General features: G+C 40.1%; 122 protein-coding genes, 1 other RNA gene, 1 pseudogene and 2 riboswitches (2 of these 126 running past the window's edge). Of the genes and pseudogenes, 91 read left to right on the top strand and 33 right to left on the bottom strand.

Annotation, left to right across the window (positions count from 1 at the left end; genetic code table 11):
* The 5 genes from QLQ22_RS09025 to QLQ22_RS09045 form a co-directional block, all read left to right on the top strand.
* Positions 1 to 563, top strand: the 3' portion of a protein-coding gene (locus QLQ22_RS09025) for a 2-hydroxy-3-keto-5-methylthiopentenyl-1-phosphate phosphatase (protein WP_284016495.1). The gene continues 100 nt to the left of window position 1, outside the view; only the last 563 of its 663 coding nucleotides appear in the window; the start codon falls outside the window, past its left edge; its stop codon occupies positions 561 to 563.
* On the top strand, positions 560 to 1198 hold the full coding sequence (locus QLQ22_RS09030) for a methylthioribulose 1-phosphate dehydratase (protein WP_223441469.1): 639 nt from the start codon (positions 560 to 562) through the stop codon (positions 1196 to 1198). Before QLQ22_RS09025 ends, QLQ22_RS09030 begins: the two co-directional genes overlap by 4 nt.
* A 17-nt stretch (positions 1199 to 1215) precedes the next feature.
* Positions 1216 to 1749: a 1,2-dihydroxy-3-keto-5-methylthiopentene dioxygenase gene (locus tag QLQ22_RS09035; protein ID WP_223441471.1), complete on the top strand. Its 534-nt coding sequence runs from the start codon at positions 1216 to 1218 to the stop codon at positions 1747 to 1749.
* Between the two features lie 349 nt (positions 1750 to 2098).
* Positions 2099 to 2752 carry a cyclic di-AMP binding protein CbpA gene (gene cbpA / locus QLQ22_RS09040; RefSeq protein WP_223441474.1) on the top strand — a complete coding sequence of 218 codons (654 nt, stop codon included), beginning with the start codon at positions 2099 to 2101 and terminating at the stop codon, positions 2750 to 2752.
* Between the two features lie 484 nt (positions 2753 to 3236).
* Positions 3237 to 3485 (top strand): aspartyl-phosphate phosphatase Spo0E family protein, encoded by a 249-nt coding sequence (locus tag QLQ22_RS09045; protein ID WP_223441476.1) that lies wholly within the window; start codon positions 3237 to 3239, stop codon positions 3483 to 3485.
* Positions 3486 to 4182: 697 nt separating this feature from the next.
* Here QLQ22_RS09045 and QLQ22_RS09050 read toward each other — a convergent pair.
* Positions 4183 to 4914, bottom strand: a complete 732-nt coding sequence (locus QLQ22_RS09050) for a ZIP family metal transporter (protein WP_223441478.1) — start codon at positions 4912 to 4914, stop codon at positions 4183 to 4185.
* Between the two features lie 280 nt (positions 4915 to 5194).
* Between QLQ22_RS09050 and QLQ22_RS09055 the strand changes: the two genes are divergently transcribed.
* Positions 5195 to 6142 (top strand): aldo/keto reductase family protein, encoded by a 948-nt coding sequence (locus tag QLQ22_RS09055; RefSeq protein ID WP_284016496.1) that lies wholly within the window; start codon positions 5195 to 5197, stop codon positions 6140 to 6142.
* A 140-nt stretch (positions 6143 to 6282) separates the two neighbouring features.
* Here QLQ22_RS09055 and QLQ22_RS09060 read toward each other — a convergent pair whose 3' ends face one another.
* Complete coding sequence (locus QLQ22_RS09060; RefSeq protein ID WP_284016497.1) at positions 6283 to 7788, bottom strand: ATP-binding protein; 1506 nt, start codon at positions 7786 to 7788, stop codon at positions 6283 to 6285.
* A gap of 178 nt (positions 7789 to 7966) precedes the next feature.
* On the opposite strand from QLQ22_RS09060, the gene QLQ22_RS09065 reads away from it, so the two are divergent.
* Both QLQ22_RS09065 and QLQ22_RS09070 read left to right on the top strand, forming a co-directional pair.
* Positions 7967 to 9532, top strand: a complete 1566-nt coding sequence (locus QLQ22_RS09065) for a bifunctional metallophosphatase/5'-nucleotidase (protein ID WP_284016775.1) — start codon at positions 7967 to 7969, stop codon at positions 9530 to 9532.
* 90 nt (positions 9533 to 9622) lie between these two features.
* Entirely contained in the window at positions 9623 to 10072 is a 450-nt protein-coding gene (locus QLQ22_RS09070; RefSeq protein WP_223441488.1) for a MarR family winged helix-turn-helix transcriptional regulator, read from the top strand.
* A 275-nt stretch (positions 10073 to 10347) separates the two neighbouring features.
* Here QLQ22_RS09070 and motB read toward each other — a convergent pair whose 3' ends face one another.
* Positions 10348 to 11103 (bottom strand): flagellar motor protein MotB, encoded by a 756-nt coding sequence (gene motB, locus QLQ22_RS09075; RefSeq protein WP_223441490.1) that lies wholly within the window; start codon positions 11101 to 11103, stop codon positions 10348 to 10350.
* On the bottom strand, positions 11096 to 11887 hold the full coding sequence (gene motA, locus QLQ22_RS09080; RefSeq protein WP_284016500.1) for a flagellar motor stator protein MotA: 792 nt from the start codon (positions 11885 to 11887) through the stop codon (positions 11096 to 11098). The genes motB and motA overlap by 8 nt, the downstream gene beginning before the upstream one ends.
* Positions 11888 to 12051: 164 nt before the next feature.
* Between motA and QLQ22_RS09085 the strand changes: the two genes are divergently transcribed.
* Both QLQ22_RS09085 and QLQ22_RS09090 read left to right on the top strand, forming a co-directional pair.
* Positions 12052 to 13746: a M3 family oligoendopeptidase gene (locus QLQ22_RS09085; protein ID WP_284016501.1), complete on the top strand. Its 1695-nt coding sequence runs from the start codon at positions 12052 to 12054 to the stop codon at positions 13744 to 13746.
* Between the two features lie 124 nt (positions 13747 to 13870).
* Entirely contained in the window at positions 13871 to 14509 is a 639-nt protein-coding gene (locus tag QLQ22_RS09090) for a VOC family protein (protein ID WP_223441498.1), read from the top strand.
* A gap of 28 nt (positions 14510 to 14537) precedes the next feature.
* Here the strand turns inward: QLQ22_RS09090 and QLQ22_RS09095 are convergent, their stop codons facing one another.
* A complete protein-coding gene (locus QLQ22_RS09095) occupies positions 14538 to 16607 on the bottom strand; it encodes an ATP-dependent Clp protease ATP-binding subunit (RefSeq protein WP_284016502.1) in 2070 nt (689 codons plus the stop codon).
* Between the two features lie 1309 nt (positions 16608 to 17916).
* Here QLQ22_RS09095 and QLQ22_RS09100 point away from each other — a divergent pair.
* The 4 genes from QLQ22_RS09100 (at position 17917) to QLQ22_RS09115 (ending at position 21151) form a co-directional block, all read left to right on the top strand.
* Entirely contained in the window at positions 17917 to 18102 is a 186-nt protein-coding gene (locus QLQ22_RS09100; RefSeq protein ID WP_284016506.1) for a hypothetical protein, read from the top strand.
* A gap of 174 nt (positions 18103 to 18276) precedes the next feature.
* The gene (locus tag QLQ22_RS09105; RefSeq protein ID WP_284016507.1) at positions 18277 to 19332 is read left to right on the top strand and encodes a YkvI family membrane protein; all 1056 of its coding nucleotides are present in this window, start codon (positions 18277 to 18279) and stop codon (positions 19330 to 19332) included.
* A gap of 258 nt (positions 19333 to 19590) precedes the next feature.
* Complete coding sequence (locus QLQ22_RS09110; protein ID WP_284016509.1) at positions 19591 to 20934, top strand: hemolysin family protein; 1344 nt, start codon at positions 19591 to 19593, stop codon at positions 20932 to 20934.
* Positions 20935 to 21025: 91 nt separating this feature from the next.
* Positions 21026 to 21151 (top strand): DUF6254 family protein, encoded by a 126-nt coding sequence (locus QLQ22_RS09115; protein WP_252204810.1) that lies wholly within the window; start codon positions 21026 to 21028, stop codon positions 21149 to 21151.
* Positions 21152 to 21315: 164 nt separating this feature from the next.
* Here the strand turns inward: QLQ22_RS09115 and QLQ22_RS09120 are convergent, their stop codons facing one another.
* Both QLQ22_RS09120 and QLQ22_RS25125 read right to left on the bottom strand, forming a co-directional pair.
* Positions 21316 to 21519 (bottom strand): hypothetical protein, encoded by a 204-nt coding sequence (locus tag QLQ22_RS09120; protein ID WP_284016513.1) that lies wholly within the window; start codon positions 21517 to 21519, stop codon positions 21316 to 21318.
* 180 nt (positions 21520 to 21699) lie between these two features.
* Positions 21700 to 21756 (bottom strand): annotated as a pseudogene (locus tag QLQ22_RS25125) (hypothetical protein); the annotation flags it as partial.
* 303 nt (positions 21757 to 22059) lie between these two features.
* Positions 22060 to 22104, top strand: a riboswitch (PreQ1 riboswitch).
* Between the two features lie 144 nt (positions 22105 to 22248).
* Here QLQ22_RS25125 and queC point away from each other — a divergent pair.
* The 13 genes from queC to QLQ22_RS09190 all read left to right on the top strand — a co-directional run bounded on the left by queC (position 22249) and on the right by QLQ22_RS09190 (position 29753).
* Positions 22249 to 22908, top strand: a complete 660-nt coding sequence (gene queC, locus QLQ22_RS09130) for a 7-cyano-7-deazaguanine synthase QueC (protein ID WP_284016517.1) — start codon at positions 22249 to 22251, stop codon at positions 22906 to 22908.
* On the top strand, positions 22908 to 23345 hold the full coding sequence (gene queD, locus QLQ22_RS09135) for a 6-carboxytetrahydropterin synthase QueD (RefSeq protein ID WP_284016518.1): 438 nt from the start codon (positions 22908 to 22910) through the stop codon (positions 23343 to 23345). Before queC ends, queD begins: the two co-directional genes overlap by 1 nt.
* Entirely contained in the window at positions 23342 to 24070 is a 729-nt protein-coding gene (queE, locus tag QLQ22_RS09140) for a 7-carboxy-7-deazaguanine synthase QueE (RefSeq protein ID WP_223441517.1), read from the top strand. Before queD ends, queE begins: the two co-directional genes overlap by 4 nt.
* 20 nt (positions 24071 to 24090) lie before the next feature.
* On the top strand, positions 24091 to 24588 hold the full coding sequence (queF, locus tag QLQ22_RS09145; RefSeq protein ID WP_223441518.1) for a preQ(1) synthase: 498 nt from the start codon (positions 24091 to 24093) through the stop codon (positions 24586 to 24588).
* Positions 24589 to 24772: 184 nt separating this feature from the next.
* The gene (locus QLQ22_RS09150) at positions 24773 to 24973 is read left to right on the top strand and encodes a cold-shock protein (protein ID WP_070876230.1); all 201 of its coding nucleotides are present in this window, start codon (positions 24773 to 24775) and stop codon (positions 24971 to 24973) included.
* Positions 24974 to 25202: 229 nt separating this feature from the next.
* Positions 25203 to 25409 carry a DUF1657 domain-containing protein gene (locus tag QLQ22_RS09155; RefSeq protein WP_223441520.1) on the top strand — a complete coding sequence of 69 codons (207 nt, stop codon included), beginning with the start codon at positions 25203 to 25205 and terminating at the stop codon, positions 25407 to 25409.
* Positions 25410 to 25486: 77 nt separating this feature from the next.
* Positions 25487 to 25960, top strand: a complete 474-nt coding sequence (locus tag QLQ22_RS09160; RefSeq protein WP_284016519.1) for a YhcN/YlaJ family sporulation lipoprotein — start codon at positions 25487 to 25489, stop codon at positions 25958 to 25960.
* A 16-nt stretch (positions 25961 to 25976) separates the two neighbouring features.
* Entirely contained in the window at positions 25977 to 26456 is a 480-nt protein-coding gene (spoVAC, locus tag QLQ22_RS09165) for a stage V sporulation protein AC (protein ID WP_223441525.1), read from the top strand.
* Positions 26456 to 27466 carry a stage V sporulation protein AD gene (gene spoVAD, locus QLQ22_RS09170; RefSeq protein WP_284016520.1) on the top strand — a complete coding sequence of 337 codons (1011 nt, stop codon included), beginning with the start codon at positions 26456 to 26458 and terminating at the stop codon, positions 27464 to 27466. The genes spoVAC and spoVAD overlap by 1 nt, the downstream gene beginning before the upstream one ends.
* A 5-nt stretch (positions 27467 to 27471) precedes the next feature.
* Positions 27472 to 27822, top strand: a complete 351-nt coding sequence (gene spoVAE, locus QLQ22_RS09175) for a stage V sporulation protein AE (protein WP_252204830.1) — start codon at positions 27472 to 27474, stop codon at positions 27820 to 27822.
* 12 nt (positions 27823 to 27834) lie between these two features.
* Positions 27835 to 28041: a DUF1657 domain-containing protein gene (locus QLQ22_RS09180; protein WP_284016521.1), complete on the top strand. Its 207-nt coding sequence runs from the start codon at positions 27835 to 27837 to the stop codon at positions 28039 to 28041.
* A gap of 33 nt (positions 28042 to 28074) precedes the next feature.
* Positions 28075 to 28935, top strand: coding sequence for a DUF421 domain-containing protein (locus QLQ22_RS09185; protein WP_284016522.1), 861 nt, complete (start codon positions 28075 to 28077; stop codon positions 28933 to 28935).
* Positions 28936 to 29240: 305 nt separating this feature from the next.
* Complete coding sequence (locus QLQ22_RS09190; protein WP_284016523.1) at positions 29241 to 29753, top strand: undecaprenyl-diphosphatase; 513 nt, start codon at positions 29241 to 29243, stop codon at positions 29751 to 29753.
* Positions 29754 to 30099: 346 nt separating this feature from the next.
* On the opposite strand, the gene QLQ22_RS09195 is transcribed toward QLQ22_RS09190, so the two are convergent.
* Positions 30100 to 30231 carry a hypothetical protein gene (locus tag QLQ22_RS09195; RefSeq protein WP_275976748.1) on the bottom strand — a complete coding sequence of 44 codons (132 nt, stop codon included), beginning with the start codon at positions 30229 to 30231 and terminating at the stop codon, positions 30100 to 30102.
* A gap of 75 nt (positions 30232 to 30306) precedes the next feature.
* Positions 30307 to 30531 (bottom strand): hypothetical protein, encoded by a 225-nt coding sequence (locus QLQ22_RS09200; RefSeq protein ID WP_223441537.1) that lies wholly within the window; start codon positions 30529 to 30531, stop codon positions 30307 to 30309.
* An 87-nt stretch (positions 30532 to 30618) separates the two neighbouring features.
* Here QLQ22_RS09200 and QLQ22_RS09205 point away from each other — a divergent pair, with 87 nt between their 5' ends.
* Together QLQ22_RS09205 and ssrS are read left to right on the top strand one after the other, a co-directional pair.
* On the top strand, positions 30619 to 30945 hold the full coding sequence (locus QLQ22_RS09205; RefSeq protein WP_223441540.1) for an MGMT family protein: 327 nt from the start codon (positions 30619 to 30621) through the stop codon (positions 30943 to 30945).
* 86 nt (positions 30946 to 31031) lie between these two features.
* A non-coding RNA gene (gene ssrS / locus QLQ22_RS09210) (6S RNA) lies at positions 31032 to 31219 on the top strand.
* A gap of 198 nt (positions 31220 to 31417) precedes the next feature.
* Here ssrS and QLQ22_RS09215 read toward each other — a convergent pair.
* Positions 31418 to 32092, bottom strand: a complete 675-nt coding sequence (locus QLQ22_RS09215; protein ID WP_284016524.1) for an SOS response-associated peptidase — start codon at positions 32090 to 32092, stop codon at positions 31418 to 31420.
* A gap of 100 nt (positions 32093 to 32192) precedes the next feature.
* Here QLQ22_RS09215 and QLQ22_RS09220 point away from each other — a divergent pair, with 100 nt between their 5' ends.
* Positions 32193 to 32984, top strand: a complete 792-nt coding sequence (locus QLQ22_RS09220; RefSeq protein WP_284016525.1) for an AAA family ATPase — start codon at positions 32193 to 32195, stop codon at positions 32982 to 32984.
* A 133-nt stretch (positions 32985 to 33117) separates the two neighbouring features.
* Complete coding sequence (locus tag QLQ22_RS09225) at positions 33118 to 33915, top strand: peptidoglycan-binding protein (protein WP_223441548.1); 798 nt, start codon at positions 33118 to 33120, stop codon at positions 33913 to 33915.
* Between the two features lie 876 nt (positions 33916 to 34791).
* Here QLQ22_RS09225 and QLQ22_RS09230 read toward each other — a convergent pair.
* Both QLQ22_RS09230 and QLQ22_RS09235 read right to left on the bottom strand, forming a co-directional pair.
* Positions 34792 to 35298, bottom strand: a complete 507-nt coding sequence (locus QLQ22_RS09230; protein WP_223441550.1) for a GNAT family N-acetyltransferase — start codon at positions 35296 to 35298, stop codon at positions 34792 to 34794.
* A gap of 205 nt (positions 35299 to 35503) precedes the next feature.
* On the bottom strand, positions 35504 to 35692 hold the full coding sequence (locus QLQ22_RS09235; protein WP_029281718.1) for a YkvS family protein: 189 nt from the start codon (positions 35690 to 35692) through the stop codon (positions 35504 to 35506).
* Positions 35693 to 35875: 183 nt separating this feature from the next.
* On the opposite strand from QLQ22_RS09235, the gene QLQ22_RS09240 reads away from it, so the two are divergent.
* The 3 genes from QLQ22_RS09240 (at position 35876) to QLQ22_RS09250 (ending at position 37729) form a co-directional block, all read left to right on the top strand.
* Positions 35876 to 36742 (top strand): patatin-like phospholipase family protein, encoded by an 867-nt coding sequence (locus QLQ22_RS09240; protein ID WP_284016526.1) that lies wholly within the window; start codon positions 35876 to 35878, stop codon positions 36740 to 36742.
* Between the two features lie 76 nt (positions 36743 to 36818).
* The gene (locus QLQ22_RS09245) at positions 36819 to 37466 is read left to right on the top strand and encodes an SDR family oxidoreductase (protein ID WP_223441552.1); all 648 of its coding nucleotides are present in this window, start codon (positions 36819 to 36821) and stop codon (positions 37464 to 37466) included.
* 68 nt (positions 37467 to 37534) lie between these two features.
* Complete coding sequence (locus QLQ22_RS09250; protein ID WP_284016527.1) at positions 37535 to 37729, top strand: hypothetical protein; 195 nt, start codon at positions 37535 to 37537, stop codon at positions 37727 to 37729.
* A gap of 52 nt (positions 37730 to 37781) precedes the next feature.
* Here the strand turns inward: QLQ22_RS09250 and QLQ22_RS09255 are convergent, their stop codons facing one another.
* On the bottom strand, positions 37782 to 38282 hold the full coding sequence (locus tag QLQ22_RS09255; protein WP_284016528.1) for a sigma-70 family RNA polymerase sigma factor: 501 nt from the start codon (positions 38280 to 38282) through the stop codon (positions 37782 to 37784).
* Between the two features lie 316 nt (positions 38283 to 38598).
* Here QLQ22_RS09255 and QLQ22_RS09260 point away from each other — a divergent pair, with 316 nt between their 5' ends.
* The 10 genes from QLQ22_RS09260 (at position 38599) to QLQ22_RS09305 (ending at position 50395) form a co-directional block, all read left to right on the top strand.
* On the top strand, positions 38599 to 39189 hold the full coding sequence (locus tag QLQ22_RS09260) for a cell wall hydrolase (RefSeq protein WP_284016529.1): 591 nt from the start codon (positions 38599 to 38601) through the stop codon (positions 39187 to 39189).
* A 284-nt stretch (positions 39190 to 39473) separates the two neighbouring features.
* Positions 39474 to 40949 (top strand): spore germination protein, encoded by a 1476-nt coding sequence (locus QLQ22_RS09265; RefSeq protein WP_284016776.1) that lies wholly within the window; start codon positions 39474 to 39476, stop codon positions 40947 to 40949.
* A gap of 19 nt (positions 40950 to 40968) precedes the next feature.
* A complete protein-coding gene (locus QLQ22_RS09270) occupies positions 40969 to 42069 on the top strand; it encodes a GerAB/ArcD/ProY family transporter (protein ID WP_284016530.1) in 1101 nt (366 codons plus the stop codon).
* Positions 42059 to 43132 carry a Ger(x)C family spore germination protein gene (locus tag QLQ22_RS09275; RefSeq protein ID WP_284016531.1) on the top strand — a complete coding sequence of 358 codons (1074 nt, stop codon included), beginning with the start codon at positions 42059 to 42061 and terminating at the stop codon, positions 43130 to 43132. Before QLQ22_RS09270 ends, QLQ22_RS09275 begins: the two co-directional genes overlap by 11 nt.
* A 90-nt stretch (positions 43133 to 43222) precedes the next feature.
* Positions 43223 to 44548 (top strand): polysaccharide biosynthesis protein, encoded by a 1326-nt coding sequence (locus QLQ22_RS09280; protein ID WP_284016532.1) that lies wholly within the window; start codon positions 43223 to 43225, stop codon positions 44546 to 44548.
* Between the two features lie 85 nt (positions 44549 to 44633).
* Positions 44634 to 44735: riboswitch (purine riboswitch) on the top strand.
* A gap of 148 nt (positions 44736 to 44883) precedes the next feature.
* Positions 44884 to 46077 carry a NupC/NupG family nucleoside CNT transporter gene (locus tag QLQ22_RS09285; protein ID WP_284016533.1) on the top strand — a complete coding sequence of 398 codons (1194 nt, stop codon included), beginning with the start codon at positions 44884 to 44886 and terminating at the stop codon, positions 46075 to 46077.
* A 105-nt stretch (positions 46078 to 46182) separates the two neighbouring features.
* A complete protein-coding gene (locus tag QLQ22_RS09290) occupies positions 46183 to 47691 on the top strand; it encodes a spore germination protein (protein WP_284016534.1) in 1509 nt (502 codons plus the stop codon).
* Positions 47692 to 47706: 15 nt separating this feature from the next.
* Positions 47707 to 48816, top strand: coding sequence for a GerAB/ArcD/ProY family transporter (locus QLQ22_RS09295; protein ID WP_284016535.1), 1110 nt, complete (start codon positions 47707 to 47709; stop codon positions 48814 to 48816).
* Complete coding sequence (locus tag QLQ22_RS09300; RefSeq protein ID WP_284016536.1) at positions 48813 to 49934, top strand: Ger(x)C family spore germination protein; 1122 nt, start codon at positions 48813 to 48815, stop codon at positions 49932 to 49934. Before QLQ22_RS09295 ends, QLQ22_RS09300 begins: the two co-directional genes overlap by 4 nt.
* 98 nt (positions 49935 to 50032) lie before the next feature.
* On the top strand, positions 50033 to 50395 hold the full coding sequence (locus QLQ22_RS09305; protein ID WP_223441575.1) for a cytochrome-c oxidase: 363 nt from the start codon (positions 50033 to 50035) through the stop codon (positions 50393 to 50395).
* 81 nt (positions 50396 to 50476) lie between these two features.
* On the opposite strand, the gene QLQ22_RS09310 is transcribed toward QLQ22_RS09305, so the two are convergent.
* Positions 50477 to 50611 carry a hypothetical protein gene (locus QLQ22_RS09310; protein WP_275976749.1) on the bottom strand — a complete coding sequence of 45 codons (135 nt, stop codon included), beginning with the start codon at positions 50609 to 50611 and terminating at the stop codon, positions 50477 to 50479.
* Positions 50612 to 50678: 67 nt separating this feature from the next.
* Positions 50679 to 51233 carry a GNAT family N-acetyltransferase gene (locus tag QLQ22_RS09315; RefSeq protein ID WP_223441577.1) on the bottom strand — a complete coding sequence of 185 codons (555 nt, stop codon included), beginning with the start codon at positions 51231 to 51233 and terminating at the stop codon, positions 50679 to 50681.
* A gap of 336 nt (positions 51234 to 51569) precedes the next feature.
* On the opposite strand from QLQ22_RS09315, the gene QLQ22_RS09320 reads away from it, so the two are divergent.
* The 3 genes from QLQ22_RS09320 (at position 51570) to QLQ22_RS09330 (ending at position 54505) form a co-directional block, all read left to right on the top strand.
* The gene (locus QLQ22_RS09320) at positions 51570 to 51953 is read left to right on the top strand and encodes a sporulation-specific Dnase NucB (protein WP_284016777.1); all 384 of its coding nucleotides are present in this window, start codon (positions 51570 to 51572) and stop codon (positions 51951 to 51953) included.
* Positions 51954 to 51976: 23 nt separating this feature from the next.
* A complete protein-coding gene (comJ, locus tag QLQ22_RS09325; RefSeq protein ID WP_223441582.1) occupies positions 51977 to 52390 on the top strand; it encodes a competence protein ComJ in 414 nt (137 codons plus the stop codon).
* Positions 52391 to 52600: 210 nt separating this feature from the next.
* Positions 52601 to 54505: a heavy metal translocating P-type ATPase gene (locus QLQ22_RS09330; RefSeq protein ID WP_223441584.1), complete on the top strand. Its 1905-nt coding sequence runs from the start codon at positions 52601 to 52603 to the stop codon at positions 54503 to 54505.
* 34 nt (positions 54506 to 54539) lie between these two features.
* Here QLQ22_RS09330 and QLQ22_RS09335 read toward each other — a convergent pair whose 3' ends face one another.
* Positions 54540 to 54743 (bottom strand): hypothetical protein, encoded by a 204-nt coding sequence (locus QLQ22_RS09335; RefSeq protein ID WP_223441586.1) that lies wholly within the window; start codon positions 54741 to 54743, stop codon positions 54540 to 54542.
* A gap of 603 nt (positions 54744 to 55346) precedes the next feature.
* On the opposite strand from QLQ22_RS09335, the gene QLQ22_RS09340 reads away from it, so the two are divergent.
* A complete protein-coding gene (locus QLQ22_RS09340) occupies positions 55347 to 57497 on the top strand; it encodes a GDYXXLXY domain-containing protein (RefSeq protein WP_284016537.1) in 2151 nt (716 codons plus the stop codon).
* An 84-nt stretch (positions 57498 to 57581) separates the two neighbouring features.
* On the opposite strand, the gene QLQ22_RS09345 is transcribed toward QLQ22_RS09340, so the two are convergent.
* A complete protein-coding gene (locus QLQ22_RS09345; RefSeq protein WP_284016538.1) occupies positions 57582 to 57917 on the bottom strand; it encodes a DUF3243 domain-containing protein in 336 nt (111 codons plus the stop codon).
* Positions 57918 to 58002: 85 nt separating this feature from the next.
* Between QLQ22_RS09345 and QLQ22_RS09350 the strand changes: the two genes are divergently transcribed.
* The 4 genes from QLQ22_RS09350 to QLQ22_RS09365 all read left to right on the top strand — a co-directional run bounded on the left by QLQ22_RS09350 (position 58003) and on the right by QLQ22_RS09365 (position 61533).
* A complete protein-coding gene (locus QLQ22_RS09350; RefSeq protein WP_223441593.1) occupies positions 58003 to 58161 on the top strand; it encodes a hypothetical protein in 159 nt (52 codons plus the stop codon).
* Positions 58162 to 58197: 36 nt separating this feature from the next.
* Positions 58198 to 59301, top strand: coding sequence for a M24 family metallopeptidase (locus QLQ22_RS09355; protein ID WP_223441595.1), 1104 nt, complete (start codon positions 58198 to 58200; stop codon positions 59299 to 59301).
* Between the two features lie 87 nt (positions 59302 to 59388).
* Positions 59389 to 60195, top strand: a complete 807-nt coding sequence (locus tag QLQ22_RS09360; RefSeq protein WP_223441597.1) for a thermonuclease family protein — start codon at positions 59389 to 59391, stop codon at positions 60193 to 60195.
* 456 nt (positions 60196 to 60651) lie between these two features.
* Positions 60652 to 61533, top strand: a complete 882-nt coding sequence (locus QLQ22_RS09365; protein ID WP_284016539.1) for a TVP38/TMEM64 family protein — start codon at positions 60652 to 60654, stop codon at positions 61531 to 61533.
* Positions 61534 to 61842: 309 nt separating this feature from the next.
* Here QLQ22_RS09365 and QLQ22_RS09370 read toward each other — a convergent pair whose 3' ends face one another.
* Entirely contained in the window at positions 61843 to 62319 is a 477-nt protein-coding gene (locus QLQ22_RS09370) for a hypothetical protein (RefSeq protein ID WP_252208551.1), read from the bottom strand.
* Positions 62320 to 62503: 184 nt separating this feature from the next.
* Here QLQ22_RS09370 and QLQ22_RS09375 point away from each other — a divergent pair, with 184 nt between their 5' ends.
* The 6 genes from QLQ22_RS09375 (at position 62504) to QLQ22_RS25130 (ending at position 64797) form a co-directional block, all read left to right on the top strand.
* Positions 62504 to 62722, top strand: a complete 219-nt coding sequence (locus tag QLQ22_RS09375; RefSeq protein ID WP_223441603.1) for a DUF1659 domain-containing protein — start codon at positions 62504 to 62506, stop codon at positions 62720 to 62722.
* A gap of 32 nt (positions 62723 to 62754) precedes the next feature.
* Positions 62755 to 62973 carry a DUF2922 domain-containing protein gene (locus QLQ22_RS09380; RefSeq protein WP_223441605.1) on the top strand — a complete coding sequence of 73 codons (219 nt, stop codon included), beginning with the start codon at positions 62755 to 62757 and terminating at the stop codon, positions 62971 to 62973.
* Between the two features lie 99 nt (positions 62974 to 63072).
* Positions 63073 to 63210, top strand: a complete 138-nt coding sequence (locus QLQ22_RS09385) for a YvrJ family protein (RefSeq protein WP_284016540.1) — start codon at positions 63073 to 63075, stop codon at positions 63208 to 63210.
* Between the two features lie 60 nt (positions 63211 to 63270).
* Positions 63271 to 64134, top strand: coding sequence for a cation diffusion facilitator family transporter (locus QLQ22_RS09390; protein ID WP_223441611.1), 864 nt, complete (start codon positions 63271 to 63273; stop codon positions 64132 to 64134).
* Between the two features lie 142 nt (positions 64135 to 64276).
* The gene (locus tag QLQ22_RS09395; protein WP_223441614.1) at positions 64277 to 64531 is read left to right on the top strand and encodes a hypothetical protein; all 255 of its coding nucleotides are present in this window, start codon (positions 64277 to 64279) and stop codon (positions 64529 to 64531) included.
* A 182-nt stretch (positions 64532 to 64713) separates the two neighbouring features.
* Positions 64714 to 64797, top strand: a complete 84-nt coding sequence (locus QLQ22_RS25130; protein WP_223443286.1) for a putative holin-like toxin — start codon at positions 64714 to 64716, stop codon at positions 64795 to 64797.
* Between the two features lie 250 nt (positions 64798 to 65047).
* Here the strand turns inward: QLQ22_RS25130 and QLQ22_RS09400 are convergent, their stop codons facing one another.
* Positions 65048 to 65173 (bottom strand): hypothetical protein, encoded by a 126-nt coding sequence (locus QLQ22_RS09400; protein WP_275976750.1) that lies wholly within the window; start codon positions 65171 to 65173, stop codon positions 65048 to 65050.
* A 185-nt stretch (positions 65174 to 65358) separates the two neighbouring features.
* Here QLQ22_RS09400 and QLQ22_RS09405 point away from each other — a divergent pair, with 185 nt between their 5' ends.
* Positions 65359 to 67758 (top strand): putative bifunctional diguanylate cyclase/phosphodiesterase, encoded by a 2400-nt coding sequence (locus QLQ22_RS09405; RefSeq protein WP_223441616.1) that lies wholly within the window; start codon positions 65359 to 65361, stop codon positions 67756 to 67758.
* Positions 67759 to 67811: 53 nt separating this feature from the next.
* On the opposite strand, the gene QLQ22_RS09410 is transcribed toward QLQ22_RS09405, so the two are convergent.
* Together QLQ22_RS09410 and QLQ22_RS09415 are read right to left on the bottom strand one after the other, a co-directional pair.
* Positions 67812 to 68621, bottom strand: a complete 810-nt coding sequence (locus QLQ22_RS09410; RefSeq protein WP_223441618.1) for an HAD family hydrolase — start codon at positions 68619 to 68621, stop codon at positions 67812 to 67814.
* A 168-nt stretch (positions 68622 to 68789) separates the two neighbouring features.
* Complete coding sequence (locus QLQ22_RS09415; protein WP_223441620.1) at positions 68790 to 69209, bottom strand: hypothetical protein; 420 nt, start codon at positions 69207 to 69209, stop codon at positions 68790 to 68792.
* Between the two features lie 137 nt (positions 69210 to 69346).
* Here QLQ22_RS09415 and QLQ22_RS09420 point away from each other — a divergent pair, with 137 nt between their 5' ends.
* The 13 genes from QLQ22_RS09420 (at position 69347) to QLQ22_RS09480 (ending at position 82105) form a co-directional block, all read left to right on the top strand.
* Positions 69347 to 69736: a DUF6843 domain-containing protein gene (locus QLQ22_RS09420; protein WP_223441622.1), complete on the top strand. Its 390-nt coding sequence runs from the start codon at positions 69347 to 69349 to the stop codon at positions 69734 to 69736.
* Between the two features lie 301 nt (positions 69737 to 70037).
* Positions 70038 to 70880, top strand: coding sequence for a glucose PTS transporter transcription antiterminator GlcT (gene glcT, locus QLQ22_RS09425; RefSeq protein WP_223441624.1), 843 nt, complete (start codon positions 70038 to 70040; stop codon positions 70878 to 70880).
* 225 nt (positions 70881 to 71105) lie between these two features.
* Complete coding sequence (gene ptsG / locus QLQ22_RS09430) at positions 71106 to 73205, top strand: glucose-specific PTS transporter subunit IIBC (RefSeq protein WP_223441626.1); 2100 nt, start codon at positions 71106 to 71108, stop codon at positions 73203 to 73205.
* Between the two features lie 99 nt (positions 73206 to 73304).
* Positions 73305 to 73571 (top strand): phosphocarrier protein HPr, encoded by a 267-nt coding sequence (locus tag QLQ22_RS09435; RefSeq protein WP_029281636.1) that lies wholly within the window; start codon positions 73305 to 73307, stop codon positions 73569 to 73571.
* Positions 73571 to 75286: a phosphoenolpyruvate--protein phosphotransferase gene (gene ptsP / locus QLQ22_RS09440; RefSeq protein WP_223441629.1), complete on the top strand. Its 1716-nt coding sequence runs from the start codon at positions 73571 to 73573 to the stop codon at positions 75284 to 75286. Before QLQ22_RS09435 ends, ptsP begins: the two co-directional genes overlap by 1 nt.
* A 154-nt stretch (positions 75287 to 75440) precedes the next feature.
* Positions 75441 to 76979: an ATP-binding protein gene (locus QLQ22_RS09445; protein ID WP_223441632.1), complete on the top strand. Its 1539-nt coding sequence runs from the start codon at positions 75441 to 75443 to the stop codon at positions 76977 to 76979.
* 38 nt (positions 76980 to 77017) lie between these two features.
* Entirely contained in the window at positions 77018 to 77260 is a 243-nt protein-coding gene (locus tag QLQ22_RS09450) for a transcriptional regulator SplA domain-containing protein (RefSeq protein WP_223441636.1), read from the top strand.
* Between the two features lie 355 nt (positions 77261 to 77615).
* Positions 77616 to 78644, top strand: coding sequence for a spore photoproduct lyase (gene splB / locus QLQ22_RS09455; protein ID WP_252208555.1), 1029 nt, complete (start codon positions 77616 to 77618; stop codon positions 78642 to 78644).
* A gap of 109 nt (positions 78645 to 78753) precedes the next feature.
* On the top strand, positions 78754 to 79539 hold the full coding sequence (locus tag QLQ22_RS09460) for an SDR family oxidoreductase (protein WP_223441642.1): 786 nt from the start codon (positions 78754 to 78756) through the stop codon (positions 79537 to 79539).
* Between the two features lie 77 nt (positions 79540 to 79616).
* Positions 79617 to 80090, top strand: coding sequence for a hypothetical protein (locus tag QLQ22_RS09465; protein WP_223441644.1), 474 nt, complete (start codon positions 79617 to 79619; stop codon positions 80088 to 80090).
* The gene (locus tag QLQ22_RS09470) at positions 80087 to 80587 is read left to right on the top strand and encodes a hypothetical protein (protein ID WP_223441646.1); all 501 of its coding nucleotides are present in this window, start codon (positions 80087 to 80089) and stop codon (positions 80585 to 80587) included. Before QLQ22_RS09465 ends, QLQ22_RS09470 begins: the two co-directional genes overlap by 4 nt.
* A 184-nt stretch (positions 80588 to 80771) precedes the next feature.
* Entirely contained in the window at positions 80772 to 81647 is an 876-nt protein-coding gene (locus QLQ22_RS09475; RefSeq protein ID WP_223441647.1) for an NAD(P)-dependent oxidoreductase, read from the top strand.
* A complete protein-coding gene (locus QLQ22_RS09480; protein WP_223441648.1) occupies positions 81635 to 82105 on the top strand; it encodes a GNAT family N-acetyltransferase in 471 nt (156 codons plus the stop codon). The genes QLQ22_RS09475 and QLQ22_RS09480 overlap by 13 nt, the downstream gene beginning before the upstream one ends.
* Before the next feature lie 33 nt (positions 82106 to 82138).
* Here the strand turns inward: QLQ22_RS09480 and QLQ22_RS09485 are convergent, their stop codons facing one another.
* Positions 82139 to 82900: a CAP domain-containing protein gene (locus QLQ22_RS09485; protein WP_223441649.1), complete on the bottom strand. Its 762-nt coding sequence runs from the start codon at positions 82898 to 82900 to the stop codon at positions 82139 to 82141.
* Positions 82901 to 83286: 386 nt separating this feature from the next.
* Here QLQ22_RS09485 and QLQ22_RS09490 point away from each other — a divergent pair, with 386 nt between their 5' ends.
* The 4 genes from QLQ22_RS09490 to QLQ22_RS09505 all read left to right on the top strand — a co-directional run bounded on the left by QLQ22_RS09490 (position 83287) and on the right by QLQ22_RS09505 (position 88592).
* Complete coding sequence (locus tag QLQ22_RS09490; protein WP_223441651.1) at positions 83287 to 85404, top strand: peptidoglycan D,D-transpeptidase FtsI family protein; 2118 nt, start codon at positions 83287 to 83289, stop codon at positions 85402 to 85404.
* Positions 85405 to 85593: 189 nt separating this feature from the next.
* Positions 85594 to 86253, top strand: a complete 660-nt coding sequence (locus QLQ22_RS09495; RefSeq protein ID WP_284016541.1) for a carboxymuconolactone decarboxylase family protein — start codon at positions 85594 to 85596, stop codon at positions 86251 to 86253.
* A 55-nt stretch (positions 86254 to 86308) separates the two neighbouring features.
* Positions 86309 to 86482: a hypothetical protein gene (locus QLQ22_RS09500; protein WP_223441655.1), complete on the top strand. Its 174-nt coding sequence runs from the start codon at positions 86309 to 86311 to the stop codon at positions 86480 to 86482.
* Between the two features lie 280 nt (positions 86483 to 86762).
* The gene (locus QLQ22_RS09505; RefSeq protein ID WP_223441658.1) at positions 86763 to 88592 is read left to right on the top strand and encodes a PAS domain S-box protein; all 1830 of its coding nucleotides are present in this window, start codon (positions 86763 to 86765) and stop codon (positions 88590 to 88592) included.
* Positions 88593 to 88660: 68 nt separating this feature from the next.
* Here QLQ22_RS09505 and QLQ22_RS09510 read toward each other — a convergent pair whose 3' ends face one another.
* Positions 88661 to 89812 (bottom strand): aminotransferase A, encoded by a 1152-nt coding sequence (locus QLQ22_RS09510; RefSeq protein ID WP_223441660.1) that lies wholly within the window; start codon positions 89810 to 89812, stop codon positions 88661 to 88663.
* 146 nt (positions 89813 to 89958) lie between these two features.
* On the opposite strand from QLQ22_RS09510, the gene corA reads away from it, so the two are divergent.
* The 3 genes from corA (at position 89959) to QLQ22_RS09525 (ending at position 91829) form a co-directional block, all read left to right on the top strand.
* Positions 89959 to 90930, top strand: a complete 972-nt coding sequence (gene corA, locus QLQ22_RS09515; RefSeq protein WP_223441680.1) for a magnesium/cobalt transporter CorA — start codon at positions 89959 to 89961, stop codon at positions 90928 to 90930.
* A gap of 71 nt (positions 90931 to 91001) precedes the next feature.
* The gene (locus QLQ22_RS09520; protein ID WP_223441681.1) at positions 91002 to 91202 is read left to right on the top strand and encodes a hypothetical protein; all 201 of its coding nucleotides are present in this window, start codon (positions 91002 to 91004) and stop codon (positions 91200 to 91202) included.
* Positions 91203 to 91268: 66 nt separating this feature from the next.
* The gene (locus QLQ22_RS09525) at positions 91269 to 91829 is read left to right on the top strand and encodes a TIGR00725 family protein (protein WP_223441683.1); all 561 of its coding nucleotides are present in this window, start codon (positions 91269 to 91271) and stop codon (positions 91827 to 91829) included.
* An 83-nt stretch (positions 91830 to 91912) separates the two neighbouring features.
* Here QLQ22_RS09525 and QLQ22_RS09530 read toward each other — a convergent pair whose 3' ends face one another.
* From QLQ22_RS09530 to QLQ22_RS09545, 4 genes are all read right to left on the bottom strand, one after another.
* The gene (locus QLQ22_RS09530) at positions 91913 to 92203 is read right to left on the bottom strand and encodes a transporter (RefSeq protein ID WP_423246255.1); all 291 of its coding nucleotides are present in this window, start codon (positions 92201 to 92203) and stop codon (positions 91913 to 91915) included.
* A 266-nt stretch (positions 92204 to 92469) separates the two neighbouring features.
* The gene (locus QLQ22_RS09535) at positions 92470 to 92667 is read right to left on the bottom strand and encodes a hypothetical protein (RefSeq protein WP_252208559.1); all 198 of its coding nucleotides are present in this window, start codon (positions 92665 to 92667) and stop codon (positions 92470 to 92472) included.
* A gap of 148 nt (positions 92668 to 92815) precedes the next feature.
* On the bottom strand, positions 92816 to 93073 hold the full coding sequence (locus QLQ22_RS09540; protein WP_252208560.1) for a GNAT family N-acetyltransferase: 258 nt from the start codon (positions 93071 to 93073) through the stop codon (positions 92816 to 92818).
* A gap of 163 nt (positions 93074 to 93236) precedes the next feature.
* On the bottom strand, positions 93237 to 93794 hold the full coding sequence (locus tag QLQ22_RS09545) for a PadR family transcriptional regulator (protein WP_223441686.1): 558 nt from the start codon (positions 93792 to 93794) through the stop codon (positions 93237 to 93239).
* Positions 93795 to 94014: 220 nt separating this feature from the next.
* Between QLQ22_RS09545 and QLQ22_RS09550 the strand changes: the two genes are divergently transcribed.
* Together QLQ22_RS09550 and QLQ22_RS09555 are read left to right on the top strand one after the other, a co-directional pair.
* The gene (locus QLQ22_RS09550) at positions 94015 to 95262 is read left to right on the top strand and encodes an ATP-binding protein (protein ID WP_223441687.1); all 1248 of its coding nucleotides are present in this window, start codon (positions 94015 to 94017) and stop codon (positions 95260 to 95262) included.
* A 50-nt stretch (positions 95263 to 95312) separates the two neighbouring features.
* Positions 95313 to 95795, top strand: a complete 483-nt coding sequence (locus QLQ22_RS09555; protein WP_223441689.1) for a DinB family protein — start codon at positions 95313 to 95315, stop codon at positions 95793 to 95795.
* A gap of 276 nt (positions 95796 to 96071) precedes the next feature.
* Here QLQ22_RS09555 and QLQ22_RS09560 read toward each other — a convergent pair whose 3' ends face one another.
* A complete protein-coding gene (locus QLQ22_RS09560; RefSeq protein ID WP_223441691.1) occupies positions 96072 to 97358 on the bottom strand; it encodes an NCS2 family permease in 1287 nt (428 codons plus the stop codon).
* 234 nt (positions 97359 to 97592) lie between these two features.
* On the opposite strand from QLQ22_RS09560, the gene QLQ22_RS09565 reads away from it, so the two are divergent.
* The 3 genes from QLQ22_RS09565 to QLQ22_RS09575 all read left to right on the top strand — a co-directional run bounded on the left by QLQ22_RS09565 (position 97593) and on the right by QLQ22_RS09575 (position 100572).
* On the top strand, positions 97593 to 98912 hold the full coding sequence (locus QLQ22_RS09565; RefSeq protein WP_284016542.1) for an MFS transporter: 1320 nt from the start codon (positions 97593 to 97595) through the stop codon (positions 98910 to 98912).
* Positions 98913 to 99101: 189 nt separating this feature from the next.
* Complete coding sequence (locus QLQ22_RS09570; protein WP_284016543.1) at positions 99102 to 100004, top strand: chemotaxis protein; 903 nt, start codon at positions 99102 to 99104, stop codon at positions 100002 to 100004.
* A gap of 19 nt (positions 100005 to 100023) precedes the next feature.
* Positions 100024 to 100572, top strand: coding sequence for an HD domain-containing protein (locus tag QLQ22_RS09575; protein WP_284016544.1), 549 nt, complete (start codon positions 100024 to 100026; stop codon positions 100570 to 100572).
* A gap of 72 nt (positions 100573 to 100644) precedes the next feature.
* Here the strand turns inward: QLQ22_RS09575 and QLQ22_RS09580 are convergent, their stop codons facing one another.
* From QLQ22_RS09580 to QLQ22_RS09595, 4 genes are all read right to left on the bottom strand, one after another.
* Positions 100645 to 101115 (bottom strand): YkyB family protein, encoded by a 471-nt coding sequence (locus QLQ22_RS09580; RefSeq protein ID WP_223441704.1) that lies wholly within the window; start codon positions 101113 to 101115, stop codon positions 100645 to 100647.
* A 167-nt stretch (positions 101116 to 101282) separates the two neighbouring features.
* Entirely contained in the window at positions 101283 to 102695 is a 1413-nt protein-coding gene (locus QLQ22_RS09585; RefSeq protein WP_223443290.1) for an HD domain-containing phosphohydrolase, read from the bottom strand.
* Positions 102696 to 102918: 223 nt separating this feature from the next.
* The gene (locus QLQ22_RS09590) at positions 102919 to 104214 is read right to left on the bottom strand and encodes an MFS transporter (RefSeq protein WP_223441708.1); all 1296 of its coding nucleotides are present in this window, start codon (positions 104212 to 104214) and stop codon (positions 102919 to 102921) included.
* A 99-nt stretch (positions 104215 to 104313) separates the two neighbouring features.
* A complete protein-coding gene (locus QLQ22_RS09595; protein WP_223441710.1) occupies positions 104314 to 104811 on the bottom strand; it encodes a L,D-transpeptidase family protein in 498 nt (165 codons plus the stop codon).
* Between the two features lie 143 nt (positions 104812 to 104954).
* On the opposite strand from QLQ22_RS09595, the gene ppx reads away from it, so the two are divergent.
* The 3 genes from ppx (at position 104955) to QLQ22_RS09610 (ending at position 111016) form a co-directional block, all read left to right on the top strand.
* Complete coding sequence (gene ppx, locus QLQ22_RS09600; protein ID WP_223441715.1) at positions 104955 to 106487, top strand: exopolyphosphatase; 1533 nt, start codon at positions 104955 to 104957, stop codon at positions 106485 to 106487.
* 221 nt (positions 106488 to 106708) lie between these two features.
* A complete protein-coding gene (locus QLQ22_RS09605; RefSeq protein WP_284016545.1) occupies positions 106709 to 108817 on the top strand; it encodes an RNA degradosome polyphosphate kinase in 2109 nt (702 codons plus the stop codon).
* Positions 108818 to 108934: 117 nt separating this feature from the next.
* Positions 108935 to 111016 carry a bifunctional diguanylate cyclase/phosphodiesterase gene (locus QLQ22_RS09610; RefSeq protein WP_284016546.1) on the top strand — a complete coding sequence of 694 codons (2082 nt, stop codon included), beginning with the start codon at positions 108935 to 108937 and terminating at the stop codon, positions 111014 to 111016.
* A gap of 29 nt (positions 111017 to 111045) precedes the next feature.
* Here the strand turns inward: QLQ22_RS09610 and QLQ22_RS09615 are convergent, their stop codons facing one another.
* Entirely contained in the window at positions 111046 to 111906 is an 861-nt protein-coding gene (locus QLQ22_RS09615) for a metallophosphoesterase (RefSeq protein WP_223441724.1), read from the bottom strand.
* Between the two features lie 182 nt (positions 111907 to 112088).
* On the opposite strand from QLQ22_RS09615, the gene fadH reads away from it, so the two are divergent.
* The 4 genes from fadH to QLQ22_RS09635 form a co-directional block, all read left to right on the top strand.
* Positions 112089 to 112853 (top strand): 2,4-dienoyl-CoA reductase, encoded by a 765-nt coding sequence (fadH, locus tag QLQ22_RS09620; protein WP_223441726.1) that lies wholly within the window; start codon positions 112089 to 112091, stop codon positions 112851 to 112853.
* 120 nt (positions 112854 to 112973) lie between these two features.
* Entirely contained in the window at positions 112974 to 114191 is a 1218-nt protein-coding gene (locus tag QLQ22_RS09625) for an EAL-associated domain-containing protein (RefSeq protein ID WP_223441728.1), read from the top strand.
* 102 nt (positions 114192 to 114293) lie between these two features.
* Positions 114294 to 114533 (top strand): hypothetical protein, encoded by a 240-nt coding sequence (locus QLQ22_RS09630; RefSeq protein WP_223441731.1) that lies wholly within the window; start codon positions 114294 to 114296, stop codon positions 114531 to 114533.
* Between the two features lie 202 nt (positions 114534 to 114735).
* Positions 114736 to 115343: the 5' portion of a DUF3993 domain-containing protein gene (locus tag QLQ22_RS09635; RefSeq protein ID WP_223441734.1), read on the top strand. 76 nt of this gene lie beyond the right edge of the window; 608 of the gene's 684 nt are visible here — the first part of the coding sequence; its start codon is at positions 114736 to 114738; its stop codon lies off the right edge, out of view.

The following is a 115343-nucleotide window of genomic DNA, read 5'->3' on the forward strand; positions in this document are numbered from 1 at the left end:
CTTTAAAGGATGATGTATTAAGACAGCGGATTTCTGTCCGGGCAGGAGTAGAGAAGATGTTTCGGCTGATTCCATCAGAGCTGAAATATGATATTATTCAATACTTGCTTTTTACGGCTCAGCTTCGCGATGGATTCCGTGAATTTGTTCAATATACGGAGGAGGAAGAAATCCCTCTGTATATCGTAAGCGGAGGCATTGATTTTTTTGTTCACCCATTGTTGAATGGCTTGGTTGACAGGGACCGTGTTTACTGCAATGCAGGTGATTTCAGCGGTCAGGCAATTGAAATCTTATGGCCAAACTCATGTGATGATCAGTGCAGCAATGACTGTGGCTGCTGCAAGCCGAGTTTAATCAGGAAGCTTGCTGCTCCTGATCAGGAAGTCATTGTCATTGGTGATTCAGTTACGGATTTAGAGGCTGCAAAACTTGCAGACTTTGTGTTTGCAAGAGATTTTCTTCTGGGAAAATGCCAGTCTTTAGACCTTCCGCATCAGGAATTTACTACGTTCTTTGATGTGATAGATAGACTTAAGAAAAAGCAGGAGGCGGTATCATGAGTCTTTTAAATCAACGCTTGCGCGAGCTTGCAGCGGTTAAACGCGAGCTTGCTGAGAGGGACTGGTTTCCAGGTACAAGCGGAAACCTCGCGATTAAGGTAAAAACAGAGCCGCTCTCGTTTTTAGTGACTTCAAGCGGTAAGGATAAACGGATTGAAACGGATGAAGATTTCCTATTGGTCGATCAGAATGGAGCTGCCCTTGAAGAAACAAAGCTGAAGCCTTCTGCTGAAACCCTGCTTCATGTTGAAATCTATAATCGTACGAACGCAGGCTGCAGCCTCCACGTCCATACTGTTGACAACAATGTCATCTCTGAGCTCTACGGCGATGACGGCGGCGTTACGTTTAAAGGACAGGAAATCATTAAAGCATTTGGTCTTTGGGAAGAAGATGCAGAGTGGCATATTCCGATTATTGAAAATGCGGCTCATATACCGGATCTCGCAGCTGACTTTGGCAAGTATGTGAACGGAAACTCCGGTGCTGTTTTGATCCGCAATCATGGCATTACCGTTTGGGGCAAGGATGCTTTCGAAGCCAAAAAAGTGCTGGAAGCATGTGAATTTCTATTTTCCTATCATTTAAAAGTCCTATCTTTAAAACAAGCTAAATCGCTCACATTAAGAGCTTAACAATAGGAGGAATTATAATGGCAACGATACGATTACAGGAAACAAATGAAAGAATCGCTGATCAAAAGGCGGTAGCTGCCTTTCTTGAGTCTCAAGAAGTCATTTATGAGCACTGGGATATCGAGAAGCTGCCGGAAGCTTTAAGAGAGAATTACAGTCTTGCTGATGAGCAAAAAGAGGAAATTCTGCAAGTATTCAAGGATGAAATCGCAGACATCTCAGAGCGTCGCGGCTACAAGGCACAGGATGTCATCTCTTTATCTGAGAGCACGCCGAATCTTGATCAACTATTGAAAAATTTTCAGCAGGAGCATCATCACACAGATGACGAAGTACGCTTCATCGTCAGCGGCCACGGCATATTCATCATACAGGGAAAAGACGGCTCATTTTTTGATGTTGAACTCAACCCCGGCGACTTAATCTCCGTACCGCCAAACATACGCCACTACTTTACTCTTCAGGAGGACCGCAAAGTTGTCGCAGTCCGCATTTTCGTTACATCTGAAGGCTGGGTGCCAATTTACGAAAAAGAAGAGCAGCAGGCATAATTGGAAATCCTCTTCACCTTGATGGTGAAGGGGGTTTTTTTATTCTGAAAGTAAAGGATTTTAGTCAGCAGAACAAGAATGAATGATTCGAATAGGACATCAGCTGCACAGAATGATTTAAAATAAACTTTGACTTATGCAATTTGAATCAAGGAGGAGAAAACCTTGTAAAGCGAGCACAATCTGAATCCAATCGAACATAATTAACAGCACTAAAATCCTTAAGCTGGATGCAAGAAAATGAGCAGGGCCAGAAGAAAATTCAAAATCATTTTAATTTTCTTTACTCTCTGATGTTTCTATGGTAAATTTTCAACAATAAATAAGCATAAAAGGGAGGATTGGAAAGATGAAGATTCGCTACAATTTCGTGAAAAAAGAGGATGTAAGATACTGTAAGGCGGAAAGCACGGTAAAGGAAGCTTATGAATTGCTGAAGGAGTCAGGGTATCGGAGCATTCCCGTTCTTAGAGAGAATGGCACAGTGTTTGCCGGCTTAATCTATAAAGTTGATCTCCTGGATCATTATGTAGAAAAGGAGGGCAAGGATGAGGATTCGATCGAGGCTCTGATTCAGGATCAGGATGCTTTTGTTTATGAAGAGGATTCATTCTTTAAGACATTCCTTACCATCAGACGTCTTCCATTTTTAGCTGTGCTGAATGATAAAGAGGAATTTTCAGGCATTATTACGCATGGTAATGTCATGGATGTACTTGAGGATTCGTTTGGAATGAAGACAGGCGGTTATATTCTGACAGTCGGCACGAAAGAGCATAAAGGCGCGATTAAAGATCTTGTCTCAACGATTAAGGATGTGAACATCGAAGGACTCCTGACACTCGATAATGGCGATACATATTTAAGAAGAATCATCATCAATCTCTCCCATGACGTTTCTGAGAAAAAGCTGAATAAAATAATTAAGAAGCTGGAAGAAAAAGATTTCCGGGTAACGTCAGTTGATGATGTGAATCTCGGAGAAAAAGTATTAACAAAGTAAAAGGAATTTCATTAAAAAAACAGCAGCCGAGCTATTCGATCTGCTGTTTTTCTTTGCCAATAAAGTTGTTTATGCCTTTTAATATTGGACATAGCAGCAAAAACGATTGAATATTTTACAAATTTTGACAAACGTTATGGCGTGTGTTTAGCTGAAAGTCTGGAATAATCCAGTCAAATGTCCAGTTCTGCAGCTGCTGAAGAAACAGTAGAAAAAGCTGATAAATTTGGTCATGAAGCAGATCCTTATTAAAGAGCCTGAGAGCTCTTTTTTCTTTTATAATAAATCCGGCATTATTTGTTTAAACTCTCGCAAATTCGGGAAAAACTTGGTATTAAATAAAATTAACAAAATTGTCATATTATTTCTCAATATTATTGTCGAATATTGCTAATCTATTTACAAGTATAGAAGTATCTGTAATAATTTATTTGTATATTTATTCCCAATATAGATACTTAAGAGATGAGGCGGAGGGAAGAAAATGACAATTGAAATGAGCAAGTCTCAATTATTGGCAAGTATTGATTCTAAACGCAAGGAAATGATCGATACAGCAAGAGCAGGCGGATATACGTGCGAGGGCGCTGTTCAATGCAGTCAGGAATTGGACATGCTGCTAAATAAATATCAGCAAATTCTTTTTGAAGAAGAAAATAAAACGAATCCACCATTTCTGCAATTTATTGAGTCTATGAAGAAATGGACGGCAAGAGATGGCTTAACTATATAAAAAACCTAATACTCGCGGGAGAAACAGGCTCCGTTTTATGAGTGGAAAAACTGAACATAGTTGAAAAAGGGTACTAAATTGCACAGCAATTTGTACCTTTTTTTATTGTTATTTTAACATCTTGGTGTGCTGAAGAATAAGGGGAGAGCGGTTTTACGGACTCAGCATGCCTGCCCAAAGCTAGTTTGAAGGTTTTCAGTTACTATCTGCACAATTGAGTATCACTGCTTTTGAGTAATCGTGTTTCGGGAAATCAACCGCCGTCTATGATTCCCTAAAACCCAAGAGCAGATTTATTTGAGGAATCAATCGTACTCTATGATTCCCTAAAATCTAAGAGCAGATCTATTTGAGGAATCAATCGTGCTCAATGATTCCCTAAATTCAAAGAGTAGTTCTATTTGAGGAATCAATCGCGCTCTATGATTCCCCAAAATCCGAGAGAGGTCCAGTTTGAGGAATCAACCGCCATTCCAATTGGCATATGAATTAACGGGAAACAAAATGAATTTTGTTCAATTCTTAATATAAATATAAAAACGCCCAGATAAATAAGTCGGGCGTTTTATTGTGCTATTCACTTAACCAAATAACCTGATATTTTACTTGCCAACTTGAGAAAAACGTTTTCCGCATCCAAAAAGGAACCCGTTACTCGGGGGAGTATTTGGTTTGACTATATGTTTTGGAGCTTTTCTTATAAGGCTTCAATCAGTACGATCATAAAGAGAATGCCGAGAATAAATGAATAGGTCGCATTCCGCTCGTTGCCGTCCCCGTGGCTTTCGGGAATCAATTCTTTATAGATGATGAACAGCATGGCTCCAGCTGCAAAAGACAGACCATAAGGTACAAGGTTTTCTACAAATGAAGTTAAATAAAAACCAAGCAGCGAAGTGACAATTTCAACAGCACCTGTCATCGTCGCGATTAGCAAGGCTTTAAATTTGCCGATATTCTGGTTAATAAGGAACAGGGCAACCAAAAATCCTTCTGGAGCATTTTGAAGCCCGATGGCGAAAGCGATCAAATTTCCAGTTTCACTTTGATCTGATGCGTAGCTTACACCAACTGATAATCCTTCAGGCAGATTATGCAATGTGATGGCAGCAACAATCAGCATTGCCTTTTGGTCAAATTCGATTCCGTATCTCGAATGTTCAAGATCGATGTGGGGGATTTTCTTTTCAAGTGTTGTTAAAACAAGCACGCCCAGAAAAAGTCCCGCACAAACCTGAAATACTCCACCCTGGTTCAGTGCCTCAGGCAGAAGGCTCATCATTGATGCAGCCATCATGATGCCTGCTGTAAAGGCGAGCAGGATATCTCTCCATCTATGCGTAATGGTTTTTTGAAGAAACAGAATGGGAAGTGCTCCAAATCCTGTTGCTAGAGCTGATAACGTACTGCCGATTAAAACCTCAGTCATGGTTGAACTCCTTTTCGTGCATGTATGTAATAGCCATATTATAGCCGAAAAAAAACCAAAAAAGATAGCGAAAGAATTCATTCTTGTTTTTTCGCCATATGAGGTTATTTTTTTCAGCATATTATTATATTCCTGCTAATAATCACAAAGATATAGAAGGAAATGATCCATCTTGTCGGTTAATGTCGATAGGTGAACACTTCTCTCCCTTTACGATTTTTGAAATTTCTGATAAGTTAAAGACAAAGGAATTTCATCATGTACAGCAGGGGGAATAGGGATGCAATATCGAAGGCTAGGAAGATCAGGGTTAAAAGTGAGTGAAATCAGTCTTGGAAGCTGGCTTACATTCGGCAAAACAGTTGATGAGCGGTCAGCAGCAGACATAATTCATAAGGCGTATGAAGCGGGAATCAACTTTTTCGACAGCGCGAATGTGTATGAGCGCGGAAAAGCAGAAATTGTCATGTCAAGGGCACTTAAGTCGTTTCCAAGGGATTCATATGTTCTGACGACAAAAGCTTTCTGGCCAATGGGGGACGGGCCGAACGATAAGGGGTTATCAAGAAAGCATATTATGGAACAGGTCCATGCAAGCTTAAAGAGGATGGATCTTGAATATGTCGATATTTTTTACTGTCACAGATATGATCATGAAACACCTCTTGATGAAACATTGCGGGCAATTGATGATCTTATTCGCCAAGGGAAGATCTTATATGCAGGAGTCAGCGAATGGACGGCTGCGCAAATACAGGAAGCCATGAGTGTGGCTGACCGCTACCTGCTTGACCGGATCATTGTGAATCAGCCGCAGTATAATATGTTACACCGTGATATTGAAGAAGAAATTATTCCAATGTGCGAAAATGCCGGCGTTTCACAAGTTGTGTGGTCACCGCTTGCACAGGGGATTTTAACAGGGAAATATAAAGAAGGTTTAATCCCTAAGGGAAGCCGTGCATCCGGTGAAAACGTGAATTCATGGATGAAGAAAATCCTGAATGATATGGTGAACCGAAAAGTGGAGCTTCTGGATCAGCTTGCAAAGGACCACGACATCACACTTGCCCAGCTTGCTCTTGCCTGGACGCTGAGGCAGCATAATGTGGCAAGCACCCTTGTCGGTTCTTCCCACCCGGAGCAGATTATTGAAAACGCGAAGGCTTCAGACGTTGCATTAGGGTATAATGCGCTGCAGCGTATTGAAGAGATCTTAACGAGCTGAAGAATTACATATTAACAAGCGCCATGGTCAAGCTCCGATAGGCGGAGCCGTGCTGACCGGTAGTTAGGCGCTTCCTCTTGCCATAAATGCGAAAATTTTTAATTCATCTAACTAAAAAAAGAGTGAAAAGCATCTGCTTTTCACTCTTTTTCTGATAAAGGAAGAATAATCGTCACTTTCGTCCCTTTATCTAAAACACTGTCAATGGCGATCGTGCCTTTGTACATAGAGATGATGCGCTTGCATACGACAAGTCCGAGCCCTGTGCCGGTATCTTTCATTGTAAAGAAAGGGTGAAAGATTTTTGTAATGACATCTTCCGGTATGCCTTTTCCCGTGTCGATTACTCTGATTACAGCGAAATCTTCCTGTTTTTGCACTTCAATGGTTAATCTGCCTTCATTTTTGTCGATTGCTTCTAAGGAATTTTTCGCTAAATTCAGCAGCACCTGTTTGATATGATCCTTTGTGCAATTAATTAGCAGAGGTTCTTTATATAACCGGATATCCATTTCTGTATTATAAAGGTTAGCTTCAGACCCCAGCAGCGGAGATAATTCAAGCACGATCGCATTAATATCATGGTCTGCGTGGTGATGGGCAGTCGGTTTCCCGAGCACTAAAAATTCGCTGACAATTTCATTAATGCGCTGGATCTCTTTATCGATGACAGAAAAATAAAACTGATCTTCAGAGTCCTTGTATTTCTCCTGCAAAAGCTGAATGAACCCTTTTATACCTGTCAGCGGATTTCTGATTTCGTGGGCAGTGCTTGCTGCAAGCATTCCGACAAGCTCTACTTTTTGAGCATCTATTTGGCTTTGTTCAATTAAAGCTCTTCTTTTTAAGAGGAAATTTTGAATGAGAATAAAAATGATATTTAAGATTCCGAATGTGATCAGCATGTAAATGATCATGTCTTTTGCATGTTTAAGACTTATCTCTGAATCAGGCACACCCTCAAGCTTCCACGCAATCTGATCAAGGTAAACCCGGACAGGCTCCAATTTTGATAGCTCATTTTCGCTGCCGGATGCAAAAAGTACATGATTGCTTTCATTTACTACATTAATATGCAATCTGGGACTGATGACGTTCATGATATTTTTAAGATAATCTACTTTTAAAGCTGCTACTAATAAGTTTGTTACTTCGCCTTTCTCATTAAAAATGGGGGTGCAAATGGAAACAATATATCCTCCGGTAATATTTCCGAAGTAGGCGTCTGATACAGTCGATTGTTTAGTCGCAATGGCACTTCTGAAAAAAGCCCGGTTTTGAAGGTTGACTGTTTTCATCAATTTTCTGGAACCGGCAGTAATGTCACCGTTCTTATGAACAAAATAAAGTCCTGAAAAACGCGGTTCCTGGTCATACGCCTGCATGAGCACACGCCGAATTTTATCCTCGTCCTTTTCTTCTTCAAGCACAAGCGCCATCGATTCCAGTCTTGCTTTTGTATCTTGAATTAAATTATCGATCTGATTTTTATGAATGTTGATCATGAATGCTGCTTCAGAACGATGGAGATCCATCACTTTGTCTTTTTGGTAAAAATAAATGCATGTATTGATTAGAAGGGATGGAATCAGCACGATCAGAAAATAGATCGATGCTTTTTTTAATCGATTAGGATCTTTCAGCAAAGTTATCGCCCCAAATAAAAGATTGCCCGATTAAGAGCATACTATTCGAATTATAAACCATTTAATTTGAATGTACTAGGAATGAAAGCTGAATTCCGCTCGAAACTAAAAGCGCGTTTCTTCTATTGTAGAGAAAGGGGATGTTCGGTATGATGGAAAGAAAAGGGAGGGGTTTCTCATAGAAACAGTGAGACTGACAATCTTGCAGACGAGTGACATTCATGGTCATATTCTTCCGCTAATATACAGCACAAATGAGGAACAATGCCTGGGTCTTGCAAAAATTTCAACGGTCATCAAAAAAGAGAGGAACGAACATGATAACGTCCTTCTTATTGATAATGGAGATTGCATCCAGGGAACCCCGCTTACATACTATTATGCGAAAAAAGCTGCAGATCAGAAGAACCCTGTCATAGCGGCTATGAATGCGCTTGGCTATGATGCAGCGGTAATCGGCAATCATGAGTTCAACTACGGCAGTGATTTTTTGAAAAAAGCTGCGGATCAATCTGAATTCCCATGGCTGTCAGCTAATATCAAAGAAAACGGAGAGCCATTATTAGGCAAACCTTATATAATGAAGAATTACTGCGGTGTAAAGGTTGCGGTGCTGGGGGTAACAACACATTATATCCCGAACTGGGAAGATCCGAAGCATATAAAAGAGCTCTCCTTTCACGATGCTTTTCAATCGGCCAAACATTGGACTGAATATATTAGGAAGAATGAGTTGCCTGATCTTCTCATCGTCTCATACCATGGCGGTTTTGAACGTGATCTTAAGACGGGAGAACCGACAGAAGTGCTTACAGGCGAGAATCAGGCCTATCAATTTTGCCATGAGATTGAGGGGATTGATGTCTTGCTCACCGGTCATCAGCATCGCTCCATTTCAGGTGAAATAAACGGAGTAACGGTGATTCAGCCTGGCTTTAATGGACGTTTTGCCGGAAAAATTGAGATCACCTTCTCGGTTAATGATAACGGAACATGCGTTAAAGAGAAATCACCATTGCTTGTAGACCTAACTATGATTGAAACAGATCAGAGCATAATAGAATTAATTCAGCCTTTCGAAAGAGAGACACAAAAGTGGCTGGATCAGCCAATTGGAAAGATCAACGGGAACATGCTGATCGAAGACCCTTTCGCAGCACGCATGGTGAAAACAGCTTTTATAGAATTTATTAATAAGGTACAAATGGATGCATCAGGCACGGAAATCTCAAACACGGCTCTTTTTGATAATTCATCAAGAGGCTTTCCTGAAAATCCGACCATGCGAGACATAGTTTCAAATTATATCTATCCGAATACCTTGAAGGTGCTGCGTTTGAAAGGGAGGGACATAAGAGCCGCTCTTGAACGTTCAGCCTCATATTTTATGTGCGGAGAGGACGGCGCAGTTATTGTGAATCCGAAGTTTCAGGATCCGAAGCCTCAGCACTATAACTATGACATGTGGGAAGGAATTGAGTACATACTTGATGTCTCAAAACCAATCGGCGAGCGGGTCGTGCTTCTTGAGAAAGAAGGAAAGCCGCTGGAACATGATGGGGAATATGACGTTGTAATGAATAATTACAGGGCCTCAGGCGGAGGAGAATACACAATGTTCAAAGGAAAAGAAGTCATTAAAGAAGTTCCTGTTGATATGTCTGAGCTGATTGCGAACCATTTACTTGAGAAAAAAGAAGTACAAGCTTCTCTCAATCATAATTGGAAGGTCATTTGTTCTTAAAATCACTCTGCTATATTGACATTTCAGCTTTCATTTTGTATCATTATTATTTAGAATTCAAGATATTTAGTTATCGAAGGATTGATGAAAATGAAAGAACAAGAGCAAATCGAACAATCGTTAAAATTATTTATCGTTTTATCCCGTGCACACCGCGCGATAAATGATCAAGTGAATAAACACATCTCAAGCTTCGGGCTGAACCCAACAGAATTTGCCGTGCTTGAGCTCCTTTATCATAAGGGAGAACAGCCCCTTCAGCAAATTGGCGGGAAGATTCTATTAGCAAGCGGAAGCATCACATACGTAGTCGACAAGCTTGAACAAAAAGAACTGCTTGTCCGAAAAGCATGTGACAAGGACCGCCGCGTTACCTTTGCTCAAATTACGGATAAAGGCAAGAAATTGATCGAGAGTATTTTTCCATCTCATCAAGAGCGGTTAGATGAAATTGTCGGCATTCTGACATCAGAAGAAAAGCAGATCGTTATTGATCTTATAAAAAAAGTCGGCTATCATGCACGGGATCTTCAAGATTAAAACACTTTCTAAATAGGAAGTGTTTTTTTTTTGGAGAGATGGCGATTTCTGCAGTTAGCCGGAATGTGTGACTGGAATGGACTCCTCAATTTTTTCCATTCGGTTAAAATCTTTTTCTGGCCAGCCCTTGGGTAATCCAGTTCTGAATATTGACTATATCAGCCGCAATATCATTCACACGCCGGATGTATGTACGTCAAGCCTCCTAATTGGCCTCGCCGGTGGACCATTACAGTTCATCTTTCAATAAAAAAGTGTCCACATTGGACACTTTTTTACTGGTTCTGCTCAATCGGAAGAATCAAAATCTCGACCCTGCGGTTTTTTTGCTGGCCTTCTTTTGTTTTGTTGTCTGCAACTGGATTGTACTCCCCAAACCCTTTTGCTGAGAAGGCTCTAGGATCAAGCTGCCCGTTTTCAAGCAAAAGCTTCATGAAATTTACAGCGCGCATTACACTTAAGTGCCAATTAGATTCAAACTCCGCGTTCTGGATCGGCACGTTGTCTGTGTGACCGCTGACGATAATATTGCGAGGAGGATTCATGACTAATAGCTTTGAAATTTCCTTCGCCAGCTGTTCATCTTTCTTGCGGATGGAGGAATTGCCCGAATCAAAAAAGATATCATTTAAAATGGTAATGAGAAGACCTTCATCCGTCAGAGTGGTTTTTAATTGTGTTTCAAGACTGTTGGCAGCAATATAGGCATTCACTTTTTTCTGAATTTCTTTTAATTTCTCCTGCTCGAGTGTTTCCTGCTTTTCTTTATCCGGATTCTTTTCCTTCTCTTGATCCAGCTTTTCCATCTCACCGTCAGGGATCGGACTTGGATATTCAAGTACGCCTGTTCCGCCTGTGAACGTGCTGTTGAACGCCCGGGCAAGCATTTGGAATTTCTGTGCGTCTACTGAGCTCATCGCAAAAAGGACAATGAAGAGGGCAAGCAATAGCGTTAATAAATCCGCATAGGGCAAAAGCCAGGATTCATCAACATGCTCTTCCTCGTTTTTCTGTTTTTTCTTTCTAGCCATCTAACCTCTCTCCTTCAACGAAAAGCTGTTTTCTTTCGTGTGCAGGAAGGTAGGTGGCAAGCTTTTGTTCAATGGCTTTCGGGGCCTGACCTTCAAGAACAGATAACACTCCTTCAATCATGACGTGCTTTACTTTTGCTTCCTGCCTGGATTTTCTTTTGAGTTTATTTGCAAAAGGATGCCACAAAACATATCCCGTGAAAATCCCCATGAGGGTTGCTACAAATGCTGCTCCAATCGCTTTCCCTAATTCATCCGTATTATCCATATGTGAAAGAGCAGCGATTAATCCGACAACTGCTCCAAGTACTCCAAGGGTAGGGGCGTATGTGCCTGCCTGTGAAAAGATGGATGCTCCTGCTGAGTGGCGTTCTTCCATGGCATCAATTTCTTCCGTCATGACATCCCGGATAAATTCAGCATTTTGTCCGTCAACAGCCATGCTCAGCCCATTTTTTAAAAATGAATCTTCAACATCCGAAATCTTAGCTTCAAGTGCAAGCAGCCCTTCTTTTCTCGCAATCTGGGCCCATTCGGAAAACATGGGAATCAGTTCTTGAATGCTGTGTGATTGCTGCTCCTTAAAAATAACGCCGAAGAGCTTCGGCACTCTTTTAATCTCGCTTGTGGGAAATGCGGTTACGACAGTAGCGATCGTTCCGGCAATTATAATCAGCAATGCAGCCGGATTCAGCAGGACAGCCGGGCTGACACCCTTCATAAACATGCCGACACCAACTGCGACAAGGCCTAAAATTAATCCAATAAGCGACGTTTTATCCATATTCTCACCAAATCTTTCTTTCGTTACGTTTTGTTACTGTTTATATCGTCATCTTTTTATGAACTTTAAGCGCATATTGAAAAGAGAAAGAGAGGAATCATGGCTTTTTTCGCGAATTAAGAGGAGGGAAAGTTATTATTTTAAGAGAAAGTGGGGAAATACATATGAATTTTCAGGAATACGAATACAAAAGACCGGTTAAGGAAGAATTTGAAGCAGCGTTTCATAAGGCGCTTGAATTATTTAAGCAGGCAGAAAGCTTAGAAAAGCAGGAAGCGGCGCTTGATCAGCTGAATGTCATCCGCGGCAACCTTTCTACAGCCTTCAATCTTTGCTACATCCGCCATACGATTGATACAAATGATGAGTTTTACAAAGAAGAGCAGGACTATCTTGATGAGCTTGAACCGCATATTAAAGCAATGGATACGGAGTTTTACAAAGCGCTTGTCAGCTCAAATTTCCGCAATGAATTGGAAGAGAAATACGGGAAACAGCTTTTTGCCCTTGCTGACGCCCAGATGAAAACATTCTCCCCTGAAGTACTTGAAGATCTGCAAAAAGAAAACAAACTCGCGACAGAATATACGAAGCTTGTTGCCTCTGCAAAAATTGAGTTTGACGGAAAAGAATACACACTCGCACAGCTTGAACCGCTGCTTGAATCAAAAGAGCGCGACAAGAGAAAACGTGCATCAGACGCATACTTTGGCTTTTATGCTGAAAATGGAGAAAAACTCGATGAGATTTTTGACAAGCTCGTAAAAGTCCGGACACTCATTGCAAAGAAATTAGGCTTTGCGAATTTTGTGGAGCTTGGCTACGAAAGAATGCAGCGCATTGATTTTAATGCAGACATGGCGAAGAACTTCCGTGATCAGATCAAGGAATACATCGTGCCGATGGCCTCTCGATTAAGAGAACGCCAGCAAGAACGTTTAGGGCTTGATACTCTTGCTTTTCCGGATGAAAAGCTTCAATTTACAACTGGAAATGCTACTCCTAAAGGGGATGCAGAGTGGATTATCGAGAATGGGAAAAAGATGTATGAAGAGCTGTCGGGAGAAACAAATGAATTCTTTGATTTTATGATTGAACGGAATCTGATGGATCTGCTTGCTCAAAAAGGAAAAGCAGGCGGCGGATACTGCACATATATTGAAGATTACAAAGCTCCATATATCTTCGCGAACTTTAACGGTACAAGCGGAGATATTGATGTTTTGACACACGAAGCAGGTCATGCATTCCAAGTGTATATGAGCCGTCATTTCAATTTATCTGAATATCACTTCCCAACACATGAGGCTTGTGAAATTCATTCCATGAGCATGGAATTTTTCACTTGGCCTTGGATGGAAACCTTCTTTAAGGAAGATACGGAAAAGTATAAATTCAGCCATTTAAGCGGAGCTCTGTTATTCTTGCCATATGGTGTAACTGTCGATGAGTTCCAGCATTTCATCTATGAAAATCCGGATGCCACTCCAAAGGAACGCAAACAGGCATGGAGAGAGATTGAACGGAAATACTTGCCGCACCGCAATTACGAGGATAACGAATTCTTGGAAGAAGGCGGATTCTGGCAGCGTCAGGGACATATCTTTAATTCTCCTTTCTATTATATTGACTACACACTTGCTCAGATTTGTGCGCTGCAGTTCTGGAAAAAGATGCATGAAAATAAAGAACAGGCATGGGCGGATTATCTCCATCTCTGCAAACAGGGTGGAAGCCAATCATTCCTGGAATTAGTAAAGACTGCGAACTTGATCTCACCTTTTGAAGATGGATGTGTACAATCGGTCACAGGCGACATTCGAGAGTGGCTTGAGAACGTGGATGACAAAAACCTTTAATGTAAATGCCGTCAGCATATGCTGGCGGTTTTTTCGTCTGTTAGTCGGACAAAAGATCAGTATAAAGAATGAATTCAAACTCTCGCACTTCTTTTAAAATTAAGAAAAGAGAGGAGAGATGGAAATGAAATTTGTGCATGTGCAGTTAGAGTGTAAACATCTTGAAGAAATGAAAGAATTCTACACGGGTATTTTAAAGATGAGATTAACAGATGAAAAAAAGGATCGTTTTACCGTGAAAGCAGGTTTGAGCAGCTTAACTTTTATAAAAGCAGAAAACCGTGCCTATTATCATTTATGCTTCAGAACAAATATATCGTTTTTTGACGTCATGTTTAAGGAATTAGAGAGTCTTCTGCTGCAAAATGAAGAAGGCGAAGTGAGCTTATACTGGAAAGGAAAACAGGCTTATTTTCATGATCCTGAAGGAAATGTGCTTGAAATGCTTGAAAGGACGGAGGCTCCAGATCATCTGTTAGACTGGCATGATGCATTTGAAGTTGGGCTGCCATGTGAAAATATTGACGAAATGCGGAAGGAAATAGCTTTTTTGACTAATCAATATGGGGCTGAATCTGACTCGTTCGCTTTTTTCGGAAATGGTGATGGCTCTGTCGTTGTGGTGAAAGAAGGCAGGCACTGGTACCCGACACAAAGAGGTTCAGAGATTCACCCGATTGTACTTGAAGTCGAGGATAAGGCTGAGTTTGTGTACCGACACCCAGTATATCCTTATAAAATTATTGCAAAAAAAGAGTGCTGAATTCCTCCAAGTCAGCACTCTTTCCATTTTATTTATCATTTACAGAAATCTCATCATCTGTAATTTCTACAACAAGTTCTGAGATCTCATTGCCTTCAAGCAAGATGTCAGCAATTGAATCTTCTACATGCTCTTGAATCACTCTGCGGAGCGGACGTGCACCGAACGCAGGGTGATAGCCGAGTTCGGCAATTTTTTCTTTCGCCTCATCAGTGATGCTGAGCGTTACTTTTTGTTCTGCCAAAGCAGTTTTCAAATCATCCAGCATAATATCGACGATTTCAAGCAGATGCGGTTTTTCAAGTGATTTGAATTCAATGATGCTGTCAAAACGATTCAGAAACTCGGGTTTAAAGAATGAGCCTAGAGAGCTTAATAAAGAACTTTCATTTAAGGCATCATTGCTTCCGAATCCGACAGTTATTTTCTTATGGCCGATGCCGGCGTTGCTTGTCATGATGATGACAGTGTCTTTAAAGCTGACCGTTCTGCCCTGGCTGTCTGTAAGTCTGCCATCTTCCATCACTTGAAGGAACATGTGCTGGACATCAGGATGAGCTTTTTCAATTTCATCAAGCAGGATGATGCTGTATGGGTTCCGGCGGACTTTTTCAGATAATTGTCCAGCTTCTTCATGGCCAACGTAGCCAGGAGGGGAACCAATGATTTTAGAAATCGAATGCTTCTCCATGTATTCACTCATATCAAGACGGATGAGTGATTCGCGAGAACCAAACAGTTCAGAGGCAAGGGTTTTTGTCAGCTCTGTTTTCCCGACCCCGGTCGGGCCCACAAACAGGAAGGACCCGATTGGTCTTTCTTTGGACTTTAATCCTGCACGGCTGCGGCGAATGGCTTTGGCTACTTTTTTAACAGCCTCGTCCTGGCCGATTACTTTTCCTGATAGTTTAATCTCAAGGTTTTTCATCTGAGCCTGCTCGTCTTCCTGAAGTTTGCCTACTGGTATACCCGTCTTCTTTTCAATGATGGCCTGAATATCTGCAAGGTCGACTACAGCTTTAACAGGAGTCTGCATTTTCTCAAGCTTGAGCTCTTCATCGCGCAATTTGGCAGCAAGCTCGTAGTTTTCTTCCTTCGTTGCCTGAGCTTTTTTACTGGCGATTTCAGCTAATTGACCGCTGATGTCTTCGCCTCCGACTGCCTGAAGGTTCTTTTTCGATCCTGCTTCATCCAGCAGATCAATTGCTTTGTCAGGCAAGTAACGATCCTGGATGTAGCGGTTTGACAAGGTTACAGTCGCTTTTATGGCTTCTTCGGTATACGTAACCTCATGGTATTTTTCATATTTATCCTGAATGCCTTTTAAGATTTCAACGGCTTTTTCAAGGGACGGCTCTGATACCATGACTGGCTGGAATCTGCGTTCAAGCGCTGCATCTTTTTCGATTTGGCGGTATTCTTTTAAAGTCGTTGCACCGACAACCTGCAGCTCTCCGCGTGCAAGAGCAGGTTTTAAAATATTGCCTGCATCCATTGATCCTTCGGCAGACCCTGCACCTACAAGAAGATGAATTTCATCAATAAACAAGATGATGTTTTTCTTTTGCTGAAGCTCAGAAATCAGCTGTTTCATTCTTTCCTCAAATTGGCCCCGTATGCCAGTATTTGCAACAAGTGAAGCCACATCAAGCAAGTATACTTCCTTGTTTTTCAGCTTAGCAGGGACATCGCCTTCTGCAATTTTAAGCGCAAAGCCTTCTGCTACAGCCGTTTTGCCTACTCCTGGTTCACCGATTAAAACGGGGTTATTCTTATTTCTTCTGTTCAGAATTTCAATTAATCTTTCGACCTCTGCATCTCTTCCAATAACAGGATCAATGACTCCGGCTTTTGCAGCTCGAGTTAAATTGCGGCCTAATTGGTCAAGAAGACCATTGCCTCCATGTTTATGAGTTTGACCTTCTGCACCTTGCTGGAATGGCTGAGAAGAAGGAACATTTCCGAATGATCCGCTTGGAACAGAGCTTCTATATTGTGCATAACAATCTGTGCAGAGCAGCACTTGCTGACGCTCCTGATTAATTTGAAGAGTTAAATGAACAGATGCTTTCTTAGCTTGACAGTGTTGACATAGCATAGTGAAAACCTCCTGATATATAATTTGACTTTGACTATCTTTGATTAATTAAGTTGGTAAAAAATCACCTCATAGGATGATCTTGATTCATATTATAGTTTGACCTTATTTGACTTTCAAGTATTTTGCTTAAAATTTTATAAGTTAAATCGGAAATCTCATCAGGCTCTAAGTCGAAGCGTTTCGTGATTAGCTTCATAACTGAATTTGCAGCACTAAATGTGGGCTTCGACACGAGTTAAGTGCATCAAAACTGAATATGCGGCACTAAATGTGTGCTCGGACATGAGATAAGTGCGTCATAACCGAATATACGGCACTAAATGTGGGTTCCGACACGAGATAAGTGCTTTATAACCGAATATGCGGCACTTAATGTGGCTCGGACACGAGTTAAGTGCTTCGGATCCGAATATGCGGCACTAAATGTGTGCTCCGACACAAGTTAAGTGCGTCATACCGAAAATGCAGCACTAAATGTGTGCTCCGGCAAGAGTTAGTGCGTCATAACCGAATATGGCGGCACTTAATGTGTGCTCCGACACGAGTTAAGTGCGTCATAACCGAATATGCGGCACTAAATGTGGACTCCGACACAAGTTAACTGCGTCATAACCGAATATGCAGCACTAAATGTGTGCTCCGACACGAGTTAAGTGCATCATAACCGGATATGCGGCACTAAATGTGAGCTCCGACCCGAGTTAAGTGCAACATAACCGAATATGCAGCACTAAATGTGAGCTCCGGCAAGAGTTAGTGCGTCATAACCGAATATGGCGGCACTTAATGTGGGCTCCGACATGAGTTAATTGCTTCATAACTGAATTTGCAGCACTAAATGTGGGCTCCGACACGAGATAAGTGCGTCATAACCGAATATACGGCACTAAATGTGTGCTCCGACACGAGATAAGTACAACATAACCAAATATGCGGCACTAAATGTGAGCTCCGACACAAGTTAATTGCGTCATAACCGAATATGCGGCACTAAATGTGGGTTCCGACACGAGATAAGTGCTTTATAACCGAATATGCGGCACTTAATGTGGCTCGGACACGAGTTAAGTGCTTCGTATCCGAATATGCGGCACTAAATGTGAGCTCCGACATAAGTTAAGTGCGTCATAACCGAATATGCGGCACTAAATGTGAGCTCCGACCCGAGTAAGTGCATCATAACCGAATATGCAGCACTAAATGTGTGCTCCGACCCGAGTTAAGTGCGTCATAACCGAAAATGCAGCACTAAATGTGAGCTCCGACCCGAGTTAAGTGCGTCATAACCGAATATGCAGCACCTAATGTGAGCTCCGACACCGAGTTAAGTGCTTCAAAACCGAATATGCAGCACATCATCGAGCAGGCAATCACTAAGTGGATGCAGGATTTTCAGGAGAAAAACAACCGTCCAAATGAAGTCTTTCGTGTAATCTTGTCCATGGGATTGGTCATTTTGGGGGATTTGGACGGGTTACCACCTGACTTATAAGATTAGTGAAGATTTGAGTCTTTTACTATTGAGATAAAATAATGCGACACTTGTGAAAAATTTTCTTCTGCCGACTAGGCCGAACCGCATTCAGGTTGTACTTCTTTCTTAACACCTTGTCTCATATACATGGTAAGAGTTCAGCTAAAGCATTCATCGTAACGGGGGTAGAAGATGAAGAATCAATGGTTTCAGGTTGTTCAAATCGCAGCTGTATATGTTGGAACGGTTGTCGGGGCCGGCTTTGCAACTGGACGGGAGATTGTGGAATTTTTTACGCAGTATGGCTTATTTGGCATACTCGGTATTTTAATATGCGGGTACTTTTTTATGCATCTTGGTGCAAAGATTATGATCATATCAAAACGGATCGGGGCAAAATCGTACCAGGATTTTAATCTTTTCTTATTCGGCAAGTCGTTTGGATTTATCATAAATTTCTTTATGCTGCTTGTCTTATTCGGTGTAACATCTGTGATGCTATCAGGTGCTGGGGCTATTTTTGAGGAGCAGCTGAAATTTTCAAGGCAGTTTGGGTTGCTTCTTACCATCGTTCTGACGATCATCGCGATGTCATTTGGCACAAAAGGGCTGTTTAGCGTCAATATTATTGTCGTGCCGCTTTTAATCCTCTTCAGTGTGCTTATTGCGGTATCATCATTTGATGCCCATACGTTTTCATCCTTTCAGCTTCATCATGCTCCATCATTTAAATGGCTGATCTCAGCCGTATCCTATTCAGCCTTTAACCTGGCGATGGCAGAAGCAGTTCTTGTTCCCCTTGCACAGGAGATTGAAGATGAGCGCGTTGTAAAATGGGGAGGAATAGCTGGAGGGGCCGTCCTTACGTTCATTTTGCTGAGCAGCCACTTTGCCCTCTCCACACTTCCTGATGTGATTTTATACGATATCCCAATGGCCGAGGTCATGAAAGCATCTGTTTTTTCCTTCTATTTCATTTATATTTTGGTCATTTACGGGGAAGTTTTTACATCTGTCATCGGTAATTTATTCGGTCTTGAACGCCATTTGGTGCGGATAATTCCAATCCCAAGGATGTTCACTATCCTCATCCTGCTCAGCGGTGCTTTTTTCGTCAGTCAAATTGGCTACAGCTCGCTGATTGCCTTTCTATATCCAATTTTTGGCTATATGAGCATCATCTTTCTGGTCTTATTGTTGGTCCGGAAAAACCCTCTTCCTGAAAATAATAAATCATTGAAAAAGTAAGAATAATCAAACAATTTAAACATAAAGGCTTGATTATCAACATAATTATGAAGAAAACTGGCATAATTCACGTTTGACTGCTGAAGTTGTTCATATTATGATGTTTTTAATGTTATCTGAATTTTTTATATCTTTTAAAGAGGTGATGAGATGGGGTATTAACTTTTTATAGAAGGTTTTGCACCATCGCTTGCCTAATAGATTGAAATTTTTCAGGAGGTGACTCCTTTTCTGTCTCAGGCGGAAGAGGGAATTTATTTGGACATAGTGAATTTGTTCATTATTGCGATTTTAATTGCTGCCACTGCTTTTTTTGTAGCATCGGAGTTCGCAATTGTTAAAATTCGAAGTTCCCGCATTAATCAGCTGATTGAAGAAGGAAATAAACAGGCATTATCAGCGAAGAATGTAACGGATAACCTTGATGAATATTTATCAGCTTGCCAGCTGGGAATTACCATTACAGCGCTTGGCCTCGGCTGGCTTGGGGAGCCTGCAATCGGAAGGCTGCTTTATCCTGTTTTCAAAAGGTTTGACCTGCCAGGTTCAGCCGTTCAGTTCTTGTCTGTTGCAATTGCCTTTGCCATCATTACATTTCTGCACGTAGTGGTGGGGGAGCTTGCGCCAAAAACAGTAGCCATACAAAAAGCGGAGCGAATTACGCTTACCTTTTCAAAGCCGTTAATGGCATTTTACCGCCTCATGTATCCGGTGATCTGGGTGTTAAATGGCTCAGCACGGCTTCTCACGAGCTTCTTAGGTATGAAGCAGGTCTCAGAGCATGAGCTTGCACACAGCGAGGAAGAATTAAGAATTTTGTTATCTGAAAGCTATGAAAGCGGAGAGATCAATCAATCTGAATACAAATATGTGAACAAGATATTTAAATTTGATGATCGTATTGCGAAAGAAATTATGGTGCCCCGCACCCAAATCGTCTCACTTGATATTGAAGAGACGCTGCAGTCGCATCTGAAGATTATCAAAAGTGAAAAATATACAAGATATCCTGTCGTTGACGGCGACAAAGACCATATCATCGGTATGGTGAATATTAAAGAAATTTTTACGGACTTATTTCAATCAAAAAAAACCGAGCATTTTACATTGAAAACTTATATTAGGCCTGTCATTCAAGTCATCGATTCTGTGCCGATTCAAGAACTGCTGCTTAAAATGCAAAAAGAGCATATTCACATGGCCATTCTTATTGATGAATACGGCGGAACTGCTGGGCTTGTAACAGTTGAAGATATATTAGAGGAAATCGTAGGCGAAATCAGAGATGAATTTGATGCTGATGAAGTGCCGCTTGTCCAGAAAATCACGGATGACCAGTATGTGATCGACGGAAAAGTATTAATAAGCGAACTGAACGATTTGTTTGGAATTGAAATGGATGACACAGATGTTGATACAATCGGCGGCTGGATGCTGACTGAAAAATACGATATCAAAAAAGGAGAAATGGTTGAATTCGGCTCCTTTACGTTTAAAGTGAAGGACATGGAAAACCACCATATCCGCTATCTGGAAATGACTCGAAAAAAAAAGACGGATAGTTCCCCGCTTTTGCAGAAGGGAATCGCTGCCACACAATAAGATGCTTTTACAAGCATCTTTTTTTTGCGTAAAAAGTGGCCTTTGAGGTTAAAATAAACCTGAATCTCATCTACTAAAGGAGACCGGTAAAATGACGCAATCAAAAGGCCAAAAGCAGAGACAATGGGATATCCGCAAAGAATCCCAAAATGAACATGGCAAAGTAAAATCCTTTAAAGAGCTCGAGCAGGAAGGCACTCAGAATAGCAAAAAATAGAAAAAAAAGGAATCCGAAGTTTGTGGATTCCTTTTTTTGAGAGATTAGTGTTAAATTTTAACCTATTGATGTCTAGTTCCACACCCAAACTCGTCGGCAAGAACAAATCCTGACTTTTCTGCTGAATGTAAAACCGCGTTAAACGGCGCTTCCTCTATTCTAGTTTATAGCACCCGCTCTATTTCCTCTGCCAGAAATGCTTTCGCAAGCTTTTTCAGCTGTTTATTTAACAGTGTTTTATCCAAACCAAGCCAATCCTGCAGTTTTATGCCTTCATAAATATAGGCTGAAAACTCCCAAACCTCTTGTTTTATTTCGGGCCGGTTCGTTTCCGCTACTAAAATTAGCGCTTTCAGCACAGAAGCCATGACGGAGACATCTCTTTCCCATAATGACGGATCAATAAAAGCTTTCATGTAAGTAGTAGGTAACAGTGGGTTTAGGCAGAACAATTCTGATCTGATTCTTTCTTTTGCGATGATAAGGAGAAGGAGAATGACTTTTTCCGGAATTTGGGCCAGATGTTCAATACATGCAATTGCTGTCTCAGGGTCATTTTTCCCAGGTGCGATTCCTCTAAGCGCAATCTCGCCGTCATCGTTAATAAGGAAGTAGAAGTGGCACTAAGTATGGTATGAGAAAGTTCCTTATCTGTAAAAAAAGCAGATGGTATATGCTTGAAATAATCGTTTTCAGCAAGATATCGGTCTGTAATCATACTGAGCACGGCAAGAAAGAAAAAGATGACCGCGTAGATGGCAGGTGTAATCCGAAAATTCGATTTTAATTTGACTAGAATCGGTTTAATAGGCATGAGCAGCCCCCCTGAATAAAATAAGATTGAAGTGTTTGCCTGTTCGTGGTATAGTATGAACGGTAAAAATAATGATAAATTCCGTGCAGTTTGTGCGGGAGAGGTTCTAGCACAACCCTCTATAAAAAACTAAGAATGAACTGTATCCTGTTAGAGGTATAGTTTTTTAGTTGGGGATTTTACATGCTAGACACTTCTGAACATATCAGGGTGTCTTTTCTTATGCCGATTTTTAAATCGGGGTTGTGAAAGAATGCTCTCTTCGAATGAGGAGGACATATAGATGAAAAACGATAAAGCGCTTGTTGTATTCAGCGGCGGCCAGGATAGTACGACATGTTTATTTTGGGCCTTGAAGCAATTTAAAGAAGTGGAAGTTGTAACGTTTAATTATAACCAGCGCCACAAGCTTGAAATAGAAGTAGCAGAATCCATTGCAAATGAACTTGGAGTACGCCACCATCTTTTGGATATGTCGCTATTAAATCAGCTTGCACCTAATGCTCTTACAAGAGATGATATTGAAATTGAACATAAGGAAGGCGAACTTCCTTCAACATTTGTCCCAGGAAGAAATCTGCTGTTCCTGACGTTTGCATCCGTCCTTGCTAAGCAAATCGGAGCAAAGCATATCGTAACAGGGGTCTGTGAAACAGATTTCAGCGGGTATCCGGATTGCCGCGACGTGTTCGTAAAATCATGCAACGTCACCATCAATTTAGCAATGGATGATCAATTTGTCATTCATACACCTCTTATGTGGATCGATAAAGCGGAAACATGGAAGCTTGCAGATGAACTCGGTGCACTGGATTATGTTAGGGAAAAAACGCTCACATGCTACAACGGTATTATCGCAGAAGGATGCGGAGAATGTCCGGCATGTCACTTAAGGAAAAAAGGCCTTGACGAATATCTGGCAGCTAAAGGAGGAGAGGCGTAATGCTTCAGCAAATGTACCCGCAAACACTTCATCCTTATTCTTATGAGCTGAACAAAGATATGCAGATATCTGCGGCTCACTACGTGCCGAATGATGAAGCAGGGAAATGCCGCCGTATCCACGGTCATACGTATTTTATTAATGTAACGGTTGCGGGAGATGAGCTTGATCAATCCGGGTTCCTCATCAATTTTGCCCATATCAAGGAGCTCGTGCACGACCGCTTTGACCATACAATTCTAAATGAAAATGAAGTATTTGATGATCTTGATCCAAATAAATTTCCTACTACTGAAGTAGTGGCTCGCACGATTTATGAAATCATCCAGCAGCATTTGGATACACTGGGACACAAACCGAAGTGTGTCGGAGTTTTTGTCCGCGAAACACCAACAAGCTACGTTATGTACCGTCCTAAGCAGGTGAAAAATGGATGAAAAAGTTTCCCGTTCTAGAAATTTTCGGACCGACCATTCAAGGGGAAGGAATGGTTATTGGGCAAAAAACGATGTTTGTCCGTACGGCAGGCTGTGACTATTCATGCAGCTGGTGTGACTCTGCTTTCACTTGGGACGGATCCGCAAAAGATGACATTAGGCAATTAACAGCGGAAGAAATTTGGTCAGAGCTGTTCGAACTTGGCGGAAGCCATTTTTCTCACGTGACAATTTCAGGCGGAAATCCTGCTTTACTTGGGAATCTGAATGAACTGATTGATCTTCTTCACGAAAAAAAAGTAAAAGTTGCGATTGAAACACAGGGCAGCCGTCTGCAGCCTTGGTTTGATCAAATTGATGATTTGACCATTTCGCCAAAACCGCCGAGCTCAGGAATGAAGACTGACTTTGATAAATTGGATGAAATTGTTCGTTATTTAACGGAAAAAAAACGTCTCCATCATGCTAGTTTAAAAGTAGTTGTATTTGATGAGCAGGATTTGGAGTATGCGAAAATGGTTCACAAGAAATACCCGGAAATCATTTTTTATCTTCAGGTAGGAAATGATTTGGTCCAAGAACCGGATGATGGGAAATTAATAACTCATTTGCTTACAAGATACGAGTGGCTGATCGACCGGGCAGTATCAGAAGAAGATTTAAACAATGCGCGCGTATTGCCGCAGCTGCACACCCTTGTTTGGGGAAACAAAAGAGGAGTTTAACTAAGAAAGGACGGCTGATTATGGCTGGAAGACAAGATTCAGAATTAACAGATGTAACATTGCTTGGAAATCAGGGAACAAATTATTTATTCGAATACAGCCCTGATATATTAGAATCATTTGATAATAAACATGAAAACCGCGATTATTTTGTGAAATTTAATTGCCCTGAATTTACAAGTCTTTGTCCAAAAACAGGACAGCCTGACTTTGCAACCATCTATATCAGCTATATTCCTGATAAAAAAATGGTTGAGAGCAAATCATTGAAGCTTTATCTATTCAGCTTCCGCAATCACGGAGACTTCCATGAAGACTGCATGAACATCATCATGAATGATCTGATTGACCTGATGGACCCTAGATATATTGAAGTGTGGGGCAAGTTTACTCCGCGAGGCGGAATATCAATTGACCCTTATACTAACTACGGAAAACCCGGCACAAAATACGAACAAATGGCTGAACACCGCATGATGAATCATGATATGTATCCGGAGAAAATCGACAATCGCTGATAAAAGCTGAATTTATTTTCAAGCATAATTTGCTTTTTAAAATAATACATGTTATATTTATTAAGAATTATTTTTGTTCGGTACGCAAGGAAAGAACAAGTGCTAAAACTTTTCACCTTTTGTTATCAATGAGAGCAAGGATAGTAACACAATGTATGCTAAAGCATACGAGGAGGCAACAACAATGGAACAAGGTACAGTAAAATGGTTTAACGCAGAAAAAGGTTTCGGATTCATCGAGCGCGAAGGCGGAGAAGACGTATTCGTTCATTTCTCAGCTATTCAAGGCGAAGGTTTCAAATCTTTAGACGAAGGCCAAGCAGTTACATTTGACGTAGAGCAAGGTCAACGCGGACCTCAAGCAACTAACGTTCAAAAAGCTTAATTTTAAGCTGACATATAAAACAGTCTCTTTTATAGAGGCTGTTTTTTTGTGTTCAATTTTATTTTCATAATGAGAGACCGAGCAGTAAGGGTGAGTATAAGCGGTCAGAATAGTCAAGAGTATGCGGGAACAGTGAAGAAAGCCAATGCAGCTGATTACATAAAATAAATAAAATAAGAAACAATACAACTTGTACGTTAATAATTCAAATGAAAGAAGGAATCAAAAAATGACAGTAGGAGCACAAGTTAAGCAAACAATAGCTGGATTAAAAAGTGCACAAGCCAGTTTAGAAACCTTTGCACTTGCTACCGATAATCAACAAGCTAAACAGCTTTACCAGCAAGCCGCTCAACAAACACAGGCTGTTGTTGACAGTATCTCTCCTCGTCTTCAGGAAATCGAACAAGAAGAACCTCAATACAATCAACAATAAATAGGCGAGACAAAAGGTTGGTTGGCTGTTAACCAACCTTTCTCTTCTTAAATAATGAAAAAACATGAGGTGATTTCATGAAAGACAAAACAATTAAATTAATCATTTTTCTTATAATACTAACAGCCATCGGACTAAGCTCAGGATGCAACGGAAATCTGAATCAGCAAGTGTCTGAAAATAATGATATGAATATCGAATATGTACATACAAGCGGGCCAATTGATCAAACTGTTGCCAATCAATCAAAAGAAAAAGTAGTAAAAAAAGAGGAGATTTCGTCTGTAAAAGCTGTGAATACAGATAAGGAGCTGTTATTGGCTGTAAAAGTCCACCAATTTGATCGGTTTCGATTAAAGAGCATCAAAAAGAAACTGAAGCTAGACATAGAAAAAATGCATCCCGAGTATAAAATCTTCGTTTCGACTGATCAAAAAATATATTTGGAACTGGAACAATTAGAACAAAAACTGCAAAAAGATCATACCCAAATGAAATCATTAAAAAAAGATTTCGATAAAATTAAAAGTCTTATGAAGGAAAAAGCATGATGAAAGAGGGGCAGGCATGTCTAATAAGCAAAAGAAACAATTAACACCTGTACAACAAGAATATCAAACCCTTGAAAAGCAGCTAGAAACAAAAAGACCGGTTTTTAAAAATTGTATAAAGGCATTTTTAACGGGTGGATTCATTTGCTTGATCGGCCAATGTATTCAAATGTTTTATATTTATTATTTTGATTTTACTGACCAGACAGCTGGAAATCCGACGGTTGGTACATTAATTTTCATCTCTATGCTTCTTACAGGTTTTGGAGTCTATGATCGAATCGCACAATTTGGAGGGGCTGGTTCTGCTGTTCCGGTTACGGGCTTCGGAAACGCAGTCATATCCGCAGCCATTGAACATCGAACTGAAGGGTTTGTGCTGGGTGTAGGCGGTAATATGTTTAAATTAGCCGGCTCTGTCATCTTGTTCGGTACTTTTTCCGCGTTTGTGATTGCTACAATCAAAACCATTCTTATCCAGTGGGGTGGCTTGTAATGTTAATGGGCCATCGTACGTGGATATTTGAGAACAATCCGGTCATTCTCTCCACTGGAACTGTCGGCGGACCATTTGAAGCAGAAGGGTTACTCGCTGAAGATTTTGATCTTCTTCATTCCGATTTATGGTTAGAACAAGATTCCTACGAAAAAGCCCATAAAGTACTAATTGAAGAAGCCAGTCAAAGAGCTATTGAAAAAGCTGGTCTTCAAAAGGAGCAAATTCAGTTTTTCCTTGGAGGAGACCTTATTAATCAAATTACTCCTACAAGCTTTGCGTGCCGGACATTAGGGACACCATATCTTGGGTTGTTTGGTGCCTGTTCGACCTCAATGGAGGGACTTGCTCTTGGCGCCTATCTAGTTAACACCAAAGGAGCCAAATATTTATTAACAGGAGCTTCAAGTCATAACACTGCTGTTGAAAAACAGTTCCGTTATCCGACTGAGTACGGCGGACAGAAACCGCCAACAGCACAGTGGACTGTAACTGGTGCCGGAGTTGCTTTGTTAGGTCAATCAGGAGAGGGCCCTCGTGTTACATCTGCTACGATTGGCCGTGTCATTGATATGGGAATGACCGATCCATTTAACATGGGTGGTGCGATGGCTCCGGCTGCGGTTGATACGATTGAGGCTCATTTAACAGAAAGAAATCTAGATCCCTCCTACTATGATTTGATTGTAACAGGAGATCTTGGTCAGATTGGCCACGAAGTTTCACTTGATTTATTTAAAAAACATGGAACCCCAATAAATGAAAAACAGTATCAGGACTGTGGAATGATGATCTACCGGGAAGGGCAGCCAGTACTCGCTGGAGCCAGCGGGCCGGCATGTTCGGCAACGGTCGTATATGGTCACTTATTAAACCGGATGAAAAAAGGTGAGTTTAAACGCATATTGGTTGCAGCGACTGGTGCTTTATTATCGCCTTTAAGCTTTCAGCAAAATGAAACGATTCCTTGTATAGCTCATGCAGTGTCGATAGAATACGGAGGTGAATAACGATTATGATTTTCTTTTGGGCTTTTGTCGTAGGCGGTTTGATTTGCGTCGTTGGGCAAATTATGTTTGATGTATTTAAACTCACACCTGCTCACACATTAAGTACATTCGTTGTCATTGGCGCCCTTCTTGATGGATTTGGTTTATATGAACCGTTTATCGATTTTGCAGGAGCAGGAGCTACGGTTCCGATTACGAGTTTCGGAAATTCCCTTGTGCATGGCGCGATGGAAGAAGCTGAAAAACATGGATTAGTCGGTGTAATATCGGGAATGTTTGAAGTGACAAGTGCCGGTATTTCTGCTGCCATCATTTTCGGAATGATTGGCGCCATGCTTTTTAAACCTAAAGGATAAGGAGGATCCGTAATGACCATCGCATCAGATGTAAAACAATGTTTTGCTCAGCTAAAAGGTATTGAGGCTGATCTATCAAGTTTAGCGTTACGGACTCAAGCTAATGAATCAAAACGTACATTACATGAAACCATGATGATCGTGCATGAAATATCTGCAGATTTAAAAAAGCGAATTGGGGAAGTGGAGCGAGAAGAGTCTCAATATAAAGGTTTTTAGGATAAACCATTCTTAAACAGGAGGTGTTAAACAGTGCCTGAGTGGTTAGATGTAGTAGTACGGGCATTATTATTTGTAGTTGTCTTATTTCTAATTACAAAATGGTTAGGTAAAAAGCAGCTTTCCGAACTTTCATTTTTTGAATATGTCACTGGCATTACAATTGGAAGTATTGCAGGAGAAGTTGTTATGGGTCTTGAAAAGAACATGTTTAACGGGATAATCGGAATCTTGATCTTCGCTTCAATGCCTTTTTTAGCAGGTTTGATTTCTTTAAAAAGCAAAGTCTTTCGCGATTTTATAGAAGGGAGAGCAACTGTTTTTATTAAAGATGGGAAAATCATGGAAGATAACTTGAAAAAGGAAAAATACACAACCGATGAGTTGCTGGAATTGCTTCGAAAGAAGGACGTCTTCCAGGTGGCTGATGTGGAATTTGCATTATTAGAGCCGACCGGGGAATTAAGTGTTCTGTTAAAAAAAGAAAATCAGCCATTAACTCCGAAAGATGTAAACTTAAATGTTGCTTCCATTAAGGAACCCCAGAGCGTCATTATGGATGGAGAAATCTTAGATGAGCCGCTGTCTACTATTGGCCGAAGCAGAAATTGGCTGAAAACTGAACTGGAAAAACTGGGAGTTACCATTGAAAATGTTTTTCTTGGACAGGTAGATTCTTACGGTCAATTAACCGTTGACCTCTTTGATGATAAACTTCAAGTCCCATCTCCTCAAGAAAAACCTTTAGTTTTCGCCGCAATGAAAAAATGTCAGGCGGACTTAGAGTTATTTGCACTTGGAACTGAATCAACTGAGGCAAAGCAAATGTATAGTGAAAATAGTAAAAAATTACAAGAAGCTATAGATAAATTAAGTCCTATTTTAAAAAGTTAAGATAACATTTCATCGAAATAGTGATATGTAGAATGATGAAAGCATCGCTTTTCCTTAACAATCATGAATGAATAGTCAAAAAATGTAACGCTGCTATTGAAGCTGTTCTTAAAAACTGGTTCTAAAGAGAAGCGCACTCCTGATATAGTGGAATGTGCTTTTTCCAGACGTAATTAATAACCTGTTTAAACCTTGAATCTCTTAAAGCAGCACCTAACTTAGAGGAAATTCATTTTCCCGATTTTTACATATTTCCCGCTATGAAGGGAATTTTATGTGTAACAATATAGTCAGGAGACATTATTATGAACTACAAAGTATTTAAGACAATCAATCAGCTTTCCGGACGTTGTTCTCCAATTGATTGGCTGATGATATTGATATCAAATAAGATTCGTTATGTGTTTATTTTTGTTTTGATTTTCATGCGATTTAGTAATTCTTACAAAAAAGTGTCACGTAATGCGGTGATATCAGCGGGGCTTACTTTATTTATTCATACTTTGGTAAAAATGGTTTATTTTAAACCGCGGCCGTTTGTGAAACGACAGGTCGGCATACTTATTCCTTCAAAAATGGATTCTTCATTTCCAAGTAAACATACGCTGCTTGTATTTGCTGTATCTACTACTATCTTTCTTTATAATCGTATCTTTGGTTCAATCATGTGGGTATTATCTTTGTTGACTGGCTTCTCGCGTATTTGGGTAGGACATCATTATCCATCTGATATTATCGGAAGTGCCTTTATTGCGACTATGACAAGTATTCTGTTAGATAAAATTTCCAGTTGCACAAACTATTTTGTCCGTCGATAGCTGCTGAATTTAAGTAGAAATAATGTGTGATTATTATTTTCTTTTTTTAAAAATTAAAAATTCTAACTCCAAGACAGAATAAAAGACTCCCCATCTTGCCTCTATTCTTTCTGCCAAACATCTTTAACATGTTTTTCGTTCTCTTTTAATACAATAGCGCAGGTATCCTTTTGAAAGGACAAGCGTTTTTTTTATAGAGAGGATGAACAGCCAGAAAACCTTAAAACTTAAAAACCCCCGCTCAAAACCTTGAGCGGGGGGAGGTATCATGTTACAAGCTTTGTTAAATGGTTGCTTTCATTTTAGCACAGGTTTGCAGGATTACCTAATAAAAAGTGATTATTTATTATTTACGTCCAGATTGATGATTTGATACGGGTGGCTTGCTGGTTTTAGGCTTTAAATTCTTTAGCCTGCTTTTTATATAGTCCTTCAGCATGTCACGCTTGCGTTTCTGACGCTTGTCTCGGTTCTTCATAATGTCACCATCCTATTTCATAGAAATATGGCCTTACTTTTATTATAACTCGAAACCTGGCGGGACAACATGCTTTTACTTAAATTCAAATTCATTCTCGCCTTCCATGCGGTTAGCCTTGCGTACATACGAATAAAAAAGCTCCATTGCTTCTGTTTTAAATGCCTTTGACAGTTCTTCTGAGAAATAAAGATCTGGATTCAGCTCATAATGAGGTGTGACGATCTTCAATTCGGTCTTTTCATTCTGAATGTAATGATGGGTTAAGAGATTTGAAGGTATCTGTATTCTTTTTGCCATGATCAGCACCGCTCTCTCGTCAGTAGTGAAATGCATTACGTTTAGTTTATCATAGAAGGAAGAATATTATTGAACAGGAGATCAAAGATGGAGACTTTTACTCAAAGAGCGTTATTAATTATAAAATCAATTCCAGCCGGAAAAGTGATGACATATGGACAAGTTGCGCGGTGCGCCGGTCAGCCAAGAGGAGCGCGGCAGGTTGTCCGCATTCTTCATTCGATGAGCGGAAAGCATCTTCTGCCATGGCATCGTGTCATAAATTCCAAGGGGGAAATCGGAATAAAGGAGACGGAAGCCGGCAGACTGCAAAAAAAATTATTAGAAGATGAAGGCATCTCTTTTATCGATGAATATCGAATCCATCTTGAGGATTGGATCTATGATGCCGGGATGGATGCTGCTGACTGGTAAAAGAGCTAAATTCAGCTGTTTAATCCTTATTCGGGGAAATAAAACTTTTCGGTTGACCGCTGTCTTATAATGATGTAATATACTACTACAAGCTGCATTGTACGTAATGATAATTAAGTTTTAACCTTTAAGCTGTAATAGGGAGTTTTATATCGCATCTGAAATGTCATGCCTCCATTAGCAGAGGAAGACAGGAAAGCTGCTGCAAACACCCACTTTGAGAAGTGGTGGTTTAAAACTTTCTTACGTAAGTTACGGCAATTGTGGCTTCTTTCTTTATTCATTTAAAACCAGTTCCTACCTCAGGAGCTGGTTTTTTTGATATTTTGCAATTATTAGGTTTACTTGGCTAAAAAGCAGGGATTTTTTAGAATGAACTCGTATGAATGTGAACAGTCCATATTTTTGACATTTGGTCAGGATCAGTCTCTTTCCCAATAGATCATCGCCTCAGAACCCTCAGGATCCATATTCAGCAAATCTCCCGAATTAAATGCACCCCATTATTTTTAGGAGAATTTACATCAGAAGATACTTCAAACGCCTCCATTTGTGTTTGGTCAAAGGGCTTCAAAAACTGATGAAGATAATCAGGATCATGATTAGATGGGTCAAGCCAGCTTGCTTCGTCTTCGGGCTTCAGAATAACGGGCATTCTGTCGTGAATGGAGCACATCAGCTCATTTGGTTCGGTTGTGATCACGGTGCAGGAATAGATGGTTTTGCCATTTGGCGATTTCCATGCTTCCCATAAGCCCGCCATACCGAAGGGCTCATCTGATTTCATTTTAATTCTCATCGGTGTTTTGCCGTTTTCATGCCGTTTCCATTCATAGAATGAATCGGCAAGAACAAGACATCTTTTATTCCTGAAAGCATGTCTGAAACTTGGTTTATCGGCTAATGATTCTGCTCTGGCATTGATTGTTTTATATCCGAATTTTTCATCCTTTGCAAAAGGAGGGATGAGCCCCCATTTTAATAACCCCATTCGATTTTGAGTGCCATCGTTAATCACTGAAAGTACTTCGTGGGAAGGAGCGATGTTGTAGCTGTATACATACTCATCTTCATCAATGGCTGCGCCTATATGAAATCGATCTACAAGATCTGAATACTCTGCGAATAAGGTGTATCTGCCGCACATGGACATTCTCCTTTTTAAGTAAAATGATACCGTTATCATTCCCTTTAGACAAGGAGAAAAAAGGTGTCGTATAATAAAAACTAAAAAGGAGAGATCTGTGGTGCATTTAAAGAGATTAAGCTTTGTCCCTGATTATGAGAAGCAGGAGTATCCTTATGGACTTCCGCTGTTTAAAGAAACTCTTACTCTGTCGTTCGATGCACCGGTAACAATTCTTGCAGGTGAAAATGGGAGCGGTAAGTCAACACTGCTTGAAGCTATAGCTGAGCATTCAGGTTTAATCCGCATTGCATCAGCAGATGATGACGATATAAATGACGAAATCAGGAGATTTTCCCGCCAGTTAAAGCTTTCATGGAGTGCAAAAACAAAAAAAGGTTTTTATTTAAAGGCAGATGACTTTATGACTTATGCCCGCAACGTCACGCGCATGAGAGCAGAGGCAGCAAAAAGGCTTGAGGAAGTAGAAGATGAATACCGGGACAAATCGATTTTGGCCCGTCAGCTTGCTGCCTCTCCTTATCATAAAACGATCGGGGAAATTGAGGAACTTTACGGGAGAGGGTTAGACAACCGGTCACACGGAGAGAGATTTTTGGCGTTTTTTCAATCAAGATTTCGCCCAAACGGCTTTTATTTGCTTGATGAGCCAGAGAGTCCGCTCTCCCCGATGAAACAGCTGAGTTTAATCAGTATGCTGCTTGAAATGATCAAAGAGGGCTCTCAATTTATCATTGCGACGCATTCTCCTATCTTAATGGCTTTTCCAGATGCTGTTATTTATTCACTTGATGACTTGCCTTTAAAAAGCATTCAATATGATGATTTAGAACATGTCAGAATTACGAGAGAATTTCTGAATTCGCCTGAAAGATACCTTAAACACTTATGAGTATTTTGTCGAAATACGGACTAATAATTGACATTTTTCTAGTTCTTCCGTTTTGTTTTTTCCTCAATACACCAACACTCCCAACTTTTTCACGTATAGTGTGATGTATTACTATTACATGAGGAGGGGCAATATGAGGAAAAAGCTTATGGGATTGATTGGCGCATCTGTACTCAGTGTAAGTGTAATTTTTCCACTGAGCGGGGAAGCAGCACTTGGAGACAGAACACTTTCACAGGGTATGAGCCATTCAGATGTTAAAGAACTGCAGGAACATCTTTTATCAAAAAGTGTGTTCCCATATTTTGAAGAGACAGGCTATTATGGTCCAATTACAAAAGAAGCGGTGAAAGAATTTCAGGAAAAGAGCCGGATTCAGGTTGATGGAATCGCAGGTCCACAAACGAATCAAAAAATTAAAGTGTTGCGCTATGGCGATATGGGAAAACCAGTAATCAAGCTTCAGCGTCTGCTGAAAGAGTGGGGAGTATACACTGGTATTGTTGATGGAATTTACGGGAACGGCACGAAAAGTGCAGTAGCCAATTTCCAGCAGCAGCAAGGAATGAAAAGTGATGGTATCGCTGGACCGCAAACCTTTAGTAAGTTAAATCAAAAATCAAGCAGCGTTTCAGGCACTGTTAAAGAGTTAACGGTTACAAGCACGGCATATACGGCTTCTTGCGAAGGATGTTCAGGAGTTACGAAGATGGGTGTGGATTTAAAAAAATACCCTGATGCTAAAGTGATTGCCGTTGATCCGAACGTGATTCCAATTGGTTCAACAGTAGAAGTTGAAGGTTACGGAAAAGCGATTGCAGCTGATATTGGCGGTGCGATTACAGGCAACAAGATTGATGTCTTTATTGCAGGTCAAAGCAGTGCAATCAATTGGGGCAGAAAACCAGTGAACATTAAAGTTTATCAATAATAGATTACTAGATACATAGTAAATGGGAAATCCGCTGTAAGCAGCGGATTTTTGCTTTTTTAGAATGGCCGGCTGCAGATAAAAACAGGAACTTTAATGAGAGATTCAGGTGTGCGAGTTGAAAAGATGTTCTTTCTAATTGAAAAAAGATTCTTGCGAGTCGGAGATGTTTCGCGCTAATTGGATTTGTTTTTGCGAGCTGGATCCATCTGTACCTCATTATTGCAATCAATAGTTTGACAGCATCTGCTATAAAACGGTTAACGCTGCTAAAAAAGTCATTATTAAAATTAAGAATGAGCAGCAATTCCTATTGAAAAAATGATTGTTTTCAGTGATTTCATACACCTTCTTTGAGTACTCAAAACCATGGATTTGGCTTTTATGAGGACTCATACACCTTCTTTGAGTACTCAAAACCATGGATTTGGCTTTTATGAGGACTCATACACCTTCTTTGAGTACTCAAAACCATGGAGTTGCTTTTTTTGAGTACTTATACACCTTCTTTGAGTACTCAAAACCATGGAGTTTTCTTTTTTGGGACTCATACACCTTCTTTGAGTACTCAAAACCATGTAGTTTTCTTTTTTGAGGATTTATACACCTTCTTCGAGTACTCAAAACCATGGATTTGTCTTTTTTGAGTACTCATACACCTTCTTTGAGTACTCAAAACCATGGATTTGGCTTTTATGAGTACTCATACACCTTCTTTGAGTACTCAAAACCATGTAGCTGTCTTTTTTGAGGACACATACACCTTCTTTGAGTACTAAAAACTATGTAGCTGTCTTTTTTGAGGACTCAGATCGTGTTCGCTCGCCTAGCCAAATTAACCAATCTCCCCGTTACTTTCCTATCAAAAGCTGCCAATTAGTGTTCAAGCTCCAGACTCATATAAATCTCATCCACATACCCATTCGCAATTTTCAGAGCTTCTTTGTATTCGCCGTATTGGATAAAGCCCAAAGATTCATATAACGCCTTGGCGCTTTGATTATCAACAGCCACCGCAAGATCAACTTTTTCAATGGCCGCATTTTCTTTAATTCTCTCAATAAGAGAGCCCAGTAATTTTTTTCCTAAGCCTTTGCCGCGCATAGCGGGGGAGATGTACATTCCAAGAATTTGGCCGCGGTGCTTCATTTTTTCAAGACTCTCCTGTTTGAACCCTGCGATGCCGGAAAGCTCTGAATCCATTAAAGCCCCCATAATAAACGCAGATTCTGAAGGGATTATCTCTTGGATTAATTCCTCAATTGATTTTTTCTTTTCCGATTCATAACTTGAAGCAAAGCTTGCAGGCAGCTCATTCAGGGCCTGCAGCCGCAGCGCCCGGTACTGCTCTGTGTCTTCCTCTGTCAGCAGCCGAAATTCCATATCAGCACCTCTCTTCCTTTTCCTAGAGTGAAAAATCATTTCCGGACATTTTTCCCGCTCCTTATCTGCCTTTCGGAGCTGACCTTGCAATTTTGTCTTTCTTATTTAGTATGGTTTCTTTTCATTAAAGCCATGTAAAATCCGAATTAAGGAAAAAATAAAACAGCCTGAAAGAGGATTCTCTTATCAGGCTGCTGTTTTTAAATCAATGAAGCTGTTCTTTTACAATTTTATAGTTTTTATGATTGACGACCGTCCGTCTCTCAAGATCTAAATCCCGGAAATTTTCCATATACGTCAAGTCTACAATCACTGAATTTTCATTAACTTTCTCCACGATGCCACGTAAACCGTCTCTGAATTCAATCACATTGCCAACTTTAGCGATTTTCATTTCCTCTCTCCTTCTCTATACAGATCCCCATTAGGACTATTTAACATTATTTTTTCAGTTAAGTAAAGGCTTTCAATCAAAATTGTGCAAGAATTTCGAAAAAGGGCCAAACAGATTAGGTGTAGAAGGGGAATTGAACATGTTATAGTAAGATAAAATTGAATTTGAAAGAGGCGAATTAGCTTGGTTTCTTCAGGTCTTGTCCTCGAAGGCGGAGGAATGCGCGGGGTTTATACCGCGGGAGTATTAGAATATTTTATGGAAAAAGATTTTTATTTCCCCTATGTAATCGGGGTTTCGGCAGGTGCCTGCATGGGCGCTTCATATATTTCAAGGCAAAAAGGAAGAAATAAAACGGTAAACATCAATTTCGCCAATCATAAGAGCTATTTATCGTTAGGGAATTTTATCCGCCATAAGCAGCTATTTGGAATGGACTTCATTTTTGATGAGATTCCAAACAAACTTGTTCCATTTAACTTTGATGCCTTTCTAAAAAGCGATCAGGCATTTTTAGTAGGAACAACAGACTGTAAGACAGGAGAGCCTGTTTACTATAATAAAAAGGATATCGGCATGGATATTTTAACAATTTTAAGAGCCTCAAGCTCTCTTCCGTTCATTGCGCCAATGATTGATTACGAAGGCAGGAAGCTGCTTGACGGGGGGATTGTCGATTCGATTCCGATCAAAAAATCACAAGCAGACGGCAATGTCCGGAATGTGGTCATTTTAACCCGAAATGCTGGATACAGAAAGAAAAAGAGCAGCATGGAATGGATGGTCAGAAGATCATTCAGGGCATTTCCAATGCTTGCAGATGCCATGCTGAACCGCTATGAGCATTATAACCAGACGCTTGATTATATTGAGGAGCAGGAAAGGCTCGGCAATGTGTTTGTGATCCGTCCTACTAAAAAGCTCGAAGTTGACCGGATCGAAAGAAACCCGGTTAAACTTGAAAAGCTGTATGAGCAGGGTTTACAGGATGCAGAAGCATGTTTTGAAGCACTGCGTAAATGGCAGGAGCCGCATCACGTCTTAACCTGAATAACCACTCCAAACGTTTGAAGGAAGTTTCCTGGGGGAAGAGTACAATCATACTAAATAAAAGGTGTTGGTAAGAATGAACGTATTAATTGCAGGAGCTAACGGAAAAACAGGGAGACATATAATAGAACAAATTGCACGCGGAGGCGAGCATCGCGCCATCGCAATGGTGCGGGATCCAAAGCAGGAAAAAGAGCTAAAGAAGCTGGGTGCCCAAACCGTTGTCGGCGATCTTGAAGGAGATGTATCACATGCGGTTCATCTCGCTGATGCAGTCATTTTTGCAGCCGGATCAGGTTCAAAAACGGGACCTGATAAAACGATTTCAGTTGACCAGGAAGGGGCTAAAAACCTGATTGACGCAGCTAAGGAACATCGGATTCAGCATTTTGTCATGCTGAGTTCTATGGGGACAGATAATCCTTCAGCAGGTCCTGACTCAATGGAGCAGTATTTTAAGGCAAAGGCAATTGCAGATGAATATCTGCGCGGATCAGATCTCTCCTATACCATTGTGAGACCTGGTGCACTGACGGATGAAAGAGCAATAGGGAAGATTGAAGCGTCCCAAAAAATAGAGAACAAAGAAAACCGCAGCATTTCCCGTGAAGACGTGGCAGCAGTTTTGATTGCTTCACTTACTCATGAAGAAGTGAAAAACAAAACGTTTGAAATCCTCTCTGGTGAAACTGACATAGAGGAAGCATTAAAATTTATTTATTAAGACATGGACAAGCGGACTTCTCCTTAGTAAACTTGCATATATGAAAAGATTTGGGGGAAGTTCGTTCCATGGATAAACAATTGGCAAATGAGATGCTGGAATCTTTAAAGAATGGCGAAATGAATGAATATCATGTTCCAAAAGAAGTGTTCCTTACCTTTAGGACCGCTCTTGTTGAACGGGAGGATTTTAAGCATTTTCGCGGAATTGCCCAACAGGGCGGAAGTGTTATTTATAGGTATATGCAGGTTCCCCGGAGCTGAATTGTAAAAACGGCTGTCACTTGTGACAGCCGTTTTTCTTTTCCCGAATGGTTCAGACTTGTGATTCGTCTGGTAAGGCTTTGATCTTCTTTAATGCCTCTCTTCTCCATGATTTCACACTGGCCGCACTTACTTTTTCGCTCTCTGCAATTTCAGATGGCGTTTTCTTTTCAATGCAATAGCCAATCAGCCATTTCTGCTGCATCGGAGACAGGATATGACTATATGAGCGGACAATTTGCTCGTTTAACATTTCCTTAATAGGATCATCCTCCATTATCACATCGTTATGATGTTCACGAAGCTCCTCGTGTTCTTGCCTTCTGATTTGTTTGTTCATTTCATTAAGAAGCTGGCCTCTTATGCACTTATAAAGGTAGGTGCTGAAGGTGCCTTTAGAATTGTCATAGGTTTTTGAAGCATTCCACAATGCGATAAGTCCAATTTGATGATATTCTTCCTGATTTTTTGTAATGTTCAAATGTTTAATGTGATAATAAATCATTTTTTGATACTGCTTTACAAGTTCTTCAAACCTTTTTTCTTCAATCATTTTCAAGTCTCCATTAAGGAGCGCTCCATTAAAGTATTCCGCGGTACGTTTATCATAAGAAAGGAATGTGAAATGGTAAAAGGAGAAAAGAACGTATTTCTCTATGGATAAAAGCTGCAAGTTTGCTGTTTATGCATGGGGAAATGTCCGCTATATTCTATTTCATTTTCTGAAAATGACTGATATGCCGTATTATTTTGAACATTGAATTGGTAATCCTTCCATTTTTTAAGCAATGATTCTGGTGAATAAAGCTGTTAGGCTATAACTTGTACTTCTAACAGACGAATCCGAATGAAAACTGGGAGGTTTACAAATGAAGAAAGCATTCTTTACTTTTACTATCATTTCTGCACTTACCTTTTCATTATTTGGGTTTGAAAAAGCAGAGGCAGCAACAAAACACGAAGTTAAAACTGGTGATACTTTATGGCTGATCGGCAAAAAGTACGGAGTATCCATTAAAGAGATTCAATCCCTTAATCATAAAAGCGGTCAATTATTATATGTAGGCGAAAAATTACAGGTGCCTCAGTCGATTTCAGATGAAGATAAGGATTTATTGGCCCGCATCGTTCATGCTGAAGCAAAAGGTGAGCCGTATGCAGGAAAAGTAGCTGTGGCAACAGTTGTCTTAAACCGTGTGAAAGACGATCGTTTCCCGGATACAATCAGAGACGTTATTTATCAAAAGCAATCTGGCATTTACGCGTTTTCTCCAGTTGAAAACGGCTCAATTAATGAACCTGCTGATGAAGAAGCTGAAGAAGCGGTTCAAGAAGCCTTGGCATATGAGGGTATGGGAAATGATTCTGTCTATTTCTATAATCCTGTAACAGCTGAGAGCGACTGGATTCGAACTAGAGAAGTCACACTTACAATCGGAAGACACACATTTGCAAAATAAATAATGGCAGCTCCCGTCCTTTTGGATGGGAGTTTTTTTGTTGTTAGATCAGTGTTTGTCATTAGCCTTAACTGAACAAAGCTGCATCTTTAGCGGATTTTTAAAAATTTATATTGAACTTTTTTAATTTTACTTTCCTCTTTTCGCTAATAAATTTGGAAAACTTCCTGACTTATTGCTGCGTACAAAAACTCTACAGTTTTTTCTGGCCTGAATAATTTATAAAGCGGGAGGAAATATAAGGGAAAGTACGATCGTGAAGCGTGGTGGAAATCGTGAACAAGATGTATAAGCAGAATGGCAAACCAAAGCCGTCGATGGCTGAAACAATTACTTGCTTTAAGGCCTCATCAGATTTTGTGCAATATGAGCACAATGCAAAAGAGGTTAAATTCTGGGTGTCTTACATTCGGACAGTTGCAGATCCGCAGACTTTGCATGAGAGCATATTATCTCCTTTACTCAAGGAGAAATGGAGTACACTTCATCAACTGAAAGAAATTGTACCAATTGAAGAAATCATTGTCACGATTGACACGGATATAGTTTCGGAGAAATTGCTGGAAGGCTATATCATTATTTCATTCTCTGAATATGGAAGTCCGTGTGCATTATTAAGAGCTACATTGAATAAAGCAAGGGACATCTCTCTGCCTGAAGTTGAATTCAGTGTAGTAGGTCCGAAAGAAGCATTTGTAGAAGCGATTGAATTTAATATCAATCTGATTCGGAAAAGAATTCAAGTGCCGCAGCTCCGAATAAAAGAAATGCAAATTGGCGATTTGTCCAAAACAAAAGTTGCTGTTCTTTATATTGACAGCATAGCAGATGAAGAAAATGTAAACACGATTACTCAGCGGTTAAGAGATATTACGTATGATCAAATAGGCGACAGCGGTTATGTTGCCCAATTCATTTCGGATAATCATAATTCTCCTTTTCCGCAGGTGCTTGATTCTGAACGCCCTGACAGGATAGCTGCTGTGCTGGCAGAAGGAAAAATAGCTGTAGTTGTCGATGGATCTCCGCAGGTTTTAATCGGACCGACAACTCTAGTGGAATTTTTCTCATCCTTCGAAGATTATTATTTAAATTGGGTACTGGCATCTTTTTTCAGGCTGATCCGTGTGTTTGCTGTTGCGTTTTCCATCCTTGTTACACCAGTATATGTAGCGACACTGACGTTTCATTATGAATTAATTCCAAAGGATTTACTGAACACGCTTGTAACATCCAGGCGGGAAATTCCTCTGCCTCCTATATTAGAAGCACTGTTTTTGGAGCTTACAATTGAATTGCTCCGGGAAGCTGGAGCACGATTGCCGACAAAGGTCGGCCAGACAATCGGTATCGTAGGCGGTATCGTTATTGGAACGGCATCTGTTGAAGCTGGCCTGACCAGTAACGTTCTGCTGATCATCGTTGCATTGTCGGCACTTGCATCTTTTACCACGCCGGTTTACAAGATGGGCAATACAATTCGACTGCTGAGATTTCCATTTTTAATTTTCGCCCAAATGTATGGTCTACTTGGCATCGTATTATGTTTTTGTTTTTTAACTACTCATCTCTTAAGGCTGACATCTCTCGGGAGGCCCTTTTTGGTGCCGGTTTATCCGCCCCGAAGCAGGGACCTTAAAGATGCGATTATCCGTTTTCCTTTCTCTACATTAAGCAAGAGACCAATGGCCCTGCGGACGAAACAGCCTGATAAATTTTCAACAAAAAAAGCAAGACAGAGACATGATATTGATGAATAGCAGATCGTGAGGTGTTCAGATGAAAAAGATAGCAGAACGGTATCAAGTCTCCCATTTTCTTGCGTTTTTTCTTATTCACTCCCTTCAGTTTGGTGTGGGAGTACTAGGCTTTCAGCGCATTATTTCGCTGGACTCCGGTCACGATGCCTGGATAGCGATTCTTGCTTCAGGAGTCATTGTTCATATCTCAATCTTTTTAATTTATCAGATTTTAAAGGATCAAGAGGGAAACATCCTGGATATTCATAAAAAGATTTTTGGCAAGTGGATCGGCAATGGCTTAAATGCAATTTTCATTATTTATTTTATGGCTCTTTCTATTAACATCCTCCGAACTTATATAGAGGTTATACAAGTATGGATGTTTCCGGATCTGAATGTCTGGATGTACAGCATTTTTTTTCTGATTCTTGTTTATTACATCTTAAATGGCGGGTTTCGGGTGGTAGCAGGGATTTGCTTTTTTGGTGTAGTACTACCGGGATATCTGATTTTCACATTTTTTTTCACACTGAAATTTGCGAATTTTAATAACCTGATGCCATTTTTTGATCATTCCATCAGTGATCTTTTGAAAAGCACGAAGAATATGTCACTGTCAATCTTGGGCTTTGAAGCCCTGTTTATGTACTATCCTTTCTTGAAAAATCCTGAAAAATCAAAAAAGTGGGCACACATGGGTGCAGCTCTTACAACATTCTTCTATTTGATTATTATGCTGTTTAGCATTGTTTATTTTAGTGAAGAGCAGCTTCAGAAAAACGTATGGGCAACACTGACTATGTGGAAAATTGTTGAGATGCCGTTTGTGGAGAGGTTTGAATACATTGGGATCGCAAACTGGAACCTCGTCATCTTGCCGAACGTCTGTTTAACCCTCTGGTGTGCAAGCAGAGGCATAAAACAAATTGTGAAGATAAAACAGAAATACACAATCTTGATTGTCGTCGCCGTCTGTTATGCAGCTGTAAATTTTATTAAAGAACGTGAACAGATTAATTTTATTAATAATCTTCTTGGTGAGGTAGGTTTCTATTTATTTATAGCTTACATTCCGTTAATGTACTTACTCACTTTAATTTATCGAAAATGGAAGGGAGGACGGAAGGTTGAAACGTAAAATGATTGTTCTATTCATTCCGCTGCTGCTTTTAACAGGCTGTTTAGAAAAAGAAATATTGGACGATGTCAATATTATTACGGTAGCAGGCTATGACATGGAAGGCTCCGATCAAATAAAAGGAACTGTTGTCATACCCGTATATAAGAAGGATGCTCCAGTGGAAAGTGAGATCATTGAGGACACCACGTCCTTGGAAGTGAGCAAGGATATTTTAACTCACCTTCAGCGTAAATCATCTGACCCTCTTGTTCTGGGGAAAATGTCAGTTGCCATCTATTCAGAGGAAATTGCTAAAAAAGGGCTTACTACTCTGGTTGATACACTTCAGAGGGATGCAAGTGTAGGATCGAGAGTCTATTTGACAGTTGGAAGAGAGAGTGCCAATTCCATTATGAAGGCGAAATTTGGTAACAGAGGAGCGGCCGCATATATTGCAAACCTGATCCGTCACAATATTGAAAACAGAGATATGCCAAAAACGAACTTGCACATTTTTATATATGATTTGTATGCAAAGGACAGTGACCCCTATTTGCCCATTTTGAAAAAGGGGGAAAGTGATACTGTAGTACTTGATGGACTTGCGCTATTTAAAGGTGACAAGATGGTCAGTGAAATTCCAAATGAAAAGCTGATTTTTTTTAAACTGATTGCTGATAAATATACAGAAGGAACCTATTCACTTCAACTGCCGAAAAAGGAGCTAGCAGCGGTAAAAACCATTTTCTCTAACCGCAAAATAGAAGTAAATAAGAATGATCCAACCAAACTTACGATAAAAGTAAAAATCAGCGGAATTGTTCAGCAGTATACCGGAGGAATGATTACACCTAAAATCAAAAGTGAAATGGAAAAAGCATTTGAAAAAGAGATTATAAACGAATCTAAACAATTGATCGAACAATTTAAAGAAACGGATATTGATCCTCTCGGAATCCAAGATCTATTGGAAAGCAGGATTAGAGGGTTTGGAAAAAAAGAATGGAAAGAGATCTATCCAAAACTGTCTGTAGAGATTAAGCCAGAGGTCATGATAACTGAAACAGGTGTAATTGATTAGGTAAAAACGAACATAAAAACAAATTTTAAAATAATTCAATGACTTGTCTCATAGACTTTTAGAAAGTTCTTCGCCAAGGAGTGAGTCAGCATGAATTCTTTTTTCAAAGGAACCCTCTTATTGATCGTTGCCGCTTTTTTCAGTGAATGCGTCGAATTCTTCGTCAACATGATTTTAGCCAGAGAGCTTGGTGAAGAAGGAATGGGCAGGTATATGTCCATTTTGCCTGTCATATTTTTAGTTGCGGTCCTTGCAAGTCTTGAACTGCCGATTTCTATCTCAAAATACATTGCTGAAAACAAACGGGTCCTGCATTACAGTATGCTGCGCCACGCCTTGCAGATGACAATAGTTGTTACCCTTGCTGTATTGCTGGCAAGCATCGTCCTTTTTTCAGTTACACCTTTGCTTGAGGGATTTCATCCGATTGTAAAATGGCTGATTATTGGCCTAATTCCCATTGCGTCGTTTTCTTCGATTGCGAGAGGATATTTTATGGGTGTTCAGCAGATGGGCAAGATTGCGTTTTCTAATTTTTTAAGAAAAACTGTGCAATTCAGTGTGCTGCTGCTCATTTTCACCATTTTTCAATTTGATCAAAATGCTTTGCTGATTGCGCTCAGTGCTTTTATAGGCAGTGAACTGATTGTATTTGTCTATTTGATCAGTGTGTTTTTTGTACATATGCATGCTCTGAAAAATGAGAACAACACATTTACAACCGGCAAACATGCAAGGCAAAAGCTGCTGTCTGTATCTCTTCCGACTACAGGCCTGAGGATTTTTCATGCCATTACGAATGCCATTCAGCCTTTTTTAATCCAGACAGCCTTAATTTCAGCAGGATTCGGCACGGTTGCTGCAACTGAGCATTTTGGCATGCTGACTGGAGTGGCGATGACAATTGGCTTCTTTCCGGCATTTATTGCTCATTCCTTAATGATCATGCTGATTCCAAACGTGTCTGATTCGTACGGCAAGCAGGATACAAAAACGCTGCGGGTCCTTCTCCAGCAATCGATGTCTTTTACTATGCTTTACGGAATACCGGCCGTATTTATTATTTATCTTTTTGCTGAACCGCTGACATCGCTTTTTTTCTCATCTGATCAGGCAGCCTTTTATCTGAAGCTGCTGTGGCCGTACTTTTTGTTTCACTTTTTCGTCATTCCCATGCAGGCTTATTTAATCGGACTTGGGCTTGTGAAAGACGCTTTTTACCATACTGTCTGGTCGCATATCGTCTCGTTTGGCATGATGTTTTTGCTTGGATCACAGCCCTCGCTGCAAATGGCTGGGATTATACTTGGCATGAATACAGGCATTGTGTTATTAACGCTTATGCATTATGTGACAATCTGCCAGAAAATCGGGATTACCCTTTGGCTTACAGAGCGCAGAAACAGTGTTTACTGATGGTTCTGAAAGATTGAAATACATTTGCTAGTTTGATAATAAGAAAAAGGATTGAAATAGCAATTGTCCCGCTGTAAAATACGGAGATAACTTCATACGTTTTCCTTATATAATCATGGAGATATGGTCCATAAGTTTCTACCTGGCAGCCTTAAAGTGCCGGACTATAAGGAGAGTACGAACAGGTTGTCTGACGCAGAGGTCATTGTTCAAGCTTTCTTTATAAAGTCTTGAACAGGGGCCTCTTTTTTTATTTATTTTAAGACGTCAGACATCTGACCGCGCTAATCATGATTGGAAAACGACTGATGATTTTAATAAATGGGGGCATTCATTTGAGTATTTTATACGGAATCTTATCTCTTGCAGGTATATTAATTCTTGGCTGGCTTTTAAGCAGCAGCCGCAAAAGCATTCCCTGGAAAACAATCAGCATCGGGTTATTGCTTCAAGCTGCTTTGATATTATTTGTAATGAAGGTAAAAGCAGGAGAGATGATTTTAGAGAAAGCGGCATTCGCTGTTCAAAAAATAATTGATTTCAGCAGTGAAGGCATTGAGTTTGTTTTTGGCGGGTTTTATGGTGAAGGAACGAATATTACATTTGTTTTTGCAATAAATGTACTAGCTGTCATTATTTTTATTTCAGCCCTTATTTCAGCCCTGTATTATTTAAGAATTATTCCGTTCGTCGTTAGAATAATTGGTTTATCAATCGGCAAACTTTTAGGTACAACTAAGGTGGAAACGTTCAGTGCTGTCGGAAATTCATTTTTAGGTTTAGTTGAAACTCCTCTGCTGGTGCGGCCATATTTGAAAGATTTAACAAGATCAGAACTATTTGCAATCATGGTTGGGGGAACAGCCTCTGCCAGCGGTGCAATTCTTGTCGGATATTCACTTATGGGAATAGACATGAAATATCTGCTCATCTCAGTTTTCAGCGTTCCGTTTGTTTCTTTAATTACGGCCAAGCTTTTAGAGCCTGAAACAGAGATCTCCAAAACAAATGACAATGTTGCCATGGAAAAAACGAAGCATGCGAATGTTTTTGAAGCAATCGCTGAAGGAGCCGTCAGCGGCGTGTCGCTTGCTTTGAACATCGGTGGTCTGCTGATTGCATTTATAAGTATTCTGGCCCTGATCAATGGAGGGCTTGGCCTGATTGGAACGGACCTGTCAACGATTTTTGGCTATGTATTTTATCCATTTGCCATCATGATTGGCATTCCGTTTGAGGATGCTTTCAGAGCAGCTTCTATTATCGGAACGAAATTATCAGTCAATGAATTTGTTGCTTATCTTGACTTAAGTAAAATGATTGATGAGTTAGATCCTAAAACAGTTGCCATTCTCTCGATTGCTCTTTGTAACTTTGCCAACCTGTCATCCATTGGCCAGCTGATCGTCGGATTGGGATCACTCGAGCCTGCGAAGCGTCCCCTTGTATCTAAACTTGGATTAAAGGCGATCGCCGGGGGAACATTAGCAAGTTTTATTACAGCAGTATTAGTAGGAATGTTTATGTAGGAATAAAAGCACCTTGTTTAAGGTGCTTTTTATTATGATCTTTTTTCATGAAAATGGCATAAATGGAAACACTAAAAGAACCACCTGGCATCGGAGTTGTTTGATATGTTTTTTAAGCAAAAGCAAACAGGGGACAGCACTCAGCCTCCTTCCGTTCAAGAAGTAAGAGAAAGACTGACAAAGGCGATGTCCAGTAATCCGGATTTGACATTCCGCACCATTTTATGCAGTGACAATAACGCTGTGTTAATCGCTTATTTGGTGAACTTAGTTGACATCAGGAGCTTGAGCGAAGATATTATTAAACCGATTCAGAAAGTGAGCAGCACAAGCATTGGCATAGAGGAACTGAATCAGATTATCAGTACAGGAAACATTTCTGCGGCAGAAGGCAGGGAGCATGCCGTTCAGTCTCTGCTGACAGGCGCTGTTTATTTGTATTCATCAAAAGAAAAGAAAAGTCTGCTTGTAAATATTCCCCATATAGACGAAAGGTCGATTGATAAAGCAGAAACAGAGTCGTTGGTATTCGGGCCGAAAATTTCGTTTACGGAATCCATCGGGAAAAATATCAACATGATCCGCGCTAATATTAATGACCCGAAACTGCGGACAGATAAAGTTACAATTGGCGAGAGAGTTAAAACGGAAATTCGGATTGTATATATTGAGGATATTGCAGATCCAGAGAATGTTCAGACAGTAAAACAAAGAATCAGCGATATTGTCATTGATGATGTTTTAGATAGCTCTGTCTTGGTTCAGCTTATTGAAGATAATTCCTTTACAATCTTTCCTCAATTTTTGCTGTCAGAGCTTCCTGATCGATTTTCATATTCCATCCTAAGAGGAAAGGTAGGCATTTTAGTAGACCGCAGTCCGACTGCCATTCTAACACCTACTCAGTTTTTAAGTTTTTTTGAATCAACGGAAGACGTTTATATGCGCTGGAATTTAAGCACGTTTATTCGATTTCTGCGTTTTGCGGCCATGTTGATTTCTGTTTTTGCAACACCTGCTTATGTTGCAGCTCTTACCTATCATTATGAGGTGATTCCGTCTGCATTAATGATATCCCTAGGCCAGTCAAGGGCGAATGTTCCTTTTCCGCCCGTTTTTGAAGCCCTGCTGTTCGAGTTTATTATTGAGCTTCTCCGTGAGGCTGGGGCAAGGCTGCCGACAAAAGTCGGCCAGACGATGGGGATTGTAGGGGGTATTGTCATTGGGCAGGCTTCTGTTCAGGCCGGATTTACAAGCAATATTCTAATCATCATTATCGCACTAAGTGCGCTTGGATCGTTTACAGCTCCAAGCTATATGATGGGTTCTGCCATTCGCATTGCCCGTTTTCCTATGATTATTCTAGCAGGTTTTTTAGGATTAATCGGCATTATGTTTGGGTTATGCTTTATTCTGCTGCATCTCTTAAAATTAACAACGCTCGGCAGACCATATCTTGCTCCGATCTATCCATTCCGCAAAGAGGATCTTAAGTATTCTCTCTTCCGTCTGCCAGTACAATATCTTGCGAAAAGGCCGATCACTAACAGTCCAATTGATAATGAAATGTTTCCGCGAAGACTTGCTGAAAAGAAGAGGGATACTGATGAATAAGAATCAGGTACTGACATGAAAATAAATTTATCCCCTCCTAAAAACCAGATGGTTCAGGCATGGCTGCTCGCTGCTCTCATTTTCAGTGTTCAAAACGGAGTTGGCATTGCAGGCTTTCAGCGGATTATTTTTATGGAATCCAAACAGGATGCGTGGATTTCAATTATTATGGCTGCATTAGGGATTCATGTGCTCATTTTTATGATGTTCAGCATTTTAAAGCAATATGAGAGTGCAGACTTATATAGCATTAATGGTGATCTTTTTGGAAAATACATAGGCAGCCTTCTTAACATGACTTATGTGATCTATCATCTTCTTGCATTTTCGGTCATTCTTGTTGACTATATTCTTATTGTGAAAACATGGATATTTCCTGAGATGCCCGAATGGCTTCTTGGGGCCCTTCTCTTATTTCTCACCTATTATGGAGTGACAGGAGGCGTAAGAGTCCTATTTGGGGCAAGTTTCCTGGTTATTTTTATCACTGCCTGGATGATCTTTATGCTGTTTCAGCCTCTCAGTTATGCTGATTGGAGGATGCTGTCTCCGGTTCTGTCCGCATCTCCGGCGGAATTGCTGCGGGGTGCTTACCGAATGACTTTGACCATGCTTGGCTATGAAGTCATTATGTTTGTCTATCCCTATTTGAAGGATAAAAAGAAAGCACAAAAATTTGCTCACTTGGGCCTTTTTTTTACAACGATACTAGTATTAGTCTTAATGATTGTCGCGATTGTGTACTTTAGTCCAAAGCAGCTGGAAAAAACGGTCTGGGCTACACTTACGATGCTTAAGATTGTTAGAATTCCTAATCTGGAGCGATTTGAATTTATCGCGATTTCCCTATGGATGGTCATCATTCTTCCTAACTTATTATTTTATATGTGGGCAGCTTTTCAAGGACTGAAGAGAACATTCAGAATGAAGGACAAGTGGTCCATTATCGTCACCTCCATCTTTGTCATGAGTCTTGTTTTCACCTTGAATACAGTAGACAAAACCATCAAGTTCACGGATCGCTTCAGCACCTTTGCTTTTATTGCAACAGTCATATTTATCGTCTTTATCTACGGATGGACGCTGATTAAAAAAATGATAGTTAAAAAAGGAAAATCAATATGAAGAAGCTCATTCTCGTTCTTTTATGCTTCATGCTGACTGGTTGCCTGGAACAAAAATATATTGAGAGAATCGGCATGATTACAGCAGTTGGCTATGATCTTGGCAATCAAAATAAAATTAAAGGCACAACAGTGGCTTTTCAATTTGACCCAACCCGTCAGAATGTCTCTCAAATGCTGACATCAGAAGCAAATACAAGCAAAGGAATCAGGGAAGCCATGAACCGGGAAACAAGCCATCATCTAGTTTCTGGGCAGCTGCGTGTCTCGCTGTATGGAGAGGAGCTTGCTAGACGGGGAATCTACACATTTGTAGACACACTTGCAAGAGATGCTTCTGTCGGGACCATGAGCTATTTGGCCGTAGCTTCTCCTGAGGCAGCCTCTATTCTTTCAGCGGAAAACTTAAGTATCACGACAAATGTAGGAACGTATCTGTACAGACTGCTTGAGCAGAACATTAAAAGTGAGCAAACGATTTCGAGCACCCTTCATGAATTCCTCAAAACGTACTATGAAGTAGGTATGGATCCGATTCTGCCAATGATCAGTCTGATGAACGAAAAAAAAGTCACCATTGAGGGGATGGCTCTATTTAACGAAGATAAGATGGTTGGAGTGCTTACACCCGAAGAATCCTTTTATTTGAAACTGATCCGCGAGCATTTCAAATCAGGCTCGATTGAAATGGAACTTCCAAGAGAAGTCATGAAAGAAGCAATAGTCGAGAAAAAAGGGGATGAATCTGTTTTTATTACCATTGACAATATTAAAAGCACGTCAGATATCAGTGTGAAAAATAAGAAAAGCCCTGATTTTAATGTTGACATTAAGATGGAAGCGAGGCTGCTTGAAGTATCTGAAGAACTGGTTTCAGACCAGCAAATTACGACGAGGGTTTTAGAAAAGGCCATCAAACACACTATCAAATCAGAAACAAAGAAATTAATAGAGATTTTAAAGGAAAAAGAATCAGATCCTGCTGGTTTTGGTATAACGTACAAGAGTACATTCGATAAAAGTGATCTTTCCAATGAGCAATGGAGGAGCCTCTACCAGAAGATGAACTTAACAACTGCCATTACAGTTTCAGTCATTAGCATAGGTGTAATGGATTAAAGGATAGTGATCTCCCTTCTTTTTTAATGGACAATTTCTAAATAAGCGCCTGAAGAGCGTAAATTAGATTGTATCTTAAAAAGACGGGAGGTAATCAAATGGGGATAAAAACCATCAAGTTTTCTGTTCTATACTTGGCTTTAGGTCTTCTGCTCGGTCTTTATATGTCGATTGCTGATGATTATACACTCACTTCAGTTCACGTTCATATTAATTTACTCGGATGGACGACACTTACAATTGCCGGAATCTTATATTATTTATTTCCTGAGTTAACGGATCATTTTTTGGCAAAGGCTCACTTTTGGCTTCATAATATCGGACTGCCGGTAATGATGGTTGGCCTTGTATTTACTGTTTCGGGAACGAATAGTCTCTTGCTGCTTACAATCATCGGATCAACCGCAACGGTGATCGGCCTTTTATTTTTTGTATATAATGTTTTGGTGAATTTAAAGTAGAAAAAGAAGAAGGAAGCATTCTGGAATGCTTCCTTTTTGGTTGAAATTAGAATTTAAAATTTTTGCTCGCTTGCGCTTTTTTTAATTCTTATAGGTGAATTCCTGATATTTACCGGTCCCATTGCACTGCATGCACTTTTTCGCAAGAGGAATGAAGGGGTTCGTTCTGATTTTGCCTGCTCCGCTGCAATGTCTGCAAATGACGACTAGTGCCATCTACATGTCCTCCTCTCAAAATAGAAAAGCTGACTTCTGCTTCTATTTTGGGGATAAAACGCTTTTTTTATACTTTTTTTAAAGATCCGGCAAGCCATTCCTCTCTAAGCATGCCCATCTTGATAGAGTCGTAATAGGAACCTTTGTAAAATCTGCATTTGCGGATTCTGCCTTCTTCTCTCATACCTGTTTTTTCAGCCACTCTGATCATTCTTGTATTTCCTGACCAGGTTGTTAAACCGATTCGAATCAGCTTATATTTATCGAATAAGTGCTGTATCCAAAGCTTCAAGGCTTCCGTGCCCGCACCTTTATGCCAATTAGATGGCTGATAAATAACAATGCCGACTTCAAGCCAGTTTGATGGCTGATGTTCCCAGTAGTAGGTAACCATGCCGATTAACTGCTGCTCTACTTCAATGTACATCCTGTCCGGATTCGGATCTTTCGTTTCTTTCTTTTTTTGTTTTTCAAAATCTTTTCTTGTCATTGTACCTATCGGGAAATAGGGGGCATCCCATTTTTTCCATTCAGGCTCTGCCTGTCCATATATAAACTCCCATAATAATGGGATATCCTCCGGTTTTAACCTTCTCAATGTCACTTTTTTCTCATGAAGCATCTTTTATAACAACTCCTTTATTAAGATTTTCTATATCTTTTAATGGATTCCTTTTCCTTAATATCAAGTATTTGTAAAAAGTTTGAAGCGAACCATATCTTTTGTTCTCTGCTCATTGAATTTCCTTTGAATTATCAGAAATAACATTTCTTCATCCATAAGTAGGGTGCCTATGAAACTAGATTTACAAAACTGACATTCAGTCTTAACAATCGTTTTAGATAGGCTTAAACTGCTCTTTTCAATCATGAATTATATTGAAGAGGAAGGAAAAAAACACATTGGAGGATAAACTTGGAAATGAGAAAAATAGTTATTGGACTAATTCTTGTTATGATGGCACTCGCAGGTTTACTTGAGGGACTGGCTCCCGGGAAAGCTGCTGCTTATTCGGCCTATGATGAAATCTTATATTTTCTTATGGATAGGTACCCTGAAACAGGAGATCATGTCAGGGACGCCATTGCTGCCGGGCACTCCGATGTGTGTACGATTGAACGTGATGGAGCAGAGGAGAGAAGGGAAGAGAGCCTTGCCGGAATCCCTACTGAGACTGGATACGATCGAGATGAATGGCCGATGGCTATGTGCGAAGAAGGAGGAGCAGGTGCATCAGTCCGCTATGTCACTCCATCTGATAATCGCGGAGCAAGTGCGTGGGTCGGCAATCAGCTTGAGAATTATCCTGACGGCACGAGGGTTTTATTTATCACTGACTGAATTTCGTAATGGAGTGTGAGTAAATGAAGGAAATAAAAAGAAAAGATGAAATTCTTGTATCCTATCATCAAATAATCATTTCAAATATTGGCATCAGTTCTCCGCATTTTGAATGGTCGGGGCAGGATTATGAAAAAGGGTACGCTGCCGATGAATTTGCGGTTTCATTTGCTGCATTGTCCAATTCATCTGCAGAAATTCAAGTAGTACAAGATCAGCCCCAGCTGAATTTCAAACCTGAATTTACATGCAAAGTACCGTTTCGTGTCGTAAATGGCGCTGTTGAAATCAAAAGTATTTTATCAAAAAAATTAGTCTATGAAATTCCGGCTGGAAACTACTATATAACCTTTTTGGCTATACCGCTTGAAGAAAAAACGAAAAATGGGCTTTACCGCGTCAAATATATATTCCAATTTTCAAAGGCTGGTTTATGACCAGTCTTTTTTTTGTGATCTTATTGATAATTATTATTAAATAAAAATAATAATAATTTTTAATTGAGTTTTGGGCACGTTTTGGTATAATGAGACATATACTAATTCACCAAAGCTGATTTATTGGGGTTTCTGCTGTTCAACAGCAGCATTTATATTTTTATAATGCTTAATGAAGATGATTATTTTTCTCAATTAGGGAGGTATACTATGCTTGTAAATGAAAATGCATATCATCGGGAACATGATGAGAATACAAAATTTGATAGACTAAAAGAATATGGGGAATTGATTGCTGCCATTGTCTCTGGAATCCTTATTTTGATAGGATGGGCCATTCAAACAAATCAGGGGACCGCAGCTGCAGCTTTATTTATATCAGCTTTTTTAATTGGCGGATATGCGAAAGCAAAAGAAGGAATTGAGGAAACACTTGATGAGAAAAAGCTGAATGTAGAATTGCTGATGGTCTTTGCAGCTATTGGTTCAGGAATCATTGGATATTGGATTGAAGGCGCCATTTTAATCTTTATTTTTGCATTAAGCGGGGCGCTTGAAACCTTTACACTGAACAAAAGCCAGCGTGAGCTCTCGGCACTGATGGAGCTTCAGCCTGAGGAGGCTTCCCTGCTTAAAGACGGCAATGAAATAAGAGTTCATGTTTCATCGCTTGAGATTGGAGACTTGATTGCTGTAAAGCCAGGTGAACGAATTCCGACAGACGGTGAAATTGCATCTGGAACAACAAGTATTGATCAGGCAGCAATTACAGGTGAATCCATCCCTGTTGAGAAAAAAGCGGAAGACACTGTTTTCGCCGGCACAGTTAATATTAATGGTTCTATAACAGTAAAAGTAACAAAAAACAGCGATCAAACCCTTTTTCAGAAGATTATTAAGCTCGTTCAATCTGCTCAGTCAGAAAAGTCGCCTTCACAGCAATTTATTGAGAAGTTTGAAGGAACTTATGTAAAAGGTGTATTGATTGCCGTTGCCTTGATGATGGTTTTGCCGCATTTTCTGCTTGGGTGGAGCTTCAATGAGAGCTTCTACCGGGCGATGGTTCTGATGGTGGTGGCCTCACCATGCGCCCTGGTCGCATCTATAACGCCTGCGACTCTGTCAGCCATCTCTAATGGTGCAAGAAATGGCCTGCTATTTAAGGGGGGAGTTCATTTAGAGAAGTTAAGCAAGCTGAAGGTAATTGCTTTTGACAAAACAGGGACGCTCACAAAAGGGGAACCTGTTGTGACAGATGTGAAAATCAGCAAAAATGCAGATGAAGCTGAAGTGTTCAAAGCGGTGCTGTCAATTGAAAAGCAGTCCAATCATCCGCTTGCAAAGGCGATTGTAAGCTATATCGAAAAGAAATATCCATCTCTTCATCCCGAAATGCTGGATGTACAGGAGCAATCAGGTTTTGGCGTAACGGCCAAATGGAAGAATGAAATGTGGAGTGTAGGAAAGCCCGTCGCGGAAAATGAGGAAGAGAACGAGATGGCGGCATTCGGCTTAGAGAGAGCACATGAGGGGAAAACAATTGTCTATGTAAAAAATGATAGCGGGATCGCGGCCGTTCTGAGCCTTCAGGATGTGCTCAGAAAGGATGCCGTTCAAGCGATTGATGAGCTCAAAAAAGCAGGAATTCACACGGTCATGCTGACTGGAGATAATGAGTCCACAGCACAATCCGTGGCAAGTGCTGCAAGAGTAGACCAATTTATTTCGGAATGCCTACCTGATGATAAAGTGGCAGAAGTGAAGAAACTTGGGAAGAAGTACGGTCATACAGCAATGATCGGGGACGGCATAAATGATGCTCCAGCACTGGCTGCGGCGAGTGTAGGAATTGCAATGGGCGAAGGAACGGATGTCGCCCTTGAAACAGCGGATGTTGTCCTGATGAAAAATGATTTGACCAAACTGAAAAAAGCCATTGAAGTCTCCAGGAAAATGGATAAGATTGTGAAACAGAATATCATTTTCTCAATGTCAGTTATTGCACTGCTGATTTGCTCGAATTTCCTGCAGGTGCTCGATTTGCCGCTTGGTGTAATCGGACATGAAGGAAGCACGATCCTTGTTATCCTGAATGGACTGCGGTTATTAAGATAAAAAAATGGACGAAAGGAATCTTTCGTCCATTTTTCTATGTCGTTCTTTCCCCTGTGGATTCTTCATCTGGTCTTTTACTCACAATCACATAAGCTGCAGTAATACAAATGAAGCCTATGATCCACCCGATCAGTGAGCTATAGTAAAACCAATCTGTTAATTGAATAAAAATAAAAGGTGATGCAAAACCAATTATACATAAGATGAGGACTATATTTCGTTTCATCAATTTCAGCAATGCCAACATCTCCTTAACTAGGTAAAGAACGAATTCCCATATTCATTATACCTAAAAAGAAAACACATGGAAAATCAAGTTTTCCTTTTTTGGAAAAAGGTGCAGCTGGAGCTTTCAAACCATGAATAGTGTCTGATAAATCTTAAAAATTTGAAATAGAGCCTGAAATAAAGGGAAAAGTGCCCGATAAACAAAGTTACGAAAGATAAACCGAACAGTACCTGATAAAAATCCTTCTAAATCTTCTTTCACAAGGCATTAAAAAATTCCTTAGGATTCCATGAACGGGAATTCCCAAAAAATAAAAATAAGAATTTCAATCCATCTAAGTTCAGCTTATATCCGCAGCTCATAAAATAGAATATAAACGTGTGAAGGAGATGAAAACAAGCCTAATTAAGAAAATGACAAAGGAAAAATGATCACAAATAAGAATGAATCAGGCAAATAACGCTGCATAAGCCTGTTCGAAAATGAATTCACTTCCTTCAAGGAAGAATCTCTTTTTTTATACCAGATAATAGGAATCGCCTATATGACTAAGTAAAAAAATGATAAGATGAAAACAGCAATCAGTTCTTAATGGAAAGTACGGTGATCATGTTGAGCAAACTCATTCCGCTGGGATATCTCAGTGCAATCATTTTTGTTATATCGGGCATTCTTTATTTTTTTGCTTCCAATTGGAGCGGTTTTGAACGATTGGAAAAGGTGGGTCTTGCAATTGGTATGATGATTTTATTTTATGGAGCAAGCTTTTTGAGCGGAAAGATTTTGTCCAACCGGGAGGCTCTCCCGAAGTGGCTGCTTGTCGGAGGAGCAATCTCGTTTGGTGCTGCAGCAGCTCTGATCGGGCAAATATATAATTCACATGCTGACAGTTATCTATTATATTTCATCTGGATGCTGCCTTCGATTGCGCTTGCTGTAATTACGCGATATCAGCCTTTTGCCATTCTTAGCTATGGGCTATTGCTGCTTTCATACTGGTTTTACATGTTTCCGGCAAGCGTATCCATCAATCGTTCGGATTTTGAAGAGTGGCTCATTTATTTTGGCATGGTCATTCTTAATGCCATTGTATTTGGCTTAGCTTATTTCTTAAAGCTAAAACCTCTGCAATACGCAGCTTTTACAGTCATTCATCTCTTTTTGATCATCATGTCGTTTTACGAGGTGTTTGAACCTTATAGTTCCTGGATGAACATCGTGTACTTGTTTGTCATTATTCTTAGCTACTTCCTTTTTATGAAAAAAGACAGCCATCATACGCTGACAATTATTGCGTTTGTGATGCTGGGCGTTTTTGCCCTTTCTAAATATGCAGAACTCAGTATAAGACTTGCCGATAAAATCGGGCCATACAGCTTTTATTTGTTTTCCATCCTTGGGACACTGCTCTTTTTGGGAGGCGGTATTTACTTTGCAGTCCGTGTAACGAGGAAAGCGCCGGATGATTCGCTGATGTATAAAGTGTTTAAAAATATTCTGATTGTGATTATAACCTTCACCTCGTCTCTCTTGCTATCATTCAGCCTTGGCGGATTATTGTTCCTTATCTTTCAGTCAGAATATAGCCTTGCTGTGTTCAGTCTTCTATTTATAGGCACAGCCGTTTTTTGGAAAAAGCTCTATACAGCTGCACGGTACACCTTATTTATTACAGGAATTTTAATAGCATTAGGAGTTCTTTTCATACTTAATGCCGGCACCGCCATTCTCTTTATTGCGGTAGGTTTTGTGATGATCCTGATCGAACGGGAAAAATTTCTTCAGTTTCTCGCCTATTCTTTTATGCTTGCGAGCTTCATCAGTCTATTTTCTGTGCACTTACAATGGATGGAGAATTTCCGCATTGTTTTAGCCCTTTTATCCATTGCTCAATTCTTGCTGATGATGGTGCCGATTGATAAAGTGAGACAGCTGAGCAGCTTCTGCCTCTTTTACGGCTTCCTGCTTCTTTATCCGGCCGCCTTCTGGGGAACAGATTGGCAAGAAACGCTTGTCTATCAGATTCTGTATTTTGGACTTAGTGCAGCCATGCTTGCCTTTTATCATAAAAGAGATGGCCTTGTGAAGAAAAATATAACCTGGGTATTTTTTATCCTCTTTTTCATCGGCCTGTATTACGATTTTGCCTGGAAGCTGCTTCACAAATCGCTGACCTTTCTGCTCCTTGGCCTGCTGATTTTTGCAGCTGTGAGATACTTTGATAAAGAAAAACCTGCAGGAGTAACCGTTTTTACAAACAGAACCTGGGCTTTGATTGCAGCAGTTTTTACCCTTCAGCTTGCTTTTACAGGATCCCAGAGCTTTTTAAATGAAAAAGCTCTGGATGAAGGGAAAGTGGTTGTGCTTGAACTTGAACCGCTTGATCCAAGGTCAATGCTTCAGGGAGATTATGTACAGCTGAGATATGAAGCCGGAAGATATGAACCGGAAGATGGCGTTAAAACCGGATCTGTCATCACCGTTAAGGTGAAAAAAGACAGCAAGGGCGTTTACAGGCCGACTGGAGAAACGGCAAAAGGAAGAGCAGCGGAAGCTTTCAAAGAGCCTGATGCGGACGAAGCCTATCTGACTGGAAAATATAATGGCTATGACGGCCTCATTCTAGGAATCGAATCCTTTTTTGTAGAAGAGGGAACAGGGATGGAACTGGAACGGCATGCAAAATATGCAAAAGTGATAGTCTCTGATGAAGGCAATGCCCTGCTTGTAGATGTGAAAAGCGATTTATCTTCTCTGAAATAAAAAAATCCATCCTCTGCTGGATGGATTTTTTCTATAAAATTAGAATTTTCATATCTGTCTGCTCTAATCAGGCGACTCTGCTTTTTAATTTGACCCGTTCGACAGTTTAACGAGCATATGTGCAAGGAAATGTCTTTCTTCATCATTGCCGACTTTCCAGAGTTCATTTAATAGATTCTCTTCGCTGTTGCGCGGTTCAACGTTATTAGCCAGATAGTTTGCGACTTTCTCAGCGCCTTTAGCAAGCATTTCATCGCTTAAACCTAAACGCTTGCCTGCTTCAACTTTTTCGCCTAAGTACGATTTGAATTCTTCGAAATCCCGAAGGATCGCTTCCATTTTCTCATTGTTCATTGAATCTAGCTTCTTCTCAATCTTTTCTGTCTGAATGGATTCGTCTTTTACTTGATGGTTTGACATTTTTTCTTGCACCTCCTGTTAAAGTTATTTATTACATTCCCGTTCTGAAAGGAGGTAAACCCTTCCAGAGAGTTGAATGTGCTCTATGAGTTCATTTGAGAGCAGTCTGGCACCTTCTATGAAAACAATCAGATCAGAAAATCGAAAGACCGTTTTTCTGAAACGGGTTCTGCATAAAAAAGACGGATGTATTTCCGAAGAAGTCCATCAGCATTCTTTAAGTTCTGATGAATTTGGCGTATGATAGAGAGGACTTATGCAGATGAAGGAGAGAGAGTGTATGCAAAAAGAAAGATTAATGAAGCTTACTGACTGGCTGAAGCAGCAGGATACAGATGCTGCCTTTATTTCATCAACTGAAAACATTTTCTACTTAACAAACTTTCACACAAATCCCCATGAGAGATTAATGGGTTTATTTATTTTTAAAGAAGAAGAGCCATTTTTTATTTGCCCTGGAATGGAAGTTTCACAGGCAAAAGCAGCAGGTTTTGACGGGGAAATTATCGGATATGCCGATCATGAAAATCCATGGGACAAAGTAAATGCAGCCATCGTAAAAAGAGGGCAGCAGAACGTTAAAAAGGCAGCAGTTGAAAAAGAACTTCTTTCTTTTGCCCGCGCTGAGCAGCTTCTTAACATTCTGACAGGAGCAGAACTTGTTTCAGCGGAGGAAATCATGAATCAATTGCGTCTGATCAAAGACGACAAAGAGCTTGAGATTTTAAGAGAGGCATCAGCGCTTGCAGATTTCGGCGTTGAGGTAGGTGTTCAGGCTCTTCAATCAGGCATCAGCGAAATGGACGTTCTTGCAAAAATCGAATATGAACTAAAACGAAAAGGGATTCGTGAAATGTCCTTTTCTACAATGGTCCTGTTCGGTGAAAAATCAGGACAGCCCCATGGCAATCCTGGCTTAACTTCGTTAAAATCTGGAGACTTCGTTTTATTTGATCTTGGTGTCGTACTTGATGGCTACTGCTCAGATATTACGCGTACATTTGCCTATCAATCGATCAGTGAAAAGCAAAAAGAAATCTATGATACAGTGCTAAAAGCTCAATTAAAAGCGCTGGATGCAAGCAAACCAGGCACCAGAATCGGTGAATTGGATCAAATCGCACGGGATGTCATCACAAATGCAGGCTATGGCGATTTCTTCCCGCATCGATTGGGACATGGCCTTGGCATTAGCGTGCACGAATTCCCGTCGATGAGCCATACGAATAATGACCTGCTTCAGGAAGGCATGGTTTATACAATTGAACCAGGCATTTACGTTCCTGATATCGGCGGCGTCCGCATTGAAGATGACGTGTATATTACGAATACAGGTCATGAAACGCTGACAAAGTTTCCAAAAGAGCTTCAAATCATCAAATAGAGAGAAAATAAATAAAGCATCGAATCAAACCGCACATGCAAGCTTATCGTGCGGTTTGATTTTTAAGAAATAAAAGGGGAAAAGAAAATGAAAAAATGGTTCCTGCTGATTTTTGCAGCCTTTATGATATCGGGATGTTCTGAAACAGCGAATAATGAGACACCTGCTGCTGAAACTGAAAAGAAAAATATATCCTCTAAAGAAGAGAGTCCTCCTGAGGAAGCAGCTCCGGCTGAATCCGAAATAGAAGCAGATTCTGAGAATGAAAATTTCATTCCAGCCAAGGTAGTCAGGGTCATCGACGGTGACACAGTCAAGGTTCTTGTGAATGGGAAAGAAGAGACGCTGCGCCTGCTGCTTGTCGACACACCGGAAACCGTTCATCCAAACAAACCTGTACAGCCGTTTGGACCTGAAGCAAGCAGCTTTGCAAAAGAAACACTTTCAGGTAAAGAGGTGGAGCTTGAACTGGATGTTGGAGAACGTGATAAATATGGAAGGCTCCTGGTCTATCTTCACGCTGACGGCAAGATGTTCAATAAACTTCTTATCGAAAAAGGACTTGCACGTGTGGGTTATGTTTATGCCCCGAATACGAAGCATGTAGATGAGTTTATTAAGCTTCAAAAAACTGCTCAGAAAAAGGAGATTGGCATCTGGAGCATAGAAAATTATGCCGCTGAGGACGAAGGATTTAATGTTGCTGAAAAAAAATCAGAAGATCCGAAAGAAACACAAACAGAGGCCTGCACAATCAAAGGGAATATTTCTTCATCAGGAGACAAGATTTATCATCTGCCTGAAGGACAATATTATGATGCAACAAAAGAAGAAGAAATGTTCTGTTCTGAGGATGAAGCGGTCAATGCCGGATACCGGGCATCTAAAAGATAAAGCGGGATATGACCCGCATTTTTTATACTGTGCTGATTGGTGATTAAAAGGATTTGGTTCAGGTTTGCCGAATAAGCAGCCCTGAACAAATTCAATGCCGAGATCCTTCAATTTCCGCTAAAAGGAAGTCCTCTTCTTTTTCATGGGAATCCGAAATGTCATTCCGTTCGATTTTTACATAATCAGGATGAAGTTCACATAGGATTTCAAGTGCTGCAAGCCTGAGGGATTCATTTTTCTTCCTCAATAAAGGTAAATGATTTATCAATGATCTTGCGAAGCAAGAAGACTAAAAACCAAATCACAAGCTGATTTGGTTTTTTTTTGTGCTGTTTCATGAGAAATCTAAGCCTGAGGTCTTACTTTCAGTTAAACCTCAGGTGTGTTTTCTAATGAATCCATTGCCATTAAACTTAATCATACAAATGAAAATTTCTTAAAGGGAGAAAGATTGCTGTGATTCTTGGAAAGAAACTGTCTGAATTGTGGACGCATTTATTGATGAGCGCGATTGCAGCTGTGTGCGTGTTTGTGTTTTTGCCGTCGGTGCTGACAATTTATAAAGGTATATTTACAGTCATTTTACTAGTCATTCTGTCTATTAATCTTGTCTTGATTATCATGAAAAAAGCGAACTATTTAAAAATTACGAGGCTCGCCTTAGTGTACTTGAGCATTTTTCTTATTATTGTCTGTCTGATTTTTTATACAACAGAGTTTTTGGTTCTGACGGATGCAAAAGGTTTGGAGAGCGTTGTAGGCGGAAACACCCTATTAGGCAAACTCCTTTTTCTCCTTATTTGCTTCCTCCAGCCAATCGTCCTGCCCTTGCCTGAAGCTGTTACGATTCCGGCAGGCAGTGCAGTTTTTGGCTCATTTACCGCAGCTTATCTGAGTTTTTTCGGAACGATTTCCGGAATAGCTGTCATGTTCCTCATAGCTAGGCACGGCGGACAAAAACTTGTTGTAAAAATAGTGAAAGAAAAGCACTTGCACAGCTACCAGCAGTATGTCGAAAAAAATGAAACGGCGATTCTTTTCCTCTTGTTTATTATCCCGGTTCTTCCAGATGAAATCATTTGCCTTGGAGCGGGGATAGGCGGAGTTTCTTTCAGCAGATTTCTCCTGATTGCTTCTCTGTCAAAACTAATGACTGCCTCATCTCTTTCCTATTCAGTCCAATTGGCAAAAAGCCTCTCACTGACCGGACAGGAATTAATCATGACTGTGTCACTTGCTGCTTTTGGATTCATGATTTTATCGATAGGAGTAAAATGGCTTTTAAATAAAAGAAAAAAGAACAGCAGCATTCATTATGAGAAAAACGCTGAAAAATAGAGCGTTTTTTTGTGATGGACCAGTAATCAAAAAGAGAAAAGCACATGATTGTTCTGTTAATGAAGCCTGAACAGAACACATGTGCACGGTTAATTCTATATTTTTAGTCGTTGTATGAAATTAGGAAATTTAATTTTAATTCAGAGCCCGACTTGGGACACTTAAACAACGTAAGCCCTGCCTCTCATACGTCCTTGCGGTTCCAAGCCCGCGCCAGCTAGAGTAAGTGTAAATCTCAGATTTGCCCGAATCATTGCCTCTAAGCTTTAATTACCCGATTTTCAGGTGTTAAAACATATGGAAAAGAGTTTATCCTTTTTGAATGGTGCGAACTCTCAAAATAATAAATCGGATGAGAAATCCGGTCAGCAATCCTGGAATAAGTGAAAGCATCGGCAGCCAGATCGGTCCGAAGAGTACACCGAACAGCTTAAGTTTTGGAGAGTACATTAATCCGACCGTGACAAAATAAGCCCCAAATGCAAAAGGCAAAAAGGACAGGGGAGGCGCGGGACCATCTGCATTTTTGTAAGCATCATACATCGCAAACATATAAACGCAAGGATAAAACATAAGCCATCCGAATTCGACCGTTTGAATGGCCGCATCAATTTCACCTAAAAAACTAAGCATGATGACCTGATTGAAATGACTATTCGTATTAATCAGCAGTTCCAGTAAAATAAACAGGATTCCTTTAATCACCTGGCGGTTCAGAAGCTGTCCAAACCCAGGGAATGCTATGCTCCACAATAGGACTTCTAGTTTACTTGTTTTCACATTCATACCTACCTATCAGGATTCGTGTGATTTCTATATGAACGAATCAATCTAATGTTATTTTCTGTAAAAACTCCGAAGAACATACAATGAATTTAAGGCAGGTCAAACTTTCAGAAAAAAGTTCCTGAATTTCTGCTACTCTGATGATCGTTTCCTTGTATAACGTATACGAAAGGAGGTGATCAATATGGCAGAAACAATCATTCTTGATTCACAGCTTCGCCTTGTATTCGATATGGGCATGGATGAAAAAGGAGAGCAGGTATTTAAATACAAGAATTACAACAACGTAAAAACAACAGCAACCGCTGAACAGCTGCTGCAGGCAGCATCTGCAATTACAGGTCTGCAAACACAAATTTTATCTCATGTAGAACGAAACGATTCTCATCAGGTAACAGCTTAACCACTAAAACATCAGGAAAGGAAGGAATTTAAATGGCGAAAACGCTGGAACTTCAATTTTTAAATGAAGAGGGCAAGCAGGTGAAAATCAACATCGATTCTCCAAAAGAACCGGTAATTGAGAGTGATGTGTCAAAAGCAATGGACCTTATCTTAGCTTCAAGTGCTTTTACATCTCCGGGCGGAGACGTTATCAGCAAAAAAGGGGCACGTATCGTTGAAAGAAATTTAACAGATCTTACAATCGGATAATGCAAATGAAGGTCAGATCTCTAATTAGGGGATCTGGCCTTTCATCTCTGTGAGAAGAAGGAAATTGAACATAAAAACTGGAAAAGGAGGAAACCTATTATGGAACAGTGGATTCAATTAGTAAGCGAAGTCGGATTTCCGATTATGATTACTCTCTACCTGCTGCACAGGATTGAAAGCAAACTGGACACTCTGAATGCGTCCATTCAAATGCTCCCGAAGCAGTGGAATAAGTAATCTGTCAAACTAAACTTCTCTGCTTATGAAAGGGATCCTTAAAATGGGGAAGTGAAATTATTGGACGTTTATCAAGATTTAAAAAAAGGAGAACGAGGTGCCTGGCTGAGCATCGGAGCTTACATTCTTCTTGCAGCAGCCAAGCTTGGCATTGGCTATGTGTATTCTTCACAGGCCCTCCTTGCAGATGGTCTGAATAACGGAACAGATGTCATTGCATCAGCAGCTGTTTTAATTGGCCTGAAAATTTCCCAAAAGCCGCCTGACCTTGATCATCCCTACGGGCATTTTAAAGCAGAGGCCATTGCTGCATTGGTTGCTTCATTTATAATCATGTCTGTCGGTATTCAGGTTTTGTTCGAAGGGTTTCAATCCATCATAGAGCCAAAGACAGAATCACCCAAGTTAATCACTGCATGGGCAGCCATCATCAGTGCGATTATTATGTATGGGGTTTACCGATACAACAAATCATTGGCAAAAAAAATCAATTCAAAAGCTCTGATCGCAGCAGCCCATGATAACCGCTCCGATGCTCTAGTAAGCGTAGGAGCTTTTGCAGGAATAGTCGCGTCACAATTCGGCATAGCCTGGTTTGACACCGTTACGGCGATCACAATCGGATTCATTATTTGCAAAACGGCATGGGATATTTTTAAAGAAACAGCTCATTCGTTAACAGACGGTTTTGATGATCAGAAGCTGCTGAACTTTAAAGAAACTGTTGAGAAAACGCCAGGAGTCGACAGGATCAAGGATATAAAAGCGCGATACCTTGGAAGCAGTGTCCTTGTAGACGTGGTTATCGAGGTGCATGCAGGACTGAATGTAACCGAGAGCCACAAAATTACAGATGAAGTAGAAAAAAGAATGGAAGTTGAACATCGTATCTCGCATGTACATGTCCATATCGAACCATCCTGATGAAACAGATCAAGCTAAATGGCTTCCTGCACCGGAAGCCATTTTTTTTTGAAAAAGTTCCAATATCTCGACAGAATTAAACAAAGGGAATCTGATTCAATTAGAGAAGTATTATATATGAGAAAAAAAGGAGGATACGAAAATGCCTGAGAAGGAGAAGGTCATGAAAATCAAAAAGTACAGTGATGATATCGTCCGGAAGGTGCTGCATGATGAATACGCCCCAGATGGTGATTCGTTAAAAAATGTGGTCGAACTGCTTTCGCGATCTGTCTATGATTTATCTGAAATGTATCTAAATGATCAATGCAATCATGAAGAAACCCTCAAAGGCACATTGGCAAAAATGAAAATTGCCTGTAATACTGTCGAACAAAACCGAGTTAAAATGCCTTAACAAAGGACACCTTGAGTGTTCTTTTTTATTTTTAGAGCTTTGGCCGTCAAAGGCATTAATAGTAGGAGAATTGAATCAAAATACAAACATATGTTCCTGTTTTGCCTATCTAATGATATAATGGACGTGCAGGTCAATCTTTAATGGATCAGTGTGAACCCCTAGGAAAGGGGGGATGACATGTGACAATCTTTGAAAGTTTAGTTGTAATGGTATCTTTTGCTACGTTAATTGTGGCAGTGCTCGGCTTTGGGCAAAAAAAATAGACCTCGGCAAAAAAGAGAGGTCAAAAGTAAATTGTTTGTGTATTAAGCTGATCCGTTCAAGTGTTGCTTGCTATGGCTGTAGATGTGGCATCATCTGCAGCTTTACGGAATTAGTATATCATAAAAAGGCAGGGAAATACTTGTCATAAAATCGATTTTATAAAAAAACGCCTTGAAATGAAGTTCATTAGCTAAAAGAAAAAAGACGGTCAAAAGAACCGTCTTTCACTAGCTTACAAGTATGTAAACCTTATTTTTGTTTTTTGTTCGCTTTTTGCTGATTCATTTCTTGAGAAAACTCAGTATCAGCTTGCTGGTTTTGCTGATTTTGCTGTTGTTGATTTTGCTGCTTGTTGTTTTGGTTGTTTTTGTTCATCGCCCATTCCTCCTTTCATGTAAATTTCCTATCGTTCGATAGTCTGCATCAAACAGAGAATTTTTAAACATATATTTTGCTATTTTTTATGATTGCACACAGAAGAAAGTTTTTTTAGAAAAAAATTGAAATCCCCTTGAATATCTAAAGATTTGTTCGATATAAGAGATAAGGGGGAATTTTGATTGTTTAACTTGAATGAAGATTTATTTTTGATGCTCCTTGTACTTGTTCAATCGGTTATCAGCTATCATCTGACGCCGGTGTTCACAAATATATACAGTCGTAAAACTCAAGATAAACAGCCCAAAATTATAATAATACTTAGTTTAACCCTTGGATTCTTGTTCTGGCTGACTCACCTGCTTGCCATTTTGTCTGTGCATTTAAAGTATACAGCTGAGCAGCCGTACCTTTACTTTCTGATTAGCTATGCAGTTTGCAGCCTTGTAGCTTTTTTCTCTATTAGAACTTGCGGCATCCCGCATTTGAGCTCAAAAAGTTATTTTGTTACAGGATGCGGCATGTCACTTGGTATAGTTTTCGTTAATTTCATTGGGTATGCAATTTTATTTCAGGATAAGATTGAAGTGAAGCCGCTATTGATCCTGTTTGCATTGCTGCTTTCTGCGGCGTTCAGCTTTTCCGCGCTAAGACTTTTATTGATCGCTTTAGAGGACGGCTTATTAAACCAGCGCCGCGCGAAATACTACCGTACAGCGGGAAGTATAATTGGCGGAATATCGCTTGCCGGAATTCCGTATGTTACTATGACCTCCGTTCTTGACTATCAATTTGCAGACGGCGGACACGATTACTATTTAATTCCGTTTCTATTTGTCTTTTTATTAAATCTCATTCTCACATTTATACCCGATCTTTACAGTCATACGATGATGAATGAACAGTCGGAGCGGATTAATGAAAAAGAAGAGCGTTTCCGCTCTTTATTTCATCATAGCCCGGATGGAGTGATATCAACTGATATGAAGGGAGTCATCACTTCCGTTAACAAGGTAGCAGCAGCGATGACTCAGCTGACGGAAAAGGATTTGATCGGGCTAAGTTTTTTAACCCTAATTAAAGAAGAGGACCATCAAAAAGCTTTATTTTATTTTTCCGAAATTGTAAAAGGGTCCTTCAGCGAAAATGAGCTCTCCGTATCGCTGCGGGGGAAAAATGGAGATTCACTTGATGTTTTAATTACTGCGGTGAGACAAGTAGTCAATCATAAGGTTGTTGGTGTATATGGAGTTGTGAAGGACATCACCGAAAGTAAAAAGGCTCAAAACCGCATCAATTATTTAGCTTTTCATGATGAACTGACAGGACTTCCAAATCGCAGATACTTCATTCAGAAGCTTTCAGAATTAAAAAGGGGAAACCAGCCATTTGCGATATTAAATCTTGATTTTGACCGCTTCAAACGTTTGAATGATTTATTCGGACATGCTTTTGGGGACTTGGTGCTGGTGAAGATATCAGAAAGACTTACATCCGTTCTCCCAGAAAGGTCCATTCTGTCCAGGCTTGGCGGAGATGAGTTCAGCATCATTTTGCTGGAGGATGAGATGGAGAAAGCAAATGAAACAGCAAATGATATTGTGCACCATTTCCGTTTTCCAATGAAAATTAGGGAAAATGACTGCCTTGTTACAACAAGCATTGGAATTGCCCATTTTCCTGCACACAGCCGGGACTCTGAAATGCTGATGAAATATGCAGATATTGCAATGTATGATGTGAAAATGAATGGCTCTAACAGTTACGGAATCTACAAACCTGAAATGAATGATAAACTGATTGAAAAAATCAGGATTGAAAATGAATTGCGCAAAGCTCTTCAATATAAGGAACTCAGCGTTTATTTCCAGCCTAAGTTCAAGGAAAATCTGGCTACTGTCATAGGTGCTGAAGCTTTGGTCAGATGGAAGCATGCTGAACTTGGCTTTATTTCACCGGCAACTTTTATTCCGATTGCAGAAGAGACCGGTTTAATATTCGAGCTTGAACGTTTTGTCCTTGGAGAAGTTGCAAGCCATGTACAGGCATGGGAACGGCAGAACTTAAATTTTGGCAGAATTTCAATTAATATCTCACATCTGCATTTATATCAGGATGATTTGATTAAAACGATTGATGAAATCCTGTCTTCTTATCAAATTCATGCATCGAGTCTTGAGCTTGAAATAACAGAAACCGCTATGATGGATAATGAGCTGGAGGCGAATATGAAATTATCTATTCTCAGGAGCAGGGGAATTGAGATCAGCATGGATGACTTTGGAACAGGCTACAGCTCTTTAAGTTATTTGCAGAAACTCAGCATAGACCGCCTGAAAATTGATCAATCCTTTATAAGAGAAATGGAACAGCATAATGGAAACGAGGCGATTGTCTCAATGATTATCTCAATGGCCAATCATCTTGAGCTGAAAGTGATTGCTGAAGGGGTCGAAACGAAAACCCAAAAGGATCTTCTTGCTAAATTAGGATGCCTTGAATTTCAAGGATACCTGGGCGGAAAGCCGATCCCCGCAGAAGAATTTTCTGATATGTATTTATCAGGCAGTAAAGCCGTATAGGCATAAAGCAGAAAAAGGGCGAATCGATCGCCCTTTTTTGTCATGCTAAATAATTATACCTTTGAATGCAGCTGCATTTTATTTATTTCTGCTACTTTATTAATGGCTTCACGAACAGTTGCTGCTGTGTAGGCAGCTTGCGCTTTCACTTCAGGAAGGGAATCTTCCATTGCAAAGCTGTGCGGGGTCATCTTAAACATGGGAATATCATTGAATGAATCACCGATGCAGGCAACCTCTTCAGGCTTAATTCCAAGGTGCTCAATAAGCATCTTCAGTGCGTTGCCCTTGCTTATGTTTTTAGGCATGACATCAAGACACTGTTTGTCAGATATGTAAGTCTCGATTGTATCAGGATGTCTTTCCTGCAGTTTTTTCTGCAGATCGGAAATTGCTTTATATTCGCCCAAAATAGAGATTTTAGAAGCTTTGACATCTTCTCCCAAGGCATGAAAGAGATTGACGTTCTCTTCTATTGGTGAGAACATTCTCGATTCAATGCTAATTATGACTTCATCTCGCCGTTCTGTATAATTTTTGCTGTAGTCTGCAATGATTATGATAAAGTCTGTAGAACGAACTTGTTCAAAAACTTCTTTAGCAATCACATTGTCAAAGGTCAGTGCATGCAGAGATTCATCATTATCTGTATTGATAAAAGCTCCATTTTGACTGATGCGGTGGTACTTTTCACCAATCATCGTCAATATTTCGCCAATCTCCACATCCATTCTGCCTGATGCTAAACATACATCCACGCCATTTTCCTTTAATCCTTTAAGAGCCGCAATATCCTGCTGCGTCACCTTTTTTTCAAAACTTAATAATGTTCCATCAAGATCACTTACAAATAGTTTTATCATTTCTGATCTCCTCCTTGATGAATCTCTCTGCGGGGCTTTCCCTAACCTGTCTCATTATAGGGTTAGATACCCGGCGGTGCAATTGTTTCGTCCGGGCAAGTTTGGGAAAAGAGAAACCTAATCAGACTTCGCCTGTGAGAAGCGAAGCCTGATGAACGGCTACATCAGCTACTGAATACCAAGAGTCTGAATCAGATTCTTAGGATCGTATGACATTTCAAAAAATAATGGTTTGTTTTCGTCTGTAAACAAAATGAGTCTCGGAGAATCCTCTTTGCTGTAGACAATCATTCCTTCTGAAACGATGCCGTCATACCATTTGTTTTTCACTTTAAGAGACGCTGTAGGCTGTATTAAAATCAAATACCCCTTCTTGGGCAGAGGATTCACCTTAACTGTGATTCCCTTCATTGACTCAATCGCCGTTTTAAGTTCATTTGTAAAATAGGCTGAAGAGGGAACATCTTTAACGACGTCGCCAGTTTCAACATCAATCACTTTGACGGACTTTGTTTGGGCACTTCCTTCATTAATGGGCAAATTGAGAAAAAGGAACAGGAGACAGATACTTACTTTTATTATTCTCATATAAACACCTCATGTTTACTTTCCCCAATTATATGAAGTCCTCATCTGGTATAAATTACAAGGCTGAATGTGGAAAGGATAGATTCAGAACAATGGTTGATGCTAACGAATAATGATTTTGTATAGGAGGCATTTTTATGAAGACATTCCTAATATTTCTAACAGCTGTTTTGTTCCTTGCAGGGTGCAAGCAGCAGGATCAGTCTCAGCGTACATTTTTAATTCCAGAAGGCTATACCGGCTGGGTAACGGTACATAACGATCCTTCTGCAGAAGAAAATGTCAAAGAGTATAAAGTGAATAAAGAAGGTCATGCATCCGTGAATGAAAAAAATATCCACGATGGCTGGGCGGCCACAAACTATTTCTACTTGGATAAAGATGGGGACCGAAAAGAACTTTCTCCTGGAAAAATGATTCACGGGGCATCAAGCGGGGATGAAACAGGCAAAAAAGGAGAAACATACTTTTTTGTAGGAGATAAAAAGAAGTTCGAGACGACCGAATATAAGCCTGAAGATCGATAGTATTCAAGAAATCTTTAATTAGTGATAGGCAGGTATTATTTTCATTGTTCACAATATGGGGAAATTATTAAAAAAATGCTTCACTTAAGCTGGATAGTACCCAAAATTATTTGAAAAGCCCGCGAACCAATGTTGAAACTTCCATAATTAAGAAAATTCTATGAAAAATACCTAAATTAAGTAAGAATGTTTGTGCCGAAACTGCATGTCTTTCAGTCCGTTCAGCATTTCGCAGTTGACGTAATCACATGCTTTTATGTACGATATGAAGCATTGAGAGATAAAAGGAGCTGAGGATTTCGTGAAGGAGTCCTTTACAATAAAAAAGGTTTTAAATAATAATGTGCTTATTGCCGAGCATGATTCATATGAAGAGGTTGTTTTGATTGGAAAGGGCATCGGTTTTGGCAAGAAACGCGGAGACATGATGCAGGAGGATTCGTATGAGAAGATGTTTGTCCTTACGAATCAAAAAGAGCAGGAACAATTTAAGATGCTCCTTCCTTTTGTCGATGAAGACATGATTGAGGTTGTCAGTGATGTGATTCACTTTATAGCAGAGCGGGTGAAGCTGCCTTTAAATGAACATATTCATATTGCGCTGATTGATCATATTACATTTGCGATTAAACGTCTTCAAAAAGGGATGGACATTAAAAATCCATTTCTGATTGAAACAAAAACGCTTTATCCAAATGAATTCTTAGTCGCTGAAGAAGTTATTCATATGATCAATGACAGACTTAAAGTAAACTTACCAGAAGGGGAAATTGGTTTTATTGCCCTTCATATCCATAGTGCCATCACAAATAAGCCGATTGCAGATGTGAACCAGTTTTCTCAGCTGATAAATCAATTGGTAGGAGTGATTGAAGACTCTATGAAAATAAAAGTGAATCATGACAGCGTCAATTATCTGCGGCTTGTCCGCCACTTAAGATACACGATTGAAAGGGTTCTCTCAGGTGAAACGGTTGAAGAACCAGAAAAGTTTACTTTATTGTTGAAAAAAGAATATCCGCTATGCTACAATACATCTTGGAAAATGATAAAAGTGATGCAGCAATTTCTAAAAAAACCAGTCTATGAAGCTGAGGCTGTTTATCTAACATTGCATTTATACCGTTTAACAAACAAAACTTAATGAGAAAAGTACCTTACGTGTTACTGATACGATCAGGCATGAGTGAACAAGTACGTGTTAAAACCGGCTAATAGGGGGAATATACCCTTTGTGCACGGTCGTCCTTGTTGCACCATGCTTTTTTTGTTGTTCTTTTTAGGTCTGAAATGTAAACGCTTGTAATTTGCTTTCATGTTTTTTTTGCTTGCTGCTTACACAAACTATTTTTACAAGGAGGTCAAACACATGTTTAAAAATTTATTTGGAGTACTCCAAAAAATTGGTAAAGCTCTTATGCTTCCAGTAGCGATTTTGCCTGCTGCAGGTATCCTGCTCGCATTCGGTAATGCGATGCAAAATCCGGAGCTCACATCAAAAGTTCCATTCTTAACAAATGAAATTGTACAGCTTGTTGCAAAAGTAATGGAATCTTCAGGTGATATTGTCTTTGCAAATCTTCCGCTTCTATTTGCGGTGGGTGTAGCGATTGGCCTTGCCAATGGTGATGGGGTTGCAGGTCTTGCAGCAATCATAGGATACTTAATTATGAATGCAACCATGAGTGCTGTGCTGCTTCAAACAGGGAAAATTCCAAGCGATGCTGTAGAGCTTGCGCAATTCTTCCAGCAGCTTCATCCTGAATATGCGAGAGTCCTCGGAATGCCAACCTTGCAGACCGGTGTCTTTGGCGGTATTATCGTCGGGGTTCTCGGTGCATACATGTACAACAAATTCTTTAAAATTGAATTGCCTCAATACTTAGGTTTCTTCGCAGGAAAGCGTTTCGTTCCAATTATGACGGCTGTTTCTGCAGTAGTATTAGGTTTGATTATGCTATTTATCTGGCCGCCGATTCAAGGTGGGTTAAACGCCTTCTCAACAGGGCTGCTTGAATCCAATAAAACATTGGCAGCGTTCGTATTCGGTTTAATCGAACGTTCATTAATTCCTTTTGGTCTTCATCATATTTTCTATTCTCCTTTCTGGTACGAGTTTGGAAACTACACTACTCAGGCAGGGGAAATTGTCCGCGGAGATCAGCGTATCTTCATGGCACAAATCAAAGATGGCGCAGAACTGACTGCCGGTACATATATGACGGGTAAATTCCCATTCATGATGTTCGGTCTTCCTGCTGCTGCACTTGCTATCTATCATGAATCAAGACCTGAAAACAAAAAGTTTGTAGCAGGTATCATGGGTTCAGCTGCTTTAACATCTTTCTTAACAGGGATCACAGAGCCGCTTGAATTCTCATTCTTATTCGTAGCACCAATTCTATTTGCCATTCATGCTGTCTTTGCAGGTTTGTCTTTCATGACGATGCAATTGCTTGATGTGAAAATCGGGATGACATTCTCAGGAGGAGTCATTGACTACTTCCTGTTCGGCATCCTTCCAAACAGAACAGACTGGTGGCTTGTTATTCCAGTAGGTTTAGTATTCTCAGTGATTTACTACTTCGGATTCCGTTTTGCGATCCGCAAGTTCAACCTTAAAACACCTGGACGCGAGGATGCTGAAGCAGAAACAGAAGATGATAAAGCAGGCGAAAATGCTGGGGATCTTCCATATAACATTCTTGAGTCTTTAGGCGGAAGCTCAAATATCAAGCACCTTGACGCTTGTATCACCCGCCTTCGTGTAACGGTTAATGATGTAAAAGCAGTCGATAAAAACCGCTTAAAACGTTTAGGAGCAGCAGGAGTCCTTGAAGTTGGAAACAACATTCAGGCAATATACGGTCCTAAATCGGATAACCTGAAAACACAAATTCAAGATGTGATGTCAGGCAAAACGCCTCGCCCGACTAAACCTGTTTCAGCTGAAAAAGAAGTTCAGGAGCAAGTTGAGGACGTTGTTGCAGGACCTCTTAAAAACGAAGTAAGCGAATTTTCATTTGTTTCTCCTTTAACAGGTGACATTCATCCAATCACAGAAGTGCCTGATCAAGTATTCTCAGGAAAAATGATGGGTGATGGTTTTGCGATTACGCCTGCTGACGGCACGATCGTTTCACCGGTTGACGGCAAAATATTAAATGTATTCCCTACTAAGCACGCAATTGGCCTTGAATCAGAAAGCGGCAACGAGATCTTAATTCATGTCGGAATTGATACTGTGAACCTTAAAGGGGAAGGCTTCGAAGCATTTGTTAAAGAAGGTGACATTGTCACTAAAGGACAAAAACTGCTCCAAGTAGACTTGGAATTCGTTAAGCAAAATGCTCCTTCTATTATGACGCCGATTGTTTTCACGAATTTAAATGAAGGCGAATCTGTCGTAATAAAATCATCCGGCAGTGTGAAAGCAGGAGAAGAAAACATCATTTCTATAGAAAAATAAAATGAATGAGGTCGCATCACTTGTCAATCATGTGATGCGGCTGTTATGATAATATATTGTGTACTAGCTTTATTTAAATATGAAGGAGATTGATTAATTATGGCAGAGAAAACGTTTAAAGTAACAGCAGAATCAGGAATCCACGCACGTCCGGCTACAGTGCTTGTTCAAACAGCAAGCAAATTTGATGCAGATGTGAACTTAGCATATAATGGCAAAACAGTTAACTTAAAATCAATCATGGGTGTTATGTCTTTAGGAATCGCTAAAGATTCAGAAATCACAATTTCTGCAGCAGGTTCAGACGAAAACGATGCAATCGCAGCTCTTGAAGAAACAATGAAAAAAGAAGGCTTAGGCGAATAATGCTCGAATTAAAAGGGATCGGAGCTTCAGCTGGGATCGCGATTGCAAAAGCTTACCGCTTAGAAGAACCAGATCTGACAGTATCAAAAAAAGAAGTAGCAGATAAAACTGCTGAAGTTCTTCGTTTTGATGAAGCCATCCAAAAATCAAAATCAGAGCTTTTAAAAATTAAAGAGCATGCATTCAGAGAATTAGGTGCAGATAAAGCTGAAATTTTTGAAGCTCATATCTTAGTTTTAAGCGACCCAGAATTGCTTAATCCGGTTAAAGATAAAATCAGCAGTGAAGCAGTTAATGCTGAATTTGCAATGAAAGAAACGGCTGATATGTTTGTAAGTATGTTCGAGTCTATGGATAACGAATATATGAAAGAGCGTGCAGCTGATATCCGCGATGTTACGAAACGTGTGATCGGACACTTGCTTGGCGTTGAGATACCAAACCCGAGCATGATTTCTGAAGAAGTAATCATCATTGCAGAAGATTTAACACCTTCTGACACTGCGCAGCTGAATCGTCAGTATGTATTAGGTTTTACAACTGATATCGGCGGCAGAACATCACATTCAGCCATCATGGCTCGTTCAATGGAGATCCCTGCAGTAGTAGGAACAAAAACAGCTACAGCTGACATTAAAAATGGCGACATCGTCATTGTTGATGGAATTGATGGAGATGTTATTGTAAATCCTTCTGAGGATGTAGTTGCAGGCTTTGAAAAGAAAAAAGCTCAATACGAAGTGCAAAAAGCGGAGTGGGCGAAACTTGTAAATGAAGAAACGGTAACAAAAGACGGACAGCACGTTGAGCTTGCAGCCAATATTGGCACGCCTGACGATGTTCGCGGCGTTCTTGAGAACGGCGGAGAAGCAGTTGGTCTATACCGTACAGAATTCCTTTACATGGGACGCGATCAGCTTCCGACTGAAGATGAACAGTTCGAAGCATATAAAGCTGTGCTTGAGCGCATGGAAGGCAAGCCGGTTGTTGTTCGCACCCTTGACATTGGCGGAGACAAAGAGCTTCCATACTTGAATCTGCCTAAAGAAATGAATCCATTCCTTGGTTTCCGTGCGATTCGCCTTTGCTTAGAAGAGCAGGAAATTTTCCGCACTCAATTGCGTGCATTGCTTCGTGCAAGCACGTTCGGCAACTTGAAAATCATGTTCCCGATGATTGCAGTTGTAGACGAGTTCAGACAGGCTAAAGCCATTCTTTTAGAAGAAAAGCAAAAGCTTGTCAATGAAGGTGTGCAAGTTTCAGATAACATTGAAATTGGAATGATGGTTGAAATTCCTTCAACTGCTGTTCTTGCAGATCAATTTGCTAAAGATGTTGACTTCTTCAGCATCGGAACAAATGACCTGATTCAATACACAATGGCTGCTGACCGTATGAACGAGCGTGTTTCATATTTGTATCAGCCTTATAATCCTGCCATTCTTCGTCTTGTGACGCTTGTCATTGAAGCAGCTCACAAAGAAGGCAAATGGGTAGGAATGTGCGGAGAAATGGCTGGCGATCCGCTTGCGATTCCAGTGCTTCTTGGTCTGGGACTTGATGAGTTCTCTATGAGTGCAACATCTATCCTTCCAGCACGTTCTCTTATTAAAAATCTTTCAAAAGAAGAGGCAGCAAGCTTCAAAGAAGAAATTCTTTCTATGAGCACAACAGAAGAAGTTGTTGCATTTGTGAAAACGAAATTTAATCTTTAATTTGAAATGAAAAAGACCTGCTTAAGCAGGTCTTTTTTTGTAGCAATAAGGCCTATTTCTTTTTATTCACTAAGGGTAATAAACGTAATTTTCCCACGCTTAAATCCTTCTGTGTTAAAATAGTCTCGAATGCAGATAGAATGGGGAAGATTTTTTGGAACGGATAGAAGATCAAGTTCTTCGGAAAAAGCTTTTTTTGCAGTCCATGTGGATTATCTTTATCCTGGACGCACTATTTATTTTATTCATAGAGAGAAGTCTTAAGTATTATCCTATTGTGATGGTTTTCGCAGGGATTTTTCTTGGCTATACACTAATCCTCAGGTTCATAAAAAAGGATTCTTTTTTTGTTTGGAGCTCACTCGCTCTTATATACAGCTATTTATTTGCCTTGAATTATACAGATCCCTATATTGTAAATTTTATTTTCCTGCTGTTTCCGGTTATTTTCAGCGCTGTTTTTCAGAAAATGACCTATTTATTTATAACAGGTGCGATAACCATATGCAGCCAGTTTTATTTTTTTCTGAGCAACTATGAGATTATCTCAACTTCTTTTGAAAGAATAGACGTAATGTATTACGTATTTTTCGCGGTCATTATTGTAGTAATTCTTAGCTATTATATTCGTTTTATTAATTTTCTGTGGACCAAAGTTCAGCTCCAAAATGACTTGATTTCAAGCAATTTGAGAACAACTGAGGCAAAGTTTGACCTGATATTTTCACAGAGCCATGATGCTATTGCCATTATTGGACCGGATCAAACAGTCAGGGCTGTTAATCCCGCGTTTTTAAATCTGTACGGATGGAGTGAAGGTGAAGTTGTCGGAAGCATTTATCCTTATCAGACCGGGAGCGAATCAGGAGTCACTTCCCGTAGAGACAGGACAAAATCAGGTTCTGCAGTAGAAGTGGAGGTAACAACAACTCCGCTGTTCAGCCATGCAAACGAACTGATTGCCTTTTGTGAAATGATTCGGGATGTGACTGACAAAAAAGCTGATGAGCTCGCACTTTTTCAGCAGGAAAAGCTAAACGTAGCGGGTCAAATGGCTGCTGGAGTGGCACACGAAATCAGAAATCCGCTCACGGTGATTCAAGGTTTTCTTCAAATGATGGATGAAAAAAAGGAAATCATTGACCCTCATTACACTAAAATCATGCTTGAAGAGCTGAAGCGCATGAACAGTATAGTCAGCGAGTTTCTAATCCTTTCAAAGCCGCAGGCAGTTCATGAAAAAGAAATAAATATGAGAGTACTGATCGATTCAATGATCCGTTTTTTCTCAACAGAAAGCGCGCTTAGAAACATTGGCATTGAGTTTAAGTGCAAAGGTGAACTCCCCGCTGTTCAAGGAGATGAAAATCAGCTTAAGCAGGTGCTGATCAATCTTCTGAAAAATGCGTTTGATGCTATGTCTAAAGGCGGAAAAATAATTGTGGACGCTCAAGCTGAAAATGACATCGTTAAAATCACGATCACAGATCAAGGGCCTGGCATTCCGGCTGATCTAATAAGCCAGGTGACAAAACCTTTCTTTACCACAAAAGAAAAAGGAACTGGTTTAGGCTTAGTCATTACGGAAAAAATTATCCGGCAGCATAATGGAAACATAACAATCACAAGCCAAATAGGCGAAGGAACAACGGTCATCGTTACTTTTCCTGTATCACATTCCTTAATAAGGTGAAACTAACATCATCAAGCGCAAAAGAAAGGTGATGAAAAGTGGAAAAGAAAGACGTAAATGCAGGAGACAAGGTATACGTCATCTACCGCAATCCGCATGCAGCAAATGTAGCCAATATCCAGCAGGCTGAAATCGTGGAACATCCGAATCACCCTGGTGAAAAAGCCTTATTTATTCATGATTCCTATCATTTATTAGATGAAGAGGACGCAATCTTCCCTTCATATTCAGATGCGGAAGTGATGTACAATAAGCTGTTTGATTATGAACAATATGAGTAGAAAACACTGCAGCTGGCTGGCTGCGGTTTTTTTGGATGTGTGTGTGTTGGGACAGATTTGGAAAAACGGATTCGCCCAAAAACAAACCCGGACTTTTCTGTCGGATCCTTATCTGTCTGTCGGAGCTGAACAGTCGGTTCCGCATTTCATGGTGTCCAGCTCCACCTCCTAACTCCTCGGCCAGAACGGATCCGCCAGTAAAGGCAAAAAGCGCCTTTTCTGTCGGATCCTTATCTGTCTGTCGGAGCTGAACAGTCGGTTCCGCATTTCTGTATAGGAAAATTTTAAAAAGGATATGAACCATGCTGATAACAAAGGTTAATGGTATACCGCTTTAGTTAAAGGAAGTGTATTCATGGTTAAACCATTTGTGCCGCAGCTTGTCTATATTGAGCCTAGAGCGCTTGAATATCCGCTTGGGATTGAGCTAAAAGAGAAATTTGAAAAAATGGGACTTGAAATCAGAGAAACGACTTCACATAATCAAGTGAGAAATATACCGGGCAATAACCATCTGCAGCAGTACAGAAATGCAAAATCCACTCTTGTGGTAGGAGTTCGAAAAACACTGGACTTTGATTCTTCAAAACCATCTGCTGAATATGCGATACCGCTTGCAACAGGGTGTATGGGGCATTGTCATTACTGTTATCTGCAGACAACTATGGGCTCCAAACCTTATATCCGCACATATGTGAATACAGAAGAAATCTTTCAGCGGGCACAGGAATATATGGTTGAACGCACACCGCAGATTACCCGGTTTGAAGCATCCTGTACGTCTGATATCGTCGGGATTGATCATTTAACCCATTCGCTAAAAAGAGCGATTGAATTCTTCGGGAACACGGATATGGGCCGATTGCGCTTTGTCACAAAGTTTCATCATGTGGATCATTTGCTTGATGCAGATCATAAAGGAAAAACACGTTTTCGCTTCAGTATCAATGCCGATTTTGTGATTAAAAATTTTGAACCAGGCACATCGCCGCTGAATAAACGTCTAGAAGCAGCCGTCAAGGTAGCGGGGGCAGGATACCCGCTCGGATTTATTGTGGCGCCTATTTATATTCATGAAGGATGGCGGGAAGGGTATTACGAATTGTTTTCGAAACTTGATCAGCTTTTGCCTGAAGAAACACGGGATGATATCACATTTGAAATGATCCAGCACCGGTTTACAAAGCCTGCCAAGCGCGTCATTGAAAAAAATTATCCAAAATCAAAGCTCGAGATGAATGAAGATGACCGCCGCTACAAATGGGGAAGATACGGAATCGGCAAATATATTTATCAAAAAGATGAGGAAGCTGATTTAAGAGAAACACTTGAAAAGTATATTGATGACTTCTTTCCAAATGCAAAGATTGAATACTTCACTTAGAAAACAAGGTGTGCAGCCCTTGTTTTTTCTATTTTCTGAATCCTTATTTAAGCAAAATACAAGTAAGACTGTTACTATAATAATGAGAAAAATAATGGGAGTGTTAGCTATGGAACTCGGATTAAAAGGAAAAGTGGCTCTAGTTGCAGCATCAAGTCAAGGATTAGGAAGAGCTATTGCTGAAGAGCTTGTAAAAGAAGGCGCGAGCGTCATGATAACAAGCAGAAACCCTGATAAGCTACATAAAGTGAAAAATGAGCTTTCTGAAAAAGGTACTGGCCTCGTAGAATATAAAGCATGCGATTTATCAAATGCAGATGAGATCAGCCAGCTGGTGGAAGAAACGGTGAAACGTTTTGGAACGATTGATTTTCTTGTGAATAATGCAGGCGGTCCCCCTTCAGGACTATTTGAGCAAATGAGTGATGAGGACTGGCAAAAATCGTTCGAGTTAAATCTATTAAGTCATGTGCGTTTAATTCGTTCTGTTTTACCCTATATGAGAGGCAAGGGCGGGAAAATTGTAAACATCGCCTCCTCCTCAGTAAAAGAACCAATACCAGGTTTGATTTTATCAAATACGTTCCGTCTTGGAATTGTCGGATTAACTAAAACACTGGCATCAGAACTTGCCCCTTATCAAATCTTGATCAACACAGTAGCACCGGGCAGAATTTCAACGGACAGAGTCGCTTCTCTAGATCAGGCTGCAGCAGATAAGAATGGCATCAGCGTCAGTGAAGTGGAAGAAGAAGTAAAGCGGAAAATTCCTGCAGGACGCTACGGGAAACCGTCCGAGTTTGCAGCCTATGTTCTTTTCTTGCTCTCAGATGCCAACAGTTATGTAACTGGGCAGACACACCTGGTTGACGGCGGAATGGTGAAATCTGTTTAATAAGTGTTAATTTGTATAGGATTTGCTGCCCTGAAGAAAACTAAATCAGATAATCCAATACTGAGGGTGGCATATATATGGCGATCGTACTCGCTGTGATCTTATTATGGTTTGCAATACACTTGTACGTTTTCTTTCCAAAAAAAATGAATGGTCTTGAATCCATTTTTGTTTTTATGATTCTTTCTATTGTAAATAACAGCTTTTGTTCCGTCATTATGGAAAATCTGGAGTGGGCAAAAGCATATGAGACTCCTACTGCATTGACAGTTATTATTTTGCAGAGAATTCTTATCATCCCCACTCTTTTCCTTATGATTGTCCATGTTTATTTCAGGCTGAAGAAATCGATCGCAAAACTAATTCTGCTGTTCTTTTCTATTTCATTAATTTTCGCAATGGAAGAACTTTGCTCCTATTTTCAAATTATGAATTATCTTGAGAATAGATGGCTGATACCTGTTCTGCATTCGTCCTTGTTATACTTTTTCGGAGTCGCTGCACTCATTGTGTTTCGCCCAATCTTAAAAAAGGGGGTCACAATGCGATGATGGGCATGATGAACGAATTATATATTGTGATCACTCTTTTGACGGCACTCTGGATATCAGTGAAGCTTCCAAAAATATTTCCGCCTGCAATAACGATGCTGATCTTTACTTTCAGCGCTTTTATAGGACTTACTGCAGATCATATTTTAGACCTTCCTCCTTATGATATTTATGATGTGAATGATTCTCCGAAATTTGAGGTTTGGGATTTTATTTATTACAGCATGTATGGTTTTTTTGGCTGCTTTTTTCTCTATCTTTACCAGCAATGGAGAATCAGGGGCATGATTACAATTGTTTATATTATCCTCTGGTCCATGTTTTCTGTTTTTTATGAATGGATTGCTGTTTTAGCCGGCATTTTTGATTTCAGCAAAGGGTATAAAATGCAATATTCCTTTCCGGTTTATCTGTTTATTCAAACTTTCCTTCTCATTTTTTTTCATTTTGTATTGAAAGAATATGTTAAGCTTAAAGAAAAGTCTTCCATCGTTTAGATGGTCTTTTGAGAGATGAATTAGTATAAGTTTTGCGCATTTATGGCAAGCGTAATCGCCCAGCTTTTCGGCCAGAATAAATCCGCAGGAAAGGTCAAACCCGGACTTTTCCGCCGGATTCTTATCTGTCATGCCTGAGCAAAACGGACGCTTGCGCTTTTCTAGTAAGAAAGGAAGATGAAAAATGACTGGAGAAAAAGGTGTAATCGGTTTTATTGGGATTGGAGTAATGGGGAAGAGTATGGCAGGGCATTTGCTCAAAGATGGTTACTCGGTTTTGGTTTATACAAGAACGAAAGAAAAGGCATCTGAACTGATAGAGGCCGGTGCAGGTTGGATGGAGACGATTGAAGAGCTTGCATCCCAATCTGACTATATTATTACAATGGTCGGCTATCCTTCTGATGTGGAAGAAATTTATTTGAGCGAAAAAGGCATTTTGAACTCTGCCAAGGAAGGTACATATGTAATAGATATGACTACTTCTAAGCCAAGTCTTGCAAAAAAAATCTATGAAGCAGCAATGCAGCGCCATATCCATGCCTTGGATGCACCAGTTTCAGGCGGAGATGTAGGGGCAAGAGAAGCGAGATTATCTATTATGGCAGGTGGAGATCAGGAAGCATTTGACGCATGCATGCCGATTTTTTCTGTCATTGGACAAAATATAGTGTATCAGGGAGAAGCGGGAAGCGGTCAGCATACGAAAATGTGCAACCAGATTGCGATAGCTGCTGGCATGGTTGGAGTCAGTGAGGCCATTGCTTATGCAAAAAACGCTGGTCTCGATCCTGAAAATGTTTTAAAAAGCATTTCCGCAGGTGCAGCTGGCAGCTGGTCACTGAGCAATCTTGCACCAAGAATGCTGAAAGAGGATTTTGAACCAGGCTTCTATGTAAAGCATTTCATAAAGGATATGGATATTGCTATTGAAGAAGCTGACCATATGAAGATGGAGGTACCAGGATTAACGTTAGCTCATTCACTCTACACAGAGCTTCAGAAAAAGGGTGAAGGTGACAGCGGCACACAGGCCCTGTACAAGCTATGGAAATCGTAATCAAAAAGATGCTGGGCAATAGTGCAGCACCGATGGATCTCTTGCTCGAGGCAGATCCTTCCGAACAAAATATCAAACAATATCTCAAAAAAGGGACCGTTTTTCTTGCGGAGCTTGAGAAGAATATAGCAGGAGTTATGGTGCTGATGCCGATTTCACCTGCATCTATGGAAATAATGAATCTTGCGGTGGATGAGAAATTCAGGGGCAAAGGAATAGCAAAAAAACTTATTGCTCATGCTAAACAAGCCTGTGCAGATCAAAACATGGATTTCCTTGAGATTGGTACAGGAAACTCAAGCTTAGATCAGCTTGCCCTTTATCAAAAATGCGGATTTCGCATGAAGAAAGTAATCGAAAATTACTTCATTGTTCATTACCCGGAACCCATTTTTGAAAATGGCATTCAGTGCATGGATATGGTCAGACTAAAAATGAAGATAAAAAAAGATAGCTAGAAAACTCTAGCTATCTTGCAATCTGAAAACCTATTATTTACCAATGAACATTTGAGTCCAGTAGTTGCCTTCAGCTACATGGCCTACACCAATGTGAGTGAAGCTTGAATTCATGATGTTTTTACGGTGGCCTTCAGAGTTCATCCATGCTTGTACTACTTCTTCAGGAGAAGCTTGTCCTTTAGCAATGTTTTCACCAGCTGAGCTGTACTCAACGCCGAACTTCTTCATCATATCAAATGGTGATCCGTAAGTTGGGCTGTTGTGGTCAAAGTAGTTCTTGCTTTGCATGTCTTTTGATTTTTCTTTAGCCACTTTGCTTAATTCTTCATCTAATTGAAGTGGTTTTAAGCCTTGCTTTTCACGCTCTGCATTTGTTAATTCAACAACTTTTTTCTCAAATTCACTTACAGAAGCCTGTGTTTGCTCTTTCTTTGGAGCTGCTTCTTTAGAAGCTTCTGGCTGAGCTTTCTGAGCTGGTGCCGGAGCTGTTTCTTGTTTTGGAGCTTCTGCTTGTTGCTTTTGCTGTGGTGCTGGAGCTGAAGCTTGGCCTTGCTGTGCTTTAAATTGGCTTAATTGCTGTTCAACCATTTTTTGAAGCTCAGGATTGTTGATGTTCTGTAATAGATCCTGTGTTTGTGCTTGATTTAAATTGCAGTTTTGGCCTGCGATTTGGTAAGCTTTAACCTGTATATTTGATTGCTGTGGAGCTGCTGCATCTGCAGATGGGCCTCCAGCATTAAATGTAAAAATAGTAGCTGCTGCCGCAACTGAAAGTACGATAGATTTCTTCATGAAAAAATTCCTCCTAAGAGTTTTTTTTTTGGTGCTCTCTTGCTACAACAACATCGTAACATACGATTTTTGTAACATATGAACCATTGCTTTCCATTGACAGAATGCAATCTTTTAATCTATGCGGCTTACATTAAGTAAGCGGTAACAAACCTTTAGTATCACTAGTTTTATAGCTTTGCAAATGAAATATTCCTCACTCGCTGCCGTCAAAAAAACTCCCCATATATATCCAGTTGTACTAACTTTTTCATTGAATTGTTTCTTGACAAAAATTTAACTCCCTTTTTTATGTAACAAGTGTTACGCAAGTGTTACAATAGAGTTTGAAATACGTTAAAAGGATCTCTTAACCAAGGATCGATTTTGAAAGGGGAATAAATTCGTTGACTGAGCCAAGTAATAGTCAAGCTGATCTGCGAAAATTGAAGAAAACGCGCTTAATCCGCATCAATGTTTTCTTTTTCTTTGTGTTTTTACTATTCGTAGCGCTAATCATTCGGCTGGGTGTTGTTCAAATTGTTCAGGGTGAGGAATTTTCAAAGGAAGTCAGCCGCACTGAGTCAAACTATGCAAGCTTTCCTGCACCGCGCGGAAAGATGTATGACCGGAATGGAAATGTTCTTGTTGAAAACATTGGTGTTGAGGCCATCACATATACAGTAGAAAAAACAACGAAAGCATCAGATAAAATAGAAACAGCAAAAGTGCTTGCATCTCTAATAGAAGTTCCAACTGAATTTTTAAAGGACAGAGATTTAAAAGACTATTGGGTTGCTGCAAACCCGGAAGAAGCAGCGAAACTTCTTAAAACGAAGGAAAAAGAGAAAAAGGGGAGCGAAACGTACCAGCTTCAAATTGATCGTGTCCCTGAAGCTGAACTTAACAAACTAAAAAGCAATAAAAACGAGCTTGAAGTAGTTGCCTTATACACACGATTCTCAGCAGGCTATGCCTACGAACCTCAGATCGTAAAAGCTACGGAGCTGACAAAAGGCGAGGAGCTGACAAAAGAAGAGCTGACTCGTGTAGCGGAAAATCTTGAACTCCTCCCAGGTATTGATGTTATTACTGACTGGAAACGGTCATATCCCAATGGAGAACTGCTGACTGGAGTTTTCGGCAGTGTAACGACTCCCAAGCAGGGAATTCTCGAAGCCAGAAAGTCATACTATACAGCCCGCGGCTATGCAAGAAATGAACGTGTCGGCCGAAGCAATCTTGAATATCAATACGAAGATTATTTGAATCCAAGAAAAGCCAAGGTTCAATATGTAACGGACAGCAGCGGCAAAGTCATTTCAGAAACGATGATCGATGAAGGCCGCCGCGGATATGACCTGAAACTGTCATTTGATCTTGAACTGCAAAAGCAGCTGGATACTATTGTTGAAGAAGAGCTTAGAGTTGCCCGCGGCAAGACTGGAAATCACCTTGCAGACAGAGCGTTTGCCGTAATGATGGATCCGAATACGGGTGATGTTCTTGCGATGTCGGGCAAGAAATATGATTTTGAAGATGGAAAGATTAATGATTATATAATTGGAAACTTTACTTCGCAGTATGAAATAGGGTCTACAATAAAAGGTGCTACTGTTTTAGCAGGGTATCAAAATGGAATATCCCGTGGGACGGTTTATAATGATACTCCGTTATTAATAAAAGGTACTAAACCGAAAAAATCAGTGCGCAATATGGGACCTGTAAATGATATAACAGCATTAAAAAGAAGTTCCAACGTCTATATGTTCAGAGTTGCTTACGATATAGCAGGTGAAACGTATATTCCTAATAGGACATTCAATGCATCTTCAAGTGACTTTCAGAAGATGAGAAATTACTACAGTCAATTTGGTCTGGGAGTTCCAACAGGTATTGACTTGCCTAATGAAGCAACAGGTCAGCAAGTAACACCACCAAACGATGGTATCCTGCTAAATATGGCAATCGGTCAGTTTGATACGTATACCCCGCTGCAAATGGCGCAGTATGTATCAGTTATTGCCAACGGCGGATATCGCGTAGAACCGCGCGTTGTTACAAGCATTCATTCACCTGCGGACAATAAAGAGCTAGGTTCGATTGTAACCGAGCATGAAACACGGATTTTAAACCGCATCAATAACTCAGAAGAAGATATTAGACAAGTTCAAAGAGGATTTGAAGCCGTTACGCAAACAGGCGGTACAGCAGCAGGTATTTTTGGTGAGTATGATGTTGCAGGGAAAACAGGAACATCACAAACCAGTTATTACGGCGAGCAAAGCAAACGTGCATACTGGGGAACGGAAACAAATAACTTGGCTTTTGTTGGTTATTATCCTGCATCAAAGCCTGAAGTTGCCATCAGTGTAATTGTTCCTTATACCGGTAAAACAGCTTCCCATCCTGTAAACAAGTACATTGCAAAAAGAGCAATCGAAGCATACGCGAACCTGGAACCAAAAGATCCAAATGCTGAAACAGAACAGTCTGCAGAAACTGCGGAAAATACTGAAGAATAAATGCGAGACTGAGCTTTCCTTTATAGGAAAGCTTTTTTTGTGAGATAAGCTGGTTCCAGCTCCTAACTTCTCCATCAGAACGTAAAAAGTGATACCTGAACTTTTCTGTAGGATCTATTCTGCTTTTCTTATGAGTAACAAGTTATATAGAAGGAAAAAATAATTCCATAACCAGAAAAGAGGGATAAAATGGGGATTTACTCAATTGAAAACATACAGCTCATGAAGAAATTTCCCGAGTTAGCGCCAGAGCTTTATCAATCGTATATTGCATTCAGCAAAGCAGTTTTGAATGAGGGGCATTTATCCAGAAAAGAAAAAGAAATTATAGCAGTTGCTGTTTCACATGTGACCGAATGTCCTTATTGCATTGATTTTCATACAAAAAAAGCGAAAAAAGCTGGAGCATCTCTCGAGGAATTATTTGAAGCTGTCATGGCTGCAGCTGCAATCGAAGCAGGAGGAGCTTATGCTCACCGCACTCAGATGCACCGTGCTTACGATGGAAAGCTTGCTGAATCATTTTACAGCAGGGATGATTTAGAAAACATTAATACTTTGACGGATCTTTCTCCTGAAATACAGCAGACAGCAATGGCGTTTTTTTCAAAAGCTTCAAAGGAAGGCAAACTCACTGCAAAGCTGAAACAATTAATATCAGTTGCTGTTGCTCATACATCTGAATGCCCTTATTGCATTGCTTCACATACAGCTGAAGCCAAAAAGGAAGGCTGTTCAAAGGAAGAGCTGGCGGAAGCCGTTATGACTGCCGCCCTGCTCCGGTCTGGCGGTGCTGTGACACATGCTGTTAATATGCTGCAATCTTATGAGCAGGGCAGTGAAGAATAGCCTCATCAAGAGATGAAAAGACTAAGAACAATCTTTGATTAGGAGTGAACTCAGAATGTCCAAAACGAACAAAAACGATGCAGATCAAAAAAATAAAAAAGGGTTTGATTCAAGCAAAATTGACTCTGAATTCAGCGGGGAATTCGGCAGCGCTGCAGCCAATCTTGCTCATAAAGAAAAAGCAAAAAAAGAAAAAGCGGCCAAAAATTTTGGCGAATATAAGGAATAATCGAAAGCCGGGACAATCCCGGCTTATTTTATTTTTATGCTTAATTTAAAAAAATTAACTTTTTAAGGAAATTAAAAAGGAATTTTGAATAAGAAAATCGAATTTTGTTAAGTGAAATCGAACGTTCTGTAGACGAAGGCCAACTCCAGATAAGCTGATCTTTTCTTTATTCCTCGTCATTGCCGCATTACGCTCATTTTAGCCGATCCATCCATCCATCCATCCCACCAGCAGGCAGGTACGTTATCAAATGTGAAAAGGACATAAAGGGGGGCAATGCATGAAGCAGGAGACAGAAAGCGCATATCAAGTATTGCCGCAGGCGGAATTATTTGCAGTTATGAACGATAATGGAAGATTTCAATTCATGTCTTTGAACTGTGAAGAGCATTTGGGTTTTACCAGTGCAGAATTTATTGGAACTTCTTTGCAGGATTATGTCCATAAAGATGATTTATTTTTAGTTGAGAGCTATTTTTACAACGAACACCACCTCCATCCATGCACGTTTCGTTTTTTAATGAAGAATGGAGCGTTTATTTGGCTTGAAGCAACCGTTGATTTTATTAAATCGACTTCAGGTAAAAAAGAAAATCAGATCATCCTTAAGATTAAACTGCTTAAATCACACGAGCAGGAGTTCAGTTCAAAGCCCGTTCAAATGAATAATCCGCTTTTAATTGATGAGGCAAAAGAAATAAATATAAACGCAAGTGAATTGCTTAAGAGAATGCCATGCCCCTTATTCATCTCGCAAAAAGGTCAATTATGCTATGTGAATCAGGCTTTAATTGACTTGTTAGGGGGAAGCTCAAAGGAAGATCTGCTTGGGAAAGACGTGCTGGACATTATCGATCATGATTATCATGACATTGTCAAAAACCGCATTCAAAGAATGCAGCAGGGGTCGTATGTCGGCCAGATTGAACAAACATGGAGGAGGCTCGACGGGTCTCCTGTTGAAGTCGAGATAAAGGCAGCACCCGCTGTTTTTAAAAATCAGCCTGCAGAGCTTGTAGTCCTTCTTGATATTTCTTCAAGAAAAAAGTTTCAGAAAATCCTGCAAAAAAGCCGAGAGCGGTATCAGCTGCTCATTCAAAACTCCATAGATACGATTGCCGTCATACACAGGGAAAAATGGGTGTTTATTAATGAATCAGGCGTAAAGCTTTTTGAAGCAGATGATTATCCTGATATGCTTGGAAAAAACATATTTTCTTCTCTCGATCCGGAATATCATGAGCAAGTAAAAGAAAAACTGCAAAATATAGTTCATTTAAGAACGGATGTTGAAGTAACAAAGCAATCATGGCATACATATAAGAGCAGCACAATCTATACGGAAATGGTCTGCATTCCAACTACATATTTTGGCGAACCTGCTGTCCAGGTTATTTTAAGAGACATCTCTGATCGTAAAAAAGCAGAGGAGTTAATGCTTCGTTCAGAAAAATTGTCCGTTGCAGGACAGCTTGCAGCCGGAATAGCCCATGAAATCAGGAATCCGCTGACAGCAATCAAAGGGTTTCTGCAGCTCATGCGTTCTGCAGGAAAAGGGGAGCCGACCTACTTCGAGATTGTCTTCTCTGAATTAAACCGGATCGAACTCATCTTGAGCGAACTGCTAATGCTTGCCAAACCACAGGAAAGAGTCTTGAAGCAAACAAATTTATTTACGCTTATTCAGGATGTTGCAACTCTTCTTGAAACACAGGCTATCATGAATAATGTGATGATCGTACATCAGCACCCGCAGGATCAGATGAGCATCAATTGTGATAAGAATCAAATCAAACAAGTCTTTATCAATTTAATAAAAAATGCAATAGACTCCATGCCAAATGGAGGAAAAGTGACGCTGTCTTCCACGCAAGAAGGAGACTATATACTCGTGAAGGTAAAAGACGAGGGTGATGGTATTCCGGATGAAGTGCTGAAAAAAATTGGCGAGCCATTTTTTACAACGAAGGAAAAGGGAACGGGTCTTGGCTTGATGATTACATATAAAATTATTGAAAACCATAAAGGCAGCATGTCCATTGAAAGCGAGCTTGGACAGGGTACTGTCTTCACATTGAAATTGCCATCGGCTGAAGCCGAAAAAAACTAGCCAGTGAAGCCTCAGGGCATTCGCTGGCCAGTTTTTATTTAGGACTTATATAAGCTTCGAGAAACAGCCTATCTTAAGGATGACAGATACTTTTCCATACGGTTCAAAGCCTTCTCAAGCTGCTCATAGCTGCAGGCATAGGATATCCGGATAAATCCTTCCCCGTATTTTGAAAACGCGGTTCCGGGAACAACTGCAACTCCTCCGTCTTTTGCCAAAGAATAAGCAAAATCAAACGAAGAAACACTGAATTGTTTGATGCTCGGAAAAATATAAAAGGAACCATCGGGTTTAACGGTTTGAAGACCCATGCTGACCAATCTTTCATACACATAATTCATCCGTTTTTTGTACTCCTGATTCATTGGAACAGCATCATTGATTCCATCAGTAAGAGCTTGATATGCCGCTTTTTGAGAAATAGAAGAAGCGCAGGATACATTATACTGATGCACTTTTAAAATATGCTTTGCAATAACAGCAGGAGCAAATAACAGACCGATTCTAAACCCTGTCATACTGTGGGATTTGGATAATCCATTGATGACGATGGTCTGTTCGGGCAAGAATTTGGCAATTGAGTGATGTTTCCCGTTAAAAACAAGCTCACTGTAGATTTCATCCGAAAGAACAAAGATATCCCTGCCCCTGATGACATCGGCTATTTTCTTCAGCTCATCCTCGTGCAAAGTCACACCCGTCGGATTAGATGGATAAGGAAGGACAATGCAGCGGGTTTTTTCCGTTATATTCAGTTTGATCAGTTCAGCCGTTAACTTGAAATCATGGTCAGCTGTATCAACATGAACAGGTACTGCTCCGCAAAGGGAAATAATCGGTTCATACCCCGGGTAAACAGGGCCAGGCAGGATTACTTCACAGCCTTCTTCAAGAATTGCCCTGAAGGAAATATCTATTGCCTGGCTGGCCCCGGCCGTCACGATAATTTCATTTTCCGGATCATAAACTAAATCATATTTCACTTTTACAAAGTCAGCAGCTGCATTCCTGAGTTCTAAATACCCCGCATTGTGAGTATAGGTCGTGAAATTTTCTTCTATTGCTTGGGCAGCTGCTTCTTTTACATGAGCAGGGGTGAAAAAATCAGGCTGTCCGATTGTGAGCGAGATTGTGTCCTCAAATTCAGAAACCATATTGAAAAACTGCCGTATCCCCGAAATTTGAATGTTCTTCACGTTTTTATTAATGAGATGTTCCATCTTGTTCATCCTTTATATATGTAGTTCTTTTACCATCATACACAATTATTCTGCGTATATCATCTTTTCTTTATCTGTTTAGGAACATAGATTAGGGGGAATAGAAGAAGAATAAAATTCATAGCAAACAGAAAAGATGTGACATAATGATACGTACACTTGCCGTTCAATCAACTGGAGCAGTCATTTATGACCTGCCGCTAAAAGAATTAAAAAATCCTGACATCAAATGGTACTGGGTGGATTTTCAGGACCCGACAGCAGAAGAGACGAAGCTGTTAAGCAAGTTTTTTAAATTTCACCCGCTTGCCATTGAAGACTGTGTGGAATTTGTTCAGAGACCAAAAGTAGATACATATGATACCTACCTATTTGTCGTCATGCATTCGATTCAGCAAAAAACATTAGAAGCTGAAGAGCTGGATCTTTTTGTAGCAAAAAATTACGCCGTAACCTTTCATAAAAAATCGATTCGTGATTTGAATAATATTTGGTTCAAACTAAAAAAAGACTCTCTTCTTCAGGAAGGCGGGCCATCACTCTTAATGCATCAGCTGATGGATCACCTTGTGGATGAATATTTTCCGCCAGTCTACAAGCTTGAAGATCAATTAAACGAGATAGAGGAAAACACAAAAGACTTGACCATCAGCGAATTAATGGAAGGCGTTTTTGATATCCGGACAGATTTGTATATGCTGAGAAGAACAATCATTCCAATGCGCGATTTATTGTACCGCATCATCAGCTCAAGCGGCTTAAAGGCCTATATTAAAGATGAAATCTACTTTCAGGACATCTATGATCACCTTTTGAAATTAGTCGAAATGATTGATGCCAACCGTGAACTCAGTGCGGATATTCGAGACAGTTATCTATCAATCAGCTCTGACAGAATGAACAGAGTCATGATGACGCTGACCGTGATTTCGTCCATTTTTCTCCCCCTCACATTTATTGCAGGGCTCTATGGCATGAATTTTCAATATATGCCCGAGCTGACTGGAAAATATAATTACTTTGTTGTTGTCGCCATAATGGTATTCATTGCAGCCGGCATGATTTACTTCTTTGCAAAAATGGGCTGGTTCAGGTATCACAAAGGCACTAAACTATAAAGCAGCCGTCATAATTATAAGATCGTAAACGAATTCTTTCCTATAGAATACAAAGCAACCGGAGTGATCCCATGCAAATTGATGAAACCCTGCTGACAGATGTGGAAAAACAGATTGTAAAAAAATTGAACCAGGAGATGTTCTTTGCCGTATCCTATGAACATCTTACCTTTTATAAAAATGAAATCAATTCGATTCTGAATCAAGCAACAAGAAGAAATTCGTTTCTGACGAACATGAAGGAAAGAATGAATGAACCAAACTGCCTCTAAGGCAGTTTTTTTTGAGAAAAGATCAGGTTAACATAGTATAATAAAGGAAACGAATCAAAAGGCGGGATGAGCGTGAAGAGAATTGCTGTAATCGGCCAATCTGGAGAAATTCCCGAAGAAATTCAATTAATAAGTGAAGAGGTTGGAGCAGAGATTGCATTGAGAAATGCAGTGCTGCTGACTGGCGGCGGCAGCGGTGTGATGGAAGCAGCATCAAAAGGGGCGAAACAGGCCGGCGGACTTGTCATCGGCATTCTCGCAGGAGATGAAACACACGTTGCGAATGACTATTTGGATGTTCCCATCACAACCGGCATGTCCTTTGATTACCGAAGCTTAATATTAATTCATTCATCAGACGCCATCATCATGATTCGGGGCGGAAACGGAACGCTTGGAGAGCTGTCAGCCGCTTATATGAACAAAAAGCCTGTTGTTGTCATAGAAACATCCGGCGGATGGGCGACCAAAGTAAAAGAAGTGGCCTTTGAAGGTGCCTATCTTGATGAGAGAAGAACCGTAGAAATTCACTATGCAAACACCGCAAAAATGGCTGTAGACAGAGCTTTCTTGCGAATTGAACATCCTCTAGATGAAGGGAAGAATACCGGAATCATCGGAGATTAAAAAATCAGACCTGTATGGTCTGATTTTTTGTATATTCCGCTTTTCTCCCTGTCGGAGCTAAACGGGCGATTCCGCTTTTCTAGTTAACGGCAAGAAAAAGAAGCAATTCTTTGAGTATCGATGCCAAAGTAGTCCCATCTGAATTGGCGTGGTCTCCATCTGTATCCTGCAACAGATGTTCTGCCTACAAAGGTTGGGTAAAACCAAAAACTTCTGCCGTTGTTCAGCCAAACATACGTATACCTGAATAAACAGCCCCTGATGGCTCCTGGATCAACAGCAAATAGGGAAGGTGATTGCTGGGGAATATAACTTGGCGGCGGTCCCGTTGGTCCCTGTCCTCCGCCAAATCCAGGCGGGGGTCCTGGCGGCATTCCGCCTCCCTGCCCAAACCCTCCGGGACCAAATCCGCTTCTTGGTCCAAATCCTCCGCCGGGCGTTCCACTGAATAATTGATAATCATATGGATAATACATATTCACATTCCTCTCCTCATTAGCCTACACAAACACCATATGCAAGAATGTAAGAGGGAGTGATTATGATAATATCCCAATGGGAAATTTGTGAACATTGCAAGATTAATCTATAAAAAAACACTTCAATGTTTTATTCATTGAAGTGTATATTTCCGCTTTTCTTAATACCCAAAATCCCAATCCATCTGTTCCTGCCAGACAGTAAATTGAATTTCAGAGCACTTAATTTCCCGGTCATTTATTTTATAGCTGTCTGTACCGCAGCCTGATTGCTTTTTTAATTCTGCATACTTTTCTTCAGATACATCCTCTAAGATTGTTATTTCTTGATTATGATGAAACAATAAAACGGTTCCCACCGAAAAAACACCTTCTTTTGAATTGATAGAACGAACTGAAAACACAGGTTGTATTTTACCATGTTTGCGGCAGTTATCTAACAAATATAAGAAGATGTCATAAAATCGCCAAATCGAAATCGTTTACAGGAAATTTACAGTTGTTTTTTCATCTTAAAGTTGATAAAGGCATTGGATCGATTGTTATGTATTGCTCTGTATCAAGTGAGCCTTTTTTTATAACAGTAATACCGGTACTGAAGGTTAGAGATTTGTGGTCTGCTTCCTTAGCTGTTTCTTCAAGCCCCTGGAGAAGAGCGGATGCTGTTCCTTTTCTTTGATGATCCGTGTGAGTATACAGAAAGCGGATTTCTCTATTTTGAGTCAGTATTTCAAACCCGATAATCTTTTGGCTGTGAGCGGCCACAAGAGTTGGATTGACCGTCTGCTAATCGCTCCAGTTTGAGTAATGATCTATGTTTTTTGGAGCGAGCGTTTGCGTTCAGGTGCATGACCGAATACTCATTCGGTCATACACTCACCCGATATAAAGTTTAATAATGGTGTTCCGGTCTTTTGGTTCGAATAATCTAATTTTCATCAGCACCACCGAGAGTCTGCAGTTTTTCTGCACGTGCATCAGCTATCAAGTTCTTCAGCCATGTAAGCTCAGCTTCTCCGTGAAGAATGGACCCTTTAATCAAATGGATCACTGCCCTTGGCAATTGTTTATAATACTCTAAAATGCTTGAAAGTTCTTGAACTCTTTTTTCGGTTAAAGCCATTCTTTTTTCAAGAATATCTGCTATTTCCTGCGGATTTCCATGCAGGGCAAAAGCAACGCCCGTAAAAAGGGGATGATATAAATTGGAGTCGCTGGATAATTCCTTAAGAATCAGCTTGTGAAACAGCTCTTTTCCGGAGTCGGTAATCTGGTAGATTGTTTTATCCGGTCTGTTTGTATCCTTGATCACATCGACTACCTTTATATAATTATTTTTGTGGAGCTGCTCTACTGCGTAATAGAGTGATCCTTTTTGCAGTTTCATAAAATGATCCATATGTCTTTGTTCCATTGTTTGTTTCATTTCATAAGGATGGGCATCCCGTTCCATTAAAAGACCGAGAATAACTAACTTCATGGACATCGTGTACCCTCGCTTTACTGAAGCTGATGCATCTTTTTCAGCTTACCTAAATTATATAGTCTAGTTTGGCCATTTATCAATATTTCACTTGTGGTTCATGTTTTAAATGAAAGGGAAAGGAAAGATTATGAATGTTTATTAAAATTTTTCTTTCAATTTTTTATTATATCCTTTAAAATAAAGTGTTTGAAAAAAATATTTCCTTTATGGGGGAAACTAAGTGTTATCTATTATCAAACCTCTGCTTGTTAACATTACGATATTATTTTCGCTGACCTTTAACGCAAACCTTTTTTTCCCTTTTAATACAAAGCTGAAGGCATCTGTAAAACAAAGGGTCATATACGGATTGATCAGTGCTTTTGGGGCCTTGCTCTGTATGGCCTATCCGATAGAAACGCTTGGAGAGACTTATTTTGATTTAAGAATGGTCTTTGTCCTGATTACTACCCTTTATTCAGGCTGGATTTCAGGTGGAATTGTCCTAATTGTAACATGTCTTGCAAGATATTTGATCGGGGGAGATTTTTACCTGATCGGCATCGTTGTCACTCTTACAGCATATTTAATGGGGCTCTTGTTCAGAAAGTATTTTTTTCAGTCAGAATTGAAATACATAAGCGGGACGATTTTAGTTCTTGTCTATTTTCTTTTCTATATTTCAATCATCTATACGTATATTAACTTTCTGGAATTTCAATTTTATTTCGTCTACTTTTTGGCGTTTTATCTTTCCTACTTGTCAATGATTTTTATCATTGAAAGTTTGATTAAAACCAATAAGCAATTCGATGAAATGGTTTATGTGGATAAACTGACGACAATTGGCCAGATGGCAGCTGCCATTGCTCATGAAATCAGAAATCCAATCACAACCGTCAGAGGATTCATTCAATATATCCAGCAGGATACAAAGGATGATAATTTAAAGAAATTTTCTCCCTTAATTCTGGATGAATTAGACCGCACCAATAAAATCATCACTGACTATTTACAGCTTGCAAAACCGCATCATCATGAATTGACAAAAATAGAAATCGATCGTGTTTTAGAAGACATTATTCAGCTTTTAAAACCGCTTGGATCCTACTCAAATGTAACTTTATCTTATCAAAGTGATGAAAAAAGCTCTGTATATGGCGATATTGCACTTTTGAAGCAATCTTTAATGAATGTGATAAAAAATGGAATTGAAGCCATAGAAGATGGCGGCGAGATTCAAATTACCAAAAAAACAAATTATATGAACGGTACCGTGATCATTGTCGTTAAAGATACAGGAAAAGGCATGACAGATGAAGAGCTGCAGCATTTAGGCCTTCCATTTTATACGACAAAATCAAAAGGCACAGGCCTTGGTTCAATGATTACGAATCGGCTCATCCGCGAAATGAAGGGCACAGTTGAATATGAAAGCGAGATTGGAAAAGGAACAACTGTGACAATCAGCCTTCATTTGTGTCAGTAAGGAAGGAGAAACCCACGTTTGCGGAGAAGTGAGCAGCAGGGGGGATATTTATGAGAACAATTGAAGAAATGAAAAATCATTATAAAAACTTTGATTCCTGGGTGCTGTCATTAAAACAGCTGAGTCATGAAGAATGGCTTCAGCCTATTGATGAAGGGAAATGGTCTTCTGCAGAAATCATTTCTCATTTCATTGCCTGGGACAGGTTTACGTTAGATCAGAGACTAGGAAAGCTTAAGGAAAATGCGGTACTGGATCCTTTTCCTGATTTTCAAAGTGTGAATGATCGGGCAGCAGAATATGCAAAAAGCGGTGTGACTAAGAATGAGCTGATTGATGAATTTATCGAGATTCGTTCTGATGCAGTTGAGGGCTTTCTTAAATTTGAAGGGGAAGAACATCAATTTCACTTTAAAATTGGGAATCATCCATTTACGATTGCAAGCTATATGGAGGATTTTATAGGACATGATCTCCACCATAAAGCTCAAATTGCCGCTTTTCTAGCAAAAAATGAAAGCTGCGGGATTTGATGATAAACTTTCTAATTCAGGCGCTAGCTGCTGCCGGTGCCATTTTTTTGTTCAGTGCTGTATTGGTTTTGATGAAAATGAAAAATAAGCAATAAGCAGAAGAAAACCGCTCAAATCAATGAGCGGTTTTTTTCTGCGGACGATTCCGCTTTTCTATTGTCTAGCTCCGCCTCCTAGCCCCTCGGCCAGAACAAATTCCCTCAGGAAAGTCAAACACGGACTTTTCGGGTGAATTCTTATCTGTCTGCCCGAGTCTGACCAGTCGGCTCCGCTTTTCTATATTGTATGTGTAATGAAATTTGCAAGGAAAAGTAACGCGATAACGTATAAAGGCAGCGCTACTTCTCTTGTACGCTTCATGACCATTTTTAAAATCGGGTAAGCAATAAATCCAAAAGCCATTCCATCTACAATGCTGTATGTGAGTGGAATGAGAGCGATAATCAGGAATGCTGGAAAGCTTTCCGTAAAATCTTTTAAATCGATGTTTTGGATATTCTGAATCATCAATCCGCCGATTAGAATTAGAATAGGCGCAATGGCACTGTCTGGGATCATTTTGATATAAGGCAAAAAGAACAATGAACTTAAAAACAGCAAACCGGTGGTTATCGCTGTTAAGCCTGTTCTGCCGCCTGCTGAAATTCCAGCCGCAGTTTCCACTGTGCTGACAGTAGGACTTGTGCCGAATAGGCCAGCGGTAATGGCAGATATCGCATTTGCCTGAAGCGAGCCTTTGTATCTGTCCGGTCTGTTAATCATGTTAACATGTCCGTGAACGAGTCCGATGTTTTCAAAAACGATGACCATCGTTAATGAAAAAGTCGCTGTCCAAAAGGCCAGATCTGTTATTTTTTCAAAAGACATCGCGCCAAATACTTCAAAATATGCGCCCATTGAAAAAGGAGATGCAGTACCTTGTGCACTGTTATTAATTAACCCGAATCCTGCAGCGATGGCTGTACCAAGCAGAATGCTGATTAAGAAATTGCCTGGAATGTTTCGTGCAAATAAAGTAATCGTAATAAGCAAGGTGATCAGTGTGACAATCACATGGGGATCAGTAAAATCGCCCAGTTTCACAAATGTCGTGTCGCTGCCTGTTACAATTCCGCCTTTTTGGAGACCGATAAATGTAAGGAAAATACCGATTCCAACAGTTATGGCTTCCTTCAGCGAATTTGGAATAGAAGCGCTGATAATTCCGGATAGCTTTGTAAACGCAACGATGGCGAAAAGAATGCCGGATACAAAGACCACTGCAAGTCCCTCTTGCCATGAAAGTCCCATCGAACCGCAGATTGTGTACGTAAATAGTGCATTAACACCCATTCCGGGAACAAGAATGATGGGAGTATTTCCAATAAAGCCCATCAAAATGCATCCTGCAAATGAAGTTAAGATGGTTGCAATGATTCCTGCTTCAATCGGTATACCGGCATCAGCTAGAATCGCTCCATTTACGACTACAATATACACAATTGTAAAGAAGGAAACAATTCCTGCAAGCAGCTCTTTTTTGACAGTCGTGTCATGTTGCTTAAGCTGAAAGTACTTATGCAATTTTTAAAACCTTCCTTAAAAAGTAACCCTCGACCCAACCCGTACAATCGGCAGAAGCCGATTCACATATAGCATTATATCAAGCCGGGGAACTTTGTGCATTATCTTTATTTGTTATTTTTTGAAAGCCGGCAATTGCATTCATGTTAAATATTTGTAAAAAAGCAGGGAGTATCTATTCAGGTAAAGAATTTACTATGAGTACTAACTAAATCAAGGTATGGGGGAACTTATATGGCGCAATTAGAACAGCATACTGATGCGTTAAAAAAACACCAGAGAGCGTGGCATCTTTATTTTTCCCTGCCCATCTTGTCATGGGCGCTGTATGATTTTGCAAATACAATCTTTTCTTCAAACATAACGACCATCTTTTTTCCTTTTTATCTGCAGGAAGTGATAGGTGAAAATGAACGATTGGATCAAATTGCAAGCACATTTATTTCATATGCAAATGCGGCTGCAAGCTTTTTCCTTGTTCTTTTTTCACCGCTGTTCGGCGTGATGATTGACAGATCTGGCAGAAAAAAACGATACATTTTTCCATTTACTCTTATTACTGTAGCCTGCACTATTTTAATGGGAATCTTCGCTATGACACGTTTTTCCCAAACCATATTTGGACTTCCCCTGGCATTAGTGTTTGTTATTTTGCTGTTTATCATTGCTAAATTTTTTTACCATTCAAGTTTGATTTTCTACGACTCAATGATCTCGGATTTAGGTACACAGAAAGAAATTCCTTTGATTTCAGGTTTTGGAGTTGCAGTGGGGTATGTTGGTACACTCGTTGGACTTACTGTATATCCATTTATAGGAGAATCAGGCTATCATCATGCGTTCATACCGACAGCTCTGATGTTTCTCATTTTTTCCCTTCCATTATTTCTTTTAGTAAAAGAAGAGCCGGTTTTACAGGATCAGAAAAAGTCCTCATTCATAAGCGGCTATATTGAAATTTATCAAACATTTAAAGATATCCGGACACACCGGGCGGCTTTTTTGTTCATGATTGCATATTTCTTTTTAAACGATGCGATTGCTACAGCCATTACGATGATGGCAATTTATTCAAAAGCAATTGTCGGTTTTTCATCAGGCGAGTTTATTCTTCTCTATCTTGTTTCGACAGTTGCAAGCATTGCAGGTTCTTTTACCTTTGGATATATAACGAAGTCCATTGGTACGAAAAGAAGCATTACGGTGGTCGCCTTTGTTCTCCTGATCGCTCTTGCTTTTGCCGCGTTTGCTGTCAATCCGCTCATGTTCTGGATAGCTGGAAGTTTATTTGGGGTAGCCCTTGGTGCAATGTGGGTCACAACGAGGACCTATATAGTTGAACTGACTCCCAAGGAGAAGAGAGGCCAATTTTTTGGGCTGTTTGCTTTTTCCGGCAAAGTGTCATCTATTGCAGGACCGCTTCTGTACGGGACGATTACGCTAGTGCTTGCTGATTACGGTGATCTTGCAAGCCGAATTGCTATTGGATCTCTTATGATCCTTGCTTTAATCGGGCTTGTCGTTCATTCATTTGTTCCGGATGAGAATAAGTAGCTGATACCATCTATATATGGGTGAAACTCATAAAAGAAGTGATATCCTATGGAAAGAACCCGCTGGGGTGTTGATTCTGCCAAAAAGCTTGAGTGCTTCTCAAGCTTTTCCCCGTTTTTCTTTATAAAAAAGAAGACAGTCCGATAATAAACCTATAAAGGATATTTTTACGGAGAGAGGGAGAATACAATGCAGCAAACGGATATCTTATTAGAAAGCGGAACAAATGAACTCGAGATCGTCGAATTTACAGTTGCAGGGCTGAAATTTGGCATTAATGTGATAAAAGTAAAAGAAATTATTCAGCTTCAAAGCATGACAAAAGTGCCCCATGCTCATCCAAACTTGGAAGGGATAACTGAGCTTAGGGGAGAAGTACTGCCGGTCGTCGATGCGGCAAAAGCGCTTGGGCTGGCTCAAAGTCAAAATCCACAATCAGATAAGCTGATTGTAACGGAGTTTAATCAGCAAAAAATTATTTTTCATGTTCACAGTGTGACACAGATTCACCGGATTTCATGGAGTTTAATCGAAAAGCCCTCAATGCTTTATCAAGGGCTTGAAAGTCAAATAACCGGTGTAGTGAAATGGATGGGAGAGATGATCCTTCTGCCTGATTTTGAAAAAATCATGGTTGAATTAAATCCGGAATCAGGCATCCATATTGATCAAGTGAAAAAAATGGGCAAACGTGAACGCTCTGCAAAAAGAATTGTGATCGCGGAGGATTCTCCTTTACTGAGGGGGCTCCTCCATGATACCTTGCAAGAGGCAGGCTTTACGAATCTTGAGTTTTTTGAAAATGGGAAAGATGCATATGAATACCTGTATTCACTGTCTGAAGAGGGCAAGAAAGTAAAAGAAGAAGTTCAGCTTGTGATTACGGATATTGAAATGCCGCAAATGGATGGGCATCATTTAACGAAACGAATAAAAGAAAACAATAAGCTCGCTGGACTGCCAGTCATCATCTTTTCCTCTTTAATCACAAATGACTTGAAGCATAAGGGCCAAAAAGTTGGAGCCGATGCTCAAGTCAGCAAGCCTGAGATTGCTGAACTGGTTAATCTGATTGATCAATACATTCTATAAAAAATGCAGGTGAATCACAATGAATTTAACGGATAAAGCAAAACGTTTTGCAGAGCGAGCACATGAAGGGCAGATCCGCAGGCTAGACGGGGGACCATACTTCACACACGTGGAAAACACTGCGCTTACTCTCTTTAAAGCGGGATTTAGGGAAGAGGTTGTTGCAGCTGGATTTTTGCACGATGCCGTGGAAGATACGGAAACATCAATAGCACAAATCAAAGATATATTTGGCGGGGATGTAGCCTCTCTTGTTGCTTTTAATACCGAGGATAAATCACTGACATGGGAAGAACGGAAGCAGCATACCATTCAGTCAGCAAGTCTTGCGGGCATCGAAGAAAAAGCGATTTTAGCTGCCGATAAGCTGGACAATCTAGAGAGCCTTCTAAAGGAAAACAAAAAGCATGGCGATGATATCTGGAGAATGTTTAACCGGGGAAAAGACAAGCAGGCATGGTATCACCGTTCCATTTCCGAAAATCTTTTTAAGAACCTCGAACCAAAAGAGATCCCGAGTTATTTCTTTGTTTACAAACGCCTTGTTAAGGAGTTTTTCAGCGAATAAATGATATGAATGCACAGGCAGAGAAAAGGAGCCTGATCCGTAAATGGATCAGGCTCCTTTTCGTTATAGGGGTCAATAGCTTTCGCCCAAACGTTTAAAAACAGGTTTTTTATATGTAGGAGAAGGTTTTTTAGGAGATGATCCAGTTGGCGAAATTTCCTTTATGCCGACATATTGCTGCAGCAGCGCTTTAGCTTTTGCTAAAGGTAAATGTATTTTTGGGTTCCGGTACGTTTGATTCAGTGAACCAAGATGTGGGAGGTTTTCGAAGTCATCTTTTGTGGGAGGCATATGGAAATAATATTCTCCTGCAGAGACAAGTACATCTGATTGCTGTTTGCTGTTTTTGGGATTATTGGAAAAGTGAAGACCTTCCTTTTTTGCTCTTCCCTCAGTAAGAAGTTTATGAAGTGCACGTTTTTTAAGAGTATATAAAAATTTAGGATCCGGAGCTGTTTTTGCATGGCGGTTAACAATATAAATCGCTTTTGCAATATTTTCAGTTGTCGGCTTCAATGGCTGGTTTCGATTATGATCGTCCATTCTTTCTCTCCTTTGCAGGTTATGTATGCTTAACTAAATTATACGTTTTCATGTGTAAATTGCAACCCATTCGAAAAAAGCGGCCACTCCTTTTTGAATACGAAGGAGTGCTCAATCTATTACGAGGCAAGAGAATCCAGTAAAAGCAGCTGCCTCCCTCACGCCGCTTAACCAGATTTTGATTCTCTTTGGCAGTCCATTACATTCAGAAAAAGCTCTGCAAACTCCGGATCCCACTGCGTTCCTTTTCCTTCTTCGATAATGGACAGCGCTTTTTCAGCCGGCATGCCGCGTCTGTACGGCCGGTCAGATGTCATGGCATCATACGCATCTGCAACGGCCATGATTCTGCCAAATAAAGGAATGTCATCACCCCTAAGCCCATCAGGATAACCCATGCCGTCATACCGTTCATGATGATACTTAACACCGGGGATAAGCGGCTCCATCATTTCACCGGGCTGAACATTTGATAAGATGCCTGCACCTATGACGGGGTGCTTCTTAATTTCTTCGAATTCCTCATGGGTTAATCGTCCTTCTTTCAGCAGAATGCTGTCTCTAATGCCTATTTTGCCAATATCATGAAGAAGGGCGGATTTGCGGAGGGTGTCCAGGCTTGCTTCGCATAAGCCTGCTTCTCTGCCGATTAAGACAGAATACTCTGCAACGCGGACTGAATGGCCTGCTGTATATTGGTCTCTTGCATCAAGTGCCAATGCGAGAGTTGTATACAGGCTCTCCAATAGCTGACTGTTAATTTGATCTCTTTCCTTAAGCCTGCGGATCATTTTATTAAAGCCTGCTATCAATTTAGAAAATTCATCAGAATACACTTCATTTCTATAGGAAAGGTGTCCTTGTTCAACTTCTGACATGCCGAACTGGAGCTTCTCAATCGGTTCAGATATATTTTTGAACAATAAAAAAGCACCGAACACAGCGAACAAGACAGATACGATTAAGATAAAAATCGCCCAGCTCCAATATTCGGATAAAAGAGGTACCGGATTTTCCAGAAAACGGATTTGTGTCGCCAGCGTAAATAAAAGGAGAGGAAAAACACCAATATAAATCGCGCTGTACAGCACCTTCTGCTGAATAGATATATGTATTTTTGCTTCTGATGTTAAATCTGCACCGTGAAGCATCAGCGCTTTGTTTCGAAGAGTGATCAACAATGGCCTGACCGCTTTTGAAGATAAGAAAAACTCAATAATGCCGTGCATTCCGGCAATCAGGACCGCGCCAGCTGTTGCGAGAAGCGTATAGTAAAGCGGCAAGCTAAGCAACTCCGTCTGGATAAACACTGCTGCCAGCAGGACAGCAGGGATGGATAGACCGAAGAGATGAGGTCCGAAAATCCGGTACACGGACAGCGATGGAAATCGATGTGCTTGAGAGTAAGCATTCTCAATGGCTTCAAATGAGAGATCCCCATTTTTAAATACCCGCCTGATGGGATTTATATGCTTTTTGAATACAAACCATTCACAAAGCCCCATGCAAACAATGGATATACTTAGTATAAACAGCAGAATCCCTATTTCTAAAGAAGAAATGACTAAAGTGGAAAACATAAACAAAGAGCCGATTCCAAAGACAGCAATGAAAGAACCAATAAAATAATTGATCAGCAGTTTTTTTAAGAATTCTTTATATGTATTCAGACAGGGACACAACCTTAAAAGTTAGACTTCAGCTTATTTATCGGCCATTTATCCAAAAATTTAACAGTCTGCCTATGAAAAAGGTAAAGAGGGAAAATAAAAAAGACAGCAAATGCTGTCTGCATTGCTGACTTTAAGAGATATGAACCTGTCCTTTTCTTGTTGAAGCAAGACGAGTTCTTTTAGCTTGAGAAAATTCGAGCTCTCTGCTCAGCTTCGGCAGAGTGAGTGCGTAAAATAGGAAAACCAGCAGAATAACTGTTGCCATGCCGTAATAGAGATACTCAATATTGCTGATGATCTTCGGGAAAAGCAAGGCAATCAGTCCGAGCGTAATCGATTGTGCGAACATCATGAGAGGATCTATCCAGCCGCTGACCCGCCCCATCAGCTTTGGATGCACAATTTTCGGCATCCAGCCGCCAATTGCTATATTTATAGGGCCAATGCATGTCCCAATAATAAAAACAGTAGCTAAAAAAATACCCATATGATCTGTCAAACCTAATATATAAATCAAGATGCCGCTCAGGAAAATCGGGTAAATCATCATATGATGCGGTTTAATTTTAGAAGAGATCAATGCCCCGATGCCGCTTCCGGCAAGAAGGCCAATCCCAAGAGAAATCGCAAAGTATGAAGCATATTTTTCATAGTTATCAGGAGACAATTCATACTTCATTGTAAAGATCGGCAAAATGGCAAATGCTCCGTTTACAAATCCAAAAACAAAAAAACCAAAAATCAGAGAAGCTAATAGCTTATTTCCCGCAATATAAAGAATTCCATCCTTGAAGTCTCTGAACGAGGCCCCAATACTGAAATCTTTCCATTTTATTTTACCATTTGGCAGCCTTGCTTCCATTGGTATTTTACATCTGCGGATTAGAATAGCAGAAATCACAAAACTGAAAAAATCTACTGCTACAGCACCCTGAAGTCCAATTGTTTTATAGGCAAGGGCCCCGAGTCCCACACCAAATACCATGAAAATACTGAACAGCATTTGATTGAGGCCTGCTGCCTGGGCATATTGATCTTTGTTTAATATGCTTTGAACAAGACTTGCTTCTGCAGGATAGAAAAACTTGGTAACGGCACTCCGCAGAAATAATAAGAAAAATACGAGCGGAATGGAATTCAAGAATAATGAGCCAAAAAGAAGGACTGTAAGAATGGCTCTGATCCAATCACAATTTTCAGCTACTTTTTTTCGGTCAAATCTGTCTGCAACCACCCCGACTAAAAAGAAAACAAATAAAGTCGGCAGGGAATACATAAGCTCCGCCATGGTTGCAAAAGAAGGCTGATGGCTGAACCGATCAAGCAAATAAAAGGCAAAAGCCATATTTCCGATCGTCGTGCCCATTTGTGAGGCCAAGGCAGCAAAAAAGAGCTTCACAAAATTTCTGTTTTCAAAGATTTTCATAACGCAGCTCCTTATTTTGCAGGATATCGGTCACAGTAGTTATTATAATAGAAAAAAGAATATTTTAATATGAAGTGTTTGTAAAAAAATGACTGGTCCTTAATTGGGACGTATGATAACTCTAGTACCATTAGGAACAATCGAGCCGAGTTCAAGAACATCTCTGTTTTGCATCCGTATGCATCCCCTTGAGACTGCTTTGCCGATGGAGCTTGGATCATTTGTGCCGTGAATCCCGTAATGAATTTTAGACAAACTCATCCAGAGCACGCCGAAGGGGCCGCCTGGGTTCGGTTCGCGGTTTACTATGACAAAATCACCGATGGGTGTGCCGCTCAATATTTTTCCGACAGCAATCGGATAAACTTTCATTACTTGTCCGCTGCGATAAAGAGTCAGCGTCCTCTTTCCAACTGATACTGAAATCGAGTAGGGTATTGAAGCAGGCTCAGGCAGACCCGGGATGATAATAGGCTGGCCGGCAAGCAGTACGTTCTGATCAGAAATCTGGTTCGCCCTTATAAGAACTGCAGGACTGATCCGGTAATTAAGCGCAATTGTGTTAAGTGTTTCACCAGGTTTTACTAGATGGATCATACATAAATCACCGCTTTAACATAATTTTGACTGTCAGTGCTACAGCTTATGACTGGACAGCTGGTTTGTTTCCATGCCGCGATAGATGCGAGATCGAAATGCTGTGGTATAATTTTTTGTATATTCAGAGGAGTTGAACAGATTTGATTAAAGAAAAATATGCCATTATCGATATTGGTTCTAATACAATGAGGCTCGTCATTTATCAGCGCGATAAAAGTCAGCGTTTAAAAGAAGTTGAGAATGTTAAAATTGCGGCACGGCTCCGTAATTATCTAAATGAAGACTCCTTCTTAAAAGACGAAGGGATCAGCGTTTTAGTTTCAGCTCTTCACAGTTTTCAGGAAGTCACTAGGCATCATGATCTTAAAAATGTAAAATGTGTTGCTACTGCGACAATTAGACAATCAGAAAATAAAGAGGCCATTTTGAAGAAGGTTCAAGAAGAAACAGATTTTACAATCCGCATTCTGTCTGAATATGAGGAAGCCTATTACGGGTTTTTGGCTGTTGTCAATTCCACTCAGATTAACAGCGGGATTACGATTGATATCGGCGGGGGAAGTACAGAGATTACATATTTTGAAAATAGAAAACTCATTCAATATCACAGTTTTCCGTTTGGAGCTCTTTCCCTAAAAAAATATTTTGTGAAGCAGGAGATTCCGACTGAAAAGGAATTGGTTGAGTTAAAGCAGTTCCTCGCAAGGGAATTTCATTCGCTGCCATGGCTCGCAAACAAGGAATTGCCGATTATTGCAATCGGCGGAAGTGCCAGAAACATTGTTCAAATACACCAGGCTATGCAGGAATATCCTCTGGCAGGGGTTCACCTTTATGAAATGACTCATAGGAATCTGACAGATGTCCAGAACTTTTTATCTACTTTGTCTCTTCATGAACTTCAAAGTGCAGAGGGTTTATCAAAAGACCGTGCTGACACGATCATTCCTGCTGCTCAAGTCTTTACAGTTTTGTATGAGGTTGTCCGTGCCGACAATTTCATTTTAAGCAGAAAAGGGCTTAGAGACGGTGTTTTTTATGAGGACTTGACTGGAGGGACTGGATCGGCCATTTTTCCTAGTGTCATTGAGGAAAGCTTTCATGAACTGCTCAGTGATTATGATATTGATCTTCACCATGTCCAGTATGTAACCAAAATTGCTCTTAAACTGTATTCAGACCTTGCTGAAACAGGATTGCTCTCGTACTCGGATGACGATATTCTTTTAATCAGAAGAGCATCGTTTGTCTACAATCTCGGCCAATATATTGATTCAGAATCCAGCAGTCAGCATACTTTTTACTTGATTGCCAACCGGACAATAGATGGCCTTCTCCACAAGGAAAGGCTGCAGCTGGCGCTGATTGCTTCTTTTAAAAGCAAGTCAGCATTTAAACAATATGGAGAGCCTTATAAACACTGGTTCTCTAAAGTGGAGCAGCGGAATATGATGCTGCTGGGTGCGATTATCAAGCTTGCCTACAGCTTAAACGCAACGGGAAGAGATATTGTAAAAACGCTGAAACTTGCTGAAGATGATGAGCGTGTAAAATGCAAAGTCATCTGTAAAGGGAATTATAGTCCTGAGGAATATCAGGCCGAAAAGCAAAAGAAGAATTTAGAAAAGATCTTGAAGAAGAACATTGTGTTTCATTTTCAGAAAGAAAGCTGAGATTCTCCTCTCCGTCTGTGATTGGATCCGCCGAAAAGGTCAAATCATGACTTTCATGGCGGATTCTCAAACTCTAATCTATCCTTAATGCCTTCATTTTTCTTGATATATATTTACAAAAACCACATAAAATATTTACAATGAATTTACATCTCCGTCTTTTACAAGTGCTATCATAACAGGTGAAACCAAATGACTAATTTAAAAGGGTGACTTTTCACATGAGCACATTAAACATCGATCAGACATTGCTTGGTAACCCTCTTTATTACAACAACCGCGAATTGAGCTGGCTTGCTTTTAATAAAAGAGTATTAGAAGAGGCCATTGATGAACGAAATCCCCTGCTTGAACGGCTGAAATTTCTTGCGATTTTCAGCTCCAATCTTGACGAGTTTTTCATGGTGCGGGTCGCGGGACTTAAGGACCAGGTGAAAGCAGGCTTCAGCAAACCCGAAAACAAAGCGGGACTCACCCCTAAGCAGCAGCTGACACAAATTGCCGAACAAAATCACTCGCTTGTGAAGCTTCAAACCCGCACATTCAATGAGTTGATCTTGCCTGCTTTAAAAAATGAAGGCATCACTTTTGCAACGGTCAGCAGTTTATCTCCCCAGCAAAAAAAGATCATAGAGAAGTATTTTGACGAACATATCTTCCCTGTTCTTACTCCAATGGCTGTTGACGCATACCGTCCATTTCCTATGCTTCTGAACAAGAGCCTCAATCTTGTCATAAAACTTGAAGATCAAAACGAATCAATTGAATACCGAATGAAAACTGCTATAGTTCAAGTGCCTGCTGTTTTAGAGCGCTTCATTTCGATTTCTCCTGCAGGAGGACATGAGTACGTTCTGCTGGAAGATATTATTGCCCATTATATTTTCAAACTTTTTCACGGATTTGACGTTCTTTCAGTCACCCCTTTCAGAATTACACGCAATGCAGATATGACCATACATGAAGAAGGCGCCAGGGATCTCCTTAAGGAAATCGAAAAGGAACTGAAGAAAAGAAAATGGGGAGCAGCCGTACGACTGGAAGTGAGAAAGGATTTCTATGATTCTCAAATGATGTCATATCTTCTTGAAGAATTAGAGATTCATAAAGGCGATGTTTATGAGATTGACGGGCCGCTTGATTTCACTTTTTTATTTAGTTTTTATAAAGAGCTCAGTTCGGGTTTTGATCATCTTACATACGAAACATTCATACCTCAGCCCCCCAAGGATTTATCCTCAGACAGTGATATCTTTGAAGTTGCAGCGGCACAGGATTTATTTTTGCACCATCCTTATGAATCATTCGAGCCTGTTATTGATTTTGTTCTGGATGCGGCAGATGATCCTGATGTTCTGGCCATCAAACAAACTCTCTATAGAGTAAGCGGCGGTTCGCCAGTTATTGAGGCGCTGAAACGGGCAGCGGAAAAAGGAAAGCAGGTGACCGTGCTCGTTGAACTTAAAGCCCGCTTTGATGAAGAGAACAATGTTCAATGGGCAAAAGAACTTGAAAAAGCTGGCTGCCATGTTATTTACGGGATGACATACTTAAAAACACACAGTAAGATCACACTTGTGGTGAGGCGGAAAAATAACCGCATTGAGAGATTTGTCCATTTAGGAACAGGCAATTACAATGACCAGACTGCAAAAATCTACACGGATATGAGTTTAATCACTTCTAATTATAAATACGGAATTGACGCTACCAACTTCTTTAATTATTTGAGCGGTTATACAGAAAAACCGGAATTTCACCATATTTCAGTTGCTCCTTTTAACATTCGAAGCGACTTTTTAGAGCTTGTCGATCATGAAATCAATTATCATAAGCACCATGGAAATGGAAGAATCATTGCTAAAATGAACTCTCTCACAGACAAAGTGATTATCATGAAGCTGTATGAAGCATCAAATGCAGGTGTCAGCATTGACTTGATTGTAAGAGGCACTTGCTGTTTAAGACCAGGCATTAAAGGTATAAGCGAAAATATTAAGGTGAGGAGTATTGTAGGAAGATTTCTCGAGCACAGCAGAATCTATTATTTTCATCATAATGGTGATGGGAAAATGTACCTCTCCTCGGCAGACATGATGACCAGAAATATGGAAAAACGGGTTGAAATTTTATTTCCTATCTTTGACGGCAGCATTAAATCAAGAATTTCAAACCTCTTATCCATCATGCTGACAGACAATGTAAAGGCGCGGGAACAAGATTCTACAGGGAACTACCATTATGTTTCAAGAATAGCAGATGAACCTGAAATAGACAGCCAGGCAATCCTTGCTCAGCTTTCATACAGGGTATCGGAAGACGAAGAATAATGAAAAAGAGTGCTTACATGGCACTCTTTTTTCGTCTGTAAAAAAGAGTAAGGTTTTAAAGAACTTCGTGTGGTACTATTAGGGAAAATGAGATAAAAGTAGGACAGGACGAAATTTATGGACAAATTAAAAAAAGCGATTATAGAAGACTTTCAATCAGAAAAACATATTGAAAAAATCGAATCCATTATTTTTACGATCATTTTAGAACATATTAAAGATCTTGTTTTTTTAATGAAGGTCGATCAGGATCATGTCCGCTATGTTTTTGTAAATGATGAAGGCGTGAAGCACGCAGGGTTAACAGAAGATTACGCCGGCCTATCCTTGTCAGATGTGATGGATAAAAACGCTGCTGATCACTTGCTTGAAATGTACAGTGTCGTTAGGGAGACAAAGCAGCCATTCTCCTATCAGGATCAAGTAAGGCTCATCGATGGAACGGTCATTTTCGGTGAATCAGTCCTCACTCCGTTTATGAACGACATGGGAGAGGTCATCTACATTATTTCCGTTACACGCGATATTTCTGAACGGGTGTCTGAGAAGCAGAAACTAATTGAAAGTCAGCAGCGATATAAATCATTGTTTGATCACAATATTGACAGCATTTTTTCGCTTGATTTAAATGGTGCGATTGTTTCTGCCAATTCAGCAGCAATCGATCTAATGAAAACGTTCACGATTTCATTAATCGGCAAATCCGTTTTTGACTTGTTTAATCAGGACAGGGAGCGGATTACTTCTATGTTTTCACATGCAGTTAAGGGGAGCGCAATGGAGGATGAATCAAACCTTAAAGTGAAAAATCAGGAATTGCATCTTCATTTAAAAACCATTCCGATTATATTAAACAACAGCATACAGGGCATCTATTTGATAGCCAGGGATATTTCAGATCAAAAGCGTCATCACTCCCTGATCAAGCATATGGCATTTCATGACTCGCTGACAGGTCTTTTAAACCGGACTGCCTTAGAAAAAGATCTGAGCATACTGCTTAAAGACCAGACCACTAAAGGACTTGCCCTAATGTATATTGACCTTGACCGCTTTAAAATGCTGAATGACACGATGGGGCATTCCATTGGTGATCTGCTTCTTAAAGAGGTCAGTTTTCGTCTTCGGTCGCTCGAAATTCCATCATATAAAGTGTACAGACAAGGTGGAGATGAATTTATTCTCCTATTCCAGAACGCGGACAAGCTCTTAGCGGAACAGTATGCACAGCAGATTCTTGACAAATTTGCCGAACCAATACATCTGAATGAGCTTGTTTATTTTATTAGTCCAAGCATCGGAATCAGCCTATATCCTGAAAACGGAATGGAAGAATCCCAGCTGATCACAAATGCAGATATGGCACTTTATGACGTGAAGCAAAGAGGGCGCGGCCGTTTTCAGACTTATCATTCCGGAATGAACAAAAATTCAAGCAGGCTGCTTGCGATTGAAACGGGACTCAGGCAAGCTCTTGAAAACAACGAATTTTCACTATTTTATCAGCCTCAAGTTGATTTGAATACGAATGAGACGAAAAGCTTTGAAGCTTTGCTGAGATGGACGCATGAAGGAATGGGTTCAGTTCCTCCCACTGCTTTTATTTCTGTTGCCGAGGAATCCGGACTGATGATCCCAATTGGCGAATGGATCATAGAAGAGGTGTGCAAACAGCTGGCAGAATGGAGCTTGAATGGCAACAGTCGAGTAAAAGTCGCCATTAACCTTTCTTCTAAGCAATTTCAGCAATACTACCTTGCAGACATGATTCGATCTCTCTTTCAGACTTATCAAATTCAGCCACATCAAATAGAATTTGAGATAACAGAGGGTGCCCTGCAAAATCCGCATGAAGCAATGGAAACCATTCGGAGATTAAAAAGTCTTGGAGTCTCCATTTCTATTGATGACTTTGGAAAGGGATTCTCATCCCTGCGCTATCTTAAAACGTTTCCGATTGATACGTTGAAAATCGACCAATCGTTTATAAAAAATGTTATAACGGATGAAAAGGATGCAGCTATTATCACATCTATTGTTCATCTTGCAGAAAGCCTATCACTTGAAGTAGTTGCCGAAGGAATTGAAACACAAGAGCAATACGCTTATTTAAAAGCATTAAATTGTCAAAAAGGCCAGGGATATTTCTTTTCCAAACCATTGCCTCCTGATGAAATTGAACAAAGATATCTTAAATAAAAAAGGCGCTGGTTTAAAACCATGCGCCTTTAGATTTTTATTAACGTAAAAACAGTAATTTCCGGCACTGAAAAAAAGCGGTATGGAAGTCTGGTGGTACCAAGTCCGCGATTCACATAAAGCTTCATTGAGTCCACCTCATACAGTCCTTCGGTATATACGGATGCGTAGGGAGGCGTGATCAAGGGGCCATAGAACGGCAGCTGTACTTGGCCTCCGTGACTATGTCCTGATAACTGCAGATCAACAGAAAACTGTTTTGCTTCCAGCGCAGCATCAGGCTCATGTGCCAGAAGAATTGTAAAGAGCCTGCTGCCTGCATCTGCAAACGTTTGATCAAAGTCAGGTCTGCCAAGCATCATATCATCAATTCCCGCAACAAAAACGGAAGATCCATCAAGCAATGAGATCCGTTCCCCTCTATTTTTCAGCAGGTTAAAATTTGAATCTTTCATGATGGTTTCATAGACAGATGTCCCATATCCGCCATGATCATGGTTCCCATAAATGGCATACTTCCCTAGAGGCGCTTTCAATCTCCCCAGAACAGGCGAAATTTGATGCAAATATGCGTACTGATTAGGTTTATCTATAAGATCACCTGTGAAAAAAATGACATCTGGAGACAGCAGATTTATTTTGTTCACAATTTTTTCGAGCTGATTGATTGAATAATCTTCACTGAGATGGGTGTCGCTGAATTGGACGATTTTCACCCCGGAAAAAGAGGATGGCAGCTTTGTGCTGCTAATTTCTATTTCAGTTGTATGGATAAGTCTGGGTTCAATGTATCTGGCGTAGCCATATCCTCCAAATGCTGCAAGCAAAGCGCCGGCTAATGATGCAAACAATCCTTTCAGGAAGGCTCTTCTTGTAATATCTTTTGTCATAGCGGCTCCTCCTCCGTGATTTTTTATTAAACCATTATAAAAATACTGATGAATGTACAGCATTTATTAATCGGAATTTAGCGTACTCTTGTACTATTACTAAATAATAGTTGAAATAGTTAGAAAATAGAAGGATTATATGATAAAATATGAATGGTCATTCATTTTTGGGGGTGTAGTTGATGAAGGATAAAGTAATTATTGTAACCGGCGGATCAAGCGGGATGGGGAAAGCGATGGCAGAAAGTTTTGCCAGACAGGGTGCAAACGTTGTGATTACCGGCAGAACGATTGAAAAATTAGAGGCTGCCAAAGAAGAGATGATAGGTTTGGAAGGAAAGATTATTCCGTTTCAAATGGACGTTCGTGTACCAGAAATGTCAGAGGAATTGATCCGGAAAACAGACGAAGCATTTGGACATATTGATGGTCTAGTCAATAACGCAGCAGGCAATTTTATATGCCCGGCAGAACAGCTTTCCGTTAATGGATGGAACTCAGTTATCAACATCGTGCTGAATGGAACGTTCTACTGCAGCAGTGCAGCGGGCAAGTATTGGATTGAGAAACAGCAAAAGGGAGCCATTCTTAACATGGTTGCTACATATGCATGGGGAGCAGGCGCGGGAGTCATCCATTCTGCTGCTGCAAAGGCAGGAGTGCTTTCTATGACAAGAACGCTTGCTGTAGAATGGGGAAAAAAATATGGAATCCGTGTAAACGCGATAGCTCCAGGGCCTATTGAAAGAACAGGCGGAGCAGATAAGCTCTGGCAGTCTGAAGAAGCTGCAAAGAGAACGCTTCAAAGTGTGCCGCTCGGCCGCTTAGGCACGCCTGAGGAAATCGCATCTCTCGCATCATTCCTCTTATCAGATGCTGCCGGGTATATCAATGGAGAGTGCATTACAATGGATGGAGGCCAATGGCTGAATCAGCATCCTTTTTAATATCTTAAAGAAAATGGATTCTCCTTTTCAGCAGGAGAATCCATTTTTACTTTACCGTTCGAACTCATGCAAATGTGGTATAATCATACAAAAACAGAGAGAGAAAGTGGGGAATGGCATATGGATCCTTTAGATATTATGACAAACTTAGAGCACGTAAAACCGTTCTATCAAGCCATTTTCAGCGCAGACGAACAAAAGGTGATCGGGTATGAAGTACTTGGGAGAATCCAAATGGAAAAGGAAACGAAAAGTCTCGGGCCTTTTTTTAAGGATGAAACGATTCCAGATGAATACCGATTAGAAGCAGATAACTACATTTTACATATGGCCCTTGATGCTTTTCTTTTAACTAATGATGACACGCTTATTTTTATTAACCGTGATGCAAATCTATTAATGCTTGATCACGGAGAAAGCCTGCTGAATCAATTATTTGAATGGAAAGAAAAAGGCGGAAACCTTGAGAGGATTGTCATTGAAATAACTGAGCACACGTTTACAGGCGACATTCGGCAGCTGACACATGTATTCACTTATTACCGTACATACGGCATTAAAATAGCTGTGGACAACGTTGGAAAAGCAAGCAGCAACCTTGACAGGATCGGCATACTGATGCCTAATATCCTGAAAATTGATCTTCAGCCCCTCAGATTAACTTCACCCCTGCAGACGTATCAAGACGTTTTATACTCCATTTCTCTTTTGGCGAGGAAAATAGGGGCTACCATCCTGTATGAAGAAATTGAGGTCAATTTTCAATTTCAATATGCCTGGAAGAATGGAGGCCGTTACTTTCAAGGAGATTACCTTCAGACTCCTAAAGAAGAATTAATTGAACCATATATGATAAAAGAAAAAATGACCCGGGAATTTCACGGTTTTATCCAATATGAAAAAAAGAAGCTTCAGCAATTTTATGAAATCTCAGAAGCGTTTCATCAAAAAGTGCACCTGTTAATTTCAAAAGAGAATAAGCCGGGCATTCAGTTTGATGAGCTGATCACGAAGCTTTCAAATGAACTGTCAGATTGCTGCTTCCGGATCTACATTTGTGACGGGGACGGATTTCAGCAATCAGGAAATATTCTGAAGCTTGACGGAGCATGGCAATTTCAGCCTCACTATTACATGAAAAACTGGAGCTGGAGACCTTATTTTCTTGAAAATATCATGAAAATGCTAATCAGAAAAAAAGGTTTTTTCAGCGATTTATACAGCGACATCGAAACAGGCGAAACCATTCGGACATTCTCCTATCCAATTGATCAGAAGCACTATCTATTCTTGGATTTGCCATACTCTTATCTCTACGAAAATGAAGCTCTTTTGTAATAATTTTTATGCGTTGTGTCATTCTAATAAGAAAAGCGGAATAACCACTAGTGTATCGGAAAGACCGCTTCGGATAAGTTCTTATAAAGAAGGAGTGACACAATGGATAAATTCACGATGGCCCTCGCTATTCTCGCATTTATGATTGTCGCGGGAGGACTTCTCTATACGTTGAGCGTGGGAAGACTGGTAGGTGCAAGGAAAAGTGAAATAGATACTCCAATAAATGAAAAGATTCAAAAGCATCCGTATCTTCGAAATCCAGTTTTTCTGACTTGGATCTTTTTTTTAGGGTTTTTATTACTTTTTATTTTTTATCTGGCTTTTACAAGATCCTGGTAAAACAGCGGCATTTGCTGCTGTTTTTTTTACTGATTTGAAATTTCAGGATTATCCTTTTTTTATAAGGGTAATGAATAATATAAGAGAAAATGTCAGAATATGATGGTATTTTGTGGATGAAAGTTGAGTTGAAACGACAATTAGTCTGATAAAATTTAGAGACTAAGACATACGAAGCTAAAAAAAGGTGGGAGGATAAAAAATGAAATTCATTTCAAGCACATTCGCCGCACTTATTCTGTTTTTTGGTTTTGGACATGCAGGCTTTGCACAGTCATCGTTTGATCAAGAAGAGGCAGCTGACCTGACAAAAGAGGCTGCGCAGACCCAGCTCACTCTCACGGAAAATGAGCGCTCCCTTGAAGAAATTGAAAAAGCATTAGAGCCATACTTTACGGATGAATTTATTGATGGCTATATGAAAGAAAATGTTCACAAAGGTGAAAAAAAATATATCGTGTACGGCAGTGATTTCACACCATACGGCATTCCATTTTTTAATTACGATGATAACATGCAGTTTGGAAGGGAAAACAAGAAGATAAAGCTTTATCAATTTTTCCCGGCTGAAGAAGAAGGACCTGTCAGCTATGATGACCATTTTGAAACAGTTGAATTTATTGAGGAAGATGGTTCGTATAAAATTTCCTCCATTCAATTCTCTGAAGAAGAGCCGAAAGCTGAAGCAATTGAAGAAAAAAAGGAAGATGATTCAGCGATTAACGTAAGCATGCTTTTCTCGAACACGCTTACAGACTTAAAAGAAGCTGAACCTTTTCAAGATAATCAGGGACTTTCCTTTTTGCGGAC

This window comes from Metabacillus hrfriensis (genome assembly GCF_030127205.1).
Taxonomy (GTDB): Bacteria; Bacillota; Bacilli; order Bacillales; family Bacillaceae; genus Bacillus_P; species Bacillus_P dongyingensis.

Bases quoted from the DNA above. Each gene is read 5' to 3' on its own strand.
- QLQ22_RS09030 (WP_223441469.1), top strand. From the start codon at position 560: ATGAGTCTTTTAAATCAACGCTTGCGCGAGCTTGCAGCGGTTAAACGC.
- QLQ22_RS09035 (WP_223441471.1), top strand. From the start codon at position 1,216: ATGGCAACGATACGATTACAGGAAACAAATGAAAGAATCGCTGATCAA.
- cbpA (WP_223441474.1), top strand. From the start codon at position 2,099: ATGAAGATTCGCTACAATTTCGTGAAAAAAGAGGATGTAAGATACTGT.
- QLQ22_RS09045 (WP_223441476.1), top strand. From the start codon at position 3,237: ATGACAATTGAAATGAGCAAGTCTCAATTATTGGCAAGTATTGATTCT.
- QLQ22_RS09050 (WP_223441478.1), bottom strand. From the start codon at position 4,914: ATGACTGAGGTTTTAATCGGCAGTACGTTATCAGCTCTAGCAACAGGA.
- QLQ22_RS09055 (WP_284016496.1), top strand. From the start codon at position 5,195: ATGCAATATCGAAGGCTAGGAAGATCAGGGTTAAAAGTGAGTGAAATC.
- QLQ22_RS09070 (WP_223441488.1), top strand. From the start codon at position 9,623: ATGAAAGAACAAGAGCAAATCGAACAATCGTTAAAATTATTTATCGTT.
- motB (WP_223441490.1), bottom strand. From the start codon at position 11,103: ATGGCTAGAAAGAAAAAACAGAAAAACGAGGAAGAGCATGTTGATGAA.
- motA (WP_284016500.1), bottom strand. From the start codon at position 11,887: ATGGATAAAACGTCGCTTATTGGATTAATTTTAGGCCTTGTCGCAGTT.
- QLQ22_RS09085 (WP_284016501.1), top strand. From the start codon at position 12,052: ATGAATTTTCAGGAATACGAATACAAAAGACCGGTTAAGGAAGAATTT.
- QLQ22_RS09090 (WP_223441498.1), top strand. From the start codon at position 13,871: ATGAAATTTGTGCATGTGCAGTTAGAGTGTAAACATCTTGAAGAAATG.
- QLQ22_RS09095 (WP_284016502.1), bottom strand. From the start codon at position 16,607: ATGCTATGTCAACACTGTCAAGCTAAGAAAGCATCTGTTCATTTAACT.
- QLQ22_RS09105 (WP_284016507.1), top strand. From the start codon at position 18,277: ATGAAGAATCAATGGTTTCAGGTTGTTCAAATCGCAGCTGTATATGTT.
- QLQ22_RS09115 (WP_252204810.1), top strand. From the start codon at position 21,026: ATGACGCAATCAAAAGGCCAAAAGCAGAGACAATGGGATATCCGCAAA.
- QLQ22_RS09120 (WP_284016513.1), bottom strand. From the start codon at position 21,519: ATGGCTTCTGTGCTGAAAGCGCTAATTTTAGTAGCGGAAACGAACCGG.
- queC (WP_284016517.1), top strand. From the start codon at position 22,249: ATGAAAAACGATAAAGCGCTTGTTGTATTCAGCGGCGGCCAGGATAGT.
- queD (WP_284016518.1), top strand. From the start codon at position 22,908: ATGCTTCAGCAAATGTACCCGCAAACACTTCATCCTTATTCTTATGAG.
- queE (WP_223441517.1), top strand. From the start codon at position 23,342: ATGAAAAAGTTTCCCGTTCTAGAAATTTTCGGACCGACCATTCAAGGG.
- queF (WP_223441518.1), top strand. From the start codon at position 24,091: ATGGCTGGAAGACAAGATTCAGAATTAACAGATGTAACATTGCTTGGA.
- QLQ22_RS09150 (WP_070876230.1), top strand. From the start codon at position 24,773: ATGGAACAAGGTACAGTAAAATGGTTTAACGCAGAAAAAGGTTTCGGA.
- QLQ22_RS09155 (WP_223441520.1), top strand. From the start codon at position 25,203: ATGACAGTAGGAGCACAAGTTAAGCAAACAATAGCTGGATTAAAAAGT.
- QLQ22_RS09160 (WP_284016519.1), top strand. From the start codon at position 25,487: ATGAAAGACAAAACAATTAAATTAATCATTTTTCTTATAATACTAACA.
- spoVAC (WP_223441525.1), top strand. From the start codon at position 25,977: ATGTCTAATAAGCAAAAGAAACAATTAACACCTGTACAACAAGAATAT.
- spoVAD (WP_284016520.1), top strand. From the start codon at position 26,456: ATGTTAATGGGCCATCGTACGTGGATATTTGAGAACAATCCGGTCATT.
- spoVAE (WP_252204830.1), top strand. From the start codon at position 27,472: ATGATTTTCTTTTGGGCTTTTGTCGTAGGCGGTTTGATTTGCGTCGTT.
- QLQ22_RS09180 (WP_284016521.1), top strand. From the start codon at position 27,835: ATGACCATCGCATCAGATGTAAAACAATGTTTTGCTCAGCTAAAAGGT.
- QLQ22_RS09190 (WP_284016523.1), top strand. From the start codon at position 29,241: ATGAACTACAAAGTATTTAAGACAATCAATCAGCTTTCCGGACGTTGT.
- QLQ22_RS09195 (WP_275976748.1), bottom strand. From the start codon at position 30,231: ATGAAGAACCGAGACAAGCGTCAGAAACGCAAGCGTGACATGCTGAAG.
- QLQ22_RS09200 (WP_223441537.1), bottom strand. From the start codon at position 30,531: ATGGCAAAAAGAATACAGATACCTTCAAATCTCTTAACCCATCATTAC.
- QLQ22_RS09205 (WP_223441540.1), top strand. From the start codon at position 30,619: ATGGAGACTTTTACTCAAAGAGCGTTATTAATTATAAAATCAATTCCA.
- QLQ22_RS09215 (WP_284016524.1), bottom strand. From the start codon at position 32,092: ATGTGCGGCAGATACACCTTATTCGCAGAGTATTCAGATCTTGTAGAT.
- QLQ22_RS09225 (WP_223441548.1), top strand. From the start codon at position 33,118: ATGAGGAAAAAGCTTATGGGATTGATTGGCGCATCTGTACTCAGTGTA.
- QLQ22_RS09230 (WP_223441550.1), bottom strand. From the start codon at position 35,298: ATGGAATTTCGGCTGCTGACAGAGGAAGACACAGAGCAGTACCGGGCG.
- QLQ22_RS09235 (WP_029281718.1), bottom strand. From the start codon at position 35,692: ATGAAAATCGCTAAAGTTGGCAATGTGATTGAATTCAGAGACGGTTTA.
- QLQ22_RS09245 (WP_223441552.1), top strand. From the start codon at position 36,819: ATGAACGTATTAATTGCAGGAGCTAACGGAAAAACAGGGAGACATATA.
- QLQ22_RS09250 (WP_284016527.1), top strand. From the start codon at position 37,535: ATGGATAAACAATTGGCAAATGAGATGCTGGAATCTTTAAAGAATGGC.
- QLQ22_RS09255 (WP_284016528.1), bottom strand. From the start codon at position 38,282: ATGATTGAAGAAAAAAGGTTTGAAGAACTTGTAAAGCAGTATCAAAAA.
- QLQ22_RS09260 (WP_284016529.1), top strand. From the start codon at position 38,599: ATGAAGAAAGCATTCTTTACTTTTACTATCATTTCTGCACTTACCTTT.
- QLQ22_RS09265 (WP_284016776.1), top strand. From the start codon at position 39,474: ATGTATAAGCAGAATGGCAAACCAAAGCCGTCGATGGCTGAAACAATT.
- QLQ22_RS09270 (WP_284016530.1), top strand. From the start codon at position 40,969: ATGAAAAAGATAGCAGAACGGTATCAAGTCTCCCATTTTCTTGCGTTT.
- QLQ22_RS09280 (WP_284016532.1), top strand. From the start codon at position 43,223: ATGAATTCTTTTTTCAAAGGAACCCTCTTATTGATCGTTGCCGCTTTT.
- QLQ22_RS09290 (WP_284016534.1), top strand. From the start codon at position 46,183: ATGTTTTTTAAGCAAAAGCAAACAGGGGACAGCACTCAGCCTCCTTCC.
- QLQ22_RS09295 (WP_284016535.1), top strand. From the start codon at position 47,707: ATGAAAATAAATTTATCCCCTCCTAAAAACCAGATGGTTCAGGCATGG.
- QLQ22_RS09300 (WP_284016536.1), top strand. From the start codon at position 48,813: ATGAAGAAGCTCATTCTCGTTCTTTTATGCTTCATGCTGACTGGTTGC.
- QLQ22_RS09305 (WP_223441575.1), top strand. From the start codon at position 50,033: ATGGGGATAAAAACCATCAAGTTTTCTGTTCTATACTTGGCTTTAGGT.
- QLQ22_RS09310 (WP_275976749.1), bottom strand. From the start codon at position 50,611: ATGGCACTAGTCGTCATTTGCAGACATTGCAGCGGAGCAGGCAAAATC.
- QLQ22_RS09315 (WP_223441577.1), bottom strand. From the start codon at position 51,233: ATGCTTCATGAGAAAAAAGTGACATTGAGAAGGTTAAAACCGGAGGAT.
- QLQ22_RS09320 (WP_284016777.1), top strand. From the start codon at position 51,570: ATGGCACTCGCAGGTTTACTTGAGGGACTGGCTCCCGGGAAAGCTGCT.
- comJ (WP_223441582.1), top strand. From the start codon at position 51,977: ATGAAGGAAATAAAAAGAAAAGATGAAATTCTTGTATCCTATCATCAA.
- QLQ22_RS09330 (WP_223441584.1), top strand. From the start codon at position 52,601: ATGCTTGTAAATGAAAATGCATATCATCGGGAACATGATGAGAATACA.
- QLQ22_RS09345 (WP_284016538.1), bottom strand. From the start codon at position 57,917: ATGTCAAACCATCAAGTAAAAGACGAATCCATTCAGACAGAAAAGATT.
- QLQ22_RS09350 (WP_223441593.1), top strand. From the start codon at position 58,003: ATGAGTTCATTTGAGAGCAGTCTGGCACCTTCTATGAAAACAATCAGA.
- QLQ22_RS09355 (WP_223441595.1), top strand. From the start codon at position 58,198: ATGCAAAAAGAAAGATTAATGAAGCTTACTGACTGGCTGAAGCAGCAG.
- QLQ22_RS09360 (WP_223441597.1), top strand. From the start codon at position 59,389: ATGAAAAAATGGTTCCTGCTGATTTTTGCAGCCTTTATGATATCGGGA.
- QLQ22_RS09370 (WP_252208551.1), bottom strand. From the start codon at position 62,319: ATGAATGTGAAAACAAGTAAACTAGAAGTCCTATTGTGGAGCATAGCA.
- QLQ22_RS09375 (WP_223441603.1), top strand. From the start codon at position 62,504: ATGGCAGAAACAATCATTCTTGATTCACAGCTTCGCCTTGTATTCGAT.
- QLQ22_RS09380 (WP_223441605.1), top strand. From the start codon at position 62,755: ATGGCGAAAACGCTGGAACTTCAATTTTTAAATGAAGAGGGCAAGCAG.
- QLQ22_RS09385 (WP_284016540.1), top strand. From the start codon at position 63,073: ATGGAACAGTGGATTCAATTAGTAAGCGAAGTCGGATTTCCGATTATG.
- QLQ22_RS09395 (WP_223441614.1), top strand. From the start codon at position 64,277: ATGCCTGAGAAGGAGAAGGTCATGAAAATCAAAAAGTACAGTGATGAT.
- QLQ22_RS09400 (WP_275976750.1), bottom strand. From the start codon at position 65,173: ATGAACAAAAACAACCAAAACAACAAGCAGCAAAATCAACAACAGCAA.
- QLQ22_RS09410 (WP_223441618.1), bottom strand. From the start codon at position 68,621: ATGATAAAACTATTTGTAAGTGATCTTGATGGAACATTATTAAGTTTT.
- QLQ22_RS09415 (WP_223441620.1), bottom strand. From the start codon at position 69,209: ATGAGAATAATAAAAGTAAGTATCTGTCTCCTGTTCCTTTTTCTCAAT.
- QLQ22_RS09420 (WP_223441622.1), top strand. From the start codon at position 69,347: ATGAAGACATTCCTAATATTTCTAACAGCTGTTTTGTTCCTTGCAGGG.
- ptsG (WP_223441626.1), top strand. From the start codon at position 71,106: ATGTTTAAAAATTTATTTGGAGTACTCCAAAAAATTGGTAAAGCTCTT.
- QLQ22_RS09435 (WP_029281636.1), top strand. From the start codon at position 73,305: ATGGCAGAGAAAACGTTTAAAGTAACAGCAGAATCAGGAATCCACGCA.
- ptsP (WP_223441629.1), top strand. From the start codon at position 73,571: ATGCTCGAATTAAAAGGGATCGGAGCTTCAGCTGGGATCGCGATTGCA.
- splB (WP_252208555.1), top strand. From the start codon at position 77,616: ATGGTTAAACCATTTGTGCCGCAGCTTGTCTATATTGAGCCTAGAGCG.
- QLQ22_RS09460 (WP_223441642.1), top strand. From the start codon at position 78,754: ATGGAACTCGGATTAAAAGGAAAAGTGGCTCTAGTTGCAGCATCAAGT.
- QLQ22_RS09465 (WP_223441644.1), top strand. From the start codon at position 79,617: ATGGCGATCGTACTCGCTGTGATCTTATTATGGTTTGCAATACACTTG.
- QLQ22_RS09470 (WP_223441646.1), top strand. From the start codon at position 80,087: ATGATGGGCATGATGAACGAATTATATATTGTGATCACTCTTTTGACG.
- QLQ22_RS09475 (WP_223441647.1), top strand. From the start codon at position 80,772: ATGACTGGAGAAAAAGGTGTAATCGGTTTTATTGGGATTGGAGTAATG.
- QLQ22_RS09480 (WP_223441648.1), top strand. From the start codon at position 81,635: ATGGAAATCGTAATCAAAAAGATGCTGGGCAATAGTGCAGCACCGATG.
- QLQ22_RS09485 (WP_223441649.1), bottom strand. From the start codon at position 82,900: ATGAAGAAATCTATCGTACTTTCAGTTGCGGCAGCAGCTACTATTTTT.
- QLQ22_RS09495 (WP_284016541.1), top strand. From the start codon at position 85,594: ATGGGGATTTACTCAATTGAAAACATACAGCTCATGAAGAAATTTCCC.
- QLQ22_RS09500 (WP_223441655.1), top strand. From the start codon at position 86,309: ATGTCCAAAACGAACAAAAACGATGCAGATCAAAAAAATAAAAAAGGG.
- QLQ22_RS09505 (WP_223441658.1), top strand. From the start codon at position 86,763: ATGAAGCAGGAGACAGAAAGCGCATATCAAGTATTGCCGCAGGCGGAA.
- QLQ22_RS09510 (WP_223441660.1), bottom strand. From the start codon at position 89,812: ATGGAACATCTCATTAATAAAAACGTGAAGAACATTCAAATTTCGGGG.
- corA (WP_223441680.1), top strand. From the start codon at position 89,959: ATGATACGTACACTTGCCGTTCAATCAACTGGAGCAGTCATTTATGAC.
- QLQ22_RS09520 (WP_223441681.1), top strand. From the start codon at position 91,002: ATGCAAATTGATGAAACCCTGCTGACAGATGTGGAAAAACAGATTGTA.
- QLQ22_RS09525 (WP_223441683.1), top strand. From the start codon at position 91,269: ATGAGCGTGAAGAGAATTGCTGTAATCGGCCAATCTGGAGAAATTCCC.
- QLQ22_RS09530 (WP_423246255.1), bottom strand. From the start codon at position 92,203: ATGCCGCCAGGACCCCCGCCTGGATTTGGCGGAGGACAGGGACCAACG.
- QLQ22_RS09545 (WP_223441686.1), bottom strand. From the start codon at position 93,794: ATGTCCATGAAGTTAGTTATTCTCGGTCTTTTAATGGAACGGGATGCC.
- QLQ22_RS09555 (WP_223441689.1), top strand. From the start codon at position 95,313: ATGAGAACAATTGAAGAAATGAAAAATCATTATAAAAACTTTGATTCC.
- QLQ22_RS09565 (WP_284016542.1), top strand. From the start codon at position 97,593: ATGGCGCAATTAGAACAGCATACTGATGCGTTAAAAAAACACCAGAGA.
- QLQ22_RS09570 (WP_284016543.1), top strand. From the start codon at position 99,102: ATGCAGCAAACGGATATCTTATTAGAAAGCGGAACAAATGAACTCGAG.
- QLQ22_RS09575 (WP_284016544.1), top strand. From the start codon at position 100,024: ATGAATTTAACGGATAAAGCAAAACGTTTTGCAGAGCGAGCACATGAA.
- QLQ22_RS09580 (WP_223441704.1), bottom strand. From the start codon at position 101,115: ATGGACGATCATAATCGAAACCAGCCATTGAAGCCGACAACTGAAAAT.
- QLQ22_RS09585 (WP_223443290.1), bottom strand. From the start codon at position 102,695: ATGTTTTCCACTTTAGTCATTTCTTCTTTAGAAATAGGGATTCTGCTG.
- QLQ22_RS09590 (WP_223441708.1), bottom strand. From the start codon at position 104,214: ATGAAAATCTTTGAAAACAGAAATTTTGTGAAGCTCTTTTTTGCTGCC.
- QLQ22_RS09595 (WP_223441710.1), bottom strand. From the start codon at position 104,811: ATGATCCATCTAGTAAAACCTGGTGAAACACTTAACACAATTGCGCTT.
- QLQ22_RS09605 (WP_284016545.1), top strand. From the start codon at position 106,709: ATGAGCACATTAAACATCGATCAGACATTGCTTGGTAACCCTCTTTAT.
- QLQ22_RS09610 (WP_284016546.1), top strand. From the start codon at position 108,935: ATGGACAAATTAAAAAAAGCGATTATAGAAGACTTTCAATCAGAAAAA.
- QLQ22_RS09615 (WP_223441724.1), bottom strand. From the start codon at position 111,906: ATGACAAAAGATATTACAAGAAGAGCCTTCCTGAAAGGATTGTTTGCA.
- fadH (WP_223441726.1), top strand. From the start codon at position 112,089: ATGAAGGATAAAGTAATTATTGTAACCGGCGGATCAAGCGGGATGGGG.
- QLQ22_RS09625 (WP_223441728.1), top strand. From the start codon at position 112,974: ATGGATCCTTTAGATATTATGACAAACTTAGAGCACGTAAAACCGTTC.
- QLQ22_RS09630 (WP_223441731.1), top strand. From the start codon at position 114,294: ATGGATAAATTCACGATGGCCCTCGCTATTCTCGCATTTATGATTGTC.